The sequence below is a fragment of the Chryseobacterium sp. GM_Chr_2 genome, assembly GCF_026540445.1.
In the GTDB taxonomy this organism is placed as follows: Bacteria; Bacteroidota; Bacteroidia; order Flavobacteriales; family Weeksellaceae; genus Chryseobacterium.
The window spans coordinates 1-115,343 of the sequence record NZ_JALNUD010000012.1; the positions used below are offsets into that span (position 1 = coordinate 1).

General features: G+C 35.3%; 79 protein-coding genes and 2 pseudogenes (1 of these 81 running past the window's edge). 48 read left to right on the forward strand and 33 right to left on the reverse strand.

Features of this window, described 5'->3' with window-relative positions:
• Nucleotides 1-559: pseudogene (locus OXQ85_RS16815) on the forward strand (hypothetical protein); the annotation flags it as partial.
• Between the two features lie 40 nt (nucleotides 560-599).
• The gene (locus tag OXQ85_RS16820) at nucleotides 600-2,012 is read left to right on the forward strand and encodes a hemin receptor (protein WP_267405962.1); all 1,413 of its coding nucleotides are present in this window, start codon (nucleotides 600-602) and stop codon (nucleotides 2,010-2,012) included.
• A 57-nt stretch (nucleotides 2,013-2,069) separates the two neighbouring features.
• On the opposite strand, the gene OXQ85_RS16825 is transcribed toward OXQ85_RS16820, so the two are convergent.
• From OXQ85_RS16825 to OXQ85_RS16840, 4 genes are all read right to left on the reverse strand, one after another.
• On the reverse strand, nucleotides 2,070-3,722 hold the full coding sequence (locus OXQ85_RS16825; RefSeq protein ID WP_267405963.1) for a RagB/SusD family nutrient uptake outer membrane protein: 1,653 nt from the start codon (nucleotides 3,720-3,722) through the stop codon (nucleotides 2,070-2,072).
• Nucleotides 3,723-3,735: 13 nt separating this feature from the next.
• Nucleotides 3,736-6,477 carry a SusC/RagA family TonB-linked outer membrane protein gene (locus OXQ85_RS16830; RefSeq protein ID WP_267405964.1) on the reverse strand — a complete coding sequence of 914 codons (2,742 nt, stop codon included), beginning with the start codon at nucleotides 6,475-6,477 and terminating at the stop codon, nucleotides 3,736-3,738.
• A 314-nt stretch (nucleotides 6,478-6,791) separates the two neighbouring features.
• Nucleotides 6,792-7,517: a ZIP family metal transporter gene (locus tag OXQ85_RS16835; protein WP_267406145.1), complete on the reverse strand. Its 726-nt coding sequence runs from the start codon at nucleotides 7,515-7,517 to the stop codon at nucleotides 6,792-6,794.
• Entirely contained in the window at nucleotides 7,517-8,242 is a 726-nt protein-coding gene (locus OXQ85_RS16840) for a class I SAM-dependent methyltransferase (protein ID WP_267405966.1), read from the reverse strand. The genes OXQ85_RS16835 and OXQ85_RS16840 overlap by 1 nt, the downstream gene beginning before the upstream one ends.
• Nucleotides 8,243-8,366: 124 nt before the next feature.
• On the opposite strand from OXQ85_RS16840, the gene OXQ85_RS16845 reads away from it, so the two are divergent.
• From OXQ85_RS16845 to OXQ85_RS16855, 3 genes are all read left to right on the forward strand, one after another.
• Nucleotides 8,367-9,527: a class I SAM-dependent RNA methyltransferase gene (locus OXQ85_RS16845; RefSeq protein ID WP_267405967.1), complete on the forward strand. Its 1,161-nt coding sequence runs from the start codon at nucleotides 8,367-8,369 to the stop codon at nucleotides 9,525-9,527.
• Nucleotides 9,528-9,789: 262 nt separating this feature from the next.
• Entirely contained in the window at nucleotides 9,790-10,194 is a 405-nt protein-coding gene (locus tag OXQ85_RS16850) for a branched-chain amino acid ABC transporter substrate-binding protein (protein ID WP_267405968.1), read from the forward strand.
• A 79-nt stretch (nucleotides 10,195-10,273) separates the two neighbouring features.
• Nucleotides 10,274-11,278 carry a glycosyltransferase gene (locus OXQ85_RS16855; RefSeq protein ID WP_267405969.1) on the forward strand — a complete coding sequence of 335 codons (1,005 nt, stop codon included), beginning with the start codon at nucleotides 10,274-10,276 and terminating at the stop codon, nucleotides 11,276-11,278.
• A 38-nt stretch (nucleotides 11,279-11,316) separates the two neighbouring features.
• On the opposite strand, the gene OXQ85_RS16860 is transcribed toward OXQ85_RS16855, so the two are convergent.
• Complete coding sequence (locus tag OXQ85_RS16860) at nucleotides 11,317-12,543, reverse strand: aminotransferase class I/II-fold pyridoxal phosphate-dependent enzyme (RefSeq protein WP_267405970.1); 1,227 nt, start codon at nucleotides 12,541-12,543, stop codon at nucleotides 11,317-11,319.
• A gap of 146 nt (nucleotides 12,544-12,689) precedes the next feature.
• Between OXQ85_RS16860 and OXQ85_RS16865 the strand changes: the two genes are divergently transcribed.
• Nucleotides 12,690-13,148, forward strand: a complete 459-nt coding sequence (locus tag OXQ85_RS16865; RefSeq protein ID WP_267405971.1) for an Lrp/AsnC family transcriptional regulator — start codon at nucleotides 12,690-12,692, stop codon at nucleotides 13,146-13,148.
• Nucleotides 13,149-13,405: 257 nt separating this feature from the next.
• Here the strand turns inward: OXQ85_RS16865 and OXQ85_RS16870 are convergent, their stop codons facing one another.
• The 4 genes from OXQ85_RS16870 to OXQ85_RS16885 all read right to left on the reverse strand — a co-directional run bounded on the left by OXQ85_RS16870 (nucleotide 13,406) and on the right by OXQ85_RS16885 (nucleotide 19,584).
• Entirely contained in the window at nucleotides 13,406-14,437 is a 1,032-nt protein-coding gene (locus OXQ85_RS16870) for a bestrophin family ion channel (RefSeq protein WP_267405972.1), read from the reverse strand.
• A gap of 216 nt (nucleotides 14,438-14,653) precedes the next feature.
• Nucleotides 14,654-15,058 (reverse strand): hypothetical protein, encoded by a 405-nt coding sequence (locus OXQ85_RS16875; protein WP_267405974.1) that lies wholly within the window; start codon nucleotides 15,056-15,058, stop codon nucleotides 14,654-14,656.
• A 230-nt stretch (nucleotides 15,059-15,288) separates the two neighbouring features.
• Nucleotides 15,289-17,361: an alpha-ketoacid dehydrogenase subunit alpha/beta gene (locus OXQ85_RS16880; RefSeq protein ID WP_267405976.1), complete on the reverse strand. Its 2,073-nt coding sequence runs from the start codon at nucleotides 17,359-17,361 to the stop codon at nucleotides 15,289-15,291.
• An 84-nt stretch (nucleotides 17,362-17,445) separates the two neighbouring features.
• Nucleotides 17,446-19,584: a S8 family peptidase gene (locus tag OXQ85_RS16885; RefSeq protein ID WP_267405978.1), complete on the reverse strand. Its 2,139-nt coding sequence runs from the start codon at nucleotides 19,582-19,584 to the stop codon at nucleotides 17,446-17,448.
• Between the two features lie 264 nt (nucleotides 19,585-19,848).
• On the opposite strand from OXQ85_RS16885, the gene dnaE reads away from it, so the two are divergent.
• The 5 genes from dnaE to OXQ85_RS16910 all read left to right on the forward strand — a co-directional run bounded on the left by dnaE (nucleotide 19,849) and on the right by OXQ85_RS16910 (nucleotide 33,790).
• Nucleotides 19,849-24,525, forward strand: coding sequence for a DNA polymerase III subunit alpha (gene dnaE / locus OXQ85_RS16890; RefSeq protein ID WP_267405980.1), 4,677 nt, complete (start codon nucleotides 19,849-19,851; stop codon nucleotides 24,523-24,525).
• Nucleotides 24,526-24,698: 173 nt separating this feature from the next.
• A complete protein-coding gene (locus OXQ85_RS16895) occupies nucleotides 24,699-26,189 on the forward strand; it encodes a choice-of-anchor J domain-containing protein (RefSeq protein ID WP_267405982.1) in 1,491 nt (496 codons plus the stop codon).
• A gap of 229 nt (nucleotides 26,190-26,418) precedes the next feature.
• Nucleotides 26,419-28,653 (forward strand): fibronectin type III domain-containing protein, encoded by a 2,235-nt coding sequence (locus tag OXQ85_RS16900; protein ID WP_267405983.1) that lies wholly within the window; start codon nucleotides 26,419-26,421, stop codon nucleotides 28,651-28,653.
• 329 nt (nucleotides 28,654-28,982) lie between these two features.
• A complete protein-coding gene (locus OXQ85_RS16905; RefSeq protein ID WP_267405984.1) occupies nucleotides 28,983-31,688 on the forward strand; it encodes a T9SS type A sorting domain-containing protein in 2,706 nt (901 codons plus the stop codon).
• Between the two features lie 140 nt (nucleotides 31,689-31,828).
• Entirely contained in the window at nucleotides 31,829-33,790 is a 1,962-nt protein-coding gene (locus OXQ85_RS16910) for a T9SS type A sorting domain-containing protein (protein ID WP_267405985.1), read from the forward strand.
• 107 nt (nucleotides 33,791-33,897) lie between these two features.
• Here the strand turns inward: OXQ85_RS16910 and OXQ85_RS16915 are convergent, their stop codons facing one another.
• Nucleotides 33,898-34,059, reverse strand: coding sequence for a hypothetical protein (locus OXQ85_RS16915; protein WP_267405986.1), 162 nt, complete (start codon nucleotides 34,057-34,059; stop codon nucleotides 33,898-33,900).
• Between the two features lie 30 nt (nucleotides 34,060-34,089).
• Nucleotides 34,090-34,917, reverse strand: coding sequence for an ion transporter (locus OXQ85_RS16920; protein ID WP_267405987.1), 828 nt, complete (start codon nucleotides 34,915-34,917; stop codon nucleotides 34,090-34,092).
• 62 nt (nucleotides 34,918-34,979) lie between these two features.
• Here OXQ85_RS16920 and OXQ85_RS16925 point away from each other — a divergent pair, with 62 nt between their 5' ends.
• Together OXQ85_RS16925 and OXQ85_RS16930 are read left to right on the forward strand one after the other, a co-directional pair.
• On the forward strand, nucleotides 34,980-36,077 hold the full coding sequence (locus OXQ85_RS16925) for a Nif3-like dinuclear metal center hexameric protein (protein ID WP_267406146.1): 1,098 nt from the start codon (nucleotides 34,980-34,982) through the stop codon (nucleotides 36,075-36,077).
• A 2-nt stretch (nucleotides 36,078-36,079) separates the two neighbouring features.
• On the forward strand, nucleotides 36,080-36,856 hold the full coding sequence (locus OXQ85_RS16930; RefSeq protein WP_267405989.1) for a hypothetical protein: 777 nt from the start codon (nucleotides 36,080-36,082) through the stop codon (nucleotides 36,854-36,856).
• A gap of 242 nt (nucleotides 36,857-37,098) precedes the next feature.
• On the opposite strand, the gene OXQ85_RS16935 is transcribed toward OXQ85_RS16930, so the two are convergent.
• Nucleotides 37,099-38,877, reverse strand: coding sequence for a long-chain fatty acid--CoA ligase (locus OXQ85_RS16935; protein WP_267405990.1), 1,779 nt, complete (start codon nucleotides 38,875-38,877; stop codon nucleotides 37,099-37,101).
• 275 nt (nucleotides 38,878-39,152) lie between these two features.
• Here OXQ85_RS16935 and OXQ85_RS16940 point away from each other — a divergent pair, with 275 nt between their 5' ends.
• Nucleotides 39,153-40,292 (forward strand): acyl-CoA dehydrogenase, encoded by a 1,140-nt coding sequence (locus OXQ85_RS16940; RefSeq protein WP_267405991.1) that lies wholly within the window; start codon nucleotides 39,153-39,155, stop codon nucleotides 40,290-40,292.
• A gap of 264 nt (nucleotides 40,293-40,556) precedes the next feature.
• On the opposite strand, the gene OXQ85_RS16945 is transcribed toward OXQ85_RS16940, so the two are convergent.
• Nucleotides 40,557-41,513, reverse strand: coding sequence for a DUF4349 domain-containing protein (locus tag OXQ85_RS16945; RefSeq protein WP_267405992.1), 957 nt, complete (start codon nucleotides 41,511-41,513; stop codon nucleotides 40,557-40,559).
• A gap of 364 nt (nucleotides 41,514-41,877) precedes the next feature.
• Between OXQ85_RS16945 and OXQ85_RS16950 the strand changes: the two genes are divergently transcribed.
• Nucleotides 41,878-44,115, forward strand: coding sequence for a reprolysin-like metallopeptidase (locus tag OXQ85_RS16950; protein WP_267405993.1), 2,238 nt, complete (start codon nucleotides 41,878-41,880; stop codon nucleotides 44,113-44,115).
• A gap of 140 nt (nucleotides 44,116-44,255) precedes the next feature.
• On the opposite strand, the gene OXQ85_RS16955 is transcribed toward OXQ85_RS16950, so the two are convergent.
• The 5 genes from OXQ85_RS16955 to OXQ85_RS16975 form a co-directional block, all read right to left on the reverse strand.
• Nucleotides 44,256-45,074 carry a methyltransferase domain-containing protein gene (locus OXQ85_RS16955; protein WP_267405994.1) on the reverse strand — a complete coding sequence of 273 codons (819 nt, stop codon included), beginning with the start codon at nucleotides 45,072-45,074 and terminating at the stop codon, nucleotides 44,256-44,258.
• A 179-nt stretch (nucleotides 45,075-45,253) separates the two neighbouring features.
• On the reverse strand, nucleotides 45,254-46,849 hold the full coding sequence (locus OXQ85_RS16960; protein WP_267405995.1) for a peptide chain release factor 3: 1,596 nt from the start codon (nucleotides 46,847-46,849) through the stop codon (nucleotides 45,254-45,256).
• Between the two features lie 355 nt (nucleotides 46,850-47,204).
• Nucleotides 47,205-48,392, reverse strand: coding sequence for an MFS transporter (locus OXQ85_RS16965; protein WP_267405997.1), 1,188 nt, complete (start codon nucleotides 48,390-48,392; stop codon nucleotides 47,205-47,207).
• A gap of 384 nt (nucleotides 48,393-48,776) precedes the next feature.
• Nucleotides 48,777-49,517, reverse strand: coding sequence for a hypothetical protein (locus tag OXQ85_RS16970; protein WP_267405998.1), 741 nt, complete (start codon nucleotides 49,515-49,517; stop codon nucleotides 48,777-48,779).
• 86 nt (nucleotides 49,518-49,603) lie between these two features.
• On the reverse strand, nucleotides 49,604-50,206 hold the full coding sequence (locus OXQ85_RS16975) for a hypothetical protein (RefSeq protein ID WP_267405999.1): 603 nt from the start codon (nucleotides 50,204-50,206) through the stop codon (nucleotides 49,604-49,606).
• A gap of 112 nt (nucleotides 50,207-50,318) precedes the next feature.
• Between OXQ85_RS16975 and OXQ85_RS16980 the strand changes: the two genes are divergently transcribed.
• The 8 genes from OXQ85_RS16980 to OXQ85_RS17015 all read left to right on the forward strand — a co-directional run bounded on the left by OXQ85_RS16980 (nucleotide 50,319) and on the right by OXQ85_RS17015 (nucleotide 63,226).
• Nucleotides 50,319-51,149, forward strand: coding sequence for a type II CAAX endopeptidase family protein (locus OXQ85_RS16980; protein WP_267406000.1), 831 nt, complete (start codon nucleotides 50,319-50,321; stop codon nucleotides 51,147-51,149).
• Between the two features lie 123 nt (nucleotides 51,150-51,272).
• Complete coding sequence (rdgB, locus tag OXQ85_RS16985; RefSeq protein WP_267406002.1) at nucleotides 51,273-51,854, forward strand: RdgB/HAM1 family non-canonical purine NTP pyrophosphatase; 582 nt, start codon at nucleotides 51,273-51,275, stop codon at nucleotides 51,852-51,854.
• 277 nt (nucleotides 51,855-52,131) lie between these two features.
• Complete coding sequence (locus tag OXQ85_RS16990; RefSeq protein ID WP_267406004.1) at nucleotides 52,132-53,046, forward strand: ribonuclease Z; 915 nt, start codon at nucleotides 52,132-52,134, stop codon at nucleotides 53,044-53,046.
• A 9-nt stretch (nucleotides 53,047-53,055) separates the two neighbouring features.
• Nucleotides 53,056-53,823 (forward strand): TIGR02757 family protein, encoded by a 768-nt coding sequence (locus OXQ85_RS16995; protein ID WP_267406148.1) that lies wholly within the window; start codon nucleotides 53,056-53,058, stop codon nucleotides 53,821-53,823.
• A gap of 12 nt (nucleotides 53,824-53,835) precedes the next feature.
• Nucleotides 53,836-54,366: a DUF1003 domain-containing protein gene (locus OXQ85_RS17000; RefSeq protein WP_267406006.1), complete on the forward strand. Its 531-nt coding sequence runs from the start codon at nucleotides 53,836-53,838 to the stop codon at nucleotides 54,364-54,366.
• Nucleotides 54,367-54,671: 305 nt separating this feature from the next.
• Entirely contained in the window at nucleotides 54,672-56,930 is a 2,259-nt protein-coding gene (locus OXQ85_RS17005) for a choice-of-anchor L domain-containing protein (protein WP_267406008.1), read from the forward strand.
• Between the two features lie 172 nt (nucleotides 56,931-57,102).
• A complete protein-coding gene (locus OXQ85_RS17010) occupies nucleotides 57,103-60,711 on the forward strand; it encodes a choice-of-anchor L domain-containing protein (RefSeq protein WP_267406010.1) in 3,609 nt (1,202 codons plus the stop codon).
• A gap of 136 nt (nucleotides 60,712-60,847) precedes the next feature.
• Nucleotides 60,848-63,226: a choice-of-anchor L domain-containing protein gene (locus tag OXQ85_RS17015; RefSeq protein ID WP_267406012.1), complete on the forward strand. Its 2,379-nt coding sequence runs from the start codon at nucleotides 60,848-60,850 to the stop codon at nucleotides 63,224-63,226.
• Nucleotides 63,227-63,338: 112 nt separating this feature from the next.
• Here OXQ85_RS17015 and rsmA read toward each other — a convergent pair whose 3' ends face one another.
• Nucleotides 63,339-64,109 carry a 16S rRNA (adenine(1518)-N(6)/adenine(1519)-N(6))-dimethyltransferase RsmA gene (gene rsmA, locus OXQ85_RS17020; RefSeq protein ID WP_267406014.1) on the reverse strand — a complete coding sequence of 257 codons (771 nt, stop codon included), beginning with the start codon at nucleotides 64,107-64,109 and terminating at the stop codon, nucleotides 63,339-63,341.
• 92 nt (nucleotides 64,110-64,201) lie between these two features.
• Here rsmA and OXQ85_RS17025 point away from each other — a divergent pair, with 92 nt between their 5' ends.
• From OXQ85_RS17025 to rluF, 6 genes are all read left to right on the forward strand, one after another.
• Nucleotides 64,202-65,101, forward strand: a complete 900-nt coding sequence (locus tag OXQ85_RS17025) for a permease-like cell division protein FtsX (RefSeq protein WP_267406016.1) — start codon at nucleotides 64,202-64,204, stop codon at nucleotides 65,099-65,101.
• A gap of 4 nt (nucleotides 65,102-65,105) precedes the next feature.
• Nucleotides 65,106-65,405, forward strand: coding sequence for a DUF3098 domain-containing protein (locus OXQ85_RS17030; protein WP_267406018.1), 300 nt, complete (start codon nucleotides 65,106-65,108; stop codon nucleotides 65,403-65,405).
• Between the two features lie 95 nt (nucleotides 65,406-65,500).
• Nucleotides 65,501-66,319 carry an undecaprenyl-diphosphate phosphatase gene (locus OXQ85_RS17035; protein ID WP_267406020.1) on the forward strand — a complete coding sequence of 273 codons (819 nt, stop codon included), beginning with the start codon at nucleotides 65,501-65,503 and terminating at the stop codon, nucleotides 66,317-66,319.
• A gap of 48 nt (nucleotides 66,320-66,367) precedes the next feature.
• The gene (gene truB, locus OXQ85_RS17040) at nucleotides 66,368-67,069 is read left to right on the forward strand and encodes a tRNA pseudouridine(55) synthase TruB (protein WP_267406022.1); all 702 of its coding nucleotides are present in this window, start codon (nucleotides 66,368-66,370) and stop codon (nucleotides 67,067-67,069) included.
• The gene (locus OXQ85_RS17045; protein ID WP_267406024.1) at nucleotides 67,066-67,641 is read left to right on the forward strand and encodes a hypothetical protein; all 576 of its coding nucleotides are present in this window, start codon (nucleotides 67,066-67,068) and stop codon (nucleotides 67,639-67,641) included. Before truB ends, OXQ85_RS17045 begins: the two co-directional genes overlap by 4 nt.
• The gene (gene rluF, locus OXQ85_RS17050; RefSeq protein WP_267406026.1) at nucleotides 67,641-68,360 is read left to right on the forward strand and encodes a 23S rRNA pseudouridine(2604) synthase RluF; all 720 of its coding nucleotides are present in this window, start codon (nucleotides 67,641-67,643) and stop codon (nucleotides 68,358-68,360) included. The genes OXQ85_RS17045 and rluF overlap by 1 nt, the downstream gene beginning before the upstream one ends.
• A gap of 72 nt (nucleotides 68,361-68,432) precedes the next feature.
• Here rluF and OXQ85_RS17055 read toward each other — a convergent pair whose 3' ends face one another.
• From OXQ85_RS17055 to OXQ85_RS17065, 3 genes and pseudogenes are all read right to left on the reverse strand, one after another.
• Complete coding sequence (locus tag OXQ85_RS17055) at nucleotides 68,433-69,737, reverse strand: helix-hairpin-helix domain-containing protein (RefSeq protein WP_267406028.1); 1,305 nt, start codon at nucleotides 69,735-69,737, stop codon at nucleotides 68,433-68,435.
• Between the two features lie 175 nt (nucleotides 69,738-69,912).
• Nucleotides 69,913-70,257, reverse strand: coding sequence for a MerR family transcriptional regulator (locus OXQ85_RS17060; protein WP_267406030.1), 345 nt, complete (start codon nucleotides 70,255-70,257; stop codon nucleotides 69,913-69,915).
• Between the two features lie 167 nt (nucleotides 70,258-70,424).
• Nucleotides 70,425-70,551: pseudogene (locus OXQ85_RS17065) on the reverse strand (IS982 family transposase); the annotation flags it as partial.
• A 146-nt stretch (nucleotides 70,552-70,697) separates the two neighbouring features.
• Here OXQ85_RS17065 and OXQ85_RS17070 point away from each other — a divergent pair.
• The gene (locus OXQ85_RS17070) at nucleotides 70,698-71,288 is read left to right on the forward strand and encodes a DUF6624 domain-containing protein (RefSeq protein WP_267406031.1); all 591 of its coding nucleotides are present in this window, start codon (nucleotides 70,698-70,700) and stop codon (nucleotides 71,286-71,288) included.
• A gap of 122 nt (nucleotides 71,289-71,410) precedes the next feature.
• On the forward strand, nucleotides 71,411-72,313 hold the full coding sequence (locus OXQ85_RS17075) for a helix-turn-helix transcriptional regulator (RefSeq protein ID WP_267406032.1): 903 nt from the start codon (nucleotides 71,411-71,413) through the stop codon (nucleotides 72,311-72,313).
• A gap of 93 nt (nucleotides 72,314-72,406) precedes the next feature.
• Here the strand turns inward: OXQ85_RS17075 and ccoG are convergent, their stop codons facing one another.
• A complete protein-coding gene (ccoG, locus tag OXQ85_RS17080; protein ID WP_267406034.1) occupies nucleotides 72,407-73,849 on the reverse strand; it encodes a cytochrome c oxidase accessory protein CcoG in 1,443 nt (480 codons plus the stop codon).
• Between the two features lie 266 nt (nucleotides 73,850-74,115).
• On the opposite strand from ccoG, the gene OXQ85_RS17085 reads away from it, so the two are divergent.
• On the forward strand, nucleotides 74,116-75,009 hold the full coding sequence (locus OXQ85_RS17085) for an SMP-30/gluconolactonase/LRE family protein (RefSeq protein ID WP_267406036.1): 894 nt from the start codon (nucleotides 74,116-74,118) through the stop codon (nucleotides 75,007-75,009).
• Between the two features lie 69 nt (nucleotides 75,010-75,078).
• Here the strand turns inward: OXQ85_RS17085 and OXQ85_RS17090 are convergent, their stop codons facing one another.
• Nucleotides 75,079-76,386, reverse strand: coding sequence for a DEAD/DEAH box helicase (locus OXQ85_RS17090; protein ID WP_267406038.1), 1,308 nt, complete (start codon nucleotides 76,384-76,386; stop codon nucleotides 75,079-75,081).
• 590 nt (nucleotides 76,387-76,976) lie between these two features.
• Here OXQ85_RS17090 and rpsA point away from each other — a divergent pair.
• The 4 genes from rpsA to OXQ85_RS17110 all read left to right on the forward strand — a co-directional run bounded on the left by rpsA (nucleotide 76,977) and on the right by OXQ85_RS17110 (nucleotide 82,562).
• Nucleotides 76,977-78,773 carry a 30S ribosomal protein S1 gene (gene rpsA, locus OXQ85_RS17095; protein WP_267406039.1) on the forward strand — a complete coding sequence of 599 codons (1,797 nt, stop codon included), beginning with the start codon at nucleotides 76,977-76,979 and terminating at the stop codon, nucleotides 78,771-78,773.
• A gap of 159 nt (nucleotides 78,774-78,932) precedes the next feature.
• Nucleotides 78,933-80,387, forward strand: a complete 1,455-nt coding sequence (locus tag OXQ85_RS17100; protein WP_267406040.1) for a T9SS type A sorting domain-containing protein — start codon at nucleotides 78,933-78,935, stop codon at nucleotides 80,385-80,387.
• A 127-nt stretch (nucleotides 80,388-80,514) separates the two neighbouring features.
• Nucleotides 80,515-81,492, forward strand: coding sequence for a DMT family transporter (locus OXQ85_RS17105; RefSeq protein WP_267406149.1), 978 nt, complete (start codon nucleotides 80,515-80,517; stop codon nucleotides 81,490-81,492).
• A 74-nt stretch (nucleotides 81,493-81,566) separates the two neighbouring features.
• Complete coding sequence (locus tag OXQ85_RS17110; RefSeq protein WP_267406041.1) at nucleotides 81,567-82,562, forward strand: alpha/beta hydrolase; 996 nt, start codon at nucleotides 81,567-81,569, stop codon at nucleotides 82,560-82,562.
• 339 nt (nucleotides 82,563-82,901) lie between these two features.
• Here OXQ85_RS17110 and rplS read toward each other — a convergent pair whose 3' ends face one another.
• Nucleotides 82,902-83,258: a 50S ribosomal protein L19 gene (rplS, locus tag OXQ85_RS17115; protein WP_034709455.1), complete on the reverse strand. Its 357-nt coding sequence runs from the start codon at nucleotides 83,256-83,258 to the stop codon at nucleotides 82,902-82,904.
• Between the two features lie 594 nt (nucleotides 83,259-83,852).
• Between rplS and OXQ85_RS20725 the strand changes: the two genes are divergently transcribed.
• Nucleotides 83,853-86,285: a T9SS type A sorting domain-containing protein gene (locus OXQ85_RS20725; RefSeq protein WP_267406052.1), complete on the forward strand. Its 2,433-nt coding sequence runs from the start codon at nucleotides 83,853-83,855 to the stop codon at nucleotides 86,283-86,285.
• 244 nt (nucleotides 86,286-86,529) lie between these two features.
• Here the strand turns inward: OXQ85_RS20725 and OXQ85_RS17125 are convergent, their stop codons facing one another.
• Both OXQ85_RS17125 and OXQ85_RS17130 read right to left on the reverse strand, forming a co-directional pair.
• Nucleotides 86,530-86,907, reverse strand: a complete 378-nt coding sequence (locus OXQ85_RS17125; RefSeq protein ID WP_267406054.1) for a hypothetical protein — start codon at nucleotides 86,905-86,907, stop codon at nucleotides 86,530-86,532.
• Between the two features lie 202 nt (nucleotides 86,908-87,109).
• Nucleotides 87,110-87,601 (reverse strand): DoxX family protein, encoded by a 492-nt coding sequence (locus OXQ85_RS17130; RefSeq protein ID WP_267406055.1) that lies wholly within the window; start codon nucleotides 87,599-87,601, stop codon nucleotides 87,110-87,112.
• 176 nt (nucleotides 87,602-87,777) lie between these two features.
• Here OXQ85_RS17130 and OXQ85_RS17135 point away from each other — a divergent pair, with 176 nt between their 5' ends.
• Complete coding sequence (locus OXQ85_RS17135; protein ID WP_267406056.1) at nucleotides 87,778-88,479, forward strand: CoA transferase subunit A; 702 nt, start codon at nucleotides 87,778-87,780, stop codon at nucleotides 88,477-88,479.
• Nucleotides 88,480-88,624: 145 nt separating this feature from the next.
• Here OXQ85_RS17135 and OXQ85_RS17140 read toward each other — a convergent pair whose 3' ends face one another.
• The gene (locus OXQ85_RS17140; protein ID WP_267406057.1) at nucleotides 88,625-90,427 is read right to left on the reverse strand and encodes an ABC transporter ATP-binding protein; all 1,803 of its coding nucleotides are present in this window, start codon (nucleotides 90,425-90,427) and stop codon (nucleotides 88,625-88,627) included.
• 122 nt (nucleotides 90,428-90,549) lie between these two features.
• On the opposite strand from OXQ85_RS17140, the gene OXQ85_RS17145 reads away from it, so the two are divergent.
• Entirely contained in the window at nucleotides 90,550-91,203 is a 654-nt protein-coding gene (locus OXQ85_RS17145; RefSeq protein WP_267406058.1) for a CoA transferase subunit B, read from the forward strand.
• 407 nt (nucleotides 91,204-91,610) lie between these two features.
• On the opposite strand, the gene OXQ85_RS17150 is transcribed toward OXQ85_RS17145, so the two are convergent.
• From OXQ85_RS17150 to OXQ85_RS17160, 3 genes are all read right to left on the reverse strand, one after another.
• Nucleotides 91,611-93,257: a RagB/SusD family nutrient uptake outer membrane protein gene (locus OXQ85_RS17150; RefSeq protein WP_267406059.1), complete on the reverse strand. Its 1,647-nt coding sequence runs from the start codon at nucleotides 93,255-93,257 to the stop codon at nucleotides 91,611-91,613.
• Between the two features lie 10 nt (nucleotides 93,258-93,267).
• The gene (locus OXQ85_RS17155; protein WP_267406061.1) at nucleotides 93,268-96,381 is read right to left on the reverse strand and encodes a SusC/RagA family TonB-linked outer membrane protein; all 3,114 of its coding nucleotides are present in this window, start codon (nucleotides 96,379-96,381) and stop codon (nucleotides 93,268-93,270) included.
• A 1,112-nt stretch (nucleotides 96,382-97,493) separates the two neighbouring features.
• Nucleotides 97,494-98,297 (reverse strand): DUF4197 domain-containing protein, encoded by an 804-nt coding sequence (locus OXQ85_RS17160; protein WP_267406062.1) that lies wholly within the window; start codon nucleotides 98,295-98,297, stop codon nucleotides 97,494-97,496.
• Between the two features lie 102 nt (nucleotides 98,298-98,399).
• Between OXQ85_RS17160 and OXQ85_RS17165 the strand changes: the two genes are divergently transcribed.
• From OXQ85_RS17165 to OXQ85_RS17185, 5 genes are all read left to right on the forward strand, one after another.
• Nucleotides 98,400-100,655 carry a family 20 glycosylhydrolase gene (locus tag OXQ85_RS17165; RefSeq protein WP_267406064.1) on the forward strand — a complete coding sequence of 752 codons (2,256 nt, stop codon included), beginning with the start codon at nucleotides 98,400-98,402 and terminating at the stop codon, nucleotides 100,653-100,655.
• 104 nt (nucleotides 100,656-100,759) lie between these two features.
• The gene (locus tag OXQ85_RS17170; RefSeq protein ID WP_267406066.1) at nucleotides 100,760-101,755 is read left to right on the forward strand and encodes a N(4)-(beta-N-acetylglucosaminyl)-L-asparaginase; all 996 of its coding nucleotides are present in this window, start codon (nucleotides 100,760-100,762) and stop codon (nucleotides 101,753-101,755) included.
• Nucleotides 101,756-101,791: 36 nt separating this feature from the next.
• Nucleotides 101,792-102,454 carry a copper homeostasis protein CutC gene (locus OXQ85_RS17175; RefSeq protein ID WP_267406068.1) on the forward strand — a complete coding sequence of 221 codons (663 nt, stop codon included), beginning with the start codon at nucleotides 101,792-101,794 and terminating at the stop codon, nucleotides 102,452-102,454.
• A 166-nt stretch (nucleotides 102,455-102,620) separates the two neighbouring features.
• Nucleotides 102,621-105,089 (forward strand): glycoside hydrolase family 2 protein, encoded by a 2,469-nt coding sequence (locus tag OXQ85_RS17180; protein ID WP_267406069.1) that lies wholly within the window; start codon nucleotides 102,621-102,623, stop codon nucleotides 105,087-105,089.
• A gap of 100 nt (nucleotides 105,090-105,189) precedes the next feature.
• Nucleotides 105,190-106,098 (forward strand): AEC family transporter, encoded by a 909-nt coding sequence (locus tag OXQ85_RS17185; protein ID WP_267406070.1) that lies wholly within the window; start codon nucleotides 105,190-105,192, stop codon nucleotides 106,096-106,098.
• On the opposite strand, the gene OXQ85_RS17190 is transcribed toward OXQ85_RS17185, so the two are convergent.
• Entirely contained in the window at nucleotides 106,095-106,565 is a 471-nt protein-coding gene (locus OXQ85_RS17190; protein WP_267406071.1) for a hypothetical protein, read from the reverse strand. The two genes, OXQ85_RS17185 and OXQ85_RS17190, sit on opposite strands and share 4 nt — an antisense overlap.
• Nucleotides 106,566-106,664: 99 nt before the next feature.
• Here OXQ85_RS17190 and priA point away from each other — a divergent pair, with 99 nt between their 5' ends.
• The 3 genes from priA to OXQ85_RS17205 all read left to right on the forward strand — a co-directional run bounded on the left by priA (nucleotide 106,665) and on the right by OXQ85_RS17205 (nucleotide 112,756).
• Nucleotides 106,665-109,112 (forward strand): primosomal protein N', encoded by a 2,448-nt coding sequence (gene priA, locus OXQ85_RS17195; protein ID WP_267406072.1) that lies wholly within the window; start codon nucleotides 106,665-106,667, stop codon nucleotides 109,110-109,112.
• Nucleotides 109,113-109,274: 162 nt separating this feature from the next.
• Nucleotides 109,275-110,744: a D-alanyl-D-alanine carboxypeptidase/D-alanyl-D-alanine-endopeptidase gene (gene dacB, locus OXQ85_RS17200; protein ID WP_267406074.1), complete on the forward strand. Its 1,470-nt coding sequence runs from the start codon at nucleotides 109,275-109,277 to the stop codon at nucleotides 110,742-110,744.
• Between the two features lie 80 nt (nucleotides 110,745-110,824).
• Entirely contained in the window at nucleotides 110,825-112,756 is a 1,932-nt protein-coding gene (locus OXQ85_RS17205; RefSeq protein ID WP_267406076.1) for a M1 family aminopeptidase, read from the forward strand.
• 146 nt (nucleotides 112,757-112,902) lie between these two features.
• Here OXQ85_RS17205 and OXQ85_RS17210 read toward each other — a convergent pair whose 3' ends face one another.
• Nucleotides 112,903-113,781, reverse strand: a complete 879-nt coding sequence (locus OXQ85_RS17210; protein ID WP_267406078.1) for a cupin-like domain-containing protein — start codon at nucleotides 113,779-113,781, stop codon at nucleotides 112,903-112,905.
• 386 nt (nucleotides 113,782-114,167) lie between these two features.
• On the opposite strand from OXQ85_RS17210, the gene kbl reads away from it, so the two are divergent.
• A protein-coding gene (gene kbl, locus OXQ85_RS17215) for a glycine C-acetyltransferase (protein ID WP_267406079.1) crosses the window boundary here: on the forward strand, nucleotides 114,168-115,343 show its 5' portion. Its footprint extends 21 nt past the window's final position; only the first 1,176 of its 1,197 coding nucleotides appear in the window; its start codon is at nucleotides 114,168-114,170; the stop codon falls past the right edge of the window.

A 115,343-nucleotide genomic window follows, 5' to 3' on the forward strand; every position in this document is an offset into this window, starting at 1 on the left:
CTATAATCCTTACTGGGGTGGTTACTACGGATATGGCTACGGAAATCCTTATTGGGGATGGGGTGGCGGTTACTGGGGTAACAACTATTACAGACCGGTTTATAGAAGAAGTGGGATGAATGGTAACACTTACTCAGGAGGATTTGGTAATTCTAACAGCAACAGAAATTCTATCATCAGAAATAGTGGAGGTTTCAGAAACAGTAATGCTTATACTGGCGGATTCAGAAATTCCGGAAATGTAGGGAATACAGGAGGATTTAGAAATTCTAATAACTCAGGTTTCAGACAACCGGGAAATATGAACGGAGGAACGAGAAATCAATCTTCAGGATTCCGTCAGCCAAGACCTAACTATAATTATCAGCAACCGCAACAATCTCAACCGAGATACAGAAACGATAGTGGCTTCAGAAATGACAGCGGTTTCAGAAATAGCGGAGGTTATAATAACTCCAACAGTGGAGGCGGCTTCAGATCAGGAGGTGGTTTCAGTGGTGGAAGCAGCGGTGGCGGATTCAGATCCGGCGGCGGTGGAGGCGGTGGCTTCAGAAGATAAACTGTTTTCAAATCTCAAACGTAATAACTATTAAAAAATAATGTTAAAAAAATCTTTAGTCTTAATGGGTGTTGCTGCTGCATTTTTTGCACAGGCTCAGGATGTATCTATAATCAGGAATTCGATTGATGTTTATTCAGGTTCGCCAATGGTGGGTTCTGCTAAATTCAATGCAATGGGAGGAGCTAATGGTGCTCTTGGAGGTGATGCGAATTCTCTTTTAACAAACCCTGCCGGTTTAGGGGTTGCAATTTCCGGGGAAGTAAATGGTACTTTATCCATTTCAAATTATAAAAATACTTCGTCTTTTGGTGGTGCTGCCATTGATTATAATAAAACGAAAGGTGATTTAGGAAATGTTGGGGCGGTAATGACTTTCCAATTGTTATCTGAAAGTGCATGGAAGTTTATCAACGTTGGGGTGAATTTTTCAAGCCAATCTATAGATAATTATATTGAAACTCCTGGAAACAGTAATATCATTTATGATTTTGATGCGGCTAATAACATTAGTTCTTCTTACGGAGGGCACGCGTATAGCAGATCAGGATATTTAACCAGAACAAGTTTAGGAGTTGGAGCTAATTACAATCACGCTTTATATATCGGAGCCGGTTTGAATTTCTTCAATACAAGCATCGATCAATATGATACGGCAAGATTTAATTCTACAGCTAACGGTGCAGCAGAATACTTTAATAAAAATGAAACACCTTTCTTTGAAAGAGGAAGTGGTTTCTCTGCTTCATTGGGGGTAATCGGAAAAGTTGGACCAATGTTCAGATTAGGAGCTTCCATCGAAACACCTACATTTTGGGAAATCGACAGAAGCTATGACTTCTATAACGATGCTGTTTACGGAGACGATACGGCTATCGAAAACAGAAGATTCACTTCTCCGCTTAAAGCGAGTGTGAGTGCTGCTTTTGTTCCAAGTAAAAATTTCTCTTTGGATGTTGACTATACTTTAGGTTTAACAAAACCAAAATATAAAGAATACAGTGGTGCAGATGTAGAAATCAACAATTTCTTTAAGGACAATTACAAAAATTTATCAGAATTAAGAATTGGTGCTGAATACAGATTGAAACAGGTGAGATTAAGAGGAGGTTACTCTTATGCTTCAAGCCCTATCGATGCATTAACGGTAAGCAGATTTAGTAATGATGGAGGAATTTCTGATGCGTCATACAGTAACCTTATTTTGAGCGACAGAAATGCGCTTTCATTTGGTATTGGTTATGATTTTGGATCCTTCTATATTGATGGTTCTTATCAGAATATTTCATCAAAATATACCAATCCTTTTATGTTTGGAATTTTGGATACGGCTAATGGAATTAATTCCGCGTATTATTCTTCTACAAGAACGATCGAAAGTGATGCTTACATTGTATCTGATGTAAAAAGCGTTAGAAACAATTTCTTCCTTACATTAGGTTGGAAATTTTAATCATTGAATTAAAACTAAAATATAAAAGCTCCGAATTGTACATTCGGAGCTTTATTTTTAATCAGGATTCTGAACTAAATTTGGTTGAATCTGAATCTGCTGTTCAGGAATATATTCCACAATTCTATTATGAGTATAAGGTACAGTATAAAAAGGATTAACTCCGTTTAAGTGTGTACCCGGATAATTTCGATCAAGATCTCTTTTGTTTCTGAAAACATCATATTTTCTATGGGCTTCAAAAGCTAGTTCCAGCCTTCTTTCTTCCAATACAACGTCTAAAATGGTATAACCCGCAGGAACTGAAGTGTAATTCGGAATTCCTGCTCTTGTTCGGATGAGATTTACATCAGCAAGTGCTGACGAAGTATTTCCTTTTTTAGCATACGCTTCCGCTCGGTTAAGATACATTTCTGCAAGCCTCAAAATTACAGGAGACCACAACTGTGGAACACTTTCCTGCATGGAGCATTTTAATACATAAAATTTAGGATAGCCGTTTCGTTTTTCCATGTCATTATCAAGGTAAACATAGGTTTTTGTTCCTCCGGAATTGATGAAATAATAACTCGTCTTAAACGGAGTTACTTCCGTTTGTACCTGATAATTGACCCCATTCCAGGTGAAAAATGTATTTCCGCTTTGCTGGAAAGTGGGTTGGTATTTATAATTGTAAGTTACCGCGCCTGAAGCGTTGTTTTCTTTCTGCGCCCAATACGCAACGGGGACCAATGGAGTTTTATATTTTGGTGAAATAAATTTCAATCGGGCATCTTCAGGGTGTTTATTGATGAGATCTAAATAGGTTGAAGACGGGTACATTTCGCCCCAGCCCACACTCTGAATATTCACATACATCGAGCCGATGGTATTCCAGCCGTCGTTATAGTCACCATCCTTATTATATTTAAAAGCGAAAATAGTTTCGGTATTATTTTCAGGTGCTCTGGTAGGATAAGAAGGTAATTCAGTTTTAGATAACATGGCATACTTTCCTGAATTGATCACCTTATCAGCATATTCAATAGCTTTATCATTATTTTCCATGTACAGATACACCCTCGAAAGTAGTGCTTGGGCTGCTTCTTTAGAACCATAGATGTTTTTTTTATCTAAAGTCATCAATTGTTCGGCTTTTTTTAAATCGCTCACCACCTGATCGTAAATTGCTCCCACTGTTGCCCTTGGAGGAAGGTCGTTTACATCATCCGAGGTTTTTAACGGTACTCCAAGGTTGCTGGTTCCCTGATTATAAGGTCTTCCGAATACATTTACCAAAGAAAAATATACATAGGCTCGTAAAAAATAATTTTCACCAAGAAGCTGATCTGTATCTGCATCTTTTCCTTCTGAAGTTTTAGCGATTACCCTGTTGCAGCCTACTATCGCTTTGTAGCCTGTATTCCAAATAGTGTTGGTTCGGGTATTTGTTTTAATGCTTCGATAGTTGTAATAATAGAAAAACTGGTCTGATGTTGTTCCGCTAATGTCTACATTGTCTCCTGCATATTCACCTACACGATAAAGATTGTTGAAAAAGCCGCCGCCATCTGCATCTCCTTTCAAAAGAGCGTAATTTCCTAATGTGATGGTTTGTAATCCTGTGGCGTCTCCCAATATGACATCAGATTCCTTGGAATCATAAGGAGTACGATCTATATTGCATGAAGCTAAAGACAATAAAAGTAAGGGAATTAATATTTTTTTCATGATTGTTTACTTTTTAAAATGAGAAATTAAAACCTAAAGAAAATCTTCTGGGAATAGGATAAATAGCTCCCGCAAAACCAGAATATCCTGTTTGTCCATCTGCTGCTCCAACTTCAGGATCTACACCTGAAAATCGGGTAATGGTGAATAAATTTTCAGCCATAATATAAATTCCTATAGATTTTATATTCAGTTTTTCAGTTAATGCTGCCGGAAAATTATACCCAAGTCTTAATGATCTTAATTTAACGTAGCTTGCATCTTCCAAATAACGAGATGATGGTCTGTTACTTAAAGTGTTGCTATCATAATTGGCAACAGGATGAGTGGCGATGTCTCCCGGTTTTTCCCATCGGCTCCAGCCATCTTTTAGAACCATTTGGTTATAAGAAGGATAAGCTCCGTCAGAATCAAAAAATTCTCTGTAATAATTGTAAACTTGCCCTCCTTGGGAGAAATAAAGATTGGCATTTAAGTAAAAATTCTTTACCGTTAAATTGGTAGTTACTGATCCATAATAATCTGGTGTGGTGGTTCCTACAACTTGTACAGAAGCTTGATTGTAATTGGTTGTTAAGTCTTTGCTGCCATCAGCGTTGATTATCTCCCATTGCGCTGCCCCCGTCGTAGGATCTACGCCCATCCATTTTCTCATATAAAACGAGTTTACATCATATCCGGGGATGGCAACGTGGTAATTATTAAGAATTTGAATATTATTATTTCTTGTTGAGAGCACATTGTTTTTATACATACTCACATTAAATCCTAAATCCCAAGTCACGTCTTTATTTCGGATAATGGAATAGTTAACATTAAATTCCCAACCCTTATTTTGGACATCCCCTACATTTAAGTATTGTTTATCAACTCCTGTTAATGCGGGAAGTGTTACCAGCATTAATAAGTTTTTAGTTTTATTGCTAAAATAATCTACATTTAAAGTCAGTCTGTTGTCAAAAGCTTTAATATCTGTTCCGATATTGTTCTGATAAATTGATTCCCATGTTAAATTAGGGTTACCTAATTGATTCCATGTTCCACCTACCTGGCCGTCATATTTTTGAATTAATGAATATAAATCCTGCCATCCGTAATTCGGGCTTGGTGTGTTTCCTACCAATCCGCGGCTGGCTCTTAATTTCCATTCGTTGATTGGTTTTACATTGAAGAATTTTTCCTTATGAACATTCCATCCTAAGCTGTAAGAATAAAATAATCCGTTTCGTTGGCTTGCTCCAAATGCGGAAGAAGACTCGCTTCTTAATGATCCCTGTACAAAATATTTTTTATCATAAACATATTCTGCATTGAATAATAATGCGTTGTATGCTCTGTTGTATTTTGTACCTCTTGGAATTGCGCCCGAGGAAGCGCCTGTGTCGAAAAGTTCAGTTCCGGGAACGATCCCATAAACACCTGCGCTAGAAGATTTGTAAAACCTGTCATTATATTCGTAAGCAGCCAAGGCATTCACGTTATGAACTCCAAAATCTTTATCAAAACGTAACATTTGATTGAAGAATTTAGTGATATCTCTATAATTAGACTCTCTTAAGCCTCCTTTATTACTGTTTCCGGAAATGGATCGGGGATCTGTATAATAAAAATCATCATAATTTCTATACGTTACATTGTTTGTGGAAATAAATCTCAGGTAATCTGTAATTTTAATTTCCGCATCAATGTTTCCGATAAGATCCAATTGGTTACTTTTTCCGTAATTCCATTGTTGATCGTATAAATAGTTTGTATTATCTCTTCCGTACCAAGGTGTATAATTGTTAGGGTTGATTAGATTTCCATCTTTATCCCTTGGGTTGTCCCAGGGATTGTTAAGATACATTTCAAAAAGATTACCTTGTTTATCATCTTGAGCAGTGTAAGATAAGCTTAATTTAGGTTTTATTATCAACCAAGGTTTTATGGTTTGTTCATGATTAATTCTAAAAGATAATCTGTTGTAATCAAGTCCTTTTACGGTTCCTGTTTCATCGTAATAATTTCCGGAAATATAAGTTTTGGAAGTGGGAGAGCCGCCTCTAAAGTCTAATGTATAACTTTGTACAACGCCCGTCTGGGTGCCGTTTTTCAACCAATCATAGCCGGGAGTCCTCAATTCTTTGGGTACGGGAGGTGCATTTTTTAAAGTTGAATAATAATCGTATAACTGAACGCCATCCATCAGTTTAAAACGTCCGTTATTAAATGTGTTGAATGAATTGTTCATCGAAACACTCAAAGTTCCCTTTCCTGAATTTCCCGATTTGGTAAATACCTGTACGATACCATTGGCTCCTCGTGAACCATATAATGCTGTTGAGGTGGCATCTTTCAGAATGTTAATACTTTCAATTTGGTTGGGATCCAAGTTTGGAACACCCGGCATCATTACACCGTCTACTACCCAAAGCGCTTGGCTGGGGCCATTGAGGGTAGCGGTACCACGAATTCTGACGGTAGCTGAAGTACCAGGACCTCCGCCGCCTTGCATAATTTGGGCTCCGGCTGCTTTTCCTTGTAGCATGCTTGATACATCAGATGTGCTGGCATCTTTCAGTTTTTTTTCAGAAACAACACCAACAGAAGCTGTAAGACTGGATTTTTTCTGTGCTTTATACCCAATAATTACAACGTCTTCAATGTCTTTTTCTCTAAGGGTGTCCTGTTGTTTTTTTACTGTTTGGGCAGATGAGATTCCGTACAATAAAAAAAAGCAGACCCCTGTAGTCAGGTTGATAGTTTGTCTTTTCATACATAAGCGATTTTTATAAAAGCTAATGTATAAAAAATATCAATTTAATTATGTTTTTATTCTTAATTTAAGTTAAATATTTAAATTAAATTTAATTATAAAATATTTATTTTATTTAATTTTTAATTATTGTGAAATTTTTATTGAGTTTTGTTAAAATTTATCTTATAATTTAATCGAAATGATTTGAGATTTAGAAAATAATTTTTTTAACGAATAATAAAAATCACTTTTAATTGAATTTATGCTAAGAAAAAAGCTTAAAAGTTTCTTTTAAGCTTAGTAATTTTTATGATAAATTTAAATTTTACCTATTAATGAACATGTCCCACATGAGAGTGATTATGGAAAAGATGCATAGTTAAGGCCAAAGAGACTCCTAAAATCACCAATCCGATCTTTAACCAGTCGATATTATGATTTTTATTGCTCTCAAAAATGATCACAGAAGAGATATGAAGGAAAATTCCGCCAACAATTGCCAAAAAATACGGTTGCAGATTTGGGTTGAAATAATTACCCAACATCATTCCCATTGGTGAAGCAAGTGCAAATAATGCCACGATCAACATTGATGGGTAAGAAGCACTTTTAGATTCTCCGTTTCGGTTAAATAAAAATGCTCCCAAAATAAATGAGATCGGAAGATTATGAAATACAATTCCCAAAAGATAGGGTGACAATTCATGTTCTTCATTTGCCAAAGGTATTCCTTCGATAAATGCGTGAATGAAAAGCCCCACCATTAAAGCCATCGGAAGGATATTGTGTTCGCTGTGATGATGAAAATGTCCGTGCTCGAAGCCTTTTGTCAGTGCTTCAAGAATCATTTGCAAAAGAACACCTCCAATAACGAAAATTCCGAGGCTACTTCCGGCTTCAGCAGTGTAAACCTGCGGAAAAACTTCATTTAAACAAATGGTAATTAAAAATCCGGCACTTAAAATTAATAAATTTTTTGCCAGTTTTTCTTTCTTGCCAAAATATTTTCCCAGAAATACGCCCGCAATAACGCTGAAAATCAGTAAAAGTACTGCTATCATTTTTTCTTAAATAAATTGATGCAACGAGGTGAAGATTCTTTATTAAATTCGTTCAGCTGATAATCGCCCCAAACTTTTATTCTTTCAAAACCAAATTCTGAAGCATAAGCGTTTATAGTTTCCAGCGAGTGCAGTTTTACTTTTTCAAAATAATGAAAAGGCTTTCCTTTATCTTCAAACTGAATATCCTTAATAATATGTCGTCCTTCGATTTTTTTTACAATTTTAAAATCAATTTCGCCACGTTTTATAGTTGATTCAGGAATGATGCCTTGTCTCACGAAATCTTCATTCAGATAATCCAAAACAAAAAAACCGCTTGGTTTTAGCGCATTATAAACCGACTTGAAAACATTTTTATCATCGCTTTCGTTATCAAAATATCCGAAGCTTGTAAAAAGATTGAAAACGGCATCTTTGGGCTCTGCTTCGACAGGGTTTCTCATATCATGAACCTGAAATTTCAGGGTTTCATTTTCAAACTGTTTATCGAATTCTATACTTTGTCTGGAAAGATCCAAACCAAGCACATCATATCCCAACTTATTAAGAAAAACCGAATGTCTTCCTTTTCCGCAGGCAAGGTCGATAATCTTAGAATTTGGCGGTAACCCAAGGTCCGCAGTAAGCTTTGTGATGAAGTTTTCTGCTTCCGTATAGTCTCTGTTACTGTAAAGCAAATGATAATAAGGGGTATCAAACCAAGATTCAAACCATTCCATAGTGCAAAAATAGTGTTTTTTGGTCGACAGTTCATAGTGCTTGGTTAATGGTTTTTATCATTTGCAGTGATTTCTATTAACTATAAACTGATAACGAACCACTAAAAATGATTATTTTTGCAGCATGAATACAGATAATCTACAGATTCAGATAAAAACATTTTTCGGGCTGGAGCAAATTTTAGCAGAAGAAATTAAGAAATTAGGAGGAAGAAAAGTTGAGGTGAAAAACCGCGCGGTAAACTGTGAGGGAGATTTGGGCTTTCTTTATAAAATTAATTATTCGGCGAGAACGGCTTTGAAAGTTTTGGTTCCGATTCATGAATTTAAAGCGTTTAATCAGCATCAGTTTTACGACAGACTTTTCAAATTCAACTGGGAAGATTTTATGGATGTTGACCAGTCTTTTGCGATTGATGCAACGGTTTATTCTGAAACTTTCAAGCATTCACAATTTGTAACACTGAAAATGAAAGATGCTATTGTAGATTATTTTCAGGATAAGTTCAAAAGACGTCCGAATGTAGAAACGAGCCGTCCGGATATCAAGTTTCACCTACATATCGACAGAGAATTGGTGACCATTTCTATGGATTCTTCAGGTGATGCTTTGTTTAAAAGAGGCTACAGAAGAGAGCAGGGCGAAGCGCCGATTAATGAAGTATTGGCAAGCGGAATGCTTCAACTGGCAGGTTGGGACGGAAAAGGTAATTTTCTTGATCCGATGTGTGGTTCGGGAACGCTTTTGATTGAAGCGGCGATGATTGCGATGGATCTTCCGGCTCAGATTTTCAGAAAAAGATTCGCTTTCCAAAACTGGAAAAACTATGATAACGAGTTGTTTACAAAAATTAAAGAATTCAGAATCAACAGAGTGAAAGAGTTTACAGGGAAAATCGTTGGTTACGATATTGATGCAAGAATGCTGAATGCGGCAAGAATGAATATCGAAGCGGCTGAAATGGAAGATGTAATTGAGGTGAGAAAACAAAACTTCTTCGATTCTAAAAAAGAGCTTTTCCCGTTGTTGATGGTTTTCAATCCGCCTTATGACGAGAGAATTTCTATCAATGATGATGATTTCTACAAGAAAATAGGAGATACTTTTAAAGCAAATTATCCGAATACACTGGCTTGGCTGATTTCTTCTGATTTGGAAGCGATGAAAAAAATTGGTCTTCGTCCGTCAAGAAAGATCAAGCTTTTCAACGGAAAACTGGAAACGAGATTCCTGCAATATGAAATGTACGAAGGAACGAAAAGAGTTCATAAATTTGAAAAATAATATGGAAAACCTTTCTTTGAGGAAAGGTTTTTATTTTTTTAGGAGCTTTTTCCCGCTTTCCGCACTCGCTATTTTTTTAGATTTGGCTCGGCGGCGAAGCCGCCGAGCCAAATCTAAAAAAATGAGCTCAAACAAATGCTTCAATCGCGGCTGGGGTTTTTGGTATATTCATAACGGTTCTAAATGCTCTCAAGTTTTGTCATGCTCAAATAATTTAATCCAAATTCTTCCTATTTTTGTTTAAAACTCAAATTAAAAAACAATGCCTTTTGATTTTCTTGAAACTGTTGGAAAAACTTTAGATATTTTAGGTCTTTTAATTGATACCGGAGCTTCTTTGCCTTCTGATAATCCTCAAAATGATAAAATTAAAAATAGTAAAATAAAGTATCTTGCTGAAAAAACAAGCATTGTATTCTTAATTCTAGCTTCGGTTTTGTTATTTTTTGTTTTGAAAAATCCTTTCCCTTTAGAAAATTTTATAAAAACGCTCATTGTTATTTCCTTGATTGGTTTGGCGATTTCTTTCATTTTCTTCTTTATTTTATATGTTTTAGAAAAGTTTTATTTCAGAAGTTTTGGACAGCTGATCTTGTTTTGTTGTTCTTCAATTATTTTGAGTATCGCTCTTGTCATGTTTATTTATTTTGAATCAGGAATTTTTTAATTGATAAATTTTATCAGAATAAGCTGTTAAACTTTTTGTAGGTTCGTTTTCTAATAAGTAATTTTGAAAAATTTTAAATTTGAAACCTACAATTTCCATTATCGTTGCTATTTTTAACCGAAAAGATGAACTTTTCGAACTTTTAAATTCTCTTACTGCGCAGACGGACAAGGAGTTTGAAGTTATTATTGTAGATGATGGTTCTTTTGTGGATCTGAAACCGACAATTGCTAAATTTGATACGATTTTAACTATCAAATATTTTAAAAAGGATAACTCAGGGCCGGGTTTATCAAGAAATTATGGTGCGAGACGTGCCGAAAATGAATGGCTTGTGTTTGTAGATAGCGATGTGATCGTGGAAAAAGATTATATCGAAAATATCAAAAGGGATATTCTTGAAATTCCTTGTGATGCCTTTGGTGGTGCAGACAAAGCACATAAAGGGTTTAATTTAATGCAAAAAGCCATTTCTTATTCCATGACTTCTGTTTTTACCACAGGTGGAATTCGTGGAAATAAAAAAGCAGTTTCAAAATTTCAGCCAAGAAGTTTTAATATGGGCGTGAAAAAAGAAGTTTTTGAAAAAGTAGGCGGCTTTTCCGAGATGAGGATTGGGGAGGATCCCGACTTGTCGATGACACTTTGGGAAAACGGATTTACAACCGCTTTTTTTGATAGTATTGCGGTGTATCACAAAAGGAGAGTAGATTTTGGTAAGTTTTCAAAGCAGGTTTATCAGTTCGGTTGCGCAAGACCAATTTTAAATCAAAGACATCCGAACTACGTAAAAATTTCATTTGCTTTCCCGACATTGTTTATGTTAGGTTATATTATGGGATTTTTAGAGTACTTTATCATGGGGAGAGGGATTATTCTTTCTTTTTACGGCCTGTATACTTTTATGGTGATGCTTCACGCATTGATTGTTACTAAAAATATTAGTATCGCTGTGATGGCCGTTATTTCCACTTATATCCAAATGTTTTCATACGGTTATGGCTTCTTAAAATCCTGGATTTTATTGAATATTTTCAGAATGAAACCTGAAGATGCTTTTCCAAAACATTTTCATAGAAAATAAAAGCTGTCGAAAATTCAACAGCTTTTATAACAATAAAATTAGGATATGGAAATGAGTTCATGGTTGAGAATGCCTACTTTCAGCATGCATTCTTTCATCTTTTCGTATGTTCGTTCGATATCGTGATCCAGACCGATTGAGAATCTGATCAATCCATCGGAAATGCCCATTGTCACACGTTCTTCTTCCGGGATTTCAGATGAAGTAGAGCTTCCTGAGCATGAGAATAAAGTTTTGTAGAATCCTAAACTTACGGCTAGATATCCTAGATTTTCCTGCTGCATCAATTCCATCAATTCATTAGCTTTATCGGTAGTTCCGGCATCCAAAGTTAATAATCCGCCAAATCCGTACTCTTCATGCATCATACTTTTCATTAATTCATGATTTTTGTGTGATTTTAATCCTGGGTAAGAAACTTTTAAACCATCATTCTCAAATTTTTCGGCTAAAAACATTGCATTGTGACTGTGTTGTTTCATTCTGATATGAAGCGTTCGTAAATTTTTCAAAATACTCGCTGATCTGAAACTATCCATTGTTGGACCCAAAAGCATGCAAGCTCCAGTGTTCACATTTTTAGTATCATTAATAAATTCCTGACTCGCGCAATAAACACCACCTACCGTGTCGCTGCTTCCGTTGATGAATTTCGTTAAAGAATGAATTACAATATCGGCACCCAAAAGAGTAGGAGAGATGGAAAGGGGAGAGAAAGTATTATCAACAATCAGTTTTAAATTGTGCTTTTCACAAATTTCAGATAACTTTCTGAGATCAGCAACTTCCAAAAGTGGGTTGCTCACACTTTCACAATATATAATTTTTGTGTTTTCATTTATTGAATTTTCAATCAATTCAAAATTACTGATGTCAACAAAAGTGGTTTCAATTTGATAAGGCGGAAGAAAATTCTTTAAAAAAGCATACGTTCCACCGTAAATTGTTCTGCTCGAAATAATATGGTCGCCGCTTTTGCAAACCTGCATCAATACGGAAGTGATGGCTCCCATCCCTGATGCAGTAACGTTTGCAGCCTCTGTATTTTCCATTTTGGCCAAAGCCTGAGAAAGATACAGATTCATAGGGGATGAATGTCTTGAATATAAATAGCATCCTTCTGCGTTTCCTTCAAATGTGTCAAACATTGTTTTTGCAGAAAGAAAAGTATAGGTAGAGCTGTCTGAAATAGAAGGATTCACTCCTCCGAATTCACCGAAATACTGTAAATCCTGAATTTCGTTGGCTGCATTAAAATCTTCCATGATATTTTTGTTTTAAAAATGAATTAATTTCATATTTATAACAATGGAAATTTTAAATATTAGAATATAAATCTAAGAAAATTCGTTTATGTAGAAAAAATGTTTATTATATTTGGATTCATCAAAATTTCACCAAAAAATTATCTATGAACCTTGACGAAATTGATAAAAAACTGCTTCTTTTTTTACAGGAAGATTCTAAACAAACCACCAAAGAGCTGTCTTACAAGCTTGGTTTATCTGTGACTGCTGTTTATGAGCGTGTTCGAAAGCTTGAAAACACGGGGGTGATTTCCAAATATGTTGCTTTGCTGGATAAACATAAAATCGAGAAAGATTTTGTGGTTTTGTGTCATGTAAAATTAAGTCAGCACAAAAAAGAATATGTGCTTCAGTTTGAAAAAGAAGTGATGGATTTACAGGAAGTTACCGAATGTTTTCACGTAAGTGGCGATTACGATTATATTCTTAAAATCTGTGTGAAAGATATGGCAGATTACAGAAATTTTATGTTGACCAAACTTACGACCTTGCAACATATTGCGAGTACTCACAGTTCGTTTATGATCTCTGAAGTGAAAAATACAACGGCGATTGTTTTGTAATTAAGTGTTTGTTTAGAAGCTATTTCCCGCTTTTCGCACTCGCTATTTATTTTGGTTTCGGCTGCGGCGGCTTTGCCGCCGCAGCCGAAACCAAAATAAATGAGCTCAAACAAAGCTTCAATCGGGGCTATGGTTGAGGTCAATCGATTCAAAACCGGTAAAATATTTTATATTTTTTGTCATTCCATAAGAATCGAATCATAATATTAGAAAATGTAAAATTCTTTCTTATTCGTCAGAAAAGTAGGTGTAAAAATTTAAACCAAAACTCCATTTTTAGACGGAATAGCTTCCGGAATATCGGTTTCTCCCGTCATTTGCAAAAGGTCAATTTCAATAGTTCTACAAATCGAAAGTATCGGTACGTCGAACATTAATCCCGCAAAAGGATTTTCAGAATAATCTCCAACCAATTCCATGATGATGTAAATCCAGCCGATGATGATGCAGAATGGTATTGAAGTCCAGATTCCCCAGTCGCCCAGTTTTTCAAATTCATTTACTAAACCTAAAGGAAGTAGTAAAATAAAAAGCACGTTAAAAATAAATGCCGTACTCGCAAACTGCCTTGGAGAAGGGAATTTTTTAATTCTTTCCGCCTGCCCCTGAAATCCATAAAATTCATTTAAAGCCGTCTGCAATTGCATTTGGTTAAAATCGGTAATAGAATCTATATTTTTTAGATCATTAACATCTTTTGCTTGCTGAGAAATTAAAAACGTTGCAAAATTTTTATAATGCGATTTTAAATTTACTTCCTCTTCAGAAAGATATTTATTCAAAAATAGAGGTGTTCTTGTATAGTCAGGAAAACCTGCTTTAATCAATCTGTTTCTTCTTTGATTGATATTGTGATGATGCTCTTCTTCAGCGCTGATATGTTCCCATTCTGTCGGAACCAAAAGCTGTTCACGAAATGCATACAACCACGCAATATGACGGTAAACAATTTTCTTTTTTCTATCTTCCAAGTCAAAAGTTCCTATATTTTCGTTATTGGTGTTGAAGGCGTAAACCATTGAGGCAAAAGATCGGCTTGAATTCACAATTCCGCCCCAGATTTTTCGAGCTTCCCAAAGCCTGTCGTAAGCCTGATTGTTTTTAAAACCAACCAAGAAAGCTTCAGCAGTACCAATCAAAGCAACCGGAACCCATGGAATCGTCATCCATTGCCAATGAAAAAAGTGAAATAATACGGCGATAAGTGTGCACCAAATCGAAATCCAAATCAAATGAACTCCCGATAAATTGAGAACCTGTCTGTAATTGAAATACTTCGTTGTAATCATAATTTGTGTATGTCGCTTTATTGTGAAACAACATTGGAAAGCAAAATAAATACCATTTCCAAATACGATATTAAAGTTACATTTTATTTCATTTCAAAATAAAAAAATAATCAAACCTTATTAATGAAAATAAAGGTTTGATTATTTGAAAGTTATAATGAAGTGATCGTAAAATTTAGCTTGATAAAAAATATTTTTAGATCATTATTTATCTTTTTAGTTGTAAGATTTTGTATTTTTTGCCGGATGAAATTGGTTGGCTGTAAAATATAGATCTCTGAAATCATAATCAGCATCAGCTGTATGTTTTGCAGCTTTAAGTTGAGGTTCAGTATCAAAATATTCGTAGCTGAAATGTCTTCTTTTTGCTCGTTTTTTACTGCAATGGCAATATAAACGATCTTGCTGGGTATGCTCGGTAAGGCTGATGGTTTTTACCTCTGTATTTTCTAGTTTTGAAGCTTTTTCAAAAGTTCCGGGATCAAGCGTAAACCAAGGTTCGCCATGATAAAAGAAATGATCTATAATATCGATGTGATCTGTATGTTTTTGATTGGCTGGCGTGGCTGAATGATACCCTTTGCATTCTGTGCAGAACGCTACTTTAATTTTTATCGACATAATATTATGATTTAAAAGTGTGCTTAGTGTATATCAGAAGTTATGCCACAATTGTCTATTGTTAACTTAAATTTTGCTTTTTAAAGGTTTAATTTTAAATTTTTGTTAATACAAAATGCTGTTTTTATGAAAATTAAATTAATTGAAACTGAGGCAAAAAAAATCAGAATAGAAAATTTCCTATTCTGATTAAATTAATCGATTTTGATTCGTTATATTTTTATTTTGAATTAATATTTCAGCATTTCTTCAATTTTAGCACTCAGTTTTTCAGCGTTTGGAAGCATTTCCTTTTCCAAAACCAAGTTGATCGGAACGGCAGGAACGTCCAAAGACCCCATTGTTTCAACCGGAGCATCTAAATATTTAAAGCAATTCTTAGAAATACGGTGTGCAAAAGCTTCTGCGAAAGAATTGTTAAGTTGTTCTTCCGTTAAAACGATACATTTTCCGTGTGCTTTTACTCTTTCGAAAACCAATTCTTCATCCAAAGGAATTAGTGTTCTCAAATCGATCACTTCAATTTTTCCGTGAAAGTTTTTCGCAGCTTCTTTAGCCCAGTAAACGCCCATTCCGTAAGTTACCACCAATAAAGTTCTGCCTTTTTCGGTTTCATTTTTATTTGCTTCAATGACTACTTTTCCTTTTCCGAAAGGTAAAATGTAATCTTCAGCCGGCTCAATGGTTTTCGCATCTTCAGTTCCCGGAACTTTGCTCCAGTAAAGACCTTTATGTTCCAGCATAATCACCGGATTTGGGTCATAATAAGCCGCTTTCAATAAACCTTTAAAATCTGCAGCATTGCTTGGATAAGCGATTTTGATCCCTTTAATATTCGCTAAAATACTTTCCACACTTCCGCTGTGGTAAGGTCCGCCGCCGCCGTAAGCGCCAATCGGAACACGGATAATATTACTAACAGGGAATTTTCCTTGACTTAAATAACTTGATTTTGAAATCTCAGTAATTAACTGATTGATTCCCGGATAGATATAATCTGCAAACTGAACTTCAACAATAGGTTTTAATCCAACCGCGCTCATTCCGGCGGTAGAACCAATGATATACGCTTCCTGAATTGCTGTATTGAAAACTCTTTTGCTTCCGAATTTTTTTCCTAAAGTCACCGTTTCACGGAAAACACCACCGATTCTTTCTCCAACATCCTGTCCGTACAACAATGCTTCCGGATGTTTCCACATCAATTCCTGAATCGCGTGAATGGCAGCATCTACCATAACGATCTTTTCACCGCCTTCCGGCTCACGCGTTCCTGTTTCTTCCGTAATCAGAGTTGGTGCAAAAACGTGATTCATAACTGTTTCAGGCTTTGGATCTTCTGCTTTTTGAGCTCTTTCAAAAGCTTCTTCAGCTTCAAGCCTTGCTTTTTTGGTGATTTGCTTTAATAATTCTTCATCAACGCCAGTTTCCAGCAAATGTTTTCTCAGGATCTCTCCCGGATCTTTTGCTCTGTGTTTAGTTAAATCTTCCTCATCTCTATAGAACTCTCTTCTTACCCCTGAAGTATGATGGCCAATAAGAACAGTTTTAGCACAAACTACTAAAGGTTTTCTTTCAGACCTAACGAAATCAATCGCTTTTTTCATCACTTCAAAGCTTTCAACGAAATCGGTTCCGTCTACTCTCATTCTGCTTAAACCCGCGAATCCTGCAACGAAATCGTAAGCATCACAAGTTCTTGCTTCTTCTTTGGTTACTGAAATACCCCATTCATTATCCTGAACAAGGAAAATAATAGGAAGTTGATGTAAAGCTGCAAATTGCAATGCTTCGCTCACTTCACCTTCGGTTACAGAGTTGTCTCCTAAACTACAAACTACAACCGGATTGTTTTCGAATTGCTGTAATTCAAAATCCTGAATGTATTTAATTCCCTGTGCAACTCCTGTTGTAGGAATGGTTTGCATTCCCGTTGCAGAACTTTGATGAATAATTTTAGGCTTATTTTCATCCCTGCTTGAAGGATGGGAATAATACGATCTGCCTCCCGAAAAAGGATCTTCGGCTTTTGCCAGTAACTGAAGCATTAATTGATAAGGCTCGAGACCAATTCCCAAAAGAATGCTTTCGTCTCTATAATAAGGAGAAACCCAGTCTTCTTTTTTTAACTGATAAGCGGTAGCCAACTGTATCGCCTCATGACCTCGTGATGTGCTATGAACATATTTACAAACATTTCTGTTTTCTTCATAAATATCTGCCATCGCTTTGGCAAGCATCATGTGATTATAAGCCTTAATTAATATATCTTGAGAAACTTTTTCGTGCAGTGTATTTTCCATAGAAGACAAATATACATAAAAAAACAAAACACTAACAAGTGTTAGTGTTTTGCATTGAATTATTTGTTAATCAGAGTTTTAATATTACTCTTTAATTACTTTTTTGGTAACTACATCATTCCCAGATTTAACTTCGATGATGTAAATTCCTTTAACATATGTTGATAAATCTACACTGGTATCGCCATTAATAATGCCGCTCTGTAATTTTTTACCTGTTAAATCATATACATTGAATGTAGATTTTGCGGAAGCTTTTAATACTTTTACAATATCTTTAGTAATTGTTGGAGCTACGATGATACCGTTATCTTTTACAGTTTCACCCGTTGCTAAAACTTGTTGAGTGTATCCTGTTGCAAGGATAGAATAGTTTTGAGGTGCATTTGCTCCAGTACTATTTTTCAAAGTACCTTTATTACCAATTTCAATTCTATATGATCTGCCAGCTACTGGAGCATCAATAACAACTTGTTCAACATTGTCTACAGTATTATCTCCTTTTGTAGCAGCTGCCGTAGGAGTAAGTGGATTAAGTTTCCATGGTTGATAAACAGTATTGGTTACAGTATCTACAATTCTTAAATCTAAGTCGTTTATTAATCTTGATGATCTATTATTGTAAGCATCATCCCAAGTTAAATTTGTTGGAATTGTATACGCAGGATCAATCCAAGAAATAGTAACTTTTAAAGGTTCAGTTCCAGAAGCAATTAATGTTTTTTGATTAGGAGTACCGCTTGTTAAAGTTTCATCGTTAAATAAGATTGTATTATTAGACTTCCCAACTAATAGCTCAGCTCCTTTTTTTGCATTGATATATCCCCAACCATACCATGCATCAGGACCAACAGTTCCTGCTTCCGATGCAGAATGTACCATTAAAGTTTTAGCGGCAGCTGCATTTAAATCTGCATTGTTGAACATTGATTTATATATCTGCATCCAAAGTCCGATAATACCAGTCACTTGTGGAGCAGACATAGAAGTCCCGCTGTTAATTTGCCATCCAATACTTCCTGTTGTATTTTCTGCAGTTGATGCCATCCAAATATCTGATCCCGGAGCAGCGATATCTGGTTTGATACCACCATCATCTCTTGGGCCGGCACTACTGTAATCGGCTTTTACAACATCTGTTGAAGCTGTATATCTGTAGTTGTTAGTTGTGATAACTTCTGTAGCAGCTACAACAATAATATTTTTAGCTAAAGAACCAGGTCCGATACAATCTCCACCGTTACCACAGTTTGTTGCAGGAAGAGTATCCGTGGCTGTAAATGCAGCAAGTGATCCATTTTCGTCAGTATAATATTTAGGAGCTGTTGATCCACCTGGTAAAGCAGGTCCCATACCAAAATAGTTACCTGCAGATTTTACAATAACATTTGTTGGATTACTGTATACTATGTTATCATAGTTTTGATCTTGGGTAAAATATGTCCCTTGTAGATCAAATGAAGCAGTAGGATCAGTAGCAGTAGCTGGATAGTAAGCTCCATTCCAAACTAGAGCAGTTGCACCTGAGACAGTTTGAATATTCCATCCAGCATTACTTCCGTAAGAGTGGTTAGAAATCTTAGGTTGAGCTGCTAGTATCTTTTGAAATACAGTACTAGTAGTTGTGTTGCCAGGTAAGGTTGTTGTTGCGAATCTGTAAGAATCCATTGTTGAATTTAAAGCGATTCCCATAGCATTCCCTTGCATTGTTGTTCCATCTTCTGCGGTTGCTGTTAAAGGAGATGATTTTGCACCTACAATACTTGCAACGCCAGTAGCGTGTGCACTGTATGCATTTGTTGCAGCTTCTTTGTTAGAAATTCTTCCAGCTGTATTATTAAATGCTGTGTGAGGAGCATAAATTCTTCCTCCATCAAATATGGTATAAAGAATCCCTTCTCCTTTAAAAGATCCTGCCAATCCATTAACTCCACCTGCTGTAGTTAAAGCATCTACATTGTTGTTTAGGATTTGATTCTGATCATCAGCTTGATAAAAATAAGGTTTATTAAGGAAAAATCCCGCTAGGTTTTCTCTTTTTTCTTCGATTTCTTTTAATACTTCAGGAGATTTATTAGCTCCGTAACGTTTTGCAACATAAGAATCGAACTTCTCATTGTTCTTATTTTTTTGTTTTTCAAACTCTCTGTTTAAAGCATCATTGTTTTGTGCACTTAGTAATGTAATGGCTAAAGTGCTAACCAAAAGTAAACATTTCTTCATGATATATTAAATAATTTAAAATAAATTCGCTTACAAATATATGTAAAATAAGTAATTGATAATGTGCTAAATTATTAAAATTATCTAAAATTCAAAATTTATTTTTGAATCATTTGTTAAAACCTAAAAAAGTAACATTAAATTTTAAAATTGGTTTTAATTATGAACTTGAAAAAAGTTAATTATTATCCAAGCGATTGTAATGCCTTAATGTAAAATTAAGTAACTTTACATTCTCTTTTATAATAAAAGCTAGAAAATTACATGTATTTAGTTTTTGACACAGAAACCACGGGTTTACCAAAGAATTTCAATGCTCCGCTTTCAGACTCAGATAACTGGCCAAGAATGGTTCAGATTGCCTGGCAATTGCATGATGATGACGGAACTTTAATTGAAAATCAGGATTATATTATAAAACCGGAAGGATATGATATTCCTTTCAACGCCGCGAGAATTCACGGGATTACAACGAAGATTGCCAATGAAGAAGGTCGGGATCTTGAAGAAATTTTAAATGAATTTGCTAAAGTTTTAGAAAAAGTAAGAGTTGTTTCCGGTCACAATGTTGAGTTTGATTATAATATTGTCGGAGCCGAATTTTACAGAAAAAATATTACAGACAACCTTCAGGAAAAACCAAGAGCCGATACAATGATTTTGGGAACAGATTATTGTAAACTTGGTGGTGGTAGAGGTGGCAGATACAAGTCTCCGAAATTGGAAGAACTGTACGAAAAATTATACGGTCATAAGTTTGATGAAGCTCACAACGCGGCGGCCGACGTAAATGCAACGGCTCAGGTTTTCTTCGAGATGATGAGAATTGGGATTATTCCTGCGGAAGTGTTGAAAACTTCGGAAGATCAGCTGGCTTATTTCAAAACGCTTCATCCGGATCCGATCAAGCCTTTCAGTATTGTTATCAGAAGGCAAGTTGCCGATTTTAACAATAAGAAAAAGCAACAGGATTTCGGAAGTGTTGATGAGATTGATCTTGGTAAATATTTCAATTTCGACAATCACAGCGTTTTTTCAACATTAACGGCAACTTCAAGCATTAATGACCTGATTAAAAAAGCAACGGATGATAATTTTCCTGCCGTCGGAATGGTGGATTTAGGAAATATGATGGGTGCTTTCAAGTTTGTTTCTGCGGTTGAAGGAGTGAATGGTGACCGTACGAAAAAGCATAAAGAATATTTAGCAAAAAAACAGGAAGCAGAAGAAAACGGAACGGAATTTAATGAAGAAGAACCGCCTTCTCAGCCGTTAATTCCTGTGGTGGGTTGCGAATTCTATATTTCAGATCGTTACGAACAGAAGCAGTTTACCAAAGATGATCCTGATAGAAGGACGCAGGTTGTTTTACTGGCGAAAGATTTTGAGGGATATAAAAATTTAGCAAAACTTTCAAGTATCGGTTTTCTGAAAGGTTTCTATTTCGGGGTTCCAAGGATTAGCCGAGAATTGATCGCTGAGTATAAAGAAGGTGTTATCGCTTTAACTTCAGGGATTTTCGGAGATATTCCGGATGCGATTTTAAATACCGGAGAGCAAAAAGGGGAGGAGCTTTTTAAATGGTGGAAAGATACTTTTGAAGATGATTTTTATGTTCAGATTCAAAATCATAAACTGCCTGAAGAAGAGCATTTAAATGATGTTTTGCTTCATTTTGCAGATAAATATAATGTTAAAATTTTAGCCCAAAATGAAACTTTTTATTCCAATAAAGACGACTCTAATATTCAAGATATTGTAAGCTGTATCAAAGATGGTGAAAAGCTGTCAACGCCTGTAGGGAAAGGGTTTGGTAAAAGAAGAGGATTGGCTACGGGAGAGTATTATATCAAAAATGCGGAGGAGATCAAAGAAGCATTTTTGGCGTATCCTGATGCTTTTGATGCGTATGAAGAATTTACGGCAAAATTTAAACCTTATACGTTAAAAAGAGACGTTCTTCTTCCGAAATTTGATATTCCTGAGGAATTTATTCATGCTGAAGATGAGGTTGATGGAGGAAAACGTGGCGAGATGGCTTATCTAACTCATTTAACTTATGAAGGTGCAAGAAAAAGATATGAACCAAACCCGGGGATAACGCCTGAGATTAAAGAACGTTTAGATTTCGAATTAGAAGTTATCGCCAACACAGGTTATCCTGGTTACTTTTTGATTGTACAGGATTTCTGTAACGAAGCCCGAAATATGGGCGTTTGGGTTGGTCCAGGTCGTGGTTCTGCGGCTGGTTCTGCGGTTGCATATTGCATCGGAATCACCAATGTTGATCCTATTAAATACGATCTTCTTTTTGAGAGATTCCTGAATCCGGAAAGGGTTTCGATGCCCGATATTGATATCGACTTTGATGATGAAGGTCGTGATAAAATTATCAAATGGGTTGTGGAGAAATACGGTAAAACTCAGGTTGCACAGATTATTACATACTCAGTTTTGGGTGGGAAGTCTGCGATTAAAGATGCCGGAAGAGTTTTGGATGTTCCAATTCCTGATACGAATAATATTGCCAAGCTGATACCTCCGAGTCCGGGGATGAATATTGCGAAAGCTTTAGCAAAATATGATAAATTAAAACCAGAAGAACAGATGCTCGTTGATGAGATGAGATATGTTCTTAATAGTCCTGATGATTCCCGTCATGGTGTTTTGGCGAGTGCTAAAAAAATGGAAGGTTGTATCCGGAATACGGGTATTCACGCCTGCGGGGTAATTATTACGCCTGAAGATGTGAGTAATCTGGTTCCGGTGACAATTGCTGCAAAAGATGCGGATATCTTGGTTTCACAATTCGATAACTCGGTGGCGGAAAGTGCCGGATTATTGAAGATGGATTTCTTGGGTCTTAGAACATTGACGATCATTAAGGATGCTTTGAAATTAGTAAAAGCAAGATATAATATTGATATTGATCCGGATGAAATTCCTCTTGATGATACCAAAACCTATCAGTTATTTAAAGAAGGAAGGACGGTCGGGATTTTCCAGTATGAAAGTCCGGGGATGCAAAAGTACATGAGAGAGCTGAAGCCAACAGTTTTTGCCGATCTTATTGCGATGAATGCTCTTTACCGTCCGGGACCTATTAAATATATTCCGAATTTTATTAACAGAAAACACGGAATTGAAGAAATTGTTTACGATTTACCAGAAACCGAGGAATATTTAAAAGAAACCTACGGAATTACCGTTTATCAGGAGCAGGTAATGTTGTTGTCTCAGAAATTGGCGAATTTCACTAAAGGTGAAGCCGATACGTTGAGAAAAGCAATGGGTAAAAAGCAGATCGATGTTCTGAATAAAATGTACCCGAAATTTATTGAAGGTGGAAGAAAAAATAATCTGAACGAAGAGCGTTTAGAAAAAATCTGGAACGACTGGAAAGCCTTTGCGGAATATGCGTTCAACAAATCTCACTCGACTTGTTACGCGTTTATTGCTTATCAAACTGCCTTTTTAAAAGCCAATTATCCTGCAGAATATATGGCGAGTGTGATGAGTAATAACATTAACAATACAGATTCCATTACCATGTTTATGGAAGATTGTAAAAGTATGGGAGTTGATGTTTTGGGACCGGATGTAAACGAATCTCAGTATAAATTCTCGGTAAATGAAAAAGGACAGATCCGTTTTGGCTTAGGGGCGATTAAAGGGATTGGTGAAGGGCCAAGTGAAGCGATTACAAGAGAAAGAGCAGCAAATGGCAGGTTTAAAAATATCTATGATTTCTTTGAAAGGATCTTACCTTCTCAAATGAATAAAAGAGTAGCGGAAAGTTTGGTGTTAGCAGGAGGTTTTGATGAATTAGATTCTTTCCACAGAGGTCAGTATTTTGATATTGATATGGCGGGAAGAACGAATTTGGAGAGATTAATCCGTTACGGACAAAGCTTTCAGGAAAGTAAAAACGAAATGGAATTTTCACTTTTTGCTGATTTTGCTGATGAAGTTCAGATCGAGCAGCCGAAGTTATTGCCTTGTCCGGAATGGCCGAACATGCATAAACTGAATAAAGAAAAAGAAACCATTGGTTTCTATCTTTCGGCGCATCCGCTGGATGAGTTTAAATATCAGTTTCAGTTTATGGCGGGTAATCTTTCAAAAAAATCCGTGTTGGAAAAAGAAGAAGTAGGAAAAGCTGTTGTGGATGAAGCTCCGATTTTGGAACAGGATGCGGTAGATGAGACGACAGATTTAACCGAAATTATTTCCGACGATATTGTGGCTGGAGAAGAGGAAGAAATAATAGAAGAAGTCACGAAAAAAGCAGAACCTAAAGGAAATTTTCTCTTCCTTAATTTAGATGAGGTTGATGCTTATAAAGAACAGGCTTTTGCCAATAAACAGGAAGAATTATTTGAAGAAAAGAAAAAAGACTGGAAAACACTTCAGAAAGAAAGAGAAAATGGCGGTGGCGGAAAAGAATACACCGTTGCTGGTTTGATTACGGAATACGTCGTGAAAGATGGTTTCAGGAGTGGCGAAAAAGTAGCTTTTGTAACGTTGGAAGATTATTCAGGATCCTATTCTTTCCGATTGGGAGATCGTGATTATATGAAATTAAAGGAGAAGCTGGAAGTTCAACGATTTGTTATTTTTAAGATTAAATTTGCTCAGGTAAAAGACGGGCGAGTTTTTGTGAATGTAAATGATGTAATTGAGCTTCAGGAAGCTTTTGATAAATATGCTAAAAGTATTTCTTTAGTAATGGATGTGATGGATTTCAGACCGGAAGATTTAGCCTTTTTTAGAAATGTACTTCAGCAAAATCAAGGAAACCAAAAGCTTAAGTTCTTTATTAAAAATATTGAAGACGATACGCAGCTCGAAGTTCAGTCGATGAAACATTCGGTAAACCTCAGCGGAGAGCTTATTAAAAATATTCAATTACTAAATAAATATGAATTTTATTTGAATTAATAAGGTTTATTTTTCAATATTAACTAAAAGACGATAATTTTTATCGTCTTTTTCAATTATCATATTTGTGTGATGTAATCGATTGCTTTGATTTTTTTATATAAATTTGCGATTTTTAGTTAATTATATTTAAATAATGTATAAATTTGATTTGAATTTTAAATTTATGTATTATGAAGAAACTTTTATTTCTTTTGGCTTTTCCGGCTTTAAGTTTTGGGCAATGGACTGAGAACTTCGATGCAGGAACTACTTTGCCTGCGGGATGGGCTGTTGTGGATGTTGATGGTGGTAATTCTTGGGAGATTTCAGAGCCAAGTACGGGGTCTGCTCAATCTGGGGACTATGTTGCAAGTATTTTGTATAACTCTAATGCTCACAATGATTATTTAATTACAAAGGCGATTGTGGTTCAGGTAGGTGTAAGTGATAGAATTTCCTTTTATGTAAAATCAGATGATGATTTTTATCTTGAAGATTATGAGGTTTTATTATCAACTACGAATCAGGCTGCTGCCGCTTTTACCACTGTTCTTCAGGCTGCTGAAAAAGCGCCAGAAACTTGGACGAAAAAAACTTTCAGTTTATCTGCCTATGCAGGGCAGACGGTTTATGTTGCTATACATGCGACAGATGCTGACCAGCTTTATTTGTATGCAGATACATTTGTGGTAGATACTACACCGACAGCTATTCCTTTATGTACTTCTTTTACATCACCAACAAATGGTGCTACGGGGGTGAATTCTGACGGAGTTTTAACATGGAATTCTGCTTCAGGTGCTGCCGGCTATAAATTGAAAGTTGGAACTACAAGCGGCGGAACCGATGTTGTAAATAATGAAGATCTAGGAGATGTTATCAATTATAATATTCCGGGAACATTGAATATGAATACGACCTATTACGCAACAATTACTCCTTATAATAATCTTGGAGATGCGGTGGGATGTTCTCAAATTTCGTTTACAACAATGTCTCCACCTACTAATGATGAGTGTTCTGGTGCTATTACACTTACGGCGGGTGGCTCATTCGTACAAAATGCCATTACGGGTAATACAATTGGAGCAAGTGATGCTTCTGGCTTAGGGGCTTCATGTTTGTTTAATTCTTCTAATGCCGAAAATAATGTTTGGTTCAAGGTGGTAGTTCCTGCATCTGGAAACTTAACGATTGAAACAGATGCGGCTCCTGGATCTGGTTTGGATGATACAGTGTTGTCGGTATTCACAGATTGCTCGTCTACAACGTCTATTGCTTGTAATGATGATGGAGGAACCGATGCTTTCTCTAAAATAGAATTGACAGGGCAAACTCCTGGGACTACCTTATATGTTAGTGTTTGGAAGTATACTTCTTCTGATGATGGTGAGTTTAAAATTTCAGCTTACGATACCTCTTTATTGGCTACTTCTGAAGCTTCTGCATCTAATAAAAACAATATTAAGGTTCATCCAAATCCATTTGCTGAGAATTTAAATATATCGGATATTTCTAAAGTGAAATCTGTTTCGGTGGTTGATGTTTCAGGAAGATTGGTAAAAACATTTGACAAACCTTCTTCATCACTTAGTTTAGGTGATTTGAAACAAGGTATGTATTTAATTTCTTTAGAACTAAAAGACGGCTCAAGACAGGTGGTGAAAGTGATTAAGAAATAATTAATATAAATTTTTATAAAATATAAGCAGCGGGTTTTTTTATCTGCTGCTTTTTAATTTATTGATTATAATTATTTTAAGGTTAAATCAATCCTTTGGGAGTTTTAATTATATTGAACTTATCCTGTGTGTTTAATCGTATAATTATGTTAATGTTTAGAATTTTGTTGATGAATTTTTATTTTTAATTGAATTTGTTGTAATTTTCACACTTTAAACAAAACTAAACATGAAAAATTTCTACAAAAAAACATGGGATCGATACGTTGGTTTGCGAAATGCAGGTGTCGCAGTTCTCGTGATTTTGGGCGCCATGCAAAGAGTAAATGCTCAGGTGGCTGATTATGCATTTGCTCAGAGTACAGGATTTTTTAATAGTATTGCTGCTACTGGTATTCTGGTTCCGGGGAGTGAGGCTACGGTAAGTAATCCTGGAAATAATGATACTGCAGGATGGGATGTTTCTATTCCTTTTAATTTCAAATTTAACGGGAGTGATTATACTTCTATGTATGTAAACTCAAACGGAGGGGTTACATTTGGCACTTTAAAAAGTGACGGCCTTTCTTTGATTTCTTCAACCATTACCTATTCCGCGGCTATAGCCGTGATGAATAGAGATCTGAATGGAGAATTTGAAACGACCGGAAATGTGATTAACGGTTCTAATATGATTACTAGCGTAGCTTCGTTTAAGGGTATTGCAGTAGGGAAAAAATTGAAGACTATTGTTGATTTTGGTAATATTACGGTAAGTAATGGTATTGCTTCGGGGGCTACGATAACTGCTTTTAATGAGACTGCGGGTACAATTACGATGTCTCTCCCGGCTACAAAAACTGTTTTTAGTGCTCCTGTTATCTATGGAACTGGTAAGGTTTTTACTTCTGTAGAAGGAGTGGCGCCAAATAGAACTTTTGTGGTAGAATGGTTGGGGTACAATGATAATGCTACAGAGCATAGCTATCTAAACTTTCAATTAAGGCTGGCTGAAACAACTAATAAAGTTTCAATTGTCTATGGTTCTCAGTTTATTGAGAGTACGGCGAATAAACCAACCTATGTGGGTTTTAGAGGAGCGTCAAAAAGTGATTTTAACAATAGGGCGGGTACGTCATGGAGTAATTCATCTGCTGGAACGGCAAGTAATTCATCTCTTTCAAGAAATAATACAAATTTTCCTGCATCGGGGCTTACTTTTACGTGGTCGCCGCCTAGTTGTCCTACGCCAGGTGCCGTGGTTATTGCAGATGCAAATATAGCACAAACAACTGCTATCGCATCTTGGGCTGCTCCTTCGCTAATTCCGGCTAATGGCTATGAAATATATTACAGTACAGTAAATGTAGCGCCTACATCGGCTACGGTTTTGGATGCAACAAATTCCGTTGCCTCAAATACTACCTCTGCTCAGATAACGGGGTTAACGCCTTCTACGTTATATTATGTTTGGGTGAGATCTCTTTGTGATGCTACTAGTAAAAGTATCTGGACGGGTATTCCCATAATGTTTACTACGCTTTGTCAAACACCATCGCTTTCCACTACGGGAGGCTTGGGTTGTCCGGGAGGGGCTGTGATGCTTTCTGCGACGCCAAGTGCTGGTGCTGTAGTCAATTGGTATAATTCTTCTTTGGGCGGAAGTATTTTGGCAACAGGTAACACCTTTACGACACCTATGTTGAATAATACGACTACTTACTATGCATCTGCATTAACGGGAGTTATAGATACTGCCGGGTTGGCCTCGCCGGCTGTTATAGGAGGGTGGATTGCTGCTCAGACAAACACTACATGGGGAGTTTATTTTACGGTAAAAAAGCCTGCAAAATTCAAGTCTATTGATGTTTTCCCTGTTCAGAGTGGTCAATCTGGGGCTATTAATATCGTAAATGGAACTGTTTCGCTTGGTGGTTCTGCTTTTGCCACGATTCCTTTTACAACTAATGTTTCTGGAGGAACAACGGCGCAGACTGTTGCGCTTGATATAGACTTACCTCCGGGAGATTATACGATCTATCCGACATTGCCAAGCGGTGGATTGATGAGAAATATGTCTGGAGCCATTTATCCTTATGTTTCTTCTGTTGCCAGTATTACTGGGAATGGTTATAACGAAAATTATTATATGTGTTTTTATAATTTTAAATTCGTTACTGGTTGTGAGTCTGAAAGATATCCGGTGGTGGCAACGGTCAACTCTTCAGGATGTTTGAATACTGGTGAAGCTAATTTAGAAAATAAGCTATCACTATATCCGAATCCGTTTACTGAATTACTACATGTTTCTGATGTTTCTAAAGTTAAATCTATTTCAGTGATGGATGTTTCAGGAAGATTGGTTAAAACATTTGACAAACCTTCTTCATCACTTAGCTTAGGTGATTTGAAACAAGCTGTGTATTTCATTTCTTTAGAATTAATAGACGGCTCAAAACAAACGGTAAGAGTGATTAGGAAATAATTAATATAAATTTTCTAAAATATAAGCAGTAGGTTTTTAAATCTGCTGCTTATTTTTTTTGTTGTCTATTTTTTTTAAATTTTGTGGTATCTAATTATTGTGATTTAAGACTATTTATAGAATTTATTTGTACTAAATGAATTAGATTGTAAAAATTTTATCTAAATAATTTAAGATTTAAAGTAATAACTATTTATAAATGAATGATTTTAAGATTATTTTTTAAATTTTGTTAAATGTTTGTTTAATTATTAAAAAAAATAAATAAAATATTAATTGTATGTAATATTTTATTACATTTACCCACGAATTTTAAATTTCTTTAATATATGAAAAAACTTCTACTTGCATGCATGATGGCACTTGGTGTAAGTGCGTCTGCTCAACTTCAATTAGGAGGTGGAACTGCAATTGCTCCGACTTCCGTACCAGCTCCCTGGAGCAACTATTACAAATTTTCTTATACTCAGCAAATCATTAAAAAATCTGAGCTTAATACCAATGCCGGAAATATAACGGGAATCAGGTTTTTTCTTGCTGCTTCGAAAACTTTGTTGAATTCTGACGATGTTGTTGTTTATCTAGGACATACGAGCAGTGATGACTTTACTTCAAATTCAAGCTGGGTGCCGCTTTCTTCGCTTACTCAGGTGTATGCCGGAACGGTAACCAACAATAACGGAGTTGTTGAAATTACATTTGCAACCCCTTTTGCCTATAATAATGTAGATAATCTTGTGGTTGCTGTTGATGAAAATAAAGACGGTTATGATACAGTCGGTAGTTCATTAAATGAATATTTCTATAAATATACTGCGGCTGCAAATACTACTTTGTATTACAGAAATGATACGACCAATCCAGATCCGGCTAGTCCTCCAACTTCGGGAAGTAGAAGTGAAGGAAGAGCTGTGATGCAGATTTTAGGGTTAAATCCTGCTTCTACACCTCCTTGTAGCACTATTACCGCGCCTCTTGCAGCGGAAACAAATGTTTCTCTTACTCCTACATTTACATGGGCGGTAGCATCGGGTGCAACTTCTTATGTGGTGAAGTTGGGAACAACGCCGGGAGGTTCTGATGTGATGAATAATGTAAATGTTGGAAACGTAACAACTTATACTGTGCCTTCTGCATCGTCGCTTTCTTATTATACCAATTATTATTTAACGGTTTCTCCTGTGAATTCTGTGGGAACAACAGTAGGTTGTACAGAAAGAGTGTTTACTACGAGAAATATACCTTGCCCTTCAGTATCTGCACCTTCATCGGGAGGAACGGGAGTTTCCGTTACCCCTACTTTTACATGGTCGGCAAGTGCTACAGCTACCGGATATAAAATCTCTATCGGTACCACTGCCGGGGGAACTGATATATTAAATAATGCTGATGTGGGTAATGTAACAACTTATACTCACAATACGCCTTTAAATTACGGAACGAAGTATTATTATACCGTTAATTCTTATAATGCGACGCTTACATCTTCAGGATGTACAGAAAGAAGTTTTACAACGCTTACATTGTGTCCTTCTGTTAGTGCTCCTTCTTCTGGTGCGACTGGAGTTTCTGTATCGCCTTCATTTGCGTGGTCTGCTATTGCCGGAGCAACTGGGTACAAGATTTCTATCGGTACAACAGCCGGGGGAACGGATATTCTGAATGCTGTAGACTTAGGAAATGTAACAACGTATAATTATAATTCTTCATTAAACTATAATACAAAATATTACTATACAATTGTAGGGTATACAGCTACTCAAACAGGTGTAGGCTGTACAGAAAGAAACTTTACAACATTATCATTGTGTCCTACGGTTACTACACCTTCATCGGCATCAGCTACAAATGCTTCTATCACGCCTACATTTGCATGGACGACGGTGCCGGGGGCTACTGGTTATAGAATTTCCATAGGAACTACCGCAGGTGGAACTGATATTATGAATAATGTGGATATAGGAAACGTAACCACTTATACGTATCAAACGCCGTTGGCTTTCAGTACTAAATATTATTATACAGTTAACGGATATACTGCAACTCAGGCAAGTTCTGGGTGTTCAGAGAGAAATTTCACTACTCAGAATGCATGTCCTGTAGTTTCTTATCCTAGTGATGGGGCGACTCTTCAGCCTGTAAAACCTACAATTAAATGGAATGGTATTGCTACTGCTTCATCTTATACATTAACAGTGGGAACTACTTCTGGAGGTTCTGATATTATGAATAATGTAGATGTTGGAAATGTAACAACGTATACATTTACAACTCCATTAACTTTAGGAACGAAATATTATTACAAAGTAAACACCAATACATCTACAGGATGTACAGAAAGATCATTTACTGTAAATACGGTTGCCGCGCCAGCTAATGATGATTGTTCGGGAGCTTTGGAGGCTGCGTCTTTCCCTTATAACTATTCTCAGACGGACGGAGCGGGTTCTACCAACGGATCGGGTTATGTGATGACTTGTTCAACGGGTGCTAATGACGGAATGTGGTTTAAATTTATCGGTGACGGAAATACAATTGCTGTAAAAGCAACTACTACTTCTAGTTGGGATCATAAAGTAAGTGTGTATAGTGGATCTTGTGGTTCGTTTACTTGCGTGGGAGCTGCTGATTCAAGTTTTGGTGGTAATGGTTCTGTTGAAACGTATACCTTCAATTCTGTAGCGGGAACTCAATATTTTGTAAATGTGGGATATTACAGTGGTTCTAGTGATAGTGCAGAAGGTAACTTTAATCTGAATATTACTTCAACGGCAGTATTGGCAACTTCAGATGTTCAATCTGCAAAAGCAAAAGATATTAAGATTTATCCAAATCCATTTGTAGATGAAATTACGATTTCTGATGTTTCTAATGTGAAGTCAGTTTCAGTGATTGATCTTTCAGGAAAATTAGTGAAAGTAATTGATAAGCCAACTTCAACTCTTCGTTTGGGAGATTTAAAGCAAGGATTGTATCTTATTGCACTTGAATTGAAAGATGGAACAAGACAAGTCATTAAGGCAATTAAGAAATAAATTGAATTAATTTCATAAAAACACAATATAGCGGCTAATATTTTTTAGTCGCTATATTTTTATGATGAATTATAATTGAAATCATAAGTATATGTGTTTATTATTGCTAAATTAGTAATACACAAAATAAATTACTGCTTATGAAAAAAATTCTACTTTCATACTTATTTCTAATAGGTATGATTACACACGCTCAGATAAACTTGGGCACAGGAAGTACGTCAGCTGGTCCGCAGCCTATCAGCAATTACTACAGCTATTCTTACGTTCAGCAAATTTTTAGTAAATATGAAATCAATGCCGTCTCTGCGGGAAGCATTACAGGATTAAAATTTTATTTAAATAATACATTATCTTTAACAAATTCATCAAATTGGGCAGTCTACGTTGGGCATACGAGTAAAGGAAGTTTTGACTTCGAAAATAGCTGGATTCCAGTCTCTCAGCTCACTCAGGTTTTTTCAGGTAATGTGCTGAATAATAATGGAGTGATAAGTGTAAATTTCACAACGCCTTTCTTTTATAATAATGTTGATAATTTGGTGGTTGCCATTAAAGAAAGTGATCCCGGTTATGATGGAAGTGCCGAAGCTTTTTATGTTTACGATTCTGCTCCGCGCTCATCTATGTATTTTAGAAGCGATTTTACCAATCCTAATCTTTCTTCGCCCCCTTCCGGAACTCCAAATGATACAAAATCTGTTATTTCCATAGAAGGTTTATCGGCGAATACAACTCCGGCTTGCCCTACCATTACTTTTCCAAGCGATAATTCCGAATTCATTTCCATTAATCCGCAAATTAGCTGGGTTGCAGTGCCAGGAGCCTTACAGTATAGAATTTCTGTGGGTACAACACCGGGAGGTGAAGATATTGTAAGTCAGCAATTAACCTCTGCAACAAATTACACTCCCGCGCCAACTTTGAATATCAATTCATTTTATTACATCAAATTAATAGCAATAACTGCGGCTGGCGAATCTGCAGGCTGTTCAGTTTCTAAATTCACAACCGTTCCGCTTAATCCAACGAATGATGAATGTTCTGATGCTATTCCTTTAACAGTAAATCCCGATTTGAATTGTGGAACTGTAACAGCAGGTTATAATCTGGGCGGTTCAGATTCAGGCATCACGCCTGATCCTTGCAATGGACTTCCCGATGCGGATGTTTGGTTTAAATTTGTTGCAACAGAATCGTCTCATGTAATTTCTTTACGAAATATTCAGTCTATCGGTTCAGATTATAGTACAGATATGAATTTTCAGGTTTTTAGCGGAAATTGCGGAAATTTATCAAGTATTTTTTGTTCAGATTCAAATTCTTCCCTGGTTCCGGGGCTTACGGTGGGAGAAACGTATTATATGAGAGTTTACAGTTATTGGGGCGGCGATTATGCACAAAGCTTTAATGTTTGTGTGGGTACAATGCCTTCTCCGCCTGTTAATGATGATTGTTTTGGAGCTTTTTCTGTTGCGGGTTTTCCTTATAGTCATACAGAGTTAGATGCTGCGGGAAGTACCAATAACAATGGTTTTATCACAACCTGTACGGAAGATCATATGAATGATGGAACATGGTTTAAATTTACAGGAAATGGTACCAATGTAGATATCGAAGTCTTAATGCCTAACGATAGTTTGTTTGATCCTCAAATCGGAGTTTACAGCGGAAGTTGCAATAATCTTATTTGTGAAGGTACCGTTGATGATTTTGAAGAAGGCGGAAGAGAATTTATCAGCATTTCGACGGTTTTGGGAAATACTTACTATGTTAATGTAGGGCATTTCAGCGGCTTTTCAGATGCAATGGAAGATACTTTTACTATTAATATGTTGAGCAATGTATTAAGTACTTCAGCGATGGTTAAAAAAGATAAAGCTATTAAGGTGTATCCGAATCCATTTACAGATAGCATTACTATTTCGGATGTTTCTAACGTAAAATCTCTTTCGATTACAGATATCTCAGGAAGATTAATCAAAACAATTGATAAGCCTTCACAAACGTTATATCTGGAAGATTTAAAACAAGGAATGTATCTTATCACACTATTTAAGTCAGATGGTACGCAAGTGACAATTAAAACTATTAAGAAATAACTTTAATTTTACCATTCTGAAGTTAATTTTGTTTAAAATTTACCCTAAATAATATAAAATTTTAAAAAAAGGAAGGAAGGTGGCAATTTTGCCACCTTTATTGTTGTTTATTTATCCGCAGGAACAGGCTGTAGTTCACCGGTATTCATCATATCAAATATTGCCGGGAAGAATGTTACAAGGACAAAGTAGATAATAATCATTAATATAACAAGCGCAAATAGAATAACTACTAAACTGTTGGGCTTGTTTTTCTTTTTAGGTTCCATGATTTTGTGATATTTGGTTAATATTTTAAACTAAGCTAATTTCTTGCCACATTGTTTACAATATCTCGCATCATCGTCAATATCTTCATTTCCGCATCGTTCGCATACTTTTTCAAGGTTTTGTCGTTTGTTTCTCATTTCCGCTGTTACAATTCCGGTAGGAACCGCGATGATGGAATAACCTGCTAACATTAAGACTACAGCGAAAAATTTTCCCATTGGGGTTATTGGTGAAACATCTCCGTAACCAACTGTTGTTACCGTAACTACCGCCCAATAAATAGATTGCGGAATCGTTTCAAAACCAGGTCTTCCGCCTTCCACCATAAACATCAGAGAACCAACGATTACTGAGAAAATAATTAAAAATAAAAGGAAAATATAAATTTTTCGTGAGCTGTTTTTTAAAGCTCTTACAATCACGGTTCCGTCATTCATGAAATCTAAAAGATTGAAAACACGGAAAACTCTAAGCATTCTCAACATTCTGAAAATCAGAAAGTATTTTGTCACCGGAAAAATAAAACTCAGATAAAAAGGAACCAGCGCGAAAAAATCTATAATTCCAAAAAAACTGAAAATATAATGTTTCTTATTCTTCACCACGGCTATTCTCGACCAATACTCTGCCGTGAAAAACAATGAAATAATCCATTCAAGAATAATGAAGGTATAATGGTATTTATTATCAAGCTTGGGAACACTTTCCATCATAATAATGAAGGTGCTTACAAGAATTAATGACAATAAAGTAATGTCGAATAATTTTCCGAGTTTGGTGTCTGAACGATAAATAATTCGGTAAACATGCCTTTTCCAAAGCGAATCTTCGGGAACAAGACTGTGTTCTTTTTCCATTTTTATTGTTTTTTCTAAATTAACAAATTATGCCTATTTTCGTAACAAACATACAGAATAAAATGACAATAAGCGAAGTAATTTCAAAAATAGAAACGCGCATTCCGTTGCAGCAGGCAGAAGATTTTGATAATGTAGGATTGCTGTGCGGTGTTCCAAGTCGCAATGTAAGCGGAATCTTGGTTTGCCACGATGCATTGGAAAATGTTGTGGATGAAGCTATTCAGAAAAATTGTAATTTGATAGTATGTTTTCATCCGATTATTTTCTCCGGGTTAAAATCATTAACAGGGAAAAATTACGTTGAAAGAGCCGTTTTAAAAGCAATTGAAAATAAAGTGGCCATTTATGCGATTCATACGGCTTGGGATAATGATTTTTTTGGTGTAAATGCAGGAATTTGTAATCATTTAGGTTTAAAAGATTTGAAAATTCTTCAGCCTAAAAAAAATAATTTAAAACAATTAACGGTTTTCGTTCCTAAAGATCATTCTGAAAATGTAAAAGAAGCTTTGTTTTCGGCAGGGGCGGGAAATATCGGTTTTTATGATGAATGCAGTTTCACCATCAACGGAAACGGAACTTTCAGACCAATAGAAGGTTCCAAACCTTTTTCCGGACAGCAAAATATCAGAGAAAATGCAGATGAAGATATGATTTCTGTTATTTTTGAAAGTTATAAGCAAGGTCAGACTGTGGCAGCGATGAATTCAGCGCATCCTTATGAAGAAGTGGCTCATCAGATTTATTCGTTGGATAATGACAATCATCACACAGGTTTGGGAATGTTTGGCGAATTTGAAGAGGCGATAGATGAAGCTGACTTTCTGAAATTGGTGAAAGAGAAATTCAATTTAGAGATTATCAGACATTCAGATTTTACTCATAAAAAAATAAAAAGAGTAGGGGTTTTGGGAGGTTCCGGAGCGAGTGTAATAAAATCGGCTTTGTCTAAAAAATGTGACGCTTATCTTACGGGAGATATCAAATACCACGATTTTTTCCTCGCCGAATCTAAGATGTTGATTTGCGATATCGGGCATTATGAATCTGAACAATTTGTAACGCAACAATTATTTGAAATTTTATCACAAAAATTTAGTACATTTGCAATTTCAAAATCTATTGAGAAAACCAACCCAGTAAATTATTTCATTTAAATATGGCAAAAACCAACGATATTTCAGTTGAAGAGAAATTAAGAGCTTTATACGATTTACAAATCATTGATTCTAGATTGGATGAAATCCGAAATACAAGAGGAGAATTGCCAATCGAGGTGGAAGACCTTGAAATCGAAATTGAAGGTCTTGAGAAAAGAGCTGAAAAATTTCATACAGATATTAAAGAGCAGGACGACCAAATCAAAACTAAGCATGAGGTAATCAACCATGCAAAGTCTTTGATCGAAAAATACAAATCTCAACAGGATAACGTAAGAAACAACAAAGAATTTGAAGCTTTAGGTAAAGAAACTGAATATCAGGAGCTTGAAATTCAACTTGCTGAGAAAAGAATTAAAGAATTCGGAGCTAAAATTGCTCACAAAAACGAAACTTTAAGCGAGCTTAACAATAAGATTTCTGATCTTAAAAATCACTTAAAATTCAAAAAAGAAGAATTAGACGGTCTTATTTCTGAAACTCAAAAAGAAGAAGAATATTTGATCGAGCAGTCTAAAGAATTCGCAGGTAAGATCGATGAGAGATTATTGGCTTCTTACAACAGAATCAGAACGAACTCTCCAAATGGTCTTGCAGTTGTAGGTTTAGAAAGAGGAGCACCGAAAGGTTCATTCTTTACAATTCCGCCTCAAAAGCAAATGGAAATCGCTCAGAGAAAGAAAATCATTATCGATGAGCATTCAGGAAAAATCCTTGTTGACGACGAGTTGGTAATGGAAGAAAATGAAAGAATGAAATCTGTAATTAAATTCTAATTACTTATTTTTAAAAATATAGAAGCTGTTTCAATTTTGAGACAGCTTTTTTGTTTTTAGTCTCTCGCTGATTTTGCAGATGACGCAGATTTTAAACGCAGTCATCTGCTAGGTTTGCTAAATCTGCGAGAGATAAAATAACGTTACATTCTGTTCGGAAATTTTAAATAATTGTGTTATTGGGCAAAAATTTGTGCATTCGTGTTTGCATAAAAAAACCGCCTCCAAAGAAGCGGTTGATATTATTCGTGATGTTCGTACATTTTATTATACAGATCCATAAACTTCTCTTTTATGGCTTTTCTTTTTAACTTCAATGTCGGAGTTAGAAGTCCGGCTTCAATGCTCCAAACTTCTGGTGTGAGCTCTATCTTTTTGATCTTTTCCCAGTTTCCAAGATGTTCGTTGATATTATCCATCTCTTTTTCGATTCTTTCCTTTAATTCGGGACTTTTCGCAATTTCCTGAGGAGTAGAACCTATGTTTAGATTATTTCTCATTGCCCAGCTTTTGGCAAATTCAAAATCAGGCTGAACTAAAGCTGTTGGCATTTTTTCACCATCACCCACAACCATGATCTGTTCGATAAATTTAGAAGCTTTTGCCAAATTTTCTATCGTTTGAGGAGCAATATATTTACCTCCTGATGTTTTAAACATTTCTTTCTTACGATCAGTGATTTGTAGAAACCCGTCACTGTCGACTAAGCCAATGTCTCCGGTTTTAAAATAACCATCTTCTGTAAAAGCTTCTTTCGTCATTTCCTCATTTTTGAAATAACCTTTAAATATAGAAGGACCTTTTACGGTAATTTCTCCGTCTTCCTGAATTTTTACCTGTAAATTATCCAATGGTGGACCAACCGTTCCTATTTTCATTTTACCGAAACTGTTTACAGAAATTACAGGCGAAGTTTCTGTTAAACCATAGCCTTCCAAAATTGGAATTCCCGCATTTTGAAATAGTAAATTTAATCTTGTAGACAAAGCTGCAGAACCGGAAACTAAAGTTATAATTTCACCTCCCAAACCTTCTCTCCATTTTTTGAAAACTAATTTATCAGCGATAATTTCAAACAATCCTGATGGTTTGGAAACCGTTTTCTTTTTGCTCAAAAGATTAAGCGCCCAGAAGAATATTTTTTGTTTTAAACCTCCTGCAGAAGAACCTGTTGCATAAATTTTATCATATACTTTCTCAACCAATCTTGGAACAACGCTCATGTAGTGAGGTTTCACTTCTTTTACATTTTCGCCCATTTTGTCGATACTTTCCGCGAAATAAATCGAAAAACCATTGTATTGGAAAAGGTAGAAAAGCATTCTTTCGAAAATATGACAGATCGGTAAAAAGCTTAGAACCCTTGTATCTTTATAATCTAAACTTTTTTTCTTCGGAATTCTTGGAATAGATCCCAACACATTTGAAACAATATTGTCATGCGTCAGTAGTACTCCTTTTGGTCTTCCTGTTGTTCCGGAAGTGTAAATAATGGTTGCCAAATCATCAGAATTAATGGCTTTAGAAAGATCTTCCACTTCAATTTGAGTAGAATCATCTTCACCAAGATCCAAAATTTCTTTCCAGTTGGCAGCACCTGTTACATTATCAAAAGTAAAAATTCCCTGTAAAGACGGGATATTATGCTTCACTTTAGTTACTTTATTGAAAAGCTCTTTATCTGAAACAAAACAATAGTGAATTTCAGCATTATTAAAGATAAATTCGTAATCTTCCGGCGAAATACTAGGGTAAACAGGTACAGAAACCACTCCGATCTGGGAAAGTCCCAAATCCATAACCGCCCATTCTGTACGGGAATTTGTAGTAATTAAAGCTATTTTATCGCCAGGTTTTATGCCTAGTTTTAGAAGTCCTCTTGATATTTTATTTGCCTGATTGATAAATTCCTGGGTAGACGTTTTCTTCCATTCGCCGTGATACTTGGTCACAAACATATCCGATTTAGGATATTTTTCTAAAGCGTAGTGCGGTATATCGAATAATCTTTTGATGGCCATGATTCTTTAGGTATAATTTTAATTAATTTAAATATAAGAATTTTTTTTAATTAGAGAAATTTGATTGTTAGATTTAGGAATCGATAAAATATTCGCAATAATTTATCAATAATAGGTAAGCCGAAAAGCGAAGTTTTAGTGATAATTTATATGATGTTGAATCTTTGCTGAATCTCTTTAATCGCTATCTGTCAGGGCGTAAACAGGAAGTTTCAATTCTATTTTCAGATTTGCTCAAAAAGTGTAAATTAGCGACTATCTAATTATTAATTTTTATGGACTTTAATTTATCAGAAGAGCAGCTGATGATTCAGCAGGCGGCAAGAGATTTTGCACAAACCGAACTTTTACCTGAAGTAATCGAAAGAGACAGAGATCAGAAGTTTCCTACGGAGCAGGTGAAAAAAATGGGAGAGATGGGGCTTTTAGGAATGATGGTAGATCCGAAGTACGGAGGTGCAGGGATGGACAGTGTTTCTTACGTTTTGGCAATGGAGGAGATTGCAAAAATCGACGCTTCTGCGGCTGTTGTAATGTCTGTAAACAATTCATTGGTTTGCGCAGGTCTTGAAAAATTCGCTTCTGAGGAGCAAAAAGTGAAATATCTTACACCTCTTGCTAGCGGACAGGTAATCGGAGCTTTTGCTTTGTCTGAGCCTGAAGCGGGATCTGATGCAACTTCTCAGAAAACAACTGCTGAGGATAAAGGGGATTATTATCTTTTAAATGGTATTAAAAACTGGATTACAAATGGTGGAACAGCTACATATTATATCGTAATTGCACAAACTGACCCTGAGAAAAAACATAAAGGAATCAATGCGTTTATCGTTGAAAGAGGTTGGGAAGGTTTCGAAATCGGAACAAAAGAAGACAAATTGGGAATCAGAGGAAGTGATACGCATTCTTTGATCTTCAACAACGTAAAAGTACCAAAAGAAAACAGAATCGGGGAAGACGGTTTCGGATTCAATTTTGCTATGGCTGTTTTGAACGGTGGTAGAATTGGTATTGCTTCTCAGGCTTTAGGTATTGCTTCCGGAGCTTACGAATTGGCGTTGAAATATGCTAAAACAAGAAAAGCTTTCAAAACTGAGATTATTAATCACCAGGCGATTGCTTTCAAATTGGCAGATATGGCAACTCAGATCACGGCAGCAAGAATGCTTTGTTTCAAGGCTGCTTGTGAGAAAGATGCCGGAAAAGATATTTCTGAAAGTGGAGCGATGGCTAAATTATATTCTTCTCAGGTTGCGATGGATACAACGATTGAAGCAGTTCAAATCCACGGTGGATACGGATATGTAAAAGAATATCACGTTGAAAGATTAATGAGAGATGCAAAAATCACTCAGATTTATGAAGGAACTTCTGAAATCCAGAAAATTGTGATTTCAAGAAGCATTTCAAAATAAATTGCTTAAAAACTGACTTATTCCAGATAAAGCAGAACACATGAAATAGTAAAAACAAATAAGGCTCTCAATCGAGGGCCTTATTTTTACACCAAATCATAACTTTAATATAAAATATAATAGAAAAATTATTTCTTTATTAAATCTAAAACAAATTTCCGTTTGTTTTATTATATCATAAATTTAAAAAGAAGAAATTTTATATTAATGAAAAATTAATTAAAAAAATATTAAAATAATTTTTTCCTGTAAAACAAGGGTTTTTTATTCATTTAAATTATTTTCAGAGTTGGGTTTAGTTTTCTTTTTATAGAAATAATATCCGATTCCGCCAGCCAAAAGTAAAGGCCACAACGGAAGAATAAATAGAAATATAGAGGTAATCACATCCCAACCAGATTCTATGGCGGCAAAAGATTTTTCACCAAAGGTTTTCGGTTCTTTTGTAACTTCAGATTTATCGGTTAAAGAAATTGAGATACTGCAAATCGCATTTTCGACGTATTTATCGCCCAAAACTTCTACGTTTTTGCTTTCGACATCGCCGAGATTATAATTAAGCTCGCTCATCAGATCATCAAAATTCTGAATCGGAATTTTTACTTTTAAAAGGTAAGATTTTCTTTCATCATCAGAATTATATGAATTATTTACCGAACTAGATTCTACATAAGACATTTCTTCACTGGCGATAAAACCTTTGTTCTTTTTTACTTCCTCACGTACAATTTCTTTCATCGTTTCGGCATTATCTACGTTAATGGAAATAAAACCAGATTTTACCATTTTGTTTTTAGGAAGATTTAGTTCAAAATTTTCGTTCTTTGGTTTGTCTTTATAAATAACTTTTGTTTCCTTGATGACTTTTGGAGCCGGAACATTCACGACAATTTTATCATCTTTTTTCTGAATTGAATCTTTCTTTGCAGTCTCTAATTTTACAGATGAAATTTTGTTTGAAAGTGAATCTACAATTTTAGCTGTACTTTCTATTTTTTCCTGAACATCATTTTTAGCATGCTCAAAATCTTTGATCTTTACATTCGCAGAGTCTAACGCAGCGTTTCCCTGATCGCTCGCTTCGTTTATTTTATCTGAAGCAACCGAAATTGCGCTATCTGCTGAACTCATAGCATTTTCAACACTAGAATTTGTTGCTTCTCCTTTTTTACACATGATAAAGATGCTTGATGCGGCAACCATTAATATGAACTTTTTCATAAGATTAATTTTTTTGATGAAGTAAAATTAGGAGTGAAGCTTTTGTAAAGATTGTAAAAGGAATGTATTTCTGTCGTAAAGTTTTATTTGATTAAAAATCAATATTTTGTATGTGTTTTACAAGAGTTTTACAATTTATATGATCACTTTTATGGAATTTTCTTTTAATTAATTTAAAAATATTATATTCAGTTTTTAAAATTCATTATTTGTTGAATTATTATTCAGTTGTCTTAATTTCAGTAATTTGTATTGCTTTTTTCAATATATTTGTTTAGATAGGATAATAAATAATGAAATTGTTGAATGATTAAAATAATATGAAAAATATATTTACTTCTTAAAAACTTTAAATAAATGAAATATGAAAATTAAAAAATTACTCTATTTTGGGATATGTATTTTATCCTTTCCCTTAGCAAAAGCCCAGGATTATTTTTCTAAAATCGATGAAAGATCTATTAAAGCAGATCCTGCAAAAAGAACAGTTGAACCCGAAAAATACCTTACCTATAAACTAGATGTTACGGCTATTAAAGGGTATCTAAATTCTGTTCCGGAACTAAGAGATAATGAATCTAAAGATCAGGCTCCGATTATTCTTCTTCCAATGCCTGATGGTACAAAAGCTAAATTCAGAATCTGGAAGTCTTCTGTGATGGGATCAAAATTGGCTCAACAGTTTCCTCAATTAGTAACGCTTACGGGGCAAGGGGTTGATGATAAATATGCAACTCTAAAGATGGATATTACAGAGCTTGGATTTCACGCTCAGATAAAATCTTTGATTACAGGCGATCTATATATTGATCCTTACATGAAAAGTGATGTGAATAATTACATTATTTACCGTAAAAGCGATTTGATCAATAAAACACCAAGAATTTGTGATGCACAAGATGAGGAGCTGGGTATAGAAAAAAAAAATCTACAAAAAAGCGTAACGCCAAGCGTAGGTAGCCAGATCAGAATTTTCAGATTTGTGGTGGCATGTACGGGCGAATATGCAAAGGCTGCTACAGGGCTGGCTTCTCCTACCGTTGCACAGGCTCTTTCTGCAATAGTAACAACGGTAAATAGAGTAAACGGAGTATACGAGCAGGAATTAGCTGTAAGATTGGTTCTTATAGATAATGAGGCTTCTGTGGTGTTTGTAGATCCAGATACGGATCCATTCAGTGGAAATAATAATGCTAATGTATTAATTACTGAAAGTCAGAATAACATTAATTCTATCATTGGAGCAACAAATTATGATATTGGACATACTTTCAGTACAGGCGGTGGCGGATTAGCCGGTTTAGGAGTTATTTGTAGTGATTCAAATAAAGCAAGAGGAATTACCGGATCGCCAAATCCTGTGGGAGATCCTTATGATATTGATTATGTTGCGCATGAAGTGGGACATCAGTTTGGAGGGCCACATACCTTCAATTCAACTACAGTGAATTGTGGAGGTGGTAACCGAAGCGCTGCCCATGCTGTAGAACCGGGAAGCGGAATAACAATTATGGCATACGCTGGTATTTGCGGTAGTGCTAATAATTTGGCAGCTAACAGTATTGCAACTTTTCATACTGATTCATTCCAATCGATCACACAAACAGTTTTATCTAAAACATGCCAGGTAACAACTCCGGTTTCCAATACGGCTCCTGTTGTAAATGCAGGTAATGATTATACAATTCCTAAAAGTACTCCTTTTAAATTAACAGGTTCTGCAACAGATGCAGAGAATAATGCGTTAACCTATTCATGGGAGCAAAATGATATCGGCCCTGCTGGTAACTGGAATACTCCATCAGGAAATGCAGCTATATTCAGATCTTTTTTGCCAGTAACGGTTCCATATAGATATTTTCCTAAACTTACAGACGTTATTAATAATACAGTAACAATAGGAGAGGTTTTACCATCGTATGCAAGAACAATGCAGTTTAGGTTAACGGTAAGAGATAATAATGCAGGATGTGCAGGGGTAGCGAATGATGATGCTGCCGTTACAGTAGATGGTGCTTCGGGACCTTTTATAGTAACAGCACCTGGTACTGCAGTAAACTGGGCAGGTAATTCTACGCAAACAATAACATGGAATGTGGCTAATACAACCGCAGCTCCTGTAAATTGTGCTAATGTAGCTATCTTATTGTCTACAGACGGCGGACTTACGTATCCAACTACAATCTTGGCTTCTACGCCTAATGATGGTTCAGAGACGATCACAATTCCAAATGTTGGTACTACACAGGCAAGAATTATGGTGGCATCTGTAGGAAATGTTTTCTACAATATCAATCCTGTTAACTTTACTATTACTCAGCAGGTTTTGGCTGTGAGTGAAACGGCTGCAAATAAAGATGCTTTTGCAGTATATCCTAATCCAAGTAAAGGACTTTTAAATATTAAATTTAGCAATCAAAAAGATAATTTTGATGTTACTGTTTATGATACAAGCGGAAGATTGGTATTTAATTCGTTCAACAACAAATTGAACAAAGATAACTTAGGAACTTTTGATCTTACGCATTTAACTAAAGGTGATTATTTAGTGAAAATTAAAACGAAAGATTTTGAAAAAACCATTAAATGGATTAAAGAATAATAGTCTATTTATGGAATAACAGGAAGAAAAAATTTCTATATATCTTACTAAAATAGTGGTAAAATGAAAAGATAATAAGTCTTTTTATTTTACCACTTTATTTTTGAGTTTTGTTAAGTAAATAGTGAGGGTTTGTATTTTTAGCCCTTAATTCCATACGCAATAATTCCTGCTAAAGAAACAAAAAAGTTTCCGGTTTCAGCATCATCTTCAAGAGCTTGCCACCAGTTGTCAATTTCATGTTGTGTAAATGTTCCGTTTTCAACTCCAGACTGCAAAATTCCTCCATAAGCTCTTTTTATAAGCTCAAATAATATTTCGTTGGTTCCGGAATAGTTATAGGGCTGGATATTTATATTTTGAAATCCAACATTTCGTAATTGCCTATGCAAATCTGTTCCTAAATAACCATTAGGAAAACTGTCTGTAGTATATTGAATTATTTTTCGCGTTAAGACCTTATCTTTATGTGAAATCAGAGATCCATCCCAATGAAAATCAAAAACGACAAGTCGACCACCTGGTTTTAGAAGTCGCATAAATTCCTGAAATACTTTTTGAGTATTGCTGATGTACATTAAAACGCGTTCAGTTCGAATTCCGTCAAAAGATTCATCGGGAAAAGGTTGTGAGTCAGCTTCTGCCACATAAAATTCTATGGGTAAATTTAGGTCAGCAGTTCTTTCTTTAGCCAATTCAATCATTACACTGCTCATATCTGTTCCCACGAATTTTCCTGTTGGAGCAACTTCTTCCGCAATTCTTTTTGCCTGAATTCCAATTCCGCAACCCACATCGAGTAGGTGATCACCCGGTTTTGCATCAAGCAATTTTATCTGTAATTCTAAAGATTCTTTTACTACGGATTGATCTGCTACATCTTCTAAAAATTTCATTAAAAATTGATGCTGAGAATGATCGACCTGCTGAAAACCAGCGATAATACTTTGTTGTTCCATGGATATGATGTTTTTTATGCTTTACTTTTTTAAATTTACATCAAACTTTTTATAAGGAACATCTATTATTTCAAATAATATTGATTTATTATGATTAAAATTATTAATAATGAATTTAACAAAAAAAATCCGTAGAAATATTTCTACGGATCTATATATTATTAAAAGGTTTTGCTGATTTAAGCATTCCTAAATTCACTAATAAAATGCAGTTTCACATTCGGGAATTTCTCCTGCGTCATGTGAATCGTAAATGAAGAATCTGCTAAGAAAACCAATTGGTTGTATTTGTCTCTCGCTAAGAATCTCTGCTTCAATCTTGCAAATTCTTTGAATTCATCAGATTTTTCATCGGCTTCAACCCAACAAGCTTTGTGCATAGAAAGAGGTTCATAGGTACATTTTGCACCGTATTCATGCTCCAGACGATATTGGATAACTTCGTACTGAAGTGCTCCAACTGTTCCAATGATTTTTCTGTTGTTCATTTCAAGCGTAAACAACTGGGCAACACCTTCATCCATTAACTGATCGATACCTTTTGCCAATTGTTTAGCCTTCAACGGATCGTTATTATTAATATATCTGAAATGCTCAGGAGAGAAGCTAGGAATTCCTTTGAAACTCAACTTTTCACCGCCAGTCAATGTATCTCCAATTCTGAAACTTCCCGTGTCGTGAAGACCAACAATATCTCCCGGGAAACTTTCGTCTATAACTTCTTTTTTATCAGCAAAGAATGCGTTGGGTGAAGAGAATTTCATTTTTTTGCCTTCTCTTACCAATAAATAATTTTCGTTTCTTTTGAAAGTTCCCGAAACAATTTTCACAAACGCCAAACGGTCTCTATGTTTCGGATCCATATTCGCGTGAATCTTGAAAACGAATCCTGTAAATGTGCTTTCTTCAGGTTTAACCAAACGAGTATCACTTTCTTTTGGCTGTGGCATCGGAGCAATGTCGATAAAAGCATTTAACAATTCACGAACTCCAAAATTATTTAATGCAGAACCAAAGAAAACAGGCTGTAATTCACCATTCATATAATCCTGACGATTAAACTCAGGATAAACAGACTGAATTAAATCCAATTCCTCTCTTAAAGTGTTGGCTGCTTTTTCACCGATTACTTCGTCAATTTTAGAATCATTAATGTCATCAAACTTAATAGAATCTCCAACCTTCTGTTTTTTCTCTTCTAAGAATAATTGAATGTTGTTTTCCCAGATATTATAAATTCCTTGGAAATCACTACCCATACCAATTGGCAAAGAAAGCGGACAAACCGTTAATCCTAATTTCTGTTCAACTTCATCCAACAAATCAAAAGCATCTTTACCTTCACGGTCAAGTTTATTAATGAAAACCAACATTGGGATATTTCTCATTCTACAAACCTGAACCAACTTTTCTGTCTGTTCCTCAACCCCTTTTGCAACGTCAATCACAACGATAACTGAATCCACAGCCGTTAAAGTTCTGTAGGTATCTTCGGCGAAATCTTTGTGACCTGGAGTATCCAAAATGTTGATTTTGTGATCTCTGTATTCAAAAGCCAACACGGAAGTTGCAACGGAGATCCCTCTCTGTCTTTCAATTTCCATGAAATCGGAGGTGGCTCCTTTCTTTATTTTGTTGGATTTCACCGCACCCGCTTCCTGAATTGCACCCCCGAAAAGTAGTAACTTCTCTGTAAGAGTGGTTTTTCCGGCATCGGGGTGAGAGATAATCCCGAAGGTTTTTCTTTTTTCTATTTCTTTGATTAAGTCTGACATATCGTATTTTGAAGTTGCAAAAATCGTGAATTTTGTCGAATCCTGAAAATTTGATTTTTTATTTTTGATTAAAGACTATGATGAGTTTGAATTTGTTGGAAAAACACAAAGGCGCAAGGTTTAGTAGAAGTATTCTGTTTTTAAGATACAAGGAGAAAATCGAAGATTTTCTTTTATAATGTTAATAATTAATTTTATCGCAGATAAAATCCTCGTGCCTTAAAACATTATATTTAAATAAAAAAACTTTGCGCCTTTGTGAAAAACCAACCTGAAATTCATATTATTGATTTTTACAATAATAATTACGATTGATTTAGGAAAATATTTAAATTTCTAAATAAAATTCGTGCAATTAATGTTTTAAATTTGATTTTACTTTAAGCAAATAAGCCAATCCCAATCCCACGAAAACCATCCCTGCACTGAAAGGGAATATATAACTCATTCCGTAAATATCTGCCACGCCACCAATTAGCGGTCCGGCAACACCTAATGAGAGATCAATGAAAAGTCCGTAACCTGCCAATGCAGAACCCTGACTTGATGGTGAAACGCTCTTAATCGCAACAACTCCCAATGCTGGAAATATTAATGAAAATCCTAAACCGGTAACTCCGGCTCCTAACAATGCCATTTGAGAATTGGTTGCGAAGGCGATAATTAAAAGTCCGATAGTTTCTACAATAAGACAAGCGATGGCAACTTTAATTCCACCATAATTATTGATGACATTACTGAAAACCAATCTTCCGGCAACAAATAATCCTCCAAAAATACTCAGACATAAAGCGCCGTTATTCCAGTGAAAATAGTTGTAATATAAAGTGATGAAAGTCGAAATGCTTGCAAAACCAATCCCACCTAAAGCCAGACAAACGCCGAAAGGGGCAACTTTACCCAAAACTTTCCAGAAAGACTGTGCTTCCTGAGGATTGGTATTGGTTTTATTTTCTTTTGTTTTGGCAAAAAGAAATCCTAAAATACCCAGAATAATGGAAAGAATCCCGATTCCGTATAAACTGAATTCATGTTCAATTGTAACCCCTAGAGAAGCTCCAATCGCTAAAGCTCCGTAACAGGCAACACCATTGTAAGAAATGATTTTTGCGGTATGCTTTTCTCCAACTGCCATAATCGCCCAGTTGATCGGGCTCGCACCAATCATTCCTTCAGCACAACCAGTGAGTAAACGTGTAACCACTAAAAACGAAAGACTGATGAAAGGGGAGAATTTAAAATAATAAGCAATGATTAAAAATATTCCTGTCAGTGAAAAACTGACCATACTAAATAAGACAGCAGGTTTCGGACCTTTTCCATCAATAATCTTACCCGAATATGCCCTCAGAAAAAACGTGGAAACATATTGAAGACTGATCACCAATCCGGCAACAACTAAACTAAATCCTAAACTTTTATTAATAAAAATCGGAAGAACAGACAGAGATAATCCTATGATAAAGTAACCTACAAACGTAAAACATACATAAGTAATCAAGGATAAGTTAACATTCTCTGACCGATTTACTAAACTATCCATTGTGAAAAAAATTAAAGTGCAAAGTTACTCCATAAAAATAGCTTAGAAGAGAAATTTACCTTAAAATAATATGAAATTTTCATCTGTTTTCTTAAAGATAATGATGAAAGGGTATACCTGTTCTTATTTTAATTAAAATAATATAAGAATTATTTACAGGAGATGTACTTTATATTAAAACCTTGTCAGGATTTATTATCATTAGATCTATTTGAAATGAGATCTAATAAGGATTTAATTAAAATGAGTTCATTTATAACAAATTCTAAAGCGGTTTTATTACAAATGGATTGGTTTTAATTAAATCCTGATTGGGATTAATCATAAATTAAAAATAATTAAATCAATGAGTTTTCATGGAATTAAAAAAATAAGAGAATGGTTTTACTTGTAAAAAAAGATCTTGATGAACATCCATATAACATAAATAATGAATATCAGGATAGCAATCCCAAAGATATAAAAGACAATATTGAATATTTTATCATATTTCTTTTGAGATTCCGTTAATTCAGGCGGAGGCATCAGTTTAAAATAGACCAAAGTATTAGGTTGAATTTTTATATCAGGACGGAAAATCTGTACTCCTTTTAGAAAATGCCTGTAAAGCTGGAATTTGTTTTTTAAAGGATGATATTCCCACTGAAAACTCAGAATACGTTCGTGAACTCTGTTAGATTTATCTTTTTTATAGACGATTAATTTTGTACTTACACGCTTAAAGTTGAGCAGAACGCTTATGTCAGATTTATAATTTTCCTTTGCAGCGCACAAGTCTGAATATAAAAACTCTTCTGAAATTTTACCATCCTGCGAAAAGATAAAAGCACCTTGGTCATTCACCAATACACTGTATTTATTTCGTTTTCTGTTTCGGATAAAATGGATAGCAATGACAAAACTACTAAGCCCACAAACAATCGCCAGTAAGAATAATAGTAATAAAGTTGAGGTATCTTTCATCAGATTATCTATCAAATCGTGACGAAATAATTCATAAAACGTGAAAATTGAAAGTCCGGCCAATACTACAATAATGAACCAGATTAATATTGCTCCAAAAATCCTAGCCGAGTAACTGATTTGGGATTCCATTGCCGGAAATTTTTCTTTGATTTCTGTCATAATTTAAGTGAATGAAAATACAAACCAAAAGATAAGTGCACAAATGATGATCGCCAATGAAAATATGATAAAAAGGGATTTATTCTTTACTTTTTATTGACTGTCCACGTTTCTTTTTCAATATAATAATCAGAAAAAATAGTCGGACTGATCTTAAGGTCGGGACGAAAAGTATGAATGCCCTGTAAAAAATGTGCGTATAAAGAAAGTTTATTGTTTACTGCCAGTAAAGTTAAATTCATATCTAAATGCTTCATTTGCTTACCTCCTTTTTCAGATGTAACGTAAATTTCAAGAAGGGGATATATGCCAGATGATCGCGTGGTCACAGATTTTACATCAAATAATTCATCCGAAGAGCAAAGGTCTGAATACAAAATTTTTTCGGTGATTTTTTTCTCTGAATTGTAATAAAACATTCCGTCTTTATTGATGATAATTTCTTTCGCCAGTTTCTTTCTTTTGATGAAATAATAATGAAAGGCGGGAATTAAAATTAAAAAAGAAATACCAAAACAAATGACAGAAGGCCAAAGCATTACCTTAAATCCTCTTTTGTAAATACCGTAAATGGGAAGAATAAAAAATAAAGCAAAAGCGAAAAATAGAAGAATAAAAAAAGTAGCTTTTAAGAGGAATGTCAAAAAAGTACTTGTTTCGGATTTTATACTTGGAAATAGTGTTTCCATATTATTTTATGATGAAAAGATGGTGAATTGGCGAAAATAAGTATTTCTTTTTTTAGTTGCTAAAGGCAGTCAAAAAAATTATCTTTGTTTTAATAAAAATCGATCAAAAAACATGGAAAACAGCAAATATCCTAAGTTTACATTTACATGGCTCGGCGGCCTTACTTTGTTAGTAGGCTTGTTCGCGGGAACAATGGTGATTTCTTTCTTTAATGTATTCTGGATGTTTGTAATGAAAGAAAATTTGCAGTATAAAGACTGGTTTTTTATGCTTTCTAACGCAGCCGGATTTCTTTCTGCAATTGCTTTCTTTGATTTTTTTATTGTACGAAGAACGACGGGGAAAAAGCTTAATTTCAATTTTTCGCCTACCAATTTTTATACCTATTTATTGATTTTTCCGATGATGATCGGGATGATGTTTATTGCAGAATTTATTACTTCACAAATTCCTACAACAGGTCCGTTTTTCGGAAAATACTATGAGTTTTTTACCCAGCTGATGGATCAGTTAACGGATGATCCTGTGGTGATGATTATTACTGCCGTGATTTGTGCTCCGATTTTTGAAGAGATTATTTTCAGAGGAATTATTCAGAAAGGATTAATCAATAAAGGCGTTGAACCATGGAAAGCTATTTTGTATGCTTCATTAATTTTCGGAGTGGTACACGCCAATCCGTGGCAATTGGTAGGTGCGGTTTTATTAGGTTGCGTTTTGGGATTGGTTTACTATAAAACAAAATCTTTACTGCTTCCAATGTTGCTGCATGGGTTTAATAATTTATGCTCCACATTATTAATTACGTATACGAAAACCGAAAGTTTTGCTGATGCTTTTAAAGTTCCTGAATGGATGATTTTAGCCATCGGAATTGTACTTTTTTCTTTGTTTTTTTATCTTTTTACGAGAAAAAATAAAGTGCATTATACTGAGATTTAATTTTAAACACAAATTACACAAATTTTTAAGCACTAGTTTTACAAATAATGTTGGTGTTATTCGTGAAAATTATTTGTGCTTTTAGTGTTTAAAACAAAAAAATAGAATTTAAATAAATGAAAATTGGATATGGAATTATTAGTTGCCACACACAACGAACATAAAAAAGAAGAAATTCAGCAGATTTTAGGAAATGAATTTGTCGTAAAAAGCCTTACAGATTATGATATTCATGAGGAAATTGTAGAAGATGGCGATTCTTTTAATGCAAATGCTCTAATTAAAGCTAAATATTGCTTTGAGAAAACAGGAATTCCAAGTTTGGGCGACGACAGCGGTTTGGTAATTGAATCTTTAGACGGAAGACCCGGAATTTTTTCTGCCCGTTACGCCGGCGATCACGATTTTGCTAAAAATATCGAAAAGGTTTTAAGCGAAATGGAAGGTGTTGAAAACAGAAAAGCCTATTTCATCACAGTTTTATGCTATTATGATGAAAACGGTGCTAAATATTTTGATGGCAGAGCTCACGGAAATTTATTAACTGAGAATAAAGGGTTTAAAGGATTTGGTTATGATCCTATTTTTGTTCCAGAAGGTTATGAAATGACTTTTGCGCAAATGGAACCGGAAGATAAAAATAAAATAAGCCACAGAAAACAAGCTTTGGATCTATTTTTGGATTTCCTGAAAGTGACAGAATAATTTTTTAGATTGAGATTACACTCAATATCGACCTAGGAAGTGGAGGCGTTAAGAAAATTTAGATTTAATCCGTTAAAAAATTCCCACTGTTTGAGCACGAGGTAAATGATAAACCGAAGAACAAATTATGAATTCGTGCGAGTTTTGGGGATTTTAGGATTCAATTTAAATTTTTAGTCGGAGCTTCCTAAGTCTTGAATTTTTGTTTCTTTTGTTTCAAGACAAAAGAAAATGTAGATTTTCTGTCGTACATTTGTCTTAATAATAAACAATTAATTTGAGTACTTATTTAACGATATTAGGCTTTAACTCAGCGATTCCTACGATCAATTCTTCTCCCACTGCGCAGTTTTTGGAAATGGAAGAAAGGTCTTTTCTGATAGACTGTGGCGAAGGAACTCAGGTACAGTTGAGAAAAGCAAAGGCAAAATTTTCGAAGATCAATCATATTTTTATTTCACATCTTCATGGCGATCATTGTTTTGGTTTGCCGGGGCTTATTGCGTCTTTCCGATTATTGGGAAGGGAAACTCCGTTGCATGTTTATGGGCCGAAAGGAATAAAAAAAATGCTGGAAACCATTTTTACGATTACGGAAACGCATCGTGGTTTTGAAGTGGTGTATCATGAATTGGATAAAGATTATTCTGAGAAAATTTACGAAGACAATAGAGTGGAAGTGTATACAATTCCTTTGGATCACAGGATTTACTGTAATGGTTATTTATTTAAAGAAAAACCAAAAGACAGACATCTGAATATGAAGGAAATTGCAAAATACAGCGAAATAGAATCTTGCGATTACCATAATATAAAGGCCGGAAAAGATTTTGTATTGAGTGATGGTTATGTACTGAAAAACGAAGTTCTTACCATCGATCCTGCGCCGCCTGTTTCTTATGCATTTTGCAGTGATACAAGATATTTGGAAAGCGTAATTCCGATAATTAAAAATGTAACGGTTTTGTATCACGAGTCTACTTTTTTACATGATTTAAAAGAAATGGCAGACTATACGGGGCATACGACGGCATTGGAAGCAGCAACAATCGCTCAGAAAGCACAAGTTGGGAAATTGATTTTAGGACATTTCTCAAACCGTTATGGTGATCTTACGGTGTTTACGGATGAAGCGAGACAGATTTTCCCGAATACTTTTTTACCGAAGGCGCTGGAGCCTGTGAAAATTTAAAAATTTATGTTGAAGTTTGAAGAATTAAAAATCTTCTTGGATGAAAAGGCAGATCAATACAATCATCCTGAGTTTATAGAAAATGATCCTATACAGATTCCTCATCGTTTTTCTTTGAAGCAGGATATTGAAATTGCAGGGTTTTTGGCGGCAACCATTTCTTGGGGAAACCGAAAATCAATTATTAATTCAGCTGAAAAAATGCTCGCAATTATGGGAAATTCTCCTTATGATTTTGTGATGAATTATTCTGAGAAAGATTTAACAGAAATTCAGGACAAAAGTATTCACAGAACGTTTAATGGGGAAGATTTTACTTATTTTATTAAGCAGTTCAATAGAATTTATGCTGAAAATGAAAGTTTGGAAAGTTTATTTAAAGTAAATGATTCAGAAATTAATTTTTCTCATGCGATTGAACGATTCAGAACCAATTTTCTTGGAATTGAAAAGCACAGAACGTACAAACACGTAAGTTCGCCCTATAAAAATTCATCTACAAAAAAAATTATCATGTTTTTGCGATGGATGGTGCGTAAGGATAAACGTGGCGTAGATTTTGGTATCTGGGAAAGTATCGATCAGAAAAATTTATCCATACCTTTGGATGTACATACGGGAAATATTTCCAGAAAACTGGGATTAATTACAAGAACACAAAACGATTGGAAAACGGTAGAGGAGCTGGATCTTGTGATTAGACAATTTGATGAAAAAGATCCTGCAAAATATGATTTTGCATTGTTTGGATTAGACGTAACTAAAGAATTACTTTAAAATAAAAACACAATGAAAAACGACACTGAAAAAACTGAGATTTTAGAAAAAATTGCCAACGGAATTACCTGGTGGATTGGTTCTATCCCTTCATTAATTGCGCATACCTTATTTTTTATCGTTTCATTTCTTTTGCCGCTGCTTCATTTGGTGGAATTTGATAAGATGTTGTTGATTCTTACGACCGTTGTTTCACTTGAAGCCATTTATCTGGCGATTTTCATTCAGATGTCGGTGAATAAAAGCCATGAAAAAATTGAAGATATTCAGGAAGATATTGAAGATATTCAGGAAGATATCGAAGAGATCAGTGAAGATATTGAGGAAATCAGCGAAGATATTGAGGAGATTAATGAAGATATTGAAGATATTCAGGAGGATATTGAAGAAATCAACGAAGATGAAGATGATGAAGATCACAGTGAAAGGGCAAAAGCCGTAATGTTGAAGAGTAATGTGAATTCTAATAAAAATGAAATTAAATCTTTAAAAGATAAAATTCAGGAGCTTCAGAATATGATTGATGAACTGAAAAAAGATTAATTTTATACTAATTTATAAGAACAGTAAATAATATATTTATGAAAAAGGCTAATTGTAGATTAGTCTTTTTTGTTTTAAAATTAGAACGAAATTAGAATCAGATTAGAATTTAAATAAATTGAGTTATCGTTGATAATTATACAGGTTGTGATGGGTTTTTAATCAAAAAGAATTAGTATTTTTGAACAAACAACAACAAAATGTTAAAATATAGACTAAAAAACTACCTTTTTCTCTTAGTATTATTGTTTGTTTCAACTTCTTTATCTGCTCAGAGAAAGCCACCAAAAAACATTGTTAATTCCATGAACAGCAAAGCGGGGGCTTTTATTGATGTAAATGCTGCCGGTTATGCACCTTCTAATTATACGCCGGCACAATTGGTAAAAGACATCTTGATCAACGGAGGATCTACCTGTTCTGTACCGGATGTTAGTAATGTAACTGTAACGCCCAACCAGGCGGCTTCAGAAGCCAATCGTTTTTGGGGATATTTTCATAAAGGAACTACAAACTTTCCTTTTACAGACGGTATTGTTTTAACAACAGGGCAAGCAGCACAAGCCGGAAATGTAGCTGCTAGTGCCAGTTATACCATCCCTGGCGCAGGTACAGATGATCCCGATTTATTGGTAGCAGTGCCTAATAACAGCCCTACAGATCATTATAATGATAATGTAATGCTGGAATTTGATTTTGTACCCAACTCTAATCAGGTTAAATTTAATTATCTATTTGCTTCTGAAGAATATACAAGTAATTATCCTTGTCAATATTCAGATGCTTTTGCTTTGTTAATCAGACCTGTTTCTGGAGGTCCTTATGTAAATTTAGCGGTGTTGCCAAATAATGCAGGACCTGTTGCAATGACAAATATCCGTCCTGCTATTACGGGGTCTGGAGGTTGTGCTGCGGTGAATGAGCAATACTTTGATGGATATAATTCGGCTAATATTGTGACAAATTATAATGGAAGAACAGTTCCTTTAACTGCGGTTGGAGATGTAACACCCGGTGTAGCTTATCATTTTAAAATGGTATTGTCCGACTATAGAGACTGGAGTTTTGATTCTGCTGTATTTATCGAAGGGGGTTCTTTTGATATCGGAATTAAAATCGTTGATGCCAACGGTGTTGTCTTGCCTAACGAGTTGAAAATGTGTGACAATACACCACAAACTTTAATAGCTCAGGTATCTCCCCAGCCGGGAATGACTTTCCAATGGTTTAAGGGAGGAACTGCAATCAATGGAGCAACTGGCGCTACCTATGTGGCTACATCACCAGGCGATTATGAGGTGTCGGTAATGGTTCCGGGGAACAACTGCCCGGCATCTGCTATCATTACCATTTTAGGCGGAACTACGCCAACAGCTCAGAATGCCAACTTAAAATTGTGTTCTACACCTACCAATAGTACATTTAATTTAAATGATGCTAAACCTTTAATCAGTACTACTACCGGAGCAGTGTTCCGTTTTTATACAACACAAGGTGGAGCAACAGCGCAGGATAATACATTTATCCCGGATGCTAACCTTGCAGCTTATAACGGTACAGACGGACAGATTTTATACGTTCTGGTTTCCAACGGTGCTTTCTGTAGCAAAGTGGTGACTTTAACTTTAAATAAAGAAGATTTGCCAATTGCGCAGCTTAATGCAGATAGATTAAGGCTTTGTGTGGGAGAATCTGTAACTTTAACGGCTTCTGGAGGAGTAACTTACCAATGGGGAGATACTTCTAACACAGGAGCAGTGAGAACATTAAGCCCGACTCAGACAACTACCTATACAGTATACGCTATCGGAGCTCAGGGATGTAAATCTCCAACGCCGGCGACTTTAACAATTGATGTGGTTCCTGCTATTGTTTCTGATTTAAAAGGCGGAATGATCTGCCAAGGCGATCAAATTACATTAGACGCGGGTGCAGGTCCTAATTACAGCTATATCTGGAGTACAGGTGATACTTCTAAAACCATCACAGTGAGCACTCCGGGCACTTACAGCGTGACAATTACCAATGGAGTTTGTTCAAAAACATTTACAACACAGGTAATTCGTGCGATTATTCCTGAAATAATTAATGTTGATTACAAAGAAAATGGTGTGATGACGATCACAGCGAGTAATCCAAGTAACGGACCGTTGGAGTATTCTGTTGATAACGGAGTGACTTGGCAAAATTCTAATGTATTTTCGGGAGTTCCAAGAAATACGGTGATTGCTATCCGAGTAAGAGTGAAGAGCACAAGTTGTGTAGGATTCTTAGAATATTTCACTTTTGTAATGCAGAATGTGATTACGCCAAACGGAGATAATTTAAATGATATGATTGATTTCCGAGGAGTTAGTGAGTATAAAGATTTCAAAGGATTTGTTTTCGATCGTTACGGAAAAACAGTTTTCACGGCGAGCAAAATGACCCCTTACTGGGATGGATACTTCCAAGGGAAACGCCTTCCTACAGCTACTTATTGGTATCAGGTAACATTCCAGGATCCTGCAAGTAAGTTGTTGACAGTAAAAACAGGCTGGATTTTATTGAAAAATATAGAATAAGCTTTAAATAAAATTTTAAAAAGACTAGCAATATTGTTAGTCTTTTTTTGTTTCTATGGTAAAAGTAAAATTAATATTCAGTAATAAATAAAAATATATTAGTAATAATACAATTTGCTTTGAATTGAATTTTAATTAAAAAAAATAGTATTTTTGTTTAAAATAATATAAAATGTTAAATAGGAGGACAAGAAGTTTATTTTTGACTTTGTTGATGGCCTTTGTAAGTACTTTTACTTTCTCTCAAAACAGGAAAACGGGAAGTACTCATAAAGCAACGTCATCTACAATGAAGGCAGGATCTTTTATAGACGTTAATACCACAAACTATCCCGAATCCAGTTACAGTATTACTCAGTTGGTAAAAGATGTTTTGATTTCCGGAGGTTCTACATGTGCAACGGCAAATGTAACTAACGTTGTTGTTTCTCCTAATTTATCCGTTAGCGACCAAGGTAGAAGCTGGGGCTTTTTTAATAAAGGAACTACAGCGTTTCCTTTTGATAGAGGGATTATTCTTACTACAGGGCACGCCAGAAAAGCCGGAAATGTATTTCAATCTGGTCAGCTGAATGACGGTTTGCCAACTAATGGCGATACAGATTTAGCGACTGCTTTAAATGTAAGTAATTCCGACCTTCACGATGCTACTTATATTGAATTTGATTTTGTACCGACTTCTACGGAAGTTACGTTCAGATATATTTTTGCTTCAGAAGAGTATGAAAGTAATTATCCGTGTACGATTGGAGATGGTTTTGCCTTATTGTTGAGACCTGCATCGGGAGGTGCTTATACCAATCTTGCAGTGTTACCGGGTGGGGCAGGGCCTGTGAGTGTAACCAATATTCACCCAAATACTCAGTTTAATGGTGCTCCGTTGGCTTGTGCTGCTGCCAATGCTTCTTATTTCGGAGGATACAATACAACAAATATTCAAACCAATTTCAGCGGACGTACAATTCCATTGACTGCTAGAGCAACAGTAACTCCTGGAGTTACGTATCATTTTAAAATGGTTTTGGCAGATTATCAGGATTCAAACTACGATTCTGGAGTGTTTTTGGAAGCGGGGTCATTCAATATCGGAGTTAAATTGTTAGATCCTGCGGGGGTTCAATTACCTCAATCTATTAATGTTTGTGATAATACACCTCAAACTTTTACAGCTTCTGTTCAAGGTTCTGGTGCTACTTTTCAGTGGTTGTTGAATAACGTTCCGATTACGGGGCAAACAGGACCAAGTTATACGGCAACAGCGCCGGGAACATATACCGTTCAGGTGTTTTTACCGGGAAATTCATGTCCGGGAACGGCTAGTGTAACAGTGGTGGGAGGAACTTCGCCCACGGTACAGAATTCTACCTTAACCGCCTGTTATGCGCCGGGAAATGCATCCTTTAATTTAACATCGGCTCAGTCATCCATAAGTACAACGCCGGGGGCTACTTTTACATATTATGTAAATCAGGCAGATGCTGTGGCTGGAAATGCAAGTAATATTGCAGTTCCTACCGCTTTCGGAAGTGCAGGAGGTCAAACTATTTATGTTTTGGTGAAAAATGGTTTCTGTTCTAAAATTGCAGAATTACAATTAATTAAAGCACCACAATCTACAGTTTCTATCGCGCCGCCAACTGTTTTAACTTGTACGAATTCTCAAATAACGTTAAATGCTTCGGCGTCAACTTATCCTACAGGTTCTACATTCAATTGGACGACGACGGGCGGAAATATTGTTTCAGGCGGAAATACTTTGAACCCCGTGATAAACGCTGCAGGAACATATACTTTAACGATTTCAAACACCTATCAACCAGGAAATACGGTTTGCTCTACTTCAGGATCAATCACGGTAACAGGTGACAGTGCACCGCCTACAACGGGGCTTACAGCTTCTAAAATTCAGATATGTGCCGGAGAATCTGTTACTTTAACGGCTTCCGGAGGAGCAACTTATAATTGGGGAGGCGGTCTTACAGGAACAGGAAATACACAAACCGTGACACCAACAGCAACAACTACTTATACAGTGACAGCTGTGGGGGCAAATGGCTGTGTTTCTTCAACTTCTGCAACCATTACCATTGATGTTTCACAGCCCATTACGGTGAATAATGCTTCTTTAATTAAATGTTATGAGCCTGGAAATATTACTTATGATTTAACTTCGGCTCAGCCACAAATGACAACGGCGCCAGGGGTTACTTTTGATTATTATTTGCTTCAGGCTGATGCTAATGCAGGAAATGCGAATACTATTGCAACTCCAACTGCTTATCAGAGTGCAGGAAATCAAACAATTTATGTTTTGGTGAAAAACGGAGGTTGTCACTATGTGGTTACATTACAATTGATAAGAACAGCAACCACCAATCTGTCAGTAGCAACTCCTCAAACCATTACATGTACGACGACGCAAGTTACATTGAATGCTTCGGCATCTGTAATTCCGGCAGGGTCTACAATTCAATGGACGACATCTGGGACAGGAAATATCGTTTCAGGAGCAAATACATTAACCCCGATTGTTAATCAGGGCGGAACTTATACTTTAACGGTAACCAATGTTACTTTACCACAAAATTTAACGTGCACGTTTACCATTAGTGTAAATGTAATTAAAGATACAACGCCTCCTGTAACAACGGTAGTTTCATCACTTCCACAAATTTGTGCAGGAGAATCTGTTACATTAACGGCTTCTGGTGGCGCCACTTATACTTGGGGGAATGGTCTTACGGGAACGGGAAGTACTCAAACGGTATCACCTACCTCAACAACAGTTTATACCGTAACTGCGATAGGAGCTAATGGATGTGTATCTGCAACGCCTGCCACAGTGACAGTAATTGTTGGCCCACCAGTGGCAATTTTAGCAGCTTCAAAAAGTAAAATTTGTGCCGGAGAAACAATTACATTAACGGCTTCAGGAGGTGTTACCTATGAATGGGTCGGTTTACCAGGAAATGGACCCACTCAGACGGTGACACCATTAACGACAACAACATATGAAGTATTTGCATTAGGTGGAAACGGTTGTAAAGTGGCTAATCCTACAACGATTAAAATTGAAGTAGTACCCGCGATTGTTTCAACATTAGAAGATGTGTACGTATGTGTGGGAGATACTGGAATTTTAGATGCTGGAGCAGGCCCGAATTATACTTACCTTTGGAGTAATGGTGCAACTACGCAAACTATTTCTACAAATGTTGTTGGCCCATATTCTGTGACAATCAGCAATGGGGTTTGTTCGAAAACTTTCTCAGCTCAGTTATTAAATCCAGATTTACCACAGTTTACCAATGTAGGATATGAAAACCATGTTCTTACTCTTACAACAACCAACCCAACGGGAGGGCCTTTAGAATTTTCTATTGATGGAGGAGTAACTTGGCAAAATTCAAATGTATTCTACAATGTGTTGGATAATGCAAATTATAATTTCATGGTAAGAGTAGTTGGTGCGAAATGTAGTACAACGTTACAGTATTTCACATTTGTGGTTGCAAATGCGATCACGCCAAACTACGATGGGGTAAATGATGAGGTAGATTTTACAGGAATTAGCCAGTATAATAATTTCTCTGCATCTATTTTCGATAGATATGGTGCTGAAATATTCAAGGCTTCAAAAGGAAATACCGTTTGGAGAGGTACCGTGAAAGGTCTTGTATTGCCAACTGCTACGTATTGGTACAGAGTGCAATGGGAGAATCCTGCAAGTAAAAAATTAGATCAACGTTCCGGCTGGATATTGCTAAAAAATAGAAATTAAAGAAAATTTAATAATAAAAATCATACAATCTAAAAGTCTTTCATAATTGAGAGACTTTTGTTTTTTATGATAAAAAAAGTTAAATATCTATGTGGTATATTTAAAAAAAAATTAAATTTGTTGAAACAAAAGTATTATGAGAAGATATCTACCGTTTTTATTATTTTTAGTTTCATCAAATTTCCTTTTTTCACAAAATGCTCCCCCCAGAAAAGTTAACACTAAACCCAGAAATCTAGATAAAAAAGCAGGCGCTTTTATAGATGTAAATGCACCAGGCTATGCAGAATCGGCTTACACCATTACTCAATTGGTAAAAGACGTATTGATATCTTCGGGTACCAACTCTTGTGTTACTCCAAGTGTGTCGAATGTGGTGGTTAACCCTGGATTGGCGGCGAGTAATCCTAACAGAGCTTGGGGATATTTTAACAGGGCTACAACGGCTTTTCCGTTTAAAGATGGAATTATTCTAATGACGGGGAAGGCGAGTGAAGCAGGAAACTCTTATATAGATTATGATACGCCTATCAGTACTTTGGGATTCAATTTAGGAACTCCAAGTGATCCTGATTTGGTGGCTGCTACCAATCCTTCAGTTTCTTTGCAGGATGCGGCAATCTTAGAGTTCGATTTTATACCGACCTCTTCTCAGGTTAAGTTTAATTATCTTTTTGCCTCTGAAGAATATACGGGTACTTTCCCTTGTAGTTTTTCGGATGCATTTGCTTTATTGTTAAGACCTTCTTCGGGCGGTCCTTATATTAATATGGCTGTTCTTCCTAGTGGAGCGGGGCCTGTGAGTGTAACAAACATCAGACCTGATACTCAATTTAACGGAAGCAACCTGTATTGCGGTGCTGTGAATCCAACTTTTTTCGCAGGATATAATAACGCAAATATAGAAACCAACTTCAGCGGTCGTACTATACCTCTTACTGCTACTGCAACAGTAGTACCGGGGCAGTCTTATCATTTTAAAATGGTAATTGCAGATGCTACGGATAGAAGTTATGATTCAGCTGTTTTCCTTGAAGGAGGATCTTTCAACATTGGTGTTGAATTATTAGACCCAAGTGGTGCTACGTTACCTCCTTCGGTAAATGTTTGCGACAATATTCCACAGGTGATTACGGCTTCTGTAAGTGATCCTAATTTATTATATCAGTGGTATAGAGACGGTGTAGCATTGCCTGGGGCAACTTCTAACTCAATTACGGTAGTTACACCGGGAGATTACGAAATCGAAGTTTCAGTTCCTGGAAACCCTTGTCCGGGTAAAGCATCTATTAAGGTAATCGGAGGGTTTACTCCATTGGCGCAAGATGCAACGTTACTGCTTTGTACAACGCCGGATATTACTACTTATGATTTAACACAGGCAATTCCTTTAATTAGTCCAACGCCAGGTGCTGTTTTCTTTTTCTATGAAAATCAAGCAGATGCTTTAGCTCAAAATGGAAATTATATTACCAATATTTTAAATTATAATGGAACTGACGGTCAGATTTTATATACCGTAGTTTCAAACGGACTTTTCTGTAGCAAGCTGATCGAATTAACCCTAGCAAAAGAACCTGCGCCAATAGCTCAGGTAACTTCAAATAGAGTTAAAGTTTGTCCGGGAGAATCTGTAAATCTAAAAGCAACTGGCGGTGCAACTTATCTATGGGAAAACTTCCCGGGTACAGGTGATACTCAAACGGTAACTTTAAATCAAACAACAACATTCAAAGTATATGCGATAGGGCCAAAAGGATGTAGATCTTTAAATCCTGCAATTATTACAGTAGAAGTTACCGATGAGCTTACAAGCCCTTTAAGAGATGTGCAAGTATGTTTAGGAGACAGAGTAACATTAGATGCCGGAGCGAATCCTAAATATAAATATCTATGGAGTACAGGTGCAACTACACCAACAATTGAGGTAAATCAATGGGGAGTGTACACGGTAGAAATTGATAATGGTTTCTGTAAGAAAATATTTGAAGCTAAAGTAATGGCAGCACCAATTCCTTATTTTACTTATATAAGCTATGATAACGATCATAATTTAACTTTAACAGCTGAAAATCCACCGATTAATAATATTACGGGTGTGTTGGAATATTCAGTTGATAACGGAATTACTTGGCAGGAATCTAACGTGTTCTCAGGTCTTTTAGATAATACAAACTATACAATTTTTGTAAGAGTAAAAGGAACTTCTTGTATGGGAACGATTGATTTCTTTACATTAATGATCAATAATATCATTACTCCGAACGAAGATGGTGTAAATGATGTGTTGGACCTTACAACGCTTACGAAATACAAAAACTTTGTAGGTTCTATTTATGACAGATACGGTGTTGAGATGTTTAAATTCTCCAAAGAAACCCCAATCTGGAACGGAACAGTAGGAGGTAAGAGACTGCCGACAGGTACATACTGGTACAAATTCAATTTCGACTATGATAAATCAAAAGCGAAAATGGAAAGAGCAGGATGGATCTTGCTTAAAAACAGAGAATAATTTGTAACAGATAATGCAACAAAAAAGCCTTTCAGATTTATTTTGAAAGGCTTTTTTTATTTGATGAAATTTTTGAATTCCTACATCAATTCAATCTTTACATCAAAAGAAATTATTGATTTTCTTTCCAAAGTTGAGTAAAGGCGATGAAATCTGCAACGCTCAATTCTTCCGCTCTTTTATCCATAAATTCATGAGTTTTTAAGGCTTCAGGAATATTCAATGGCTTTAAAGCATTCGACAGTTTTTTTCTTCTTTGGTTGAATCCCGTTTTTACAATTTGCTTAAATAATATTTCGTTTCCGGCTAAGCCTTCTTTTGGATTTCTTGTTAATCGGATAACTCCAGATTTTACTTTCGGTGGCGGATTAAACACGTTTTCATGCACTGTAAACATATAAGAAGTATCGTAATATGCCTGAATTAAAACAGACAAAATTCCATAATCCTTAGTTCTCGGAACCGCGGCTGTTCTTTCTGCAACTTCCTTTTGAAACATTCCTACCATTTCAGGAATCAACTCATAATGATCGATGATCTGAAATAAAATTTGCGAAGAAATATTATAAGGAAAGTTTCCGATGATGGCAATTTGTTCGTCTCCTATAAAGGCAAAATCCTGCTTCAGAAAATCTCCTACAAAAGTATTTTCTGTGATTTTAGGATAGTTGTTTTTCAGGTATTCGATAGATTCCGTATCAATCTCTGCAAGGTAAGTCGTTTGATCTTTTTCCAGTAAATATTTGGTAAGAACTCCCATTCCGGGGCCTACTTCCATAACGTTATTATAGCCTTCAAAACTAAGACCTTCTACGATTTTTCTTGCGATGTTTTCATCCGTCAAAAAGTGTTGACCAAGATGCTTTTTTGCTTTTACACTCAATGTTTTTTATGATTTTATTAACAGTGATTTTCTCTTTTTCGTTCCCAAATTTCGGAAGATTTTTTCTATTTTAGCCAAAAATTTTAATATTAATGGCTAAATCTGTAGATGAATTTAATAAGAAAAGGCTTCGTTCCAGCAATATTACAGTGGTAATAAGTATTGCCTTAGTGTTATTTTTGTTAGGATTAATGGGGCTTATTTTAATTAATGCTCAGAAATATTCCGACTATATCAAAGAACAGCTTGTAGTAAATGCTTACTTTGATGAAAATTATGATGCCAAAGATTCTGTAAAAATTGCAAAAATGGAAGCTGAAGTTCTGAAAGAAGTACAGACGTTGGCTCCCGTAAAAAAAGCGACTTATATTTCCAGAGAAGTGGCATCTAAGGAAGCTAAAAAAAGTATGGGAATTGATACCGATGCACTTTTCGAAGAAAACATTTTCCCATCATCTATAGAAGTTGCGTTAAAACCTGAATATGTAGATCCTGCAAAAATTGACGGTGCGATTAAGGTGATTAAAGCCGTTCCGGGAATTCTGGAAGTGAAGAACGACAGTACTTTAATGGTAGACGTTTACAATAACTTAAGCAGAATTTTAAAATGGATCTTAGGCTTCTCTATCTTGTTCTTGATCTTGGCGGTTGTGTTGATTAACAATTCTATCCGTCTGAAAATATTCTCAAAAAGATTTATCATTAAAACCATGCAGTTGGTAGGTGCGAAGAGAAGATTTATCTTAAAACCATTCATTATCGAAGCTATTGTTTTAGGGGCTATCGGTTCTGTGATCGGGCTTTTGGCATTGTTTGGTGTGTGGTATTATTTCACAAGCCAGATCGGTTCTGCCTTCGTTCAGGATACTAATCAATATTTCTGGTTGGTAATTTTAGTCCTTGGTGTGGGTATTTTTATTACGGTTTTAAGTACAGTTATTGCAACTTGGAGATTCTTAAGATCAAGTGTAGACGATTTATATTACTCTTAATAAAATGAGCAAAAAAACAAATAAATTTTCCGCAGAAAGCTTCGGTAAAGAAACTGCTGAAACGCCACAGGAAAACACTTTTTATTTCGGACAGCAAAACTTCAAATGGATGCTGATAGGATTAGCATTTATCGTTGTCGGTTTTCTTCTGATGATGGGTGCTGATGCCAATACGGTAGACGGAAAATTTGATCCGCATTCGTGGAATGAAGATATTTTTTCCATCCGCAGAATCAGAATTGCACCGCTATTTGTGGTCATCGGTTTTGTCATCGAAGTATACGCGATTTTAAAAAGAAAATAGAAAATAAATTTTTATTTAAAGATTAAGAAATTCAGAGATTTGGGCAGTGTGTTCTAAATTTCTCAATTTCTTAATCTTTTAATTTTAGATAAATTATGGATTTAATCAATGCAATCATCATTGCCATTATAGAAGGTCTTACAGAGTATCTTCCTATTTCTTCCACTGCACACATGGGTTTCACAGCCAATCTAATGGGGCTTGAAGAAACTGAATTTTTAAAAATGTTTCAGGTTTCTATTCAATTTGGAGCTATTTTATCAGTTGTTGTGGCGTACTGGAAAAAATTCTTTGATCTGAATAATTTACAGTTTTATTTTAAGCTTGCTTTTGCGGTAGTTCCTGCATTGGTATTAGGTTATTTATTTGATGATAAGATTGAAGCTGTTTTAGGAAATCAAATTGCTATTTCATCCGTTTTGGTATTGGGTGGAATTGTTCTATTGTTTGCTGATAAATGGTTTAAAAATCCAAAAATCGACGACGAAAAAGGAATTACAATAAAAAATGCCGTAACCATTGGTTTTTGGCAATGTCTTGCGATGATGCCGGGAACGAGTAGAAGTGCGGCTTCTATCATCGGTGGTATGGCTCAGGGATTAACTAGAAAAGCAGCGGCTGAATTCTCTTTCTTTTTGGCGGTTCCTACGATGTTGGCGGTTACAGTTTATTCCGTTTTTGTGAAAACTTGGGGGAAAGAAACTCCAAATCCGCAAAAAGGATATGAAATGATTTTGGCTTCACAAGATCACATTATGATTTTTATTGTAGGAAATGTGGTGGCGTTTATTGTAGCATTAATTGCCATTAAAGCCTTCATCGGAGTGTTGAATAAATATGGTTTCAAACCTTGGGGTTGGTATCGTATTTTTGTTGGATTAGCTTTGTTGATTTATTTTTATTTCTTTAAATAAGCTAACAACTAAAAACCATCAACTAACAACAATTTTTTCTTATAATTAATGACAGCTGAAGATTTACAATCAGGACACATTTTTTTATTAGACAAACCTTTGGATTGGACTTCATTTCAGGCAGTCAATAAAATGAAATACAAACTCAAAAGAGAGTTTAATTTACCAAAAAAATTCAAAATTGGTCATGCGGGAACGTTAGATCCACGTGCAACCGGGCTTCTTATTGTTTGCTGCGGAAAATTTACCAAGAAAATCCCAGAAATACAGGATGCTCCCAAAGAGTACTGGACTGAAATAAAAATTGGCGTTCAGACAGAATCTTACGACACCGAAAAACCTGAAATTCTTCATCAGGATATTGCTCATGTTACAGAAGAAGCGGTTAACACTGCTTTAGAGAAATTTATTGGTGAAATCGATCAGAAGCCACCTGTATTTTCAGCTATTAAAATTGATGGACAAAGAGCTTATAATCTGGCCAGAGCTGGTGAAGAGGTTGAAATGAAATCCAGAAAAACAACTATTCTTTATATTAAAGATGTAGAGATTAATTTTCCGTTGGTAAGTTTTACGGTGGGATGCTCTAAAGGTACTTATATCCGTAGTTTAGCTCATGATATCGGGCAGGAATTAGGTGTTGGAGCTTATCTTACCCAATTGAGGAGAACAAAAATTGGCGACTATAAAATTGAAGATGCAACATCTGATTTTTTAGAAAACGAGTTCAGATTTGAAAATACGATATGATAAAAAATCTATTTTTATTACTTACTTTATCCAGCTCAATGCTGGTTTTTTCACAAAATACAGAGACTAAAAAGCAATCGATGGGGTTTTATTTTAATCCTTCGGTGAATGTTGGTCTCAATTTAAAAAAAGACAGAAATACAGATTATAATTCTCAATATGTTCAACAGGAAATTCCGCGCAAATTGACGTACGGAATTAATGCAATTGGCGGTTACAATTTTCTTCCTAACTTTGCAATTGGAACTGGTTTTCGATATAGCTTTATGCAGGATAATTTCCATTTAATTTATTGGGTTATTCAGCCGAAAATTATCTTTGAACCAGGAGATCGCCCGTTTTATATTGATTTGAATTATGGAAAGCAATTGAATAATGCGGTAGTTAATAATTCTGAATTTTGGGGCGGAAGATTGGGAATGCAGGTTTCTTATTCGAAAAGATTGAGTCAGGAAGGAGGAATCTTTTTTGAAGGACATAAATTAGGAAGTTCTAACGCTACATATGTTGGTTTAAGCTACGGAATTACAATTTTCAGCAATAAAAATTATACAGGTTACGGAGAAGATTAATGGAAAAAACACGTATTAATAAATATTTATCAGAAGTTGGATACTGCTCACGAAGAGCGGCAGATAAACTTTTGGAAGAAGGAAGGATAAAAATCAACGGACAAATTCCTGAGTTGGGAACAAAAGTTTCCGATGAAGATGTGGTAGAAGTTGACGGAAAACCTATCCGCGAACCTCAGGAAAAGCATGTTTATATTGCGTTCAATAAACCTGTTGGAATTGTTTGCACTACAGATTCAAAACGTGAAAAAAATAATATTGTCGATTACATCAATCATCCAAAAAGAATTTTCCCGATCGGGAGGTTGGATAAGCCGAGTGAAGGATTAATTCTTTTAACAAGTGATGGAGATATCGTTAATAAAATTCTAAGAGCAAAGAATAACCACGAAAAAGAATATTTAGTACGAGTAGATAAGCCCATTACACCAAAATTTCTTGACAAGATGAGAAATGGAGTTCCCATTTTGGATACGGTTACAAGAAAATGTGAGGTAGAAAAAATTGATGAAATGAATTTCAGAATTGTACTTACCCAAGGTTTGAACCGACAAATCCGCAGAATGTGCGAACATCTTGGCTATGAGGTGAAAAAATTAAAGAGAGTTCGTATCATGAACATAAAATTAGATCTTCCAATCGGAAAATGGAGAGATCTTACAGAAGATGAATTTTCGGTTTTAAATAAAAGCTTAGAAAGTTCAAGCAAAACATTTTAATAATAATTGTCTTCAATTTTGAAATAAAAAGTTTCGGCTCCGCTTTGCGGAGCCGAAACTTTTACCAATATATTATTTAACATAAAGTCGCATCCTTTCTTCATATTCCGGTTTTAGTTTCAAAAATTTCCAAATTTTCTTATCATCGGGATAACTGGTGCGATAGAAAATTATTTTATCAGCAGAATATTTAAAATACGGATGATTTTTCAGCCATTCTTCAGGAGCATCAACCAAAGTATATTTCTCAATTTCAGAAGTGTTTAATTGGCAAGTTGAAATTAATTTCTGAACCAATTCTTTATCAATATTATAAGTTGTCAAAATTTGTTCTTTAGTGGCAAATCCGCCGAGTTTTTTTCTGAAACCAAGCATAGAACCAGCGGCTCTTTCGTCTAAGCCGAATTCTAAAAGTTGCTTGAACGTAATTTTATTTAAATCTACTTTTGAAAAGTCTGTTTTTTCCTGTTTAATTTCTGCTTTTGGGGCTGATTCTGTATTCTTAGCAATTGTAGCTGAATTAAGCTTTATATAGGGTTTTAATTCATTAAATTTTTCTTCCGAAATCACAAAACACTTTTGGATATCTTCTACATTTTTAAAGTTTCCTTTTAGGTTTCTATCTCTGTAATTTACAATCACTTTGGCCTGACCTTCTGAAAAACCCAGTTTTTGCCAACCTTGAATATCTAAAATATTAGGATCAAAATTGCTGTAATTGATTTTACTTTTTTCTGAATTGAAATTTTTAGCAAAACCTTTAAAATTTGCAGGTGTTTTTTCTGGAAGAATAAGATAAGGTGCTAATTTGCTGTAATTTTCATCATTAATAATAAAACACTCTTTAAACTTTTCTTTGCTCACAAAACTTCCTCCCAAATAGTTTTTATACTTTAAAATAGCTTCCGACTGTCTTTCGCTGAAACCTAATTTTATCCAATCATTTACAGAATAATGGTCTGGATTAAATTTTGCGGAAATACTTATTGATTTCTTTTCAAAAGCTTTAAATCGGTCTGATTTAGCATCTCTATTAGTTTCTGGTAAAATAATATAAGATTTCAATTCGGAAAATTTCTCCGCGGAAACGGCAAAACATTTTTTGAATTGTTCTTTGGAAATAAATTGTCCGCCAACCACTTTCTTATAATTTAAAATGGTTGCAATTTGCTTATCAGAAAATCCTAGATTTTCCCATTGTTTTTGATCTAAATCATTCGGATTAAATTCTGATAAGGCAATATGTGAAGCACTTTTCGTAATAAATTTAATATCAGAAAAGTCTTCTCTGCCTTTGCTTGTAAATTTTTGAAAGACAAAAAAGATAAGGAGTAACATCCCCATGAATGCCATTTTCTGGTAATAGTTTTTTTTCATTCAGTTAAATTAAATATAAAAGATTATCGAATGCAATAGGTTGATAATGATTGCTTTATTTTGAAAAGTGAATTTTACAAAAGTGATTTTAAAATTACGTTAAAATGTATGTTTTCTAGAATAAATTAAAAAAGGCACCTTTTTAAGGTGCCTTTTTGTATATTTTGTATTCAATTTACTCAGAATCGGGTTCTGATAAAGAATCTTTAAGCTTTAAAAGTTCTGCTTTTACAAATTCTAAACGGTCGATCAGTGTAATCGTTTCAGATATTTTACTGTTGGTCGTAAGAGCAATGCGGGCGCCGTCTAAGGTGTAGCCTTTCTCTTTCACCAAATGATAGATGATTTGTAGGTTTTTAATATCTTCGGGCGTGAAATATCGGTTTCCTTTTTTGTTTTTTTTAGGCTTGATAATAGGGAATTCCTGTTCCCAATATCTTATTAATGAAGTGTTTACATCGAATGCTTTGGCAACTTCTCCTATAGAATAATATAATTTATCAGGTAAATTTATCTTCATTTTTAAAATCCTAAAGTTCAAAGATAAAACTTTTTTAAGTTTTGAGGAAAATATATGCATTTGATTATCATGATTTATTGCCTGGTTATCTTCGTTTATCATTAATTTGAATCTGTTTTATTCCATAGTCTGATAAAGAAATATACTTTTGAAACCCGTTGTGCATTTTAAAATATACTTGATTTTAGATTGTTGATTTTTTGTTTAAATAGTTTTATTAATAAATTGAACAATTGTAAGAGCCGTAATCTTTGCTAAAACTCTTGTTTTGAATCCTTCAAATGTTTTTGCATAAGTGGTTGGGCGAAAAAACCTCTATTTGGATAATACTATTCACCTTTACCTATTTTATTCCGACAATTAAAAATAATTCCTATTTTTACAATTAACTTTTAACCAAAAATGGTCAATCTATTTTAGAATATGACCCAAAAATAGACATGAAAATAAAAAAAATAGTATTTAGCATATTAGCCGCTCTTGTTTTAATGATATCAATATTCCTTTATATGAATAAGGATAAATTTGTCTATGTAGGTTCTGTAGATATTATTGAAGTCGACTGCAGCAAAAAACGTCAAATCTTGAGTGAAGTTTTAGAAAGTGACCAAAGGATTAGAAAATCGAATGAAGTTATTAAATACGCTAAAGAAGACCATAGGAATCAAGAATTAGTGATTAGCATTATTGAAAAGTGTGGTATGCCAACATTAAAGGAGGTGGATCAAAGACAAATGGATGCAATCTGGTTGGGACTGCAACATAGTACTAAAGAAATCAGAAAAAAGTATTTTCCGCAAATAGAGAAAGCAGTTGAAAACGGAGACTTATCTAAATCACAATACGCATTGATGAAAGATAGGATGTTAATGGACGAAGGGAAACCCCAAATATATGGTTCACAAATAGAAAATGGTAAATTGTATAAACTAGAAAATCCTGAAACGGTGAACGAAAGAAGAAAAGAAATAGGAATGGAGCCAATAGAGGATTATTTAAAGAATTTCAATATTCAGTTCAATCCGAATTAACAACTTATTTCTTTGTATTCATAATGCATAACGGGTACTTTTAAAGTTAATTATCAGGTAACCTAATTTTAATGTAAAATATAGACGGTAACGATTGTTAATCCTTATTTTTATACCTACATTTGATTAAAATAATAACTGCATTGGATTCTATTTCGGTACTTAATATAGACTTGTTTCAGAAGGGAAAGAATACTTCTGATTTCTATTTTAGTACAGTGCGGAATCACTTGATTGTAGGTCATCGGCATCTCGAAAAAGCGCATCGACACGACTTTTACGCTACGATTTTATTTACGAAAGGAAGTGGAGTTCATGAGATTGATTTTCAAAAATATACGGTAGAACCCGGAAGTTTGTTTTTTATGTCGCCCGGGCAGATTCACAGTTGGGAACTTTCTAGTGATATTGAAGGTTATCTTTTCTTTTGCCTTCAAGATTTTTACGAACTTCATTATGTGAACCAAAAACTTCGCAATTTTCCTTTCTTCGGATCAGTTAATTTTCCCCGAAAACTTCAGTTAAATGAATTGGAATTAAATGAAAATTTAACCTTATTTCAAGAGTTGGAAAAGGAATATCATGCCCAAGATATCATGAAAAACGGACTGATGCTTTCGTTGATGTCTAATATTTTCATTAAATCTACAAGGCAGTTTTCCAGAGATTTTGATCATCTGGCGTCATCGGCAAGTCTTTCTTATTTTAAGCATTATCAGGAGTTTGAAACGCTGGTTGAACAGTATTTTACAAAAGAAAAAAGCATCACTTTCTATGCGTCATTAATGAATATTTCATCCAAACATTTAAATCGAATTATGCAAACGGTTGTTCAGAAAACCGCAACCGATGTGATTACGGAAAGGGTAGTGCTGGAAGCCAAAAGAATGTTGATGTATCTCGATGAAAGTCTCGTAGAAATTGCTTTTCGCTTGGGGTATGAAGAATATTCTTATTTTGTGAGAGTATTCCGAAAAACTTCCGGAATGACTCCCACGCAATTTATTAAAAAATACAAGGCTTAGTGGTTTATAGTTTTTGGTTGATGGTTGATAGCATATCCGTAAATACTCAAACACTCTGACTCTCCAACCCTAAAACCCTCTCACCCTAAAACATCACAGCAGCAATTTAAAAGGTCCTTCAAAAGTCGTTTCAAAAGAGGTTACCATTTCTCCTTTTTCATCAAAAACGCCGATTACTAGATTTTGTTTGGAAAGTTTTATTTCTTCTTCAGGGAAAGTGATGTTGATGTTGCCTTTCAGAATCTGATCGCCTTTCAAAATAATTTTACTGGAACCGAAAAATTCAATTTCTCCGTTTTTCGGACTTAAAATTTTTATCGTTAAAACTTTCTTTTCATTTGTTTTATTCAGGAAAGTGTAGATAAAAGTGTTAGTTATTCTGCCTTCTTTTACAAAAAATGTTGATCCGGCAGGTTTAATGAATTTCGCTTCCATAGAACCTCGATCGTACATCAGAAATCCTAAAAATCCTATCAATAAAGCAAGAAAAACAGCAGTTACTTTCATTCTTGAAGTAAATTTGAATTTCTCCTGATTTTCAATTTCCGCCTCCGTAGCATATCGAATCAACCCTTTCGGAAGACCTACTTTTTCCATCACTTCGTCGCAGGCATCGATACAAGCGGTACAGTTTACACATTCCAATTGTTGTCCGTTTCTGATGTCGATTCCTGTTGGACAAACCACTACACATTGATGGCAATTGATACAATCACCTTTTTCTGCCGCTTTTCGGTCTTCATTATTTCTCCATTTTGAACGGTTTTCGCCTCTTTTAAAATCGTAATACACATTAATGGTCTGCTTATCAATTAAAACACCCTGAAGTCTTCCGTAAGGGCAGATCAACGTGCAAACCTGCTCGCGAAGCCATGAGAATACAAAATAAAAAGTAGCGGCAAATCCTACCATTCCAAGGAATTTTAATGAATGGTCTAAAGGTCCTTCTGTAATAATTTTGAAAACCTCTTCATAACCTACAATATACATGAACATGAAGTTGGTAATGATTACCGAAATCAGGACAAAAACGGACCATTTTGTCACTCTTTTTCTGATCTTTTCTGAGTTCCATTCCTGTCTCTCCAGTTTCATCTGTTTGTTTCGGTCACCTTCAATCCAATATTCAATTTTTCTGAAAACATTTTCCATGAAAATGGTTTGCGGACAAAGCCAACCGCAGAAAATTCTTCCGAAAACCACCGTGAAAAGCATGACGAAAATAACCGATGTTACTGCTCCCAAGGCTAATATGAAAAAATCCTGCAGGTAAAAAGGCTGCCCGAAAATGAAAAATCGCCTGTCAATCACATTAAACAAAAAAACAGGATTGTTATTGATTTTCAGAAAAGGTAATCCGAAAAATAAAAACAATAGAAAATAACTTGTGTAATCTCTGTAATTGGTATATTTTCCTTTAGGTTTTCGTGGAAAAACCCACTTTCTTTTTCCGGTTTGATCCATTGTTCCTACCGAATTTCTGAAATCATCATAATCTATGTCAGCGGCAGAAAAATTGTCGGATGGTACACTCATCGTCTTAAAATTTTATAATAAAATTGAGATATGAGCATTTTTCATATATAAACAAATACTCATTTTAAAAATTGCAGCGAAGAAAATTGTTGAGTTTTCTTCTTATGCAAAGCTCTTAATTAAATCATTTTATTACTAATATTATCTACTTCTAAAATGGGATTATTCGGACATTTTTAAAATATCATTCAATGTTTCAAAATGAGAAAATAATCTTTGAATCTGTTGCTACATATCGTAAATTGTGCTCCTTAAAATTGTACGTAATGAAAAATATCTTGAAAACAGGCTATATTGGTTTGGTTTTAGTATTACTCAACTGTAAATCAGTAAATAGTAGTACTATGTTTTATGAAGATGTAAAACCGGAAAAAATTTCGGATCAATTTAGTTTTACGGAAGGGCCGTCTTCGGATAAAGAAGGAAATGTGTACTTCACCGATCAGCCGAATGATAAAATTTATTATTGGGACTGGAAAACGAATAAAATTATTCAGTTTCTGGATAAAACAGGCCGTGCCAACGGAACGCATTTCGATAAAGATGATAATTTAATTACCTGTTCAGATGATAATGGGGAAATGTGGAAAATATCTAAGGACAAAAAAATTCAGGTATTATTTAAAGATTTTGAAGGCAAAAGGCTGAATGGTCCCAACGATGTCTGGAATGACGAATTCGGCGGAATGTATTTCACAGATCCTTTATATGAAAGAGATTATTGGGTGAATTTTAAGCAGGAAATTCCTAATAAAAGTTTGTATTACAGAAATAAAGAAGGGCAAATTTCAAAATTGGAAACCTTTACACAACCCAACGGAATTGTAGGAAGTGAGAAGTTTAAAAAATTATACGTTTCAGATATTGATGCCGGAAAAACCTATGTTTACGATATTCTTGGCGAAGGAAAGCTATCAGAAAAGAAACTTTTCTGTGAAATGGGCTCCGACGGAATGACCCTAGATAAGCACGGAAATTTATATTTAACCGGAAAAGGCGTTCATATTTTCAACCGCGACGGTAAGAAAATCTATCACATCCCGATTGAAGAAGAATGGACATCCAACGTAACATTCGGGGGAGAAAATAATGAAACTTTATTTATCACTGCTTCAAAATCGGTGTATACTTTACCGACAAAAGTAAAAGGGGTGAAATAATTTGAGGTTGAGATTAAGGCTGAGGTTAAAACACAACGTTAACTTTAAACCTTAATCTCAACCTTAACCTTAATAGGCAACCTCCATTTTCACTTTCTTGCCTTTCAGCTTTTCATGAGCGAGTCTTTTCAGCACATCGTTCACGCGGTTTCTGGCAACCGCAACATAAGAAGTATTATCTTTTACTTCGATTAATCCAAGTTCTTCTTTTTGAAGATCTCCTTTTTTCAGCAAATATCCCACGATATCCACTTTATTCACTTTATCTTTTTTTCCGGCGCTGATGTAGATCGTCTGGAAAGGTGTTTTTTCAGGAACTTTGGTAAATCCTACCACACTTTCTTCGGGAACATCGTTTTTTATGAAAGGGAAATTGTCTTCTTCTTTCATAATTAGGTACGCAAAACCCTTCGCATTCATTCTCGCGGTACGTCCGTTTCTGTGGATGAAAGCATCTTCTTTTGGAGGAAGTTGATAATGTACAATCGATTCAACTTCCGGTACATCCAAACCTCTTGAAGCTAAATCTGTAGTGATTAAAATTCTCGCAGAATCGTTTCTGAATTTCAATAAAGCACGTTCTCTTTCGTCCTGTTCCATTCCGCCGTGGAAGGTTTCTCTGTCGATTCCTTTTTCGCGCAATAGCTCAGAAATACGATCAACGGCTTCTCTGTGATTACAGAAAATTAAGGTTCTTTTATTCCCGATCTTGCAAATTAAATTGAACAAAGTATCCAGTTTTTCCTCGGAAATCGTCATTACTTTTCTCAACTTAATATCCGGTTTCGCTTCACCTAATTTCAGGAAATCAACCAGTTTTTCATTTTTCAAGCCTGTAAAAGCCGGAATTTCATCCATCGCGGTTGCAGAGGTTAAAATCCTTTGTGAAAGACCTTTCAAAGAATTAGAAATAAATTCCATATCATCGTGAAAACCAAGTTCTAAAGCCTTGTCAAATTCATCCAAAACCAAAGTCTGAATGGTTTTCGGATCAAAATTATTATTTCTTAAATGATAAACCACTCTTCCAGGAGTTCCGATTAAAACAGCCGGAGCTTCAATTAAATTATTAACCTCAATCTTTTTATCATGACCTCCATAACAAACCGAAATCTTAAAATCCGTTCCCATAGATTTGAAAACCTGCTCAATCTGCAATGCCAATTCTCTTGCAGGAACCAAAATTAAAGTCTGAATTCCCGAAGCATTTTTCTTAAGATTTCTAAGAACCGGAAATAAAAAAGCCAGCGTTTTCCCCGAACCGGTAGGAGAGAGCAGCACAACATCCTGTTGATTTTCTGTTGCTTTGAAGGTCGATTTCTGCATCTGATTCATCTCCTGAATCTGCAGTTTTTGATAGATTGATTCTAATTCCATTTTGCAAAGATAAGGATTTAGTTGATGGTTGATTGTTGCGTGTTGATGGTTTGGAATTTAATGTTCAAAATTCTAAGTTTAAAGTTTAATGTATTTATTATTCACGATCATGAAGTATCCAATCACTATCAACCAAAAACGATCAACCATCAACGATTTTAGGAGCTATTTCCGGCTTTTCACTATATCTTTTGGGTTACGGCCTTCGCTTCGCTCCGGCCGCAACCCAAAAGGATGCCGTTGCAATCCGGGCTAGGGATGAAGTATGTAATTATAAATGGTCTGCGCATCATTTATATTTATCGAAGGTTAAAATCCCTTCCTCTCTGCAAATAATGATGCTTCGACAGGTTCGGCATGACAACGCTAATACCAATGTAGTTTAATTAATATTTGATTTTCAGTGAGTTATGCTTATTTTTAACATAGTTGTAATTATTGGTTATCTCAAATAAAATACCTATCTTTGCACCCACTTTTGTGGCGAAAAGGTTTGATGAGTAAATTACTTATAATTAATAACTTCCGTATTTTTCAATTCACATTTATTCAGACCGTTGAAAAAGAAGGAATACAAATTTTATTAGAAAATGTCAAAAGAGACAAATTCAGCAGAGGTTTTATTAAACCAAAACGTAGCACCAGAACAATTTGATTGGGATTCTTTCGAATCAGGTCTTGATGCAGATGCGAGAAAAGAAAAAAGCGATTTAGAAGAAATCTACAACGGATCTTTGAACAACCTAAGCGATAACGACGTTTTAGTTGGTAAAGTTGTAAGATTAACTGATAAAGAAGCTATCGTAGACATCAACTTCAAATCTGAAGGTGTTATTTCTCTTAACGAATTCCGTTACAACCAAGGCCTTAGTGTAGGTGACGAGGTTGAAGTAATGGTAGACAGAAGAGAAGACAAAACAGGTCAGTTACAGTTATCTCACAGAAAAGCTAGAACGCTTAAAGCTTGGGATAAAGTAAATGAACTACACGAAACTGGAGAAATCGTTAACGGTTTTGTGAAGTCTAGAACTAAAGGTGGTATGATCGTTGACGTACACGGAATCGAAGCATTCTTACCAGGTTCTCAAATTGACGTTAAGCCAATTAAAGATTACGATCAGTTCGTAGGTAAAACTATGGAGTTCAAAGTTGTGAAAATCAACCCTGAGTTCAAAAACGTAGTTGTATCTCACAAAGCATTGATCGAAGCAGATATCGAAGGTCAGAAAAAAGAGATCATCGCTCAGTTAGAAAAAGGACAAGTTCTTGAAGGTACTGTTAAGAATATTACTTCTTACGGTGTATTCATCGACCTTGGAGGTGTTGATGGATTGATCCACATTACAGACCTTTCTTGGTCTAGAGTGAACCACCCATCTGAAATCCTTGAGGACGGACAGACTGTAAAAGTTGTTATCCTTGACTTTGATGATGAGAAAACAAGAATCCAATTGGGTATGAAGCAATTAGAAGCTCACCCTTGGGATGCTCTTTCTGCTGACTTGAAAGTAGGTGACAAAGTAAAAGGAAAAGTAGTAGTTCTTGCTGACTATGGTGCATTCGTAGAAATCGCTCCAGGTGTAGAAGGATTAATCCACGTTTCTGAAATGTCTTGGTCTACTCACCTGAGATCTGCAGGTGACTTTGTAAAAGTAGGTGACGAAGTAGAAGCTGAAGTACTTACTTTAGACAGAGAAGAAAGAAAAATCTCTCTTGGTATCAAGCAATTAAGCAAAGATCCATGGGAAAACATCGAAGCTAAGTATCCTGTAGGATCTAAGCATGTAGGAACTGTAAGAAACTTCACTAACTTTGGTGTATTCGTAGAGTTAGAAGAAGGTATTGACGGATTAATCTACATCTCTGATCTTTCTTGGACTAAGAAAATCAAGCACCCATCTGAGTTCTGTGCAGTTGGTGATAAATTAGATGTTGTTGTTCTTGAACTAGACATCCAGGCTAGAAGATTATCTTTAGGTCACAAACAATTGACTGACAACCCTTGGGATGCATTCGAAACTAAATATGCTGAAGGAACTGTACACACAGGAACTGCTGTAGAAGTTCACGATAAAGGAGCTTCTGTACAATTCGAAGATGCTGAAGTTGAAGCTTTCTGCCCTTCAAGATTATTAGAGAAAGAAGATGGATCTAAAATCAAGAAAGGTGAAACTGCTGAATTCAAAGTAATTGAATTCAACAAAGAATTCAAGAGAGTAGTTGTTTCTCACACAGGTATCTTCAGAGACGAAGAGAAGAAAAACGTAAGAGAAGCTTCTAACAACAGATCTAACAATGTATCTTCTTCTTCAAACGAAGAGAGATCTACTTTAGGAGATATCGATGCATTAGCAGAATTGAAAAGAAAAATGGAAGAAGGTAAATAATCCTTAGTTTCATTTTAAAATATGAGCCACTCGTTTGAGTGGCTTTTTTTATGCTTGAAAGTTTAGATTTTGATTAATTAAAAATATTTCAAATTATTTCACGATATAAAGAAAAATATATTATTTTTAACATAACTTAATTAACAAAATTTTTAATCCATGAAAAAAACATTTCTTTTGTTTCTGTTGGCATTAAGTATGTCTTTCGGAAAACTTTCGGCACAGGCTCCGGGCAGCGATTACATTATCTTATTAGACAATGGCTTTTCCATCAATGTTCAGACTTTCAGTGAAATGAAGCTGGCTGCCAGCAAATTTATCGAGTCTTTATTGTCTTGCAATCCTAAAAATAGAGTAGCGGTAGTACATTATGGCGCTGGTTTATATGGTGCTCCTAACACAGGCTTTATGCCAAGGATTTATATTGAATCTGATTTTACTAATGATCACATAGCGGCAACAAATTTTCAAAGAAGATTATACTTTGGAGATCAGTTTCATGAGGCTTTAGGATTGGTGGGAGATGCAATAGATCACAATCCTAATCTTAGTATCATAAGTCCGCAAACGACATTAAATTTAGATCATCATCAGCCTTTGCACATTATTACTTTTACTGATGCAAGTCGAAATACAGGTACAGCTCCTATCAATAGATCATATTTGGTAAACGAAGCTAATACCAACTTTAATAATGATGGAGCATTTGTAAATGTTACTAAATTCAAAGCTGCAAGGGATGCCAGATTTGTTATGTTCCATTATACTCCGACTCCAAATCCTACAGCTCAAAATGCGGCGGCTGTAATTTCAAGTCCGGGAGGTACTTATATGGGAGCACTTGAGAATTTTCCTGGTGATTTCGATGGTGGAATAACTCCAAGAATGTATTATAACAGAACCAATGGTTTTAGTTTATATCAAACGGAAAGTAATCTGTGGGTAGAAACGGCAAACAGTATTTGTAATTCTACAGGTTTGGGACAAATTACGTCAATGTTCTACGAACCAAACGGTTGTGGATTAAACGGAATGCAGGCTGTAAACTGGACATATTCTTTGCCAGTAGGTGCAACTTTGGATGGTTTTAAACTTGAGATTATTAATAATGATACCGGAGATGTTTATCCTGTGGATTTGAGTAATGTTTCACAATGGGGAACTACAGGGCAATACTATAATTATCTGTATCCTGCTGATTTTGGCGCTTCTTCCGCAGCAGGAGCCACTGGCCAATATAGATTAAGGTTGAATATGTTTTATACACTCAACGGGAATACAATCATGGTGAGTAATTATAATAATTATCCTTATTTTGATTATGATATTGATTTAAGCTGTGTTTTAAGATCTGCTTCAAAAGCTGAAACTACGCCTTTATTCAAATTAACTCCGAACCCGACGGATGGTTTATTTAAAGTAATTTTAGATAAAAACATTACTTCCGGAACATTACAAGTGATGAATGTAAGTGGTAATGTAGTTTACAATAAAGCTTTCCGAGGAGAAAAAGAACTGGAAATTGATATTCATTCTCAAAATCAGGGAATTTATATTGTGAAAGTGGTTTCTGATAAAAATGAAGTGTATACTGAAAAGTTAATTAAAAAATAAGCATTTTTAAAATATATTGTTTTGAATCGGCGCAAGCGAAGCTTGCGCCGATTTCGTTTATCTATCATATTAATCTCCGCTATTATTTTGAATTTTAAGTCGTACCTTTGCAGGCTGTTCAAAAAAAATTATGAAGAAGAATATATTAAAAGGAGTTTTATTTGTAGGAATTGGAGCCAGTATATACGGTATGTTGGCGACTTTCGTAAAATTAGCTTATGAAGACGGTTACACAACTTCAGAGGTTACCACATCACAGTTTATTTTAGGATTGGTAGGACTATTGATTCTGAATATTATCCAGACCATTACCTCAAAACAAAAATTATCCTCGCCAACATCCAAAGAAGTAAGAACATTGCTATTGGCGGGAACGTCTTTGGGATGTACAAGTTTATTTTATTATATCGCCGTTCAATATATCAATGTTTCAATTGCGATTGTTTTGTTGATGCAGTCCGTTTGGTTTAGTGTGGTGGTTGAAAGTTTCTTAACTAAAAAATTGCCCAACGCAAGAAAAGTTGTTTCTGTTATCATTGTTCTAGCCGGAACTATTTTGGCTACAAACCTTATCAATACAGAAATAGAACTCGACTTCAAAGGGGTTTTCTGGGGATTAATGGCGGCTGCTTCTTATACCTTAACGATGTTTACATCCAATACATTAGCAACGCATTTACCCGTTTTCCGAAAAAGTTTTATTATGCTTTGTGGAGGTTCAATTATTATTTTTGCCTTCTTATTTTTCGCGCAAATCGGACCTTTACATTTTGATGGATTAAGATCATTTTACTTAAATTTCACTGAAAACACAGAACATATTCACAGTTTCAATTATTCAATTCTGTGGAAATATGGATTGATTTTATCACTTTTTGGAACTATTATTCCGCCGATTTTATTTAATGTCGGCTTCCCAAATGCAGGTTTAGGATTAGGAAGTATTGTTTCGTCCTTGGAACTTCCGGTTTCTGTGACGATGGCTTTTGTTTTATTAGGTGAAAAAGTAATCATGATTCAATGGTTGGGAATTGCTTTGATTCTTTTCGCCATTGTTTTAATGAATCTTCCAAAAAAAGAAGAAAAGGTAGTTGAATTTTCTTAAATAAATGATAATTAACACATACGAACCGTTTCTTTTGAAGCGGTTTTTTTATTTTTATATAAATTAAATTTTTTATGAAAAATTTTAAAAATGCTGCTGTAATTATAATGCTATCGATTTCATCAAGCTTTATGTTTTCTCAGGTAAAGCCTTTAGATGCAGAATTATCTAATTATAAATATCCTTATGAAGTCCATTTTTTGAATCTGAAATCTCAAAATAATGATTTGAAAATGGCTTATATGGATGTAAAACCCAAAACATCCAACGGAAAAGTGATTATGCTTCTTCACGGGAAGAATTTCAATGGAGCCTATTGGGAAAGAACGGCTAAAGATCTTTCAGATAAAGGTTTTCGAGTGATTGTTCCGGATCAGATCGGATTTGGAAAATCTTCAAAACCTCAGAGTTATCAGTTTTCATTTTCACAATTGGCGGATAATACAAAAGCGATTTTGGATGAACTTAAAATTGATAAATTAATAGTTTTAGGACATTCAATGGGAGGAATGGTTGCCACAAGATTTACTTTGCTTTATCCGAATATGGTTGAAAAATTAATTTTGGAAAACCCGATTGGTTTAGAAGATTACAAAACTTTTGCCTCATATCAAACCATAGATCAAGCCTATAAATCTGAGCTTAAAAATACGGCAGAAACCTATAAAAATTATCAATTAAAGTTCTATTACGATAATAAATGGAAAGCAGAATATCAACCTTGGCTGGATTTAATTGCAGGCTGGACTTTACATCAAGACTATCCAAAAGTAGCTTGGGATGCGGCCTTAACATCGGATATGATTTACAATCAACCGGTTTGTTATGAGTTTAAAAATATCAAAACTCCAACCTTGTTAATTATTGGAACAAGAGATAGAACGGCCATAGGAAAAGACAGAGCTCCAAAAGAATTGCAGCCAAAAATGGGACAATATCAAGAATTAGGAAAGAAAACGCAACAACAAATTGCAGGTTCAAAATTAATTGAAATCGAAAATGTGGGACATCTTCCTCACATTGAAGTCTATGATAAATTTTGGAATGCGTTGTATGAATTTATAAAGTAGGGAGGCCGGAAGCTGGATGATGGAAGTTTAAATGATTGAGAATATTTTTACAAAGAAATAAGAAAAATATATTACGTTTAAAATTCCCCTCCTTTGGAGGGGTGGCGAAAATTTCAAAGAAATTTTTGTCGGGGTGGTCAGAAAGTGAATAGTAAATAATCAATTGACATTTAAAACGTTTCGCTTTTCCTAGCCCCGATTGCAGCGACATCCTTTTGTGTAGCAAAGCGAAACAAAAGATATAGCGGAAAGCGGGAAATAGCTCCTAAAAAATACTCCAAAAATAAAAAGAGACCACTAAAAATTAGCAGTCTCTTTTTGTATGTATTGTTGTCTGAATTATTTCTTCTTGTAAGCAGCGTCTTTAATTCTCGCTTTTTTACCTCTAAGGTCTCTGAAGTAGTAAATTCTAGATCTTCTAACTCTACCTCTTCTGTCAACTTCAATTTTCTGAAGAGCTGGCATGTTGATTGGGAATACTCTTTCTACACCTACATCACCAGACATTTTTCTGATGGTAAAAGTTTTTGTAGATCCAGTACCTCTCAATTGGATAACAGTACCTTTGAAGAACTGAGTTCTTGTTTTTTGACCTTCTTTAATCTCGTAATACACAGTGATTGTATCACCAGCTTTGAATTCAGGGAATTCTTTTTTTGTAATGTACTTGTCTTGTACGTACTTTAATAAATCCATTATTAATAAATAAAATGTTTAGGCTAAGCAACTTACACGGACTTCGTCAGAGGTTGAATAACAGGTTGCAAATATACAGAACATTTTTTGAATATCCCAAACAAATTATTATTAAATCTTATAAAATTTCATGTTGATTTTCAGTGGAAAAATTAACACTTCCTTGAAGTTCCCATCAGATAAAGTTTACATGAGAATTCTACTTTTGCCCGAAAATAAAATCAGCTATAATCATTTAAAAATAAATGATTTAAAAACTTTACACACATTTAAACTGAAATTTTTTATGAAACACTATTTCTTCTTTTTCTTTTTTGCCGTCCAGATGGCGTTTGGGCAGGTTTTGTATCCTTATTTACAAAATCCGACACCAAATTCCATGATTGTGAACTGGAAGACTTCATCAAATAATGAAACTACGGTTACCTACGGAACTTCTGCTAATAATCTGAACGTTACGGTAACGGGAACTACCAACATTTTTCAGATACAGGGTATAACAACAATTATTATTACCACACGGCAAAAGTTACCAATCTTCAGCCTAATACAAAATATTACTATAAAATAAAAACAGGAACCAGCGAATCTGCGGTGTACAATTTCAGAACACTTCCTTTGCCAGGACAACCTGTGACGGCTGATGGAAAAATCCGTTTTCTGATCATGGGAGATAACCAAATCAAGGCAGAGCCAAGATATGATACTTTAACTTTAAATGCTTATAAAAAATTAAAGGAAAAATTTGGGGTAGATTCTGATCCTTCTGATAATATTGCATTAACGTTTATGGTTGGAGATCAGGTAGATGTGGGAACATTAGATCATTATGAAAATGTTCACTTTAAAAAGAATATTAAGCTTTCGCCTTATCTTCCGATCCAGACAACGGTGGGGAATCATGAAACGTATGGTAGTTTAGGGATGAACTCTTATTATGCTCATTTTTATATTGATGAAATTAAATACAAAAATATTTCTTCAGGAAATGAGAATTATTATGCTCAACAAGCTGGAAATGTTTTATTTGTAAGCTTAAGTTCAGAACATACAGGTTCGGCTCAGCAAACTTGGCTTCAGCAAATTTTAAACGAAGCAAACAACGATCCTACGGTAGACTGGATTATTTCTTTAAGTCACAGACCTTATCAGGCGGAACAATATGTGGGAGATATTTCGACTTGGGTGAGAAATACGGCGGTTCCTCTGTTAACGACTTCTAATAAATATTTAATGCACGTTGGGGCGCATCACCATTTATATCACAGAGGTCAGTTGAAAGAATCTCCGAATTATCAGATTATTTCCGGTGGAGTCGCATGGGACCAATATTGGGGAATGTCGAATGAGCAGGATTTTGACGATGTTCAGAAAACATTGACAGATTGGACTTACCAAATCGTTGAAGTAGATGTAAACACAGGAAAAGTTGATATTGAAAGTTATTCAATTGGTGGTGTTTATCATAAAAAGTATAATGAATTGGTTGATACTTTTCACCGATATAAAAATCAGCCAAAACCAGTAAAACCTTCCATTACAAACACTTTTTCAGCTCCGATTACGTTACCTATAACATTAAATGGAAGCACTTTTACCACAACAAATTCAGAATTATTAAATACCACACAGTTTTTAATCAGTAAAGCTGCCGATTTTTCTGTTGTTGAAAAAGAATTTTACAGGGATTACGAAAACTGGTTCGGAAAAGATGGTAACGGAACGCCCGATATTACTAAAAATCTAAATGCCGGAGTTGATATTACCAAAGCTACAATTGCTGCCAACTCAATCACAAACGGAATTTATTATGTGAAAGTTCGTTACAGAGACAGAAATTTAGAATGGAGTGATTGGAGTGATGCAAAACAATTTGAAGTAACAGGAAGTGTGGTTTCAAATCCTTCATTCAATTTAAATAAATCAGAATATACTCAAAATGAGCCGATTGTTGCTACATTTACAGACGGTCCCGGAAATCAGCAGGATTGGATCGGAATCTATAAAAAAGGTCAGAATCCAGCTTCGGTAACGTCACAAGCTTACCTTTATACCAACGGACAAACTGCCGGAACGACAACTTTCCCCAATGGAATTTCAGCTAAAGGTCAGTATTTCGCAGGATTTTTTGCGAACAACGGTTATACAGAAATTACAGCCAGAAAGAACTTTTATGTAGGGCCAAAAGTGGTGCTGAATACTTCTGCAGATACTTATCCTGTTGGCGGAAACGTAGTTGTAAATTTTAACAACGGCCCGAATTTAACCAAAGACTGGATCGGGATTTACAAAATGGGACAAGTTCCGGGGCCAACCCCTTCTATAAAGTGGAGTTATGTAACAACAGCTTCAGGAACATTGAATTTTACAGGTCTTCCGAAAGGGTATTATTATGCTCAGTATTTTCTTGAAGATGGCTACACGACAGTAGGAGAGAAGGTTTTCTTTAAAGTTGGTGACATCGTTACGGAACTTTGGACGAACAAACCTGTTTATACATTAGGTGAAAATATTACCGCTTCTTGGACGGATTCTCCGGGAATTATCAAAGATTGGTTAGGAATTTATCCTCAAAATATTCAAACGCCGGATGATAATTTTGTGTCTTATACTTATTTTGACGGAATTGTTCAGGGAACGAAAAATATCAATGGTGCTGCATTGCCTACAACTCCCGGAAATTATTATATGGTGATGTTTACCAATGATTCTTATACTGAGGTTTCAAACCGAGTTCAGTTTCAGGTGCAGGGAGCAACTTTAGGAATGGATGAAACAAAAAATCATAATGAAAAAGCGGTTATTTTATATCCAAATCCGACAAAACCGGGACAGCCAACGTTTATAAAAAGTGATTATCCAATTGAAAAAATAGAATTACTTTCTGCCAACGGAGATTTATTGTACAAATCTGAGAATGTACAAAATCAACGATTTTCTTTGGTGAATGAAAACCTACCGAAAGGGGTATATTTTGTGAAAGTTCATTCAAGAAAATTATTTACGTTGAAATTGATTATTCAGTAAAATATAAAGGTCAAAGAAAGAGTCCCGAAGGGACGATTTACATCAGGATTGGATGCGAATCCAATTATGAATTATCAATAAAGATTAAATTGATTTAAAAAGGTTGAATCATAAATAAATCCTCAATAAATATTTTCAAAAAATAGTTGAAAGGATCAATAGAAACGGGCTTTAGCCCGTTTCTTTATTTCCTAAATTCATAAGGCTTTAGCCAAAACTTAATTTTTAATTATAATCAAAAAAGTTATTCATCAGTCGATTTTATTGCCCATGCCATTAAAGGAGCCTGCATAAAAAGTCTTGCAAATCTTGCGTTATCAGTATTCAGTCCAAAAGAATCTCTTCTGTTTTTATACTGAGCAATATTTCCGGGGAGAACGGCAGCAAAAAATCCGGCAACCACTTGTCCCATTGTTTTTCTATATTTTTCAGGAGTAAGAATTACTGCTGCTCCCAATGCAATCTCAGCAAATCCGGAATAAACAACGGTATCGTCTTTTTTCAGAGGAACCCATTCCGGAACCTGAGCCTGAAATTCTTTTCTTGCGAATGTTAAATGACCGATTCCTGCCGTAATTAAAAAGGTACCTAAAGCAATTCTTGAAATGTCTTTCGTTTCCATAATTTTAATATTTTTTGTGATGTTGATTATAATTAAACCAAAATCAGACCATGACAACGAAATATATTTTCACTAATTTAAAATATATAGAAAGAAAGAGTCCCGAAGGGACGATTTAAATCAGGATTGGATGAGAATCCAATCAAAAAGATGATTGTTAAAATAAAATCGGGAGAAAATTTTTAATTTTCCCCCGATTCCTTTATCTGTAAATATTCCTTTTCTTGTTTAAAAACCGATCAATTCCAAAGATCTTATATCCATATAATGAAAACATTCCCAACAGCATTATAAATAATACCTGAGGTAAAAAGAAGAAATACGTAAGCCATGTAAAATTGTCCATAGGAATGTTCCCTATTTTAGGATCAATGGGAACCAATTCTATCGGAATAGAATGGATATCTTTTGAAATCAAAGCGACCAACATGATAACAATTAATGCAAAAGAACTTATCCTTGTGAAAAGCCCAATCAATAAAAATAATCCCCAAACCATTTCATTAGTTGCTACAAAATGAGCCATAAATTGTGGATTTGAGAAACCCAGACCTTCCATTGTTTTCAGCATATACCCTTGAAAAACGGGATGGAAAAGTTTGTTGAAACCAGTAATGAAGAAGAATAAACCAATGCTCATTCTGCAAAGTACATAAAAAACATCTCCTGCTTTGTTTAAATTTTCCTGTTTCATTTGTGTAATAATTTGTGAGGTTAAATTTTAAATCAAATACTTTTGAGTAAAAGATTTGACAGTATTTATAATTATCAAATGTATAAAAAGTTATCATATCATCATCAAAAAAATGCGGAACATAGGATATTTGAGAAAAATTATTAAATTTAAGCCAACAGAAAATCTAATATTTCATGATAGATAAAAGAGTAAAAAATGCAAAGGAAGCCATCGAAGGAATTCAGGATGGAATGACGTTGATGTTGGGCGGATTTGGACTTTGCGGTATTCCTGAAAATTCAATCAATGCTTTGGTAGAGAGCGATGTGAAAGATCTTACGTGTATTTCAAACAATGCAGGGGTAGATGATTTCGGGTTGGGATTATTGCTTCACAAAAGACAGATCAAGAAGATGATTTCTTCTTATGTGGGAGAAAATGCTGAGTTTGAAAGACAGATGCTTTCGGGAGAATTGGAAGTTGAGCTGACTCCACAGGGAACTTTGGCAGAAAAATGCAGAGCTGCACAGGCGGGAATTCCTGCTTTTTATACGCCGGCAGGTTTCGGAACTGAAATAGCAGAAGGGAAAGAAGTAAAAGATTTTAAAGGAAAACCTCATATTTTAGAGCACGCTTACGAAGCAGATTATGCAATCGTAAAAGCTTGGAAGGGCGATCATGCCGGAAACCTAATCTTCAAAGGTTCGGCGAGAAATTTCAATCATCCGATGGCTGGAGCAGGGAAAATTACCGTAGCGGAAGTTGAAGAATTGGTAGAACCAGGAGAATTGGATCCTAACCAAATTCACATTCCGGGAATCATGATCCAAAGAATTTTCCAAGGAGAGAAATTTGAAAAAAGAATTGAGCAGAGAACGGTTAGAAAAAAAGATTAATTTTTTCATCAGCTCTAAAAAATAATACCCCGAAATCAATTTTCGGGGTAATTTATTTATTTTCAAAGTTGTCATTCCGACGAAGAAGGAATCTCTGTTTTCAATCAGGTAAACCTCCAGCTTCCATCACTTAACTTCCATCCTTTTAAATCAGCGTTTCAGCAATTTTTCTTTCTCCAATTTGCTGTCTCCACATGGCGTAATATAAACCTTTTTCTTCAATTAACTGGAGATGTGATCCCGTTTCTACAATTTGTCCGCGTTCCAGAACATAAATTCTGTCGGCATGCATAATCGTACTTAATCTGTGCGCAATAAGAACGGTTATCTGTTCTTTTTCTTTAGAAACTTCCTTGATAGTCATGGTAATTTCTTCCTCGGTAATACTGTCCAAAGCGGATGTTGCTTCATCAAAGATCAATAAATGCGGTTTTCTTAATAAAGCTCTGGCAATGGCAATTCTTTGTTTTTCACCACCGCTCAATTTTAATCCACCTTCTCCGATTACGGTTTCAATTCCGTTTTCAGCACGTTCTAAAAGTGCCGTACAGCTTGATTTTTTTAAGGCTAATTGCAAATCTTCCTCTGTTGCCGATGGATTGACAAATAAAAGGTTTTCTCTGATGGTTCCTGCAAAAAGCTGAGTATCTTGGGTTACAAATCCGATTTGATTTCTTAATTCATCAAAATCAAATTCCTTTCCATCAATATTATTATAAAGAATAGCTCCGTCCTGAGGTCTGTACAAACCCACAAGCAATTTCACTAAAGTACTTTTTCCTGATCCACTGGGACCGACAAAAGCAATGGTTTCTCCATTTTTCACATCAAATGAAATCGAATTGATGGCTTTATAATGAGCGCTTTGATGCTGAAAAGAAACACTTTGGAATTTCAGATCTTCAATAGCACCGATTTTCTTGGGAGTTAAAGGTTTAGGTTCCACTTCTTTTTTCATCACGCGATCGAAATTATTCAACGAAGCCTGTGCTTCACGGTAAGAAATGATGATATTTCCAATTTCCTGCATCGGTCCGAAGATGAAGAATCCGTAGAACATCAAAGATAAATATTGTCCCGGCGTTACAATGTTTTTAAAGATCAACAATAATAAAGTGAAGGTAATCGTTTGCTGTAAAAAATTAACCAAAGTTCCCTGAACAAAGCTTAAAGAACGGATGCTTTTTACTTTTCTTAATTCTAAATTTAAAATTTTATACGTATTGTTATTCAAACGTTCAACTTCCTGATTGGTCAGTCCTAAACTCTTTACAATTTCAATATTTCTAAGACTTTCGGTGGTGCTTCCGGCTAAGTTTGTTGTTTCAGTAACAATACTTTTCTGAATATTTTTGATTCTTTTGCTTAATAAATTGGTCACAACTGCAATAAAGATAATCCCGACCACATACACCGGCATGATCGTCCAGTGCAAACGGATGGCGTATACCGAAACGAAAATGATACTTACCAAAATTCCGAAAAATACATTGATGAAATTATTGATAAACTTCACCGAATCTTCACGAACTTTTGTTAAAATGGAAAGGGTTTCACCACTTCTCTGATCTTCAAATTCCTGAAAAGGCAGTCTCATAGAATGTTTTAAACCATCCGTAAAAATCTTTGCCCCAAATTTCTGGATGATCACATTCACTACATAATCCTGAAAGGCTTTTGCAATTCGGCTTATCATCGCCGTTCCGATCAATAATCCTAAAAAATAGAATACTCCGTGATAAAGATCGGTTCCGTTCAGATATTCAGTCATATTTCTCGGAAGCGTTTTTTCTTTATCAAAAAAATTAGGATGGGTAACCAGTTTGTCTAATATATTTCCCGTAATGGCAGGCGCAAACAGTGAAAATACCTGATTGATTGAGGCTAATAAAAGGGAAGCTAATATCAGCCATTTATATGGTTTTAAATAATTTAATAAAATTTTCATTGCTAAAATTAAAAGTCCACAAATTTACAACAATTTGAAAAGGGAAATTTATCATAGGATAAGAAAAGAAATTTTTTTGTAATTCTGAAAAAATGGCTAATTTGGCGGGATAAGATAAAGCTATGTTAACTAAAGAACAAATTGCACAAAGAATTTCCAGAGAAGTAAAAGACGGGTATTATGTAAATTTAGGAATCGGGATCCCTACATTGGTGGCCAACTACGTTCCGGACAATCTTTCCGTAGAATTTCAGAGTGAAAACGGAGTATTGGGAATGGGGCCTTTTCCTTTCGAAGGAGAAGAAGATGCAGACATCATCAATGCCGGAAAACAGACGATCACGATCTTGAATGGAGGTTCATTCTTCGATTCTGCCTTCAGTTTTGGGATGATCAGAGCTCAAAAAGTAGATTTAACAATACTTGGAGCAATGGAAGTTTCAGAAAACGGAGATATTGCCAACTGGAAAATTCCGGGTAAAATGGTAAAAGGAATGGGCGGTGCAATGGATTTGGTGGCTTCTGCGGAAAATATTATTGTAGCGATGATGCACGTGAACAAAGCGGGAGAAAGCAAAATTCTTAAAAAATGTACGTTGCCTTTAACGGGTGTGAATTGTGTGAAAAGAGTAGTGACAGAATTAGCCGTTTTAGATGTCACGCCTGCCGGATTTAAGCTTGTTGAAAGAGCTCCGGGAGTTTCGGTGGAACATATTATTCAATCTACAGAAGCAGATCTGATCATTGAAGGTGATATTCCTGAAATGCAGTTTTAAATACTAGTTTAGAAGAAGGAGACTTGAAGCTGGAAGTTTAAATTGATGACTTTAGTATAAATAGTTCTTGTTTACTATTTTGTTAAAAGGATAATCACTTCATCAACCTGGCTCTTTTTACCTTTTACTTTTGCCTTTAATTCATAAAAAAATCCGTCTCCACATTTGCGAGACGGATTTTTTTGTCGAAGTCATCTTGACTTTTATTTTTTTTTAACGCAAAGATTTATTTACATGATGATTTTTTTTAGTGAGCCAAGAGTAATCAATTAGATTGATTTGATGAAGCGGTATTTTCAAGCTTCGCGAAACAAATTTTATTTGTCTTTGCCTCCTATAAATTAAAAGTATCTGAAGTCACCTTTGCGTTAAAAAACAAAATCAAGATCAATCATATTATTCCTGTTTTAATACGCAGGGTTTTGTGGAAAATCTTTATTTTGATTTAAATCTAAAACCGTTTGAGGAATCGGTCTTAAAATTTTCTGAACGCCATTATTTCCATTAAAATTAGAAGCGCTGGTAATCTTATAATTATACTGAACGGCTCTTGAAACCAAAGTTCCGGTACGTTTTAAGTCAAACCAGCGGTTGTATTCTCCCAGCATTTCTCTGCCTCGTTCATCCAGAATATAATTGATATTGAATTCTGCTGCTGTTGCCGCTGCCACACCTGCTCGTGCTCTTACCACATTTAATCTTGCCAGTCCTGTCGCCGAGTTTCCTGATTTCAAATAGGCTTCTGCTGCAATAAGATACGTGTCTGCCAATCTGGAAATGATGATGTCTCTTGTGCTTACCGCGCCTGTGCTGGCTGGCGTAGTGGTTGCCGGATCATCAAATTTCTTCACCGGAATTGTTTGATAATCTAAGTTTTTAACTAACGTATAGGCTGCATCATAAGTTCCTTTGTCGTGATAAAGAAATCCTGTGGCTAATTTTGAAGCGTTCGCCGTCATCCATGCCGTTTTATCGGCTGCGGTGTACCACATTGGCTCATAAAAATGTTTAATTTTCAGATCCGATTTATCAGCAACTCTGAAATAGTCGTAATATTTTTCATAGACAACATCCATAAAAGTGGCTTCCCATCTTAGATCGCCTTGCTTGAATAAGTTGAGAGCATAGGCTGTCGGGCAAAGATTGTAGCTTCTCAAAGGCGCGCTTCCATTGGTTTCTGCACCTCCCAAATACGAGCTGAAATAGTAAAACTGCTTATTTCCCAGCGTAGTCGGAGAGGTTGAGGTAGAATTAAAGTCATATTGCACCGAGAAAATGGTTTCTGCATTCAATTCATTTCCTGGATAAAATAGTTTAGAAGGTTCTACTGTCAGACCTTGTCCGGCAATGGCAGCGTCTGCATACGTCGCCGCGGTGGCAAAATCTGTACTTGCTCCAAAGCTTTCATATCCTCGCGTTAAATATACTTTAGCCAAAAGATCATTTACCGCTTTCTTGTTTACTTTACCGCTGGTAGCATAAGCCGTAGTTCCAACAGCAGCAAGTGATGCCTCTAATTCTTTAATGATATATGTATAAACTTCTTCTGCAGAATTTCTGTTGAATTGTAAAGTGGGAAGCGTAAAATTTTCCTCAACAATAGGAACTCCGCCATAGGTCTGCACCAATAGAAAATAAGCCTGAGCTCTCAAAAATCTTGCTTCTGCCACTAAAGTGGGAACACTGGAAGTCTGCTCAGTTATCGCGGAATAATATACCGTTTTATTAACCGACTGAATCAACTGATAACAAGCCATATATAATTGGTCAACTCCTTCCGAGGCAGGAATTAGCTGCGTGTATTGGCTGAGACCAGCCGGCTCAGGCGTTCTTCCTTCGGCATACATATCGGTTCCGGCAACAAAAAGCCACGGATCGCCTCCATAAATGCCTTTTAGCCAGGCATAATTCGTATTCACAAGCAGCTGAAAGCCAGTAGCTGTTTTATAAGCTTCATCAGCGGGTACGTTTGATAAACTTTCTTCTTCTATAAAATCGCTGCACGAGTTGAAAATCGCTGTAGCCAATACGAGTGTAAATATTATTTTTTTCATGATCGTTTAATTAAAATTTAGCGCTTAATCCTAATTGTGTTGTAATGGCAGCCGGTCTGTTGACTCCCATATTAGCAGCTGCCCATTCCGGATCGTATCCATCGAAATTGGTGAATACAAAAGGATCAAGAACATTGACGTAAACTCTTAAGCTGCTCATTTTTACTTTTTTCAGGAAGTCGGAATCAAAAGTATATCCCAATGAGATGTTTTTAATTTTCGTAAAAGAAACTTCTCGGTAATAGCCAAATCCTGTTGACCAAAATGCACCTGCTCCAGTGGCTACAGGTCCTGGTCTTGGGTTGGTATTATTGGCATTAGAAGCAAGTCCGGCACTGTTGGTAGGTACAAAATAATCCATTGCCATTTTTTGGCGTCCGCGGTCTGAAACATCAGCAAAATTCTGATGGAAAGTACTTAAAACTGTTTGCCCTTGGCTGGTAATAATTGAAAAATTAAAGTCAAATTTTCCTATCGTAAATCTCGAATAAAAACTTCCTTGCCATTTTGGAACCGAACTTCCGATGGTCGTTCTGTCATTAGCATCAAATTTTCCGTCCCCATTGATGTCTTTCGGTCTTGCCTGTCCGGGAGCCATTCCGTAAGCTGCTGCCTGTGCGGCTTCACTTTCCTGCCAAACGCCGTCGTACACATAATTGAAATTCGGATTTAAACTGGAACCTAAAATAAGATTATTCCCTCGGTCGCTCACCTGATCCTGATTATAGATCGATTCAAGCTTATTGACGTTTTTAGTAAAGGTAAAAGTGGTTTCCCAATTGATGAGTTCACTTTTTATATTTTTTGTGGTTAAAAGTACTTCAACCCCTTTATTACTTACCGATCCTACGTTGGCATAGGTGTATTTTACTCCCATTTCGGCAGGTAACTGTTGTTTATAAATTAGATTTTCTGAGAGACGGTCGTAAACATCCACGGTACCCGTAATTCTGTTTCGAAGAAATCCAAAATCCAATCCAAAGTTAAGTTCACGTGTTTTTTCCCAGGTCAGCAAAGGATTGGCAAAAACTGAAGACTGTAATCCGGGAACCAAAGTAGATCCATTAGCATAAAACGTCTGCTGGTCTAATAACGCTAATGATTGATATGGTGCCACATTATCATTTCCTGTGTAACCGATACTTGCCCTTAGTTTTAAGTCTGAGATCGCTTTTACATTTTCAAGAAAAGATTCTTTATTGACTTTCCATCCTAAGGCCAGAGAAGGGAAGGCAGTCCATTTATTCCCTTCAGACAATACCGAAGATCCGTCCCATCTTGTGGAGGCTGTTAATAAATATTTGTCTTTGTATCCGTAGTTGAGCCTTGCAGCAAAAGAGTTCAAAGTCCTTTTCATATAAGGCGGCGATTGGAGCTGAAAACTGCTTGGTAGCCCAAATCCTAAGTTATAATATTCTGAATTAAAAGACTGTCCGTGCGAATATCCGTAAGACGACTGATCTTCATTGGAATATGTACTTTGAAGCAATAATAAACTTACATCATGTACATCGCTGAACGTATGTTTTAAGTCGATTTGATTATCCCAAGTATAATTAAAGTTTTCAGTTTTGCTTAAAGAAGCGGAGTTTTGTTTATTAAGAGCAATCCCGATATTGGTATCTGCCGTATTCGATATTCCTAAACTTGAAGTTGAAAATCCTGCAGCAAAAGTAGTTTTAAATGATAACCACTTCATTGGTTGATACTGGAAAAATATATTTCCTAATGTCTGCCAGGTTCTTTCGGTTTGTCTCGAATTGGCAATTTCTAATAATGGATTGATCGTACTTGTTTTATTAATTGCCCAGGCTCCGTTAGGATAAGTTAATTTTCCTGGCAGTAAGAACAACTGTCCTTGAATATCATTGCCATTGGAATCGATTGCATAAGGGGATAACAGCGGACTGAAGCTGAATGCAGAACGCATCGCCGTATCACTTCCGTATTCTGTAATCGTTCTTGCTACGGTAATATTGGCTCCCGTTGAAAATTTGGAATTTATTTTATGATTGATTCCGAGCTTAAAAGTATATTTATCATTAGAATCGTTGGCAATTAAACCTTCATTTCCCTGAACACCAAAAGACATATTATACCCCAATCCGCCATCAGATCTTCCGGAAATATTCACATAATGATTTTGCATGGTTCCGGGTTGTAAAACGGCATCGTACCAGTCAAAATTATATCCGTTATTGGCTCTTTGTACCAAAAGCGGACTTTGATTTCCTGCTAAAGTTGCCAACTGTGCCGGTGTCTGGGTATTCGGAGTTGCACTAAGGTAAGCTGCCTGATGGAAATTCCACCATTCTGCGCCGCTCATCATTTTAGGCAAGCGGGCTGCAGTTCGTACACCATAAGAAGTTTCCAATGAGACATTGATTCCTCCTTTTGCGGTTGCCCCATTTTTAGTTGTTACCAAAACCACACCACTTGCTCCTCTGGAACCGTAGATTGCTGCTGAAGAGGCATCTTTCAAAACATCCATTCTGGCAATATCCTGAGGATTCAGAAAGTCAATATTATCAGTAGGCACTCCATCTACAACATACAAAGGATTTCCTGATGAAATTAATGAGTTATTTCCACGGATGGTCATTTTAAAACCGTCACCCACTCGTCCTGAATTAGACGTAATCTGTACTCCGGGCATACTTCCCTGTATCGCTTCGAGAGGACTTGTTGTATTTCTTTCTACAATTTTGTCGGAGCTCAAAGTATTCACAGAACCTGTAAGATCTGACTTTTTTACGCTTCCGTATCCTACCAGTACTACCTGCTCAATGGTTTTTGTTCTTTCTTCCTTTAGCGGAATGGCGATAAAAGAACGGTTGTCCACAGCGATGATCTGCGACTGAAAACCTTCATTTTCAACAGAAAGTGAAGACTGATCTTTTAATAATGTAATGATAAATTTTCCTTCAGCATCGGTAATAACGGTATTTTCTGTACCTTCTTCCTTTACCGTTACATTAGAAAGAGGAGCCTGTTTGTCGTTGGTTATCTTTCCGCTTACCTCTTTACCCTGCTGCGCAAAAACCACTCCAGAGGAAAACAGAAACAAAACAGCAAGCTTTTGACGAATCCTAAAACGGGATTCTGCTATTTTTTCACATGACATAGTTTTAATTTTTTGAGTTAAATTTTTACTTCCCAACAAGAACTCTGAGATTAGCTACTTCTCATCAAATTTGTTGAAAAAATTAATTAAAATTTAAATGTAATCGATTGCGCATTTCGATTAATATTTTTTTAGTTTTCTATATTAAACTTTTTTTAATAAAATTTTCATTTTTTTTAACGTAATGTTAATTTTAGCGATTAAGTTTTTAAAAATCAGTGGATTAAATTTTGTTTGATTTGTTGATTCAACATGATTTTTGTCATATTTTGTTCGTTTTTAGCACCCGTTATTTCCCCAAAATTGATATTAATATTAATTTTTTCTTCTTTTTGTGAAAAAAAACATTTGCATTTCGGTTGATTAAACGATTAAAATAATTCGTTAAAAATGCACAACAGAAAAGTGCGACTTATTGTAAAATATAATTGTTGATTTTAGATGAAATTTAATTTATCAAGAACAAAAAATCCATCTTACAAAATGGTAAGATAGATTGTTATTTTTTGAAAGTATTGTCTGAATATTTACTTCGTTTTTTTGCCTTGAAAAATGATGCGTTACAAAACTTGGAGAGTAGGCAAAAAGTTTGTCATCCCTATAGTAATCTAGGCATAGTACTAGAGAATAATTCTTTATTTTTTTTAACGCTATCGATCGCTAAAGTTTGCATCCTATTTTAAATATTTTCGGTCGTAATGGCGTTCTACTCAGCAAATGATAGCAATATTAAACTCGCTTAATGATAAAAATTCAAAGCTTTAAACTTTGAACAAAGTCCACAAAGTTTTTTTGACTTCCATTTGTTTTAAGCCTCACAAAACAAAGTTTCGCCGATTCAGCTTAAATCAATTTTATAATTGAGGCAAAGCCAATCTACTTATAAAATACAATAAAAAGTTGATCTACTTTCGCCCCAAGTTTTGTGATTGAGTTTTAAAAGATGAAAAAATTTGAGTGGATTTTTTTCTATTTAATGATATGTTGAAATCCTAGCCCCGATCGCAGCGTTTGTTTGAGCTCATTTCGTTAGGTTTCGGCGCGGCAGCGAAGCTGCCGCGCCGAAACCTAACGAAATAGCGAGTGCGGAGAGCGGGAAATAGCTTCAAAAGCTATTTGCTATCCTGAGCTCCGAAAACTTTCTGTAAAATACTTGTGGTTCTCATTGCCGGCGTATTTCTGATGCCACTTTCCTTATCAGCCACCATCTTGAAAACACCGTTGATGGTTTCTGTGGTCACATATTCATTAAGATCTGTCGTTACAGCTTGTCCAGTGAGCATATTATATTTTGAAATCAAACTTTTCCAAACCGAATCTGCACCTACTTTTCCTAATGAAGCCTTTACTTTGGGCTCAAAAGCAGTAAATAACTGACTTTGGGTTTTCCCCTGCAGATAATTGGTCGCAGCATTATCGTTGCCTAAAAGTATGTTTTTGGCATCGGTAATCGTCATAGAGGTAATCGCTCTGGTAAAGATCGGAGTGGCTTCTGTTACTGCATCTTCCGCAGCTCTGTTCAGTAATTTTACGCCTTGATCTGCCAGACTTCCTAAACCAACTGAGCGTAAAGTAGCATCTACTTTTCTTAATTTTTCGGGCATTAAAATTTTCACGGCTTCATTCTTCAGGAAACCATCAGTCACACCTAGTTTTTTCACTCCTTCACTTACGCCCATGCTCAAAGCCTCTTTTAATCCCGATGAAATCTGAGTTGATGTTAAACTTCCCAAATTGATAGGCGAAGTCCTTGTCGAAGTTTTTGTAGGAGTTGTAGAAGTGGTTGTTCCTTTTACAGGAGTGTTGAGGTCGATGCCTGTTTTATCTTTTACCGTAGATTTTATCACATCTAAAATCTGCGCTTGTGTTGAAACTGAAAATAGTAATCCGCTAACCAATAAAATCGTTTTTCTCATAAGATATTTTTGCAAATTTAGATGTTTTCTGATGCAAAAAGTTAAATTGTTTACAGAAGTTTTCATAAAATAATTATATTAGCTAAAACCTAATCAGAACCAATGATACGCGCTATTTTAATATTTTTTGTATTACTTTCAAATACAATTTTTTCGCAAAATAAGTTGAATTTAATTCCTTATCCCCATAATGTGAATATAAATGAAGGAAATTTTACACTTCCCGAAACATTTATACTTAATAGTGAATTACCTAAAAATGAAACTGAATACTTTAAAAAAAGGTTAAGTTCAGACCTGAAATTTAAAGAATCTAGCAAGTCAGACGCTAATTTGGTGTATTCTCAACTGCCAAAATCAGGAAAATCTGAACAGAATGATGAGTTTTATAGCTTAGAAATCACTCCAAAACAGATTCAGATAAAATCTTATACAAAACAGGGATATTTTTTAGCATTACAAACGTTAATACAATTAATCCAAAGTAATCAAAAAGATAAAAAAATTCCTGCGGTAAAAATTGAAGATCAACCGAAGTTTGCCTGGAGAGGAATGCACTTAGACGTTTGTCGTCATTTCTTCACGGTTGAAGAAGTGAAGCAGTATATTGACTATTTAGCAATGTATAAACTGAATACTTTTCATTGGCATTTAACAGACGACCAAGGTTGGAGAATTGAAATTAAAAAATATCCGAAATTAACGACTGTTGGTGCAAAACGTAAAGAATCGATGATTGGAGCGTATGTAGACAATACGTTTGACGGAAAACCTTACGGACCTTATTTTTATACACAGGATCAAATTGAAGATGTGGTAAAATACGCAACAGAAAGACATATCACGGTTGTTCCGGAAATCGAAATGCCGGGGCACGCTTTGGCTGCTTTAACAGCTTATCCTGAACTGGCTTGTACGAAAGGTCCTTTTGAACCGGCTACGAAATGGGGTGTTTTTGATGATGTTTTTTGCCCCAAAGAGGAGACTTTCAAATTTTTAGAAAACGTTTTGGATGAGGTGATTGCGCTTTTTCCTTCAAAATATATCCATATTGGTGGCGATGAATGCCCGAAAACAAGATGGAAAGAATGTGCACATTGTCAGGCTTTAATCAAGAAAAATAACCTGAAGGATGAACATGGATTGCAAAGTTATTTTATCCAAACGATTGAAAAATATGTTAATTCAAAAGGTCGAAAAATAATTGGCTGGGACGAGATTTTGGAAGGTGGATTGGCTCCCAATGCAGCTGTCATGAGCTGGACAGGAATAAAAGGTGGAGTAGAAGCTGCAAAATCAGGACATTTTGCGGTGATGACGCCGGGTTCTTATTGCTATTTTGATCATTATCAGGGAGATCCTCAAACAGAGCCTCTTGCTTTTGGAGGTTTTACACCTTTAGATAAAGTATATTCTTATAACCCGATTCCTGAGGAGTTGAATGCGGAGCAGGCTAAATATATTTTGGGAGTTCAGGCAAATCTTTGGACAGAATATATTCTTGATTTTAAAACAGTTCAATATCAAGTTTTTCCAAGAATGATGGCGCTTTCGGAAGTAGGTTGGGGTACTTCGGATTCTAAAAATTATAAAGAATTTGAAGGTCGTGTTATCAATCAATTCAAATTGTTGGATAAAATGGGCGTTAATTATGCGAAAAGCATTTATAATGTTACCGGAAAAGTAATTTCAGCTACTCATGGGATTTCTTATGAACTTTCAACTTCGCAAAATCCAAACGGGATTCGTTATACTTTAGACGGAACAAATCCGACTGCAAATTCTCAGGTTTATCAAAATTCAATTCCTGTGTCAAAGTCCATGACAATAAAATCTGCTTATTTTGAAAATGGTGAATGGAAAAGTGCGGTTTCTTCACAGGAATTTATAACATCAAAAACGACAGGAAAAACCATTACTTTGGAACAGCAACCCAGTGAAAATTATTCTTTCGGTGGCGCATTTACCTTAATTGATGGAATTGTCGGAAATGTAAAGCAACTGGGAAAAACATGGCTGGGCTTCCAGGGAAAAGATGTGGTTGCAACGATTGATTTAGGACAGAAAACTCAGTTTTCAGAAGTATACTTTAATACTTTAGATAATAAAGGAAGCTGGATTCATTTTGCAAAATCGGCTCAGGTTTTTGTGTCTGATGATGGAAAGAGCTTTAAAATGATTAAAGAAATCGGAAAAGATGAAATTCTGGCAGCGAAAGGAAAAATTAAACTCAACGTGGGAAATCAAAATTCAAAATATCTTAAAATTAAAATAGAGAATGCGGGAATAATTCCGGCAGGAAATCCGGGAGCAGATTCAAAAGCGTGGCTTTTTGTTGACGAAATTGGAGCTCTATAAAATTAAAGGTTCTATGTTTAATGTTCAAAATTTAAACATAGGACTTTACCTACTTTTCTTTAAACCTTGAACCTTGAACAAAGAACTTTAAACCTTAAACTTAAATGAACTCAAGAAGAAAATTTCTTAAAAATACAGCATTGGCATCTTCCGCCTTATTGTTGAATCCGTTGGATTTACTGGCTAAAGATTTGCCTGAAAACGAAAATAAAACGATCAATAAGCCAATCGTTCTTTCCACATGGAACTTTGGTTTAAAAGCGAACGAAGAAGCCTGGACGATCCTTGGAAAAGGCGGAAAGGCTTTGGACGCGGTGGAAAAAGGCGTTCGTTTGGTTGAAAATGATCCGACGGAAAGAAGTGTAGGCTACGGCGGCCGTCCTGACCGAGACGGAAAGGTGACGCTGGATGCCTGTATTATGGATGAAAACTATAATATTGGTTCGGTGGCTGCTTTGGAACATATTAAAAACCCTATTTCTGTGGCGAGGGCGGTAATGGAAAAAACACCTCACGTGATGTTGGTGGGAGACGGAGCTTTACAATTTGCCGTTTCTCAAGGTTTTAAAAAGGAAAACATTTTAACTGCCGAATCCGAAAAAGAGTGGAAAGAATGGCTTAAAGACAGTAAATATCAACCCATTGTCAATATTGAAAATCACGATACGATTGGAATGATTGCTTTGGATGCACAGGGAAATCTTTCAGGAGCTTGTACAACAAGTGGAATGGCGTTCAAAATGCACGGAAGAGTAGGAGACTCGCCAATCATCGGAGCGGGTTTATTTGTTGATAATGAGGTAGGTGCAGCGACAGCAACAGGTCATGGTGAAGAAGTCATTAGAACGGTTGGAACTCATTTGGTTGTTGAATTAATGAGACAGGGCAGAAATCCTCAACAGGCTTGTAAAGAGGCGGTTGAAAGAATTGTAAACATTACAAAAAGAAGAAATAAAAACTTAAAAGATATTCAGGTTGGCTTTATCGCGATTAATAAAAAAGGGGAATATGGTTCGTATTGTATTCAGGATGGATTTAATTTTGCGGTGTATGACCAAAAGGGAAACCGTCTCGAAAAACCTGAGTTTGCTTTGAAATAACTTTAAATTTTAAACATTGAACTTTAAACTGAAAGAATGTCAAAAATAGAAATAGCATGCTTTAATCCTGAATCAGCCATCATTGCGTTTGAAAACGGAGCCGACAGAATAGAATTATGCGACGGATTAAGCGAAGGCGGAACCACACCGGATTTCGAAATTGTAAAACAGCTTCGAGAAAAAATCAATATCCCGATTTTTGTGATGATTCGCCCTCGTGGTGGCGATTTTACGTATTCTAACACGGAATTTGAACAAATGAAATCGGATTTAATTCAGTTAAAATCATTACATGTAGATGGTTTCGTTTTCGGAATTTTAGATAAAAATGATGAGGTTGATGTTGAACAGAATAAAGAGTTGGTTGAATTGGCGAAACCCTATCCATGTACTTTTCACCGTGCTTTCGACAGAGCAAAAGATTTAGAAAATTCTTTGGAAAAAGTCATTGAATGTGGTTTTAAAACAATTTTAACCTCAGGACAAAAACCAACCGTTTCAGAAGGTAAAGAAAACCTGAAAAAGCTGGTTGAATTATCCAACGGAAGAATCGAAATTCTTGTCGGTGGCGGACTTCGTTCTTCGAATATCGGAGAACTTAGAGAGTTTACAAAAGCCAGATATTTTCATTCTTCTGCAATTACTGATGGCGAGGCTTTTGCAAATGCGGATGAAGTGATTGCTTTGAAGAGTAAATAAATATTAAAAAAATATACGTTTAGTTTGTCATTCAGAACGAAGCGAAGCGTAGTGAAGAATCTAAACTTAATATTCTTAAAACTAAACTTTAATCTTAATGGTTTAGATTCTTCCTTCGTCAGAATGACAAGCATTCCGTTAAATACCAATATAACTCAAATTATTGATGAAAAAAACTGTATTTTTTGCGTTTCTTTTTATACAAACCCTAATCAATGCTCAGTTTTCCGAACGAAATTTATCCTCAGAAAAATGGATTTTTAAGAATAGTAAGGATAAAAATTGGCTCACGGCCACCGTGCCGGGGACAGTACATTTGGATTTGATGAATAACAAAATTATTCCCGATCCGTACAAAGATGAAAATGAAAAAAAAGTACAGTGGGTGGAAAATGAAGATTGGGATTATCAGACTTCATTTAATATTTCTTCGAACGAATTAAAAAATCAGAATATTGAATTGGTTTTTAATGGATTGGATACGTTTTCTGAAATTTATGTAAATGAAAAATTACTGCAAACCACTGATAATATGTTCAGAAAATGGGAAATTCCTGTTAAGCAAAATTTAAAAATTGGTGAAAATATTTTACAGATTAAATTTAAATCGGCAGTAAATATTGGAAAAGAATTAGCAAAAAAAGTTCCGTTTACAATGCCTGAAACACCGAGAAGTTTTGTGAGAAAAGCACAGTATCAGTTTGGATGGGATTGGGGGCCGAGATTGGTGACGGCAGGAATCTGGAAGGAAGTGAAATTAAATTTCTGGAATCAGGCCAAACTTGAAAATGTAAAAATTGAACAGAAAATTGTAACAAAACAAAAAGCAGATTTAAAAATCCATGCTGAAATTTTTGCGGAAAAAGAAGGAAAATATAGTTTTTTAATTAATGGAAAATCTCAAAGTATTAATTTAAAATTAGGCTTAAATCAAATTTCAATTCCTTATGAGATTCAAAATCCAAAATTATGGCAACCCAATGGTTGGGGAGAACCGAATTTATATGATTTGAAGATTTCATTTCAAAAAGATTCGAAAACTATCGCTGAAAAATCTGAACGAATTGGATTGAGAACAATTGAATTAATTCAGGAAAAAGACGGGAAAGGAAAATCTTTTTATTTTAAAGTCAATGGAAATCCAATGTATGCAAAAGGTACGAACTGGATTCCGTCTGATAGTTTCACGCCAAGAATTACCAAAGAAAAATATCAAAAGCTCATCAAAGATTCTAAAGATGGGAATATGAATATGATTCGCATCTGGGGAGGCGGAATTTACGAAGATGATGAATTTTACAAAGCTTGTGATGAGAACGGAATTTTGGTTTGGCAGGATTTTATGTTTGCAGGAAGCTTTTATCCGGCAGATGAAGATTTTCTTAATAATGTAAAAGAAGAAGTAAAATATCAGGTAAATCGGCTTCAGAATCATGCATCATTAGCCTTATGGTGTGGAAATAATGAAATTGATGAAGCCATTGTGAATTGGGGATATCAGAAGCAGCTTAATTATTCCAAAGAAGATTCTTTACAAGTTTGGAAAGATTATAAAAAGCTTTTTCATGAAGTGATTCCTAATGTAATTCATGAAGTTGCTTCAAAAGATAAATCGATTTATTGGCCGAGTTCACCATCCACCGGTTGGGGACATAAAGAAAGCTTAACAGAGGGAGATTCTCATTACTGGGGCGTTTGGTGGGGCGAGCAGCCCTTTGAAATCTTTAATGAAAAAGTTCCGAGGTTTGCGTCTGAATACGGTTTTCAGGGAATGCCAACGTTGGAAACTACAAAATCGATGTTTTCAGGAAAACCGGATTTAAGTTTACAAAACGAAATAATTAAAGCGCACGAAAAACATTCGAGAGGTTGGGAAATCATCGATAATTATATGAAAAGAGATTATAAAATTCCGACAGATTTCGTGAAATACAACTATGTTTCTCAATTGCTTCAGGCTCGTGGAATGCAGGTTGCTATCGAAGCGCATCGCCGCGCAAAACCTTACAATATGGGAACTTTGTATTGGCAATTAAATGATTGTTGGCCAGTGGTTTCGTGGTCGTCGATTGATTACTTAGGAAACTGGAAAGCATTGCATTATCAGGTGAAAAGAAGTTTTGAAAACCTTTTAATCTCGGTTGAAGAGAAAGAAAAAACGTATGCTATTTATTTCATTAATGATTTATTAAATGATATAAAAGGTAATGCTGAATTAGAATTATTAAATTTTGAAGGCAAGGTTTTATGGTCAATGTATACTGCCAATATTGTAGAAGCCAATTCAAGTAAAAAACAGTTTGAAATAAAAAAAGAAGATTTTACAAAATTCGATTTGTCTAAAGCGGTTTTAAAAATTAGTTTTAATACTACGGATAAAAAATCCGAAAAATTATTCTACTTTAACAGACCAAAGGATTTAAATCTTTCAAAGCCAATCATTCAGATCAAAAAAGTAACCTCAACCGAAATTGAAGTTTCAACAAACGTTTTGGCGAAAGATGTTTATCTAATTGGAGGTACTCATTTTAGTGATAATTTCTTCGATTTGCTTCCGAAAACCTCGAAAAGAATTAAACTTTCAAAACCTTTGGAAAAAATTGAGGTGATGAGTTTGTTTGATACAATGAACTAAGATATTTAAAGCTTCAAGGTTTCAAAATCTTGAAGCTTTCTTTTAAAAAACTAAGCCGTTTACAAAAATCAACCGTAAATTAGTCTCATATTTTTCAATTATGGTAAATTTTGTTCTGATCGCAGTATGCATTATCGCGGGAATGATTTTCAAAGCAACAAAATCCATCCATCCCGATGCGCACAAAGGCATCAACACGTGGATCCTTTACCTTGCGCTTCCTGCGGTTTCGTTCAAATATTTACCGAAAGTTCACTGGACAACGGAGATGCTATTTCCTATTATTGCTACATTTCTTACGTCGGTTTTCTGCTTTTTCTTTATGATGTTTTACAGCAAAAGCAAAGGCTATTCCAGGCGATCCAGAAGCACTTTGGAATTGGTTAGCGGTTACAGCAATACTTCATTTGTAGGTTTTCCTTTGGTCGCGGCATTTTACGGTGAAAGTCTTTTAAGCATTGCAATTATCTGCGATCAGACTATGTTCTTTTCACTTTCCACATTGGGAATTATAGCAGCTTTAAAGGGCGGAAGCCGATCAGGACAGATAAGTGCCGTATTTATTTTAAAAAGATTGATCACTTTTCCTCCGTTGGTGGGTTGTATTGCTGCTTTGATACTATCTCAGTTCATAGATTTCACTTCTGCAGAGCCATTTTTCGATAAATTGGCAGCAACAGTGAGTCCGTTAGCATTATTTTCGGTCGGATTACAATTGAAATTCAACGGTTGGAAAAAGCTCATTCCGCAAATGTCGGTTTCCATGTTTTACAAACTGATTCTGGCTCCGGCAATCACTTTAGGATTAGCTTTTTTACTAGGAATAAAAGGAAATATTGCAAAGATAACCATCTTCGAATCTGCCATGCCGGCCGTTCTTACTTCAAGCATTATCGCAGAACAATTTAGATTAAACACAAAGCTTACCAACTTAACGATCGGCTTCAGCATCATCGCTGGACTTTTTACCTCTGCAATTTGGTATTACATTATTGAATTTATATTTTAATTTAACTCAAAATCATACAAAATGATAGAATCTATATTATCTTGCCATTGTTCTACATGAGAAGAATTACTTGCAGATGGTAAAATGGAGGTTGAGTGATATTGAGAATCTCCTTTGAATCTTATTTTAGCTTTGAATAGCATCTTTTTTCCTGTTTTTTGAATTGTAAGTAAAGCATAAATAGAAGATGTCATCATTTTAGCTTCTGAAAAAGTAAATTCAATACTGTTATCTTTGATGTTGTCTTTCTTGAAATTTTCCATCATATCAAAAAGATCTATTTTTTCTGCTAGATTTTCTTCCTTAACTATTTCAAAATGGATAATTTTATCATTCTTGATTTGTGGTTTAAGTAAAACTTTTTTACCGATAGGAATAGTGATTTCGTCCTTATCCAAAGAAATTTTTTCCTGAGCCTGAATAATAATGATAAGAAACAAAAATAATGATGCAAAGATCTTTTTCATGGTTAGTTTTATTAGATTGAATTGATATAAGAACGATAAAAATAGAAAATATTGCAGTTCACAAAAGAAAAAATTAATTTTACATTTTAAAAATTTCTCTTGAATTACGCTCAAATTGTTTTACCGCTAAATTTAAAAGGATCTTTCACATACAAAGTTCCCGAAGAACTGTCATCTCAAATTCAGTTGGGAATGCGGGTTTTGGTTCCATTTGGCGGTAAGAAAATTTATACGGGAATTGTTTTTGAGCTTCATGACAAAGAACCTATTGAGTTTGTCGCGAAAGAAGTCATCAGTATTTTGGATGACCAACCGATTGTTCCTCAAGAGCAGATCAAATTCTGGAACTGGCTTTCAGATTATTATTTATGTGGATTGGGGGAAATTTATCGTTTTGCGTTTCCGTCTTCTTTAAAGCTGGAAAGCGAAACCTATTTAAAATTAAAGCCCAATATAAAAGTTGAATTTGAAAATCTCGATGTCAACGAAATGTATCTTATTCAGGCATTGGAAGTGCGTCAGTTGATTAATTTAACGGATATTGAAGCATTCATTCCGAAGAAAGATATCATCAAGACCATCAATTCGTTGATTGATTTGCAATATATTGAAATTGATGAAAAAATTGCTGAAAAATACAAGGCAAAAGAAGTTGCTTATGTGAAAATCAATGATGAGGTTTTGCAAAGACAAAATCTTACGGAAATCCTTTTATCATTAAAAAGAGCGCAGAAGCAGAAAGATCTTTTTTTACATATTTTAGAAAAGCAGACTGAAAATCCAGATTTGCATATCAAAAAATCTGAATTGTTTGAAGACGGATATTTTGGAAGTTCCCATTTTAAAGCGTTGGCTGATAAAGGTTTGGTGGAAGAATATTATATGCAGAAAGACCGGATTGAAAGCTATGAAGGCGAAATCGAAGAAATCGAAGAACTTTCCGAAGCGCAGAAATCGGCAAAAATTGAAGTCGATGAAGCTTTTGAAGAAGGCAAAAATGTATTGCTTCATGGCGTTACTTCTTCAGGAAAAACACATATTTATTTAGAGAAAATTGAAGAATGCATTCAAGAAGGCAAAAATGTACTTTTTTTGCTTCCTGAAATCGCTTTAACTAAACAAATTACTCAACGTTTAGAAAAAAAATACGGTCGACAGCTTGGTTTTTATCATCAGAAACTAACCGATTTTGAGCGCGTGGAAGTCTGGAGAAGAATTCGTCAAAATGATATTAAAATCCTGATTGGAACACGAAATGCACTGTTTTTACCTTTTCAGAATTTAGGATTAGTTGTCGTAGATGAAGAGCACGATTCTGCTTACAAACCGAGAGAAGCTTCACCTTATTTTAATGCAAAGGATGCGGCTTTGGTTTTTGGACATTTTTACGGAGCAAACGTGATTTTAGGTTCTGCAACACCTTCAGTTGAAAGTTATTACAATGCCAGAAAGGATAAAATGAAATATGTTTTTCTGGAAGAGCGCTTCGGAAATGTAAATCTTCCTGAATATGAACTGATTAATTTTAAAGAAGCTCAGGATTCTAAAAAAGTTTCGGGGAATTTTTCTCTGCATTTAGTTGATGAAATTAAGAAAGTTGTAGACGAAAAAAATCAGGCAATTGTTCTTCACAACCGCCGTGGTTATGCGAATGTTGTTGAATGTGAGACTTGCGGTTACGTGAATTATTGTTCGAATTGTGACGTGGTGATGACCTATCACAAAGCGGCGAACGAAATGAAATGCCATTATTGTGGTCAGAGAGCTTCAAAACCAAAGACTTGCCCGAAATGTCATTCTGAAAATCTGAACGAAAGAGGAGTGGGAGTTGAGCAAATTCATGAAGAAGTTGTCAAATTATTCACTGAAAATGAAGTAGATAGGATGGATGTAGATTCTATGCGAAAGAAATTTGCCTACGAAAAATTATACGAAAAAATTGAAGATCGGGAAACGGATATTGTGGTTGGTACTCAAATGATTTCCAAAGGGTTGGATTTTGATCATATTGAATTGGTGGCGATTCCAAAGGCGGATTCTATGTTATATGTTCAGGATTTCAGAGCGGAAGAAAGAGCTTATCAACTGATTACACAGGTTTCCGGAAGAGCGGGAAGAGTTTCGGGGAAAGGAAAAATTTTAATTCAGACTTTTAATCCAGATCATTCTGTTTTTCAATTAATTAAAATGAATAATCCTGCGAAGGTTTATAAGTATATTTTAACGGAAAGACAAAAATTCCATTATCCGCCATTCACAAAATTAATTATGATTGAACTGAAACACCGAAGAGAAGACAAAGTAAACCGCGCTTCTCAGTTTTTAGGTTCAATTTTAAGAAAATATCTGCCTGAAGATTGTGTTTTAGGCCCTGAAAAAGCACAGATTGCAAGGTTGAATAATTTGTATCAGTTTCAGATCATGCTAAAACTACCGCGAGGAAAAAAGTATGAAGAATATAAGAAGCTGGTTTTGTTAAGTCTAACAGAATTTGAAGAAATTACTGCTTATCAAAGCATTAAAAAAGACGTTTTTGTAGATTTTTAACAATTTTTAACAAACTTTATAGCCTTTTATAATAGTCTACTAAACTACTATATAACAATATTTTCTACTTTTGACCGTTGATTATATGTTTGGAAATTTAATTTTCAATTTAACCCATTGATTTTTACTTTATCCAAAATATATAGCAAAATGAAAAAATAGATGGTAAATTTCAGAAAATATATTTCGAGCGCCGCGGTACTGGCTTCAGGATTTTTCCTTGCCCAGTCTACCGTATCTACAGTTCTATATTCTCAGGCTTACGACAATCAAAAGAGCAGTTTAAACTTACCTTCTCCCATTACTTCAATGGTGGAGAAAACTATTTTGTCGCCTAAAGAACTTGTAGACATTAATGTAAACACAATGATGGCAGATCCCGTGCTGAAAAATGCAACCTGGGGATTTGTAGTGTACGACCCGAAAACGAAGAAAGTAATCTCTTCGTACAACGAAACCAGCCCTTTGGTTCCGGCTTCTACCACGAAATTATTAACCACAGAAACCGCGATGAATCTGTTGGGTGAAAATTATCGTTGGATGACGCAGTTGGAATATTCAGGAACGGTGGATGAAAATGGAGTTTTGAACGGAAATCTTTATATCGTAGGTAGCGGAGACCCTTCTTTGGGAACAAATAAAGCGGGAGCTGCGCCGTACAGAGATATTGTTTCAGACTTCGTAAGCGGAATTTCTCGTGAAGGAATCAAAAAGGTAAACGGTGATATTATCATTCAGACAGCGCTTTTCAAAGGTAACATTTCGAAGCTTCCGGAAAATGTTGTGTGGTTGGAAAATAATAATTATTACTTACCGGCAGGAACCACAAGAGAAATCAATCCGGCTAATGAAAAGCTGATTGTAAAGAAAAACGGATTCTCGACAGATAAGAAGTTTTTCTATGTGTCGCCGTATAACAATCAAATGGTATATGCCGATAAATACGAAGGTGACGGAATTTTAACTACAAAATTGCCCGATGCACCAGCTTATTTGGCAAACTCTTTCAGAACGACTTTGGTGAAAAGTGGTGTGGCTGTTACAGGAAAAGTAACTCCAAAAATGACGGATGCCACGCCTGAAACGAGAAAATTGCTTTCTGCTTACAAATCTCCGACTTTGGGAGATATTATTTATTATACCAATCAGCACAGTGACAATGGTTTAGCTGAAGCTTTATTGAAAACTGTTGGTTTCCAGAGTTTAGGTGATCAAACGACTGAATCGGGAAGAAAAGTAGTGACTAGTCATTTGAAAGATGAAGGTTTTGATATGTTGGGCTTAAATTATATTGATGGAAGCGGGCTTTCAAGAGCAAATAACGTGACTCCAATTTCTCAGGTGAAGTTCTTGACTTCTTTGATGGATGAAAAATATTATCAAACTTATTTAACTTCATTACCAATTGGCGGACAGTCGGGTACATTAAAAAGAATGTTTCTGGGAACCGGAAATGGACAGGTTTTTGCTAAAACAGGAACTTTAAATAAAGTGAAAACTTTGGCAGGTTATCTGAAAACAAATTCAGGTAGAACGTTGGTTTTCTCTTTAATGGTAAACAATTATGCAGGTTCTGTAGATATGGTGAAAAAAAGAATGGAAAAAATTCTTGAGCCGGCTTTAGACCTTTAAAAATATTTATTTAACAATATAAAGACCTTTTAATCATTGATTAGAAGGTTTTTTTTATCTTTGAGTATAATATTCTGAATATGAGAAAATTCTACTTCCTGTTTTTAGCCTTGCTTACTTTTCAGCAATTTTATTCTCAGAATGAAAATATCGAAAGAAAAGCTTTAATTGAAAAAGAAATGAAGTCATTTACTCAAAAAATGACGACATACAATATCAATCCGAATACCTTAAATTATGATTTGCAATATCAGAGAATGGATGTTTCTCTAGATCCTGCACAGTATAATATTTCGGGTTCTGTGACTTCTCATTTTAAACCGAATCAAAATATGAGCAGTATTTATTTTGATTTGACGAATGTTTTAACGGTTTCTCAGGTTCAGTATCACGGAAACAATCTCCCTTTCCAGCAATTGGCTACTAAGGAAATTAAAATAGATTTTCCGGTTTCTATTCCAGCGAATACCTTAGATTCCTTAACGATACATTATTCAGGAGCTCCGGCGACGAATAACAATGCGTTTTCTACAGGTTCTCAAAACGGGAATTTAATTTTAGCCACTTTAAATGAGCCATTTGGCGCGCAGGATTGGTTTCCGACAAAACAAAGCATGAATGATAAGATCGACAGGTTTGATTTTAAAATTACCACGCCCAATCAATACAGCGTGGCGGCAAACGGAAAACTGATGTCTGAAACTTCGCTTCCTGATAATAAAAAACTGACTTTCTGGAGAACTCAATATCCAATTACCGCATATTTGGTGGCTTTATCAATTACGAATTTTGTTAAGCTGAATGACACGATGGGAAATCCGCCCTTTCCTTTTGTGAATTATCTTTATCCGACAACAGCAAGTAATACGTCAATTATGGCTGATATTAACTGGACAAAAGATATTATGAATGTTTTTGAAACTTATTTCGGGTCTTATCCTTTTAGAAATGAAAAATATGGCCACATGGAATTTCATTACAATGGAGTTTGTATGGAACACCAAACGATGTCTTCAATGGCTGGCTGGAACAGACCCGTAATTGCTCACGAGCTGGCTCATCAATGGTTTGGCGATAAAGTAACTTGTGGCGCATGGAACGACATTTGGCTGAATGAAGGTTTTGCAACTTTCGGAGAGCATGTGGCACGAGAAAAGCTTTTGTCCACACAAGCTGAATTTATGTCTTTCCTTTCGAATCAAATTGATTATATTACGCAGGTTCCTACAGGAAGTACGTATGTTTCGGATGCCAACGTTGGAAATCAATCGTATATTTTCAGTGGAAGATTGTCGTATGCAAAAGGAGCTTATATTTTAAGAATGATGAAATGGATTTTAGGAGATGATGTATTTTACCAGGCTGTAAAAGATTACCATTCGAGACCTAATTTAGCGTATAATTATGCAAAAACTTCAGATTTACAGGCTTCAATGCTGCAGTCTACAGGTAAAGATTTTACAGAATTTTTTAATGATTGGGTATATGGTGAAGGTTATCCAACCTATGATATCCGATGGGTGCAATCTGGTACAAACCAGGCTTTGACCTTTAAAGTTTCACAAACACAAAGCAGCCCGACGGTAAGCTTTTTTGAAATGCCTTTGCCGATAAAAGTAAACGGAACCGGCGGCCAAGTGGCTTATCTTACATTAAATAATACGAGCAATAATCAATATTTTACAGAAGCAGTTTCATTTCCTGTGGCAAGCGTTCAGTTTAACTATGAATATCAGATGTTGGAAAGAAATTCTACGGTAACAAAAGATACAACGTTAGGAACAGCTGATGTTAATGTTGAAAATTTTGCATTATATCCAAATCCTGCGAAGAACGAATTGTTTGTAAAAGGAATCACCAGATCAACAGAATACACAATTTATTTTGTTGATGGAAAACTGGTTGAAAAAGGAAAATATCAACCCGGAAAATCAATTGATATTCAGAAATTAATCCCCGGAACGTATGTTTTTAAGATCAATGATAAGAATATTAAATTCCTGAAAAAATAAAAATGAGCTCGGCTCAATCTTTAGATTGAGCCGAGTCTTTTAAAAGTTATAGAATAGGATAAAACGATAATAAAGATCTTTCTGATGAAAGCATAGCATATAATAATTCCATAGCAAGTAGTTTTATGGGTTAATATTGTGATGATTTATATTTGAAAACTTTTCTGTCTTTTGATGGCTCGATTTGCCTTTCGCGTGGCTTTTCTTACTTTAAAATTGAACCATTGATCTTTAAAAATATTTCTCATGGCATTATCGAAATGTCTGATCAAAACTAAATTTCTGAAACCTCGCCATTTTTCAATAAAACTGGAAGGTAAAGCTCTGATAGAAACAGAATATCCTTCAGTTTCATATTGAATATAATGCCACCAGCCCGATGGGATATAAAGCGTTTCACCAGGTTTTATAACAGCTTCGTAGCCATTTAAATACTTTAGACCAGGAAATTCATTATAATCAGGCTCTTTAATATTGGTAATACTGTGAAAATTATAAGGAAGTTTATACAGCAGATCCGATTGTTCCCAAGGAAAAAGCCATATTTTTTTAATTCCCTGAAACTGTGTAATAAAAACATGCGACATATCAATATCCACATGATTTCTTGTGATAGAACCTTCACCTCCGAAAAACATAAATGGCAGCCATTTTAAAATTTTTCCTTTAGTGACATCATTATAATGTAAATCGTTTTTTAATTCTGGTTTTATGCTTAATAAATTAAATAAAAAAAGTCTGCGTTCTGTAGGGGAAGCCGTGATCAGATCTAGATATTCTGCAAATGTGCTTTGTCCGATAGGTTTACTCGCAACACGATCTAAAGATTCAATTTCGCTTCCGTAAATATTCACTTTATTGTCGCCTGCAATTTCTTTAAAGTAATCATAATTCCATTTCGTAAAGGCCGGACTTTCCGGATCAACAAAATCTTTCATAATAACCGGCTTGGCAGGTTTCATGTAGAGGTTAAGAAAGTCTTGGGTTGAAATATTTTTAAGTTTTTGTACTGGTGATAATCTCATTTTCCTGAATTTAAAAGAACAAATATAATAATTAGTCTACTAAAATTATAGACTATTTGTGTTTTTTTCTTTGATTTATTAAAAAGGTTTAAAATTTAAAGTTTGAGGTTTTTGTTTTTTAGTTGCTGGATGCTAGCTTTTTATTGTCATTTTTCCGTTGATAATAAAAAAACAGGATAATTAATGTCAATTTTCTTTTTAAATCTCTGCTATCTTATATAAGTGTAATGGCTTCGTGAAACTTAAAAAACAATCAGTAAAAGAAAACTCTGTGCTCTTTGTGTTCAAAATATCAGATCGTACACAACTGTTTTCGCAATAAAAATCATAATCGTGTTTAGTTTGCGCGATTTTATTAAATTAGCACATCTAAAAAATTACTTACAATGATCTCTAAAAAGTATCTTGAAAATTTACAGAACGAACTTCAAAATATTGATAACGACGGACTTTACAAAAGAGAAAGAATCATCACTTCTCAGCAAAGCGCAGAAATAGAAGCCAATGGAAAGAAGCTGTTGAACTTTTGTGCCAACAATTATCTGGGATTATCAAACAATCCGGAAGTCATGAAAGCTTCTCAGGATATGATTGAATCTCACGGTTACGGAATGTCTTCTGTTCGTTTTATTTGCGGAACTCAGGATATTCATAAACAACTTGAGCAAAAAATTGCAGACTTTTTAGGTCTTGAAGATACCATTCTTTATGCTGCTTGTTTTGATGCAAACGGAGGTGTTTTCGAACCTTTATTTACTGATGAAGATGCCATTATTTCTGATGAGTTGAATCATGCTTCAATTATCGATGGAGTGCGTCTTTGTAAAGCGGCGAGATACCGTTATAAAAACAATAATATGGAGGATTTAGAAGCTCAGTTAATTGCGGCTTCTGAAAAAAATCATCGTTTTAAGATCATCGTTACAGACGGAGTTTTCTCAATGGACGGAATTGTTGCTGATTTAAAAGGCGTTTGCGACTTGGCAGATAAATACGATGCTTTGGTGATGGTTGACGATTCTCACGCGACAGGTTTCATCGGGAAAACAGGTCGTGGAACGCACGAAGCCAATGAAGTAATGGGTAGAGTAGATATCATTACATCTACGCTAGGAAAGGCTTTAGGTGGTGCTTTGGGCGGATTTACTTCCGGTAAAAAAGAAATCATCGATATGTTGAGACAGCGTTCAAGACCTTATTTATTCTCCAATTCATTAGCTCCGGGAATTGTAGGTGCAGCTTTGAAAGTGTTGGATATGATCTCTGATGATACTTCACTTCGCGATCAGGTAATGGAAAATGCAGAATACTTCAGAACGGAGATGAAAGCTAAAGGTTTTGATATTCCAGATGGAGATGCAGCTATTGTTCCGGTAATGTTGTACGACGCACCTTTGGCTCAAAAAATGGCAGAAAAATTAATGGATGAAGGAATCTACGTAATCGGATTCTTCTATCCTGTGGTACCAAAAGGAAAAGCGAGAATCAGGGTTCAGCTTTCTGCAGCGCATACCAGAGCGCATTTGGATAAAGCGATTGCTGCTTTTGAAAAAGTAGGAAAA

Bases quoted from the DNA above. Each gene is read 5' to 3' on its own strand.
- OXQ85_RS16820 (WP_267405962.1), top strand. From the start codon at position 600: ATGTTAAAAAAATCTTTAGTCTTAATGGGTGTTGCTGCTGCATTTTTT.
- OXQ85_RS16825 (WP_267405963.1), bottom strand. From the start codon at position 3,722: ATGAAAAAAATATTAATTCCCTTACTTTTATTGTCTTTAGCTTCATGC.
- OXQ85_RS16830 (WP_267405964.1), bottom strand. From the start codon at position 6,477: ATGAAAAGACAAACTATCAACCTGACTACAGGGGTCTGCTTTTTTTTA.
- OXQ85_RS16840 (WP_267405966.1), bottom strand. From the start codon at position 8,242: ATGGAATGGTTTGAATCTTGGTTTGATACCCCTTATTATCATTTGCTT.
- OXQ85_RS16845 (WP_267405967.1), top strand. From the start codon at position 8,367: ATGAATACAGATAATCTACAGATTCAGATAAAAACATTTTTCGGGCTG.
- OXQ85_RS16850 (WP_267405968.1), top strand. From the start codon at position 9,790: ATGCCTTTTGATTTTCTTGAAACTGTTGGAAAAACTTTAGATATTTTA.
- OXQ85_RS16860 (WP_267405970.1), bottom strand. From the start codon at position 12,543: ATGGAAGATTTTAATGCAGCCAACGAAATTCAGGATTTACAGTATTTC.
- OXQ85_RS16865 (WP_267405971.1), top strand. From the start codon at position 12,690: ATGAACCTTGACGAAATTGATAAAAAACTGCTTCTTTTTTTACAGGAA.
- OXQ85_RS16870 (WP_267405972.1), bottom strand. From the start codon at position 14,437: ATGATTACAACGAAGTATTTCAATTACAGACAGGTTCTCAATTTATCG.
- OXQ85_RS16875 (WP_267405974.1), bottom strand. From the start codon at position 15,058: ATGTCGATAAAAATTAAAGTAGCGTTCTGCACAGAATGCAAAGGGTAT.
- OXQ85_RS16880 (WP_267405976.1), bottom strand. From the start codon at position 17,361: ATGGAAAATACACTGCACGAAAAAGTTTCTCAAGATATATTAATTAAG.
- OXQ85_RS16885 (WP_267405978.1), bottom strand. From the start codon at position 19,584: ATGAAGAAATGTTTACTTTTGGTTAGCACTTTAGCCATTACATTACTA.
- dnaE (WP_267405980.1), top strand. From the start codon at position 19,849: ATGTATTTAGTTTTTGACACAGAAACCACGGGTTTACCAAAGAATTTC.
- OXQ85_RS16895 (WP_267405982.1), top strand. From the start codon at position 24,699: ATGAAGAAACTTTTATTTCTTTTGGCTTTTCCGGCTTTAAGTTTTGGG.
- OXQ85_RS16900 (WP_267405983.1), top strand. From the start codon at position 26,419: ATGAAAAATTTCTACAAAAAAACATGGGATCGATACGTTGGTTTGCGA.
- OXQ85_RS16905 (WP_267405984.1), top strand. From the start codon at position 28,983: ATGAAAAAACTTCTACTTGCATGCATGATGGCACTTGGTGTAAGTGCG.
- OXQ85_RS16910 (WP_267405985.1), top strand. From the start codon at position 31,829: ATGAAAAAAATTCTACTTTCATACTTATTTCTAATAGGTATGATTACA.
- OXQ85_RS16915 (WP_267405986.1), bottom strand. From the start codon at position 34,059: ATGGAACCTAAAAAGAAAAACAAGCCCAACAGTTTAGTAGTTATTCTA.
- OXQ85_RS16920 (WP_267405987.1), bottom strand. From the start codon at position 34,917: ATGGAAAAAGAACACAGTCTTGTTCCCGAAGATTCGCTTTGGAAAAGG.
- OXQ85_RS16925 (WP_267406146.1), top strand. From the start codon at position 34,980: ATGACAATAAGCGAAGTAATTTCAAAAATAGAAACGCGCATTCCGTTG.
- OXQ85_RS16930 (WP_267405989.1), top strand. From the start codon at position 36,080: ATGGCAAAAACCAACGATATTTCAGTTGAAGAGAAATTAAGAGCTTTA.
- OXQ85_RS16935 (WP_267405990.1), bottom strand. From the start codon at position 38,877: ATGGCCATCAAAAGATTATTCGATATACCGCACTACGCTTTAGAAAAA.
- OXQ85_RS16940 (WP_267405991.1), top strand. From the start codon at position 39,153: ATGGACTTTAATTTATCAGAAGAGCAGCTGATGATTCAGCAGGCGGCA.
- OXQ85_RS16945 (WP_267405992.1), bottom strand. From the start codon at position 41,513: ATGAAAAAGTTCATATTAATGGTTGCCGCATCAAGCATCTTTATCATG.
- OXQ85_RS16950 (WP_267405993.1), top strand. From the start codon at position 41,878: ATGAAAATTAAAAAATTACTCTATTTTGGGATATGTATTTTATCCTTT.
- OXQ85_RS16955 (WP_267405994.1), bottom strand. From the start codon at position 45,074: ATGGAACAACAAAGTATTATCGCTGGTTTTCAGCAGGTCGATCATTCT.
- OXQ85_RS16960 (WP_267405995.1), bottom strand. From the start codon at position 46,849: ATGTCAGACTTAATCAAAGAAATAGAAAAAAGAAAAACCTTCGGGATT.
- OXQ85_RS16965 (WP_267405997.1), bottom strand. From the start codon at position 48,392: ATGGATAGTTTAGTAAATCGGTCAGAGAATGTTAACTTATCCTTGATT.
- OXQ85_RS16970 (WP_267405998.1), bottom strand. From the start codon at position 49,517: ATGACAGAAATCAAAGAAAAATTTCCGGCAATGGAATCCCAAATCAGT.
- OXQ85_RS16975 (WP_267405999.1), bottom strand. From the start codon at position 50,206: ATGGAAACACTATTTCCAAGTATAAAATCCGAAACAAGTACTTTTTTG.
- OXQ85_RS16980 (WP_267406000.1), top strand. From the start codon at position 50,319: ATGGAAAACAGCAAATATCCTAAGTTTACATTTACATGGCTCGGCGGC.
- OXQ85_RS17000 (WP_267406006.1), top strand. From the start codon at position 53,836: ATGAAAAACGACACTGAAAAAACTGAGATTTTAGAAAAAATTGCCAAC.
- OXQ85_RS17005 (WP_267406008.1), top strand. From the start codon at position 54,672: ATGAACAGCAAAGCGGGGGCTTTTATTGATGTAAATGCTGCCGGTTAT.
- OXQ85_RS17010 (WP_267406010.1), top strand. From the start codon at position 57,103: ATGTTAAATAGGAGGACAAGAAGTTTATTTTTGACTTTGTTGATGGCC.
- OXQ85_RS17015 (WP_267406012.1), top strand. From the start codon at position 60,848: ATGAGAAGATATCTACCGTTTTTATTATTTTTAGTTTCATCAAATTTC.
- OXQ85_RS17025 (WP_267406016.1), top strand. From the start codon at position 64,202: ATGGCTAAATCTGTAGATGAATTTAATAAGAAAAGGCTTCGTTCCAGC.
- OXQ85_RS17030 (WP_267406018.1), top strand. From the start codon at position 65,106: ATGAGCAAAAAAACAAATAAATTTTCCGCAGAAAGCTTCGGTAAAGAA.
- OXQ85_RS17035 (WP_267406020.1), top strand. From the start codon at position 65,501: ATGGATTTAATCAATGCAATCATCATTGCCATTATAGAAGGTCTTACA.
- truB (WP_267406022.1), top strand. From the start codon at position 66,368: ATGACAGCTGAAGATTTACAATCAGGACACATTTTTTTATTAGACAAA.
- OXQ85_RS17045 (WP_267406024.1), top strand. From the start codon at position 67,066: ATGATAAAAAATCTATTTTTATTACTTACTTTATCCAGCTCAATGCTG.
- rluF (WP_267406026.1), top strand. From the start codon at position 67,641: ATGGAAAAAACACGTATTAATAAATATTTATCAGAAGTTGGATACTGC.
- OXQ85_RS17055 (WP_267406028.1), bottom strand. From the start codon at position 69,737: ATGAAAAAAAACTATTACCAGAAAATGGCATTCATGGGGATGTTACTC.
- OXQ85_RS17060 (WP_267406030.1), bottom strand. From the start codon at position 70,257: ATGAAGATAAATTTACCTGATAAATTATATTATTCTATAGGAGAAGTT.
- OXQ85_RS17070 (WP_267406031.1), top strand. From the start codon at position 70,698: ATGAAAATAAAAAAAATAGTATTTAGCATATTAGCCGCTCTTGTTTTA.
- ccoG (WP_267406034.1), bottom strand. From the start codon at position 73,849: ATGAGTGTACCATCCGACAATTTTTCTGCCGCTGACATAGATTATGAT.
- OXQ85_RS17085 (WP_267406036.1), top strand. From the start codon at position 74,116: ATGAAAAATATCTTGAAAACAGGCTATATTGGTTTGGTTTTAGTATTA.
- OXQ85_RS17090 (WP_267406038.1), bottom strand. From the start codon at position 76,386: ATGGAATTAGAATCAATCTATCAAAAACTGCAGATTCAGGAGATGAAT.
- rpsA (WP_267406039.1), top strand. From the start codon at position 76,977: ATGTCAAAAGAGACAAATTCAGCAGAGGTTTTATTAAACCAAAACGTA.
- OXQ85_RS17100 (WP_267406040.1), top strand. From the start codon at position 78,933: ATGAAAAAAACATTTCTTTTGTTTCTGTTGGCATTAAGTATGTCTTTC.
- OXQ85_RS17110 (WP_267406041.1), top strand. From the start codon at position 81,567: ATGAAAAATTTTAAAAATGCTGCTGTAATTATAATGCTATCGATTTCA.
- rplS (WP_034709455.1), bottom strand. From the start codon at position 83,258: ATGGATTTATTAAAGTACGTACAAGACAAGTACATTACAAAAAAAGAA.
- OXQ85_RS17125 (WP_267406054.1), bottom strand. From the start codon at position 86,907: ATGGAAACGAAAGACATTTCAAGAATTGCTTTAGGTACCTTTTTAATT.
- OXQ85_RS17130 (WP_267406055.1), bottom strand. From the start codon at position 87,601: ATGAAACAGGAAAATTTAAACAAAGCAGGAGATGTTTTTTATGTACTT.
- OXQ85_RS17135 (WP_267406056.1), top strand. From the start codon at position 87,778: ATGATAGATAAAAGAGTAAAAAATGCAAAGGAAGCCATCGAAGGAATT.
- OXQ85_RS17140 (WP_267406057.1), bottom strand. From the start codon at position 90,427: ATGAAAATTTTATTAAATTATTTAAAACCATATAAATGGCTGATATTA.
- OXQ85_RS17145 (WP_267406058.1), top strand. From the start codon at position 90,550: ATGTTAACTAAAGAACAAATTGCACAAAGAATTTCCAGAGAAGTAAAA.
- OXQ85_RS17150 (WP_267406059.1), bottom strand. From the start codon at position 93,257: ATGAAAAAAATAATATTTACACTCGTATTGGCTACAGCGATTTTCAAC.
- OXQ85_RS17155 (WP_267406061.1), bottom strand. From the start codon at position 96,381: ATGTCATGTGAAAAAATAGCAGAATCCCGTTTTAGGATTCGTCAAAAG.
- OXQ85_RS17160 (WP_267406062.1), bottom strand. From the start codon at position 98,297: ATGAGAAAAACGATTTTATTGGTTAGCGGATTACTATTTTCAGTTTCA.
- OXQ85_RS17165 (WP_267406064.1), top strand. From the start codon at position 98,400: ATGATACGCGCTATTTTAATATTTTTTGTATTACTTTCAAATACAATT.
- OXQ85_RS17170 (WP_267406066.1), top strand. From the start codon at position 100,760: ATGAACTCAAGAAGAAAATTTCTTAAAAATACAGCATTGGCATCTTCC.
- OXQ85_RS17175 (WP_267406068.1), top strand. From the start codon at position 101,792: ATGTCAAAAATAGAAATAGCATGCTTTAATCCTGAATCAGCCATCATT.
- OXQ85_RS17180 (WP_267406069.1), top strand. From the start codon at position 102,621: ATGAAAAAAACTGTATTTTTTGCGTTTCTTTTTATACAAACCCTAATC.
- OXQ85_RS17185 (WP_267406070.1), top strand. From the start codon at position 105,190: ATGGTAAATTTTGTTCTGATCGCAGTATGCATTATCGCGGGAATGATT.
- OXQ85_RS17190 (WP_267406071.1), bottom strand. From the start codon at position 106,565: ATGAAAAAGATCTTTGCATCATTATTTTTGTTTCTTATCATTATTATT.
- dacB (WP_267406074.1), top strand. From the start codon at position 109,275: ATGGTAAATTTCAGAAAATATATTTCGAGCGCCGCGGTACTGGCTTCA.
- OXQ85_RS17205 (WP_267406076.1), top strand. From the start codon at position 110,825: ATGAGAAAATTCTACTTCCTGTTTTTAGCCTTGCTTACTTTTCAGCAA.
- OXQ85_RS17210 (WP_267406078.1), bottom strand. From the start codon at position 113,781: ATGAGATTATCACCAGTACAAAAACTTAAAAATATTTCAACCCAAGAC.